We start from the raw sequence: 115,343 nt of genomic DNA, 5'->3' as shown, positions 1-115,343 counted from the left end.
CCGCGGCGCTTGGCCGGTGTTTCGGCCGAGGCGCTGGCAACGTCGTCCGTCACCGGCACGATACGCACGTCGATGCCCTCGGCCTGCAGGCGTTCGGCGGCGACACCGAAGTTGAGCACGTCGCCGGCATAGTTGCCGAAGCCGAGCAGCACGCCACCGCCCTGATCAGCCTGGCGGCAGACGCGGGCAACGGCCGCAGTCGAGGGAGAGGCGAAGACATCGCCGGCAACAGCCGCATCCGCCATGCCCGGACCGACATAGCCGGCAAAGGCGGGATAGTGTCCGGAGCCGCCGCCGATGACGACGGCGACCTTGCCCTTTGGCACCTTGGTCGAGCGAACGACGCCGCCCTTCATGAGACGGACGTTGCGTGCATAGATCGAGCTGAAGCCGGCAAGCGCAGTCGTCGCAAATTCTTCCGGTGCGTCAAAGATTGTGGTCATCGCGTCTCTTCCCTTATTCGCGAGGCAGGATGCGCCTCAGATAATCCCGATTGGCGGCGCTGACGGAGAGACCGTCGCCGCCGTAATGTTCGCAGAGAAACGGGCTGTTGAAGCCATGGGCAAGCGCCATGCGGATCGCGGCGCGGTAATTGATCACACCGAACTCCAGTGGCGCCGGGTGCGTGACTACTAGGCCCGACGTTTCGTCCTCGGTGCGGTAGTAATTCTTGACGTGCCAGTACTTCGCGAATGGCGCGACCTTGGCCATCATCTGCTGCCAGTGCTCGACCGGACGGTGCAGGCGAACGAGGTTGCCGAGATCCGCATTGATGCCGACATTCGCCAATCCAACATCGGTGACGAAGCGCACGGCACTGTCGGCGGAGCCGATATAGGTATCCTCGTACATTTCGAGCGCCAGCTCGATTCCGAGTTCCTCCGCATGACGGCCGAGCTCCCGAATACGCTGAACCGCCTTTTGCCAAATGGCGGGATCCTCAGGGTTCTTCACGCCGTCGACCGTCCAGAACCAGAGCGCTTTCTTTTGCGCGTCGGTCAGCGGGCCAAAGAAGCCGAAAGAAACGGAGTCCGCACCGATAGCCGCTGCGGTTTCAATGACCCTGTGCCCGTAGGCGAGGTACGCGTCACCATGCTCGGGATCGATCACGCTGCGCCGCGAGGTCGAGATCGCCGGCATGGTGAGTCCTAGGTCGCGGGTGAGCTTGACGAAACTGTCGAGTCGTGCCGGCGAAAGGTCAGCGAGCCGGATCCAGCTGTCTGTGGGGTCGAGTTCGGTGAACCCGGCATCGACGACGTCGGCCAGCGTTTCGGCCCATTGTTCGACAGACTGATCCTGCACCGAACTGCCGTCCGCCATCACGTTCGGATACTGGATCATCGCAGCTGCGATCGGCCAGGTTTCACGGGTCCATTTGCGCGTTGTGTTCGCCATGGCTCTCTCCTCACCATTCTCCCGATCATTTCATCGTTTCAGCGAAACGATGAAATGATCCAATTCTTTGAAGCAACGCAACTGCGAAGGGAAAGCCGCTTCAAGCTTTTCCTGAAATTGTACGAGGTCGGGGATGCGGCGGCTCCGTCAAGCCGCCGCGCTGCCGTCACCATGCGGGTGGGCCGCATCATGCTTGCGCTTGCGAACCAGGCCGACCAGCCCGAAGACAAGCGGCGACAGCAGAAGCGCAAGGGCGAGTGCCATCAGAGACGAAACCAGCGGGTTCGACCAGAAGATGTTCAGGCTGCCGCCGGAGAGAAGCATCGACTGGCGGAAGGCATCCTCGGCCTTGTCGCCGAGCACCATGGCGAGCACCAGCGGCGCCAGCGGATAGTCAAGCTTCTTGAAGACATAGCCGAGCACGCCGAAGCCGATGACCAGAAAAATGTCGGAGACCGAGTTCGCCACCTGGTAGGCGCCGGAGAAAATGACGGCGACGATGATCGGGCCGATGATCGCAAAGGGCACACGCAGGATCGACGCATAAAGGGGCACTGTGGCGATCACCAGGAAGACGGCGACGACGTTGCCGAGATACATCGAGGCAATCAGGCCCCAAACGAAATCCGGGCGCTCGGTAAAAAGCATCGGGCCGGGTGTGAGGCCCCAGATCATCAGGCCGCCCATCATCACGGCAGCGGTTGCCGAACCGGGAACGCCGAGCGCCAGCATCGGGAGCAGCGCAGAAGTACCGGCGGAGTGGTCGGCGGTTTCGGGCGCCACAACGCCGCGCGGATCGCCCTTGCCGAACTTCGACTTGTCGCGCGCCGAGCGGCGGGCAACGCCGTAGCTCATGAAGGAGGCCGCCGTCGGGCCGGCAGGCGTGATGCCCATCCAGATGCCGATGATTGTCGAGCGCAGGATCGTGAACCAGTAGCGCGGGATCTCGATCAGCGTACGGCCGATCTCGACGAGCTTGACGCGCGCCTTGATGCCCTCGAAGCGCAAGCCTTCTTCCGTCGTCAGCAGCAATTCGCCGATGCCGAACAGGCCCATGACAGCGATCAGGAAGCTGACGCCCTTGATAAGGGTCGGGATGTCGAAGGTTAGCCGCAGATCGCCGGAGATCGTGTCCATGCCGATCGAGGCCAGCGCAAAGCCGAGCATCATCGAGACGAGCGTCTTGAAAGGCGATTGCGCGCCCATGGAGATGAAGCTTGCGAAGGCGAGGAAATAGACCGCGAAATATTCCGGCGACGAAAAGCGTAGCGCAAAGTTCGCGACCCAGCCGGAGAGCAGCGTGATCATGACGACGCCGGCGAGCGCGCCGATACCGGCGGACACGAAGGCGAGCGTCAGCGCTCGGCTTGCCTGGCCTGCTTTCGCCATCGGGTAGCCGTCGAAGGTGGTGGCCACCGACGAAGGCTCGCCGGGAATGTTGAAAAGGATCGATGTGGTCGACCCGCCGAAAAGTGCGCCCCAATACATGCAGGAGAGCAGAATGATGGCGGAGATCGGGTCCATCGAGAAGGTCAGCGGCAACAGCAGCGACACGCCGTTCGGCGCGCCGAGGCCTGGCAGCACGCCGACCAGAATGCCGAGCGTGACGCCGACCATCATCAGCAGGATGTGGTTCCAGCTGAGGATGTGGCCGAAGCCATCGATCAGGAGACCGATATTTTCCATGTTGTTCCTCCCGGGAAAACGTGGGCGGTCGGGATCAGTAGATCCCGAACCAGGCCTCGACCGGTCCCTTGAGCAGCGGAACCTTGAAACCGATTTCGAATACGATGAAGAAGAACAGCGAGACGGCGACGCCGGACGGCAGCGCGATCCACCATTTGTAGCGACCCTGGAACAACATCGTTCCTGCGATGTAGAGCGCCGTGCCGACATAGAGGCCGAGCCACGCGGAAACGCCGGCAAAAGCGATCAGCGGCAACAGGAACGACGAGATCACCTTGGCGCGGTGGCCGTCGATGAAGATCTCGCCCGTGCCGCGATGCTTGACGAAAGCGTGGATCGCGTTCACAGCGCTTCCGAGTAGGATCAAAAGGCCGACATAAAAGGGAAAGTAACCGGCTTCCGGCCCGAATTCGGTCCATCCCGCACCGATATCGAGAGATCCGTAGCAGACCGCAGCACCAAAGGCGCCGGTCAGGGCAGCAACGCCAAGCTCAACCGCGAAGCGGGAGACCCCATTCGCACTGTTCTCGCTCATGATCGTGACCTTTCAAAGCGAACGACGGGCGCCTGAAGGCACCCGTCTCATTGTCCCGCCCTTAGTTGGCGAGCCAGCCTTCGCGCTTCAGCACTTCGCCGACGGCAGCACCATCCATTTCGATGGCGGCCTTGAAGTCGTCACCGGAGATGTAGGACGGCGACTGCGAGGTGTCGGCGAGGTACTTTGCCCATTCCGGCGTTTCCGAAACCTTGCGCATCAGGTCCGCATAGAACTTGACCACATCCTGGTCAACGCCGGCCGGCAGCCAGACGGTGCGCGGCATGGAGTAGTTGTCGATGGCGATGCCCGATTCCTTGCAGGTCGGGATATCGCTCCAGGCCTTGTCGCCGGCAACCTTCGTTTCGTTCGAAAGCTTGACGCTCTTGAAGACGCAGAGCGGCTTGACCATGCCGGCCTGCCACTGGCCGAGGTTTTCGCTCGGATTGTTGACGTTGGCGTCGAGGTGCTCACCGGCAAGCTGGACGGCTGCTTCACCGCCGCTCTTGAACGGGATGTAGTTGATCGTAGCACCGGTCGCCTCGTTGATCATCGACGTCAGGATCTGGTCGACGTCCTTCGACTGGCTGCCGCCGATCTTCAGGCCGCCTTCCTTCGCCTTGGCGGCAAAATCTGCTGCGGTGTTGTAGGAGGCCTTGCCGTTTACCCAGAGAACGAATTCGTCGGAAGCGAGCGCCGCGACCGGCGTCAGGTCGTCCGCCTTGTAGGGAACCTTGGCGCGGACAGGCAGCAGGTAAGCGTTGTTGGTGCCGAAAGCGAGCTTGTAGGCGTCGCCCTTGTTGGTCGCCGTGTAGACGAAACCTTCGGCACCACCGGCGCTGCCCTTGTTGGTAACGACGACCGGGGCCTTCATCAGTTCGTACTTGCCGATGATCGCCTGGATCGTGCGGGCGAAGATGTCGGTGCCGCCGCCCGGACCTGCCGTGACGACGAATTCAACTGGGCGCTCGGGTTCGAAGGCTGCGGCCGGAGCAGCAACGCCGAAGACGGCTGCCATGATGCATGCGATGGAGACGGTATTCTTCAAGTCGGGTCCTCCCGTTTTTGTGGTTCTGCGGCGCAAGACCTCCTCCTGCGCCGTTATTGCGTGAAAGCGTGCGAAATCAGGCGGCAGCCTTGAGCGCCGCCTTTTTCTTCGCCATGCGCACGGCAAGCAGCAGCGCTTCGCGACTGGCGCCGACGTCGGCAATGCCCTTGCCGGCGATGTCATAGGCGGTGCCATGGGCCGGCGTGCAGAGCGCGAAAGGCAGGCCGCCCATCATGGTCACGCCCTTGTCGAAGCCCATCAGCTTCATGGCGATCTGGCCCTGGTCGTGATACATGGTGAGGACGGCGTTGTAGCCTTCCTTCAGCGCGCGACCGAAAACGGTATCGGCCGGGAACGGCCCCTCGACGTTGAAACCGAGCGACTTCGCCTTCTCGACGGCCGGCTCGATGATATCGATCTCTTCCATGCCGAAGCTACCACCGTCGCCGGCGTGCGGGTTGAGACCGGCAACCGCGATCTTCGCCTCTTCGTAGCCCGCCTCCTTGAGGCAAGCCTGGGTCAACTCCAGCTCGGCGATGATGCCGTCAACTGACAGGTTGTCGGCGACTTCCTTAAGCGGAATGTGGGAGGTGACCCGTGCGTTCCAGACCTTTTCGAGAACGTTGAACTCGCGAACCTTGCCGGTGAAGCCGAGGACGTCCGCAACGAAGCGGATTTCGTCGTCATAGCCCGGGTAGGCGAAACGCATGGCCTTCTTGTTGAAGGGCGTGAAGCAGACGGCGTCGGCCTTGCCCGCATGCGCCAGTTCGAGCGCGGTGCGGAAGTTGCAGGTCGCAAAGGTGCCGCCCGCAAGCGTCGCCTCGCCGCGCACGACGTCGGCAGGATCAAGATGCGCGAGATCGACGAAAACGTGACGCGACGTGCCGGCTTTTTCCAAATCCTCAAGCGTCGACGACTCGAGGTCGAGTGTCACGCCGGCAGCCTTGGCACCCTCATCCAGGATCCTGCGATCGCCAATGGTGATGATGTGTGCGGCTTCACGGATATCGGAAAGCGCCAGCAGCTTTGCCGTGAGCTCCGGGCTGATACCCGCGGGATCGCCCATGGCGAGCGCGATGACAGGACGCGCGCCGTTACCGGCAGCACCGTTGGTCGTCATGTGAGATGTCCTCCGCTTCATTCTTTCGGCTACCGTCATACGTTATTCAAAATTCTGCATCAAGTCTTTTGTATTCTGTATGCAGCATTTTCTGTTGACGATGGAACGGCCGGTCTCCATGCTTTAATGAGACAGCGCTGATTCAATCGGCGCGAACGGGAACAGATGGTCGACGCCGAGTCGCCAGGTGCAGAAGCAAAACAATGAACGAAATCACATCACTGGAGAGACGGCCGGATGGCGGCCCCGGCCCGATCAGGCGCACGGCACTGCACGACACGCTGGTCAGCCACCTGCGCGACATGATCATCGAGGGCGACCTGTCGCCGGGCACCCGCCTGCACGAAGGCCAACTCGGCGAGCAGCTCGGCGTGTCCCGCACGCCGCTGCGCGAGGCCATCAAGTATCTGGCGAGCGAGGGACTGGTGGAGCTCGTTCCGAGCCGCGGCGCCGTCGTCAAGCGCTTCAGCGCCAAGGACGTGCACGACATGCTGACGGTCCTGCAGACGCTGGAGGAGCTTGCCGGCAAGCTCGCCTGCGAGGCGGCAAGCGATGCCGGCATCGCCGAAGTGCGCGCACTTCACGACGAGATGGTCCAGCGCTACAACGCTGGCGACCGGCTGCAGTATTACAAGCTCAACCAGCAGATCCATTCCGCCATCGTCCAGCTGGCGGCAAACGCCGCCTTGGCCGATATGCATGGCATTCTGCAGACACGGCTGAAGCGCATCCGCTTCATCGGCCACGAGGGGCCCGAGAAATGGGCGGCAGCCGTTGCCGAACATGAAGAAATGATCGTCGCGCTCGAAGCCCGCGACAAGGCAAAGCTCTCCGAGGTTCTCGGCCGTCACCTGATGAATGCCTGGGAGCGTGTAAAAGCTTCCGTTTGATTCTTCGAGACGGACAATAATCGCCCGCCACGCGCGGCAATTCGAAGGGCGCCCATTGGGCGCCCTTCCTCATTCGGTGCCCAAATGTTGCAGCCGCGCGAATAGGGTTGGCGGAAGCTGTTTCCCGAATAAGACACATTGCTTGGAAAACAACTTAGAATATTCGAACACTATTGACTTTGACCTGGTCGAAATTCACTGAATCCATGGCGGGGTGGAGACGGTAACAAAGATGGGGCGGCAAAGACTTCGGGTATGGCTTGCTACGGCAGCGATACTCTGTCCGAGCATAGTATTCGCTGAACCGGTTCAGCGAACGCCGCCCGTTGCCGGATCGGTGATCGCCCGCAAATCCGGCGAGGAAGTTCGCTTCGTCGACGTCTCCAACTGGCGCTTCGTCGACCTCGCCCAGGATCTGCTTTCCGGTGACGTGCTGCGCACCAACGCAACCGGTGCACTTGCGGTTCTCTTTTCCGACCACACGCAGATCCGGCTCGGCCGCAACACGGCGCTGCGCGTCAAGCGCATGGGGGCGGATGGCGACACCAATCTCGAACTGCAGTCGGGCACGATCTGGGCACGTGCGGAACGCGGCGGCCAGGGCCTCACCATCGACACGCCCGCGGCCACCGCCGCCATTCGTGGTACCGACTGGACGCTGACGGTTGCCGGCGACACGACCTCGCTGACCGTCCTTGAAGGCGTGGTCGAACTCAGCAACGAACTCGGCAGCGTCACCGTCGCTCAAGGCGAAGGCGCAGTCGCGGCGATCGGCAAGGCGCCGTCCAAGGTCGTGGTCGTGACGCCGAAGGACCGCGAACAGATGCTCTTCCATCTGTCGCTGCGAGATGCGTTCGCCTTGATGCCGCCGACATCGCTCAAGGTGCGTGACATGCGCAATCAGCGCGAACGGATCGAAGCCCAGCCAGAGGCGTCCCGTTCGGCGGAAGATTGGCTGACGCTCGCCGAAATCCGATTGCAGTTCGACGGACGCGCGCAGGCCGCGGCTGCGCTTCAGCAGGCTCGGCGTCTGGGCCTTAGCCGATCTCAAGCCGCGCGCGCCTATCTTGTCGAAGCGCTGATTGCCGGCTCCGAGAACCGCTACAGCGATGCAGCGCAGCTCTTTGCCAAGGCCGCCCCCGGGCTCGACGCCAATCGCCGCTCTGTCGCTGCCTATGGCGGCTACTTTGCACGCGCTCTGGCAAATCCGGATCGGGTCGAGGAGCCACCGTCTCAGGCGGCGGGGCCTTACGGCGCCTTTGCCGCGGCCTGGACCGCGGGCTTCCGCACCGACATCCGGGCGGCAATTGCGACGATCAAGAAAGCGGAAAGGCAATATCCCAACGATCCGTTCCTTCCGGCGGCGCGCGCGCAATTTGCCATGCTGCTCGACGATCGCGACGAAATGCGCGATGGCATTGAAAAGGCGCTTGCGAACGATCCCGACGATCCAACCGCACTTGAATCGCGGGCCAAGTATCGTTTGCTCATTGAAAATGATCGGCGCGGCGCACTGGCGGACCTTGAGCGCGCCGTAGAAATCACGCCTGGCGACGCGTCCATCTGGAACTGGATAGGCTTGGCGAAGAGCGATCGGGGCGACAATCGCGGCGCCGAAAGAGCATTCCGCAAAGCAGTCGAACTCGACCCGGCAGATCCACTTTACCACGCCAATCTCTCGATCCTCTATCTCGATGAAAGCCGGATGAAAGAGGCGAAGGCTGAGATCGACGCGGCCCTCGCCGCCGATCCGTCCTTCGACATCACTCTCGTCGCCCGCGGGCGCTACTACATGCAGACGGGCGAGCTGGACAAGGCTCTGAACGACCTGCTCGCGGGCTCGACCGCCAATCCCGCCTATTCCAACGCCCAATTGCTGCTGGCGGGCGCCTATTACGAAAAGGGCGACCGCATCCCCGCCGCGCAGGCGCTCGACAATGCCGATCGCCTCGATCCGAACGATCCGGTGATTGCACAGGTGCGAACTGCAATCGCGATCGATGAATACGATTCCGATGCGGCCATCCGCTACGCGCAGGAGCTCATGCGCCGGACCCGGGCGCGCGGCGGCGAAAGTGCGCCGCTTGGGGCCAACCAGGACGCCGGTTCGACGCTCAACGACGCCTTCCGGCTGCAGGGTTTGAATGCGTGGGGGCAATATTACGGTGATGTGGTCTTCGATCCATTCACGGGATCGAGCTATGTCGACCAGGCGATCCGCGGCAGCGTCAACCCGCTGTTCAACGACTATGATTTCGACGGCAGCCCGGTCGTCAACAGCGCCAACCCGCAGAGCTTCTCCGCATTCTTCCAGGGCCTGCTGATCGAACCGCATATGCTGGCAAGCCGCGAACGCACGGCCAACATAGTCCAGCGACCGTTCTTCGAAGCCGCCTTGGGCGGTGGCGTCATCGCCGACAACGATCACACCGGCTGGATCGGCGAGGCGGAACTGCGTGGCCTCACCTTTTCGCCCTTCCCGATCAGCGTCTACGGCAACCTCCATTGGGAGGAGCCACGCGATACCATTGACATCGGGCAGGGTCTGGCGATCGAGCGCGAAACGCGCCTGCTCGGCGGCAACGGCTATCTGACCGCCTCGCCGACACCGGACGACCGGATCGTCGCCTATGCCAATTACGGCAAGTTCGATGACGACAAGAGTGTCCTCGACTATCCGACCACGAGCCTCGATAACCTCCTTGACGACAAGGCCGATCGCCTTTTGTCCGGCGTCGCCTGGAGCCACACCTTCGGCTATCGCAACGTCGCCAATGCCGCCCTTTTCTTTTCCGATCTGGATATCTTGGAAAACGAGAAGGTCAGCGCCTCGCGCGTCGGGCTTCCGGACCTCGCGACGAGCCGCAGCGAGGAAAAGCAGAGAACCTATATCGCCGCCATCAACCACCTCTACGAAGACGGCGACTTCACCTGGCGCTACGGGATCGAAGGCGGCGTTGTTCGCTCCAACAGTTCGTTCGACATCTTCGATCCGTTTGCGATGAGGGTCGGCAGCAACAACACACCCTTCATCGGATCCGGCTCGACGTCAGCGACGCAGACCGTCGGCAAGGCCTATATCGATACAATCTACGAAATCACGCCGGACCTGAAGGCAGAAGGCGCGCTGTTTACCCGCTATATCGAGGATGCCAACGACGGCAACATCAGGCTCGAACCGAAGCTCGGCATCGCCTGGGCGCCCGCGGAGGGCCATTGGTTGAGGGCCGCCGCCATGCGCGATGGCTTGAACTTTGATGTCGCCACTCTCGCTCCGATCGGAATCGTCGCCCTGCAGCCCAACCAGCTTCGCTTCGGTGCAGAAGGTTACGCCGACACTCTGGCATTCCGCTGGGACGCGGAGTGGAACAACTGGCTTTTCACCGCGCTCGACTACCAGCACCAGGAGGTGCGCGAGCTGTCGCTTAATGTCCCGCTGTCCCCCATCAATCTGGACTATGCCAAAGTGGGGTTGGATCGGGTCGCGGCGACCGCGAACTTTGCGATCGGCCACGGTTTCGGCCTTTCCCTGACGGCCGCCCATACGGAGGCCGACGTCAAGGAGCACACCGTCAACCAGTTGGACGAACTTCTCTTCGTACCCGAAAACACCGGCCAGGTCGCGCTGACCTGGGTGAACACCGCCAATGTCAAGGCGACGATCGCCGCAAACTATATCGGCTCGCGGCCGGCCGGTGGGGTAACGCTTGACGATTTCTGGACGCTCGACGCATCGCTGCAATGGGAGCCCTTCGACAAGCAGATCGAAGTCGACCTGGCGGCGTTCAACCTGCTTGACGAGGACTTCGAGCTCAGAAGCGGCATTCCCGGCTGGGGACCGACGTTCAAGGGCACGGTCAAGGTGCGGTTCTGATCAAGGAGCACGTCGCCGTGCAGGCATCGGGCGGCCGATACGGACAGTTGGATATTCGTCGCCTCAAGCTGCGGCGGCTGAAGCTTCTGGGTCTTGCCGCCTTCGTCAGCATCGCGCTTTCGCTTACGACCTTGTCCAATGCCTGGCTGCTCAACGAATTGCGCAGCTTCGACTATCTGTCGACCTTCGGCACACCGCCACTACCCGAATACAGCCCCGTCGTCGTTGCCATCGACGAACCCTCGATGGCCGAGATCGGCCGGCAGTGGCCATGGCCACGCGCACTGCACGCCCGCCTCATCGAAGCGCTACGCAAGGCCGGCGCCCGCGCGATCGGCATGGACGTCATTTTCGCCGAGCCGTCGGCTGAGCCGGTAAACGACGATGAGCTGGAAAAAGCTCTTGATACCGACGTCGTCCTTGCCGGCGACCAGACGCTGGTGGAAGCGCCGCAGGCCGACCAGTTCGTGCGCACCGAGCCACTTGCCCGCTTCATCGCCAAGGGAGCCAGAACCGGGATTGCCTCGGTCAATCTTGGTGGCGACGGCACGCTGCGCTCCGTCCCGGACTACCCCGACGGCTTTGCTGCCGTTCTGGCCGGGATCGCCGGCACGCGGACGCAACCTCCCCCGACCGATGCCCTCATCCAGGTCTTCGGACCGGCGCGGACCTATCCGACCGTCTCCTACTACCAGGCGCTCGATCCCGATAATTTCCTGCCGGAAGGTACCTTCCGCGATCGGGTGGTCCTGGTCGGGCTCAGCCTGCAGAACGCGCCATCGATTGCCGATGGCGGCGCCGACGCTTTCGCGACGTCCGATACCGTCCATTCGAACAAGCTCGTCTCCGGCGTCGAGATGCAGGCGACGATCTACGACAACCTTGCGCACGAACTCTACATCCAGCGGGCTCCACGGCCCGTTGTGATCGCGGCGATCGCGTTTGCGGCGATCCTCGCCGCCTTCGCGGTGCTCACAACAACAGGGTGGCGCACGCTCGGATACACCATGGTCGCACTGAGCCTCATTGTTCTCGCAAGCTATGTGACCATGCGCCTCGGACATGTCTTCCTCTCGCCGCTCGGCCCGGGGCTCGCCTTCGGGGCGGTGGCCGCCGGCCAGGCCGGGCTGGACTATGCCGAAGAGCGCCGACGGCGCCGCGAAATCACCCGCGCCTTTCAGCAGTACCTTTCCCCCGCCCTTGTCGAACGACTGGCGAAAGACCCGTCGCATCTGAAGCTCGGCGGCGAGCGGCGGACACTGTCGATCCTCTTTTGCGATATCCGCGGCTTCACTACCATTGCCGAGGAGATGAAGGACGATCCGGAGCGGCTGACGACGCTCGTCAACCGCCTGCTGACGCCGCTGTCGGATGCTGTGCTGAAGCAGGGAGGCACCATCGACAAATACATCGGCGACTGTCTCATGGCCTTCTGGAACGCCCCACTCGACGACCCCGATCACGCCATTCACGCGGTGCGCGCAGCGCTCGACATGCTTGCGGCGCTCGCACGGGTCAACGAGGAATTGGAAGCTGAGGCGAAGCGAGAGCGGCGTGCGGCCCAAACGTTGCGGATCGGCATCGGCATCAACACTGGCGAATGCGTCGTCGGCAACATGGGCTCACACCAGCGCTTCGACTATTCCGCCCTCGGCGATGCGGTCAATCTCGCTTCGCGTCTCGAAGGGGCTTCCAAGGACTACGGCATCTCGCTTCTCCTTGGCGAGGAGACCGCGCGTCTTGTGGAAAAGACCTTCCCGATCGCCGAGCTCGACCGGATTACCGTCAAGGGACGCAGCACCGTCTCGCCCGTCTTCACCGTCGCCGTCGGCGCCAAAAAGGAAGCGCTCGAGCGGCACCGGTCCTTCGTGCAAGCCAAGTATGATGGCGCGCTTCTGGCGGATGACGCGGTCTTCGACCAACTGAAGAATGCCTTGCCGCCGCTCGCACGCTACTACGAGCGTGAGCGCAGCCGTCTCGATGTCCCCGGGCACGAACCGAAATAAGCCGTTTCCGGTTCAGTGCAGGCCGCCCACTCCCAGCAGCCGTTCAACCGCGTCGTGATCTCTGGCGAGCGCCTCGGGCGTTCCACTCCAGGCGATGCGTCCTCGCTCAAGCACGATCACCTGATCGGCAAAATCGAGCGCGCTCTGGATGCGTTGCTCGACCAGCAGGATGGTCATGTCGCCGGTCTTTGCCAGCTCAGCGAAAGCCTTCATCAGTTCCTCGCAGATGACCGGTGCCAGCCCCTCCAGAGGCTCGTCGAGAAGCAGGACCGAAGGTCGGCCGAGGATGGAACGCGCCGTCGACAGCATCTGTTGCTCGCCGCCCGAAAGTTGGCTGCCGAGATTGCGCCGTCGCTCATGAAGGCGCGGAAACATGTCGTAGGCTTCCTGTATGGCGGCCTTGGGACGGTTCTTGAGGCCGACGAACAGGTTCTCCTCGACGGTCAGCGTCGGGAAGACGCAACGCGCCTGGGGCACGAAGCCAAGACCCCGCATGGCACGCGAGGCGCTCGGCAGCGCGGTCACATCCGTGCCGCCCATGCGGATGCGACCGTCATAGCGCCGCGTCTGGCCCGCAAGGGTCGCAAGCAGGGTCGTCTTGCCCATGCCGTTGCGGCCGAGCACGGCGAGCCGCGCGCCGGCCGGCACCGAAAACGAGACGCCTTCGAGCACGCGCGTCGGGCCGTAGCCCGCGGACAGGTTTTCCACCTCAAGCGGCGTGGCTGGCATTGGCATAGCTCCCCAGATAGGCTTCCCGCACGCGCGGATCCTTCGTCACATCAGACGGTGAACCGTCGAAGATGATCGCGCCCGCAGCCAGCACCACCACGCGCTTGGCAAATCGGAAGACGAGATCCATGTCGTGCTCGATCATCAACACGGCGAGATCGGCTGGAAGATCGGCCAGCGCCTGCTCAATGCGACCGGTATCGCTCTGCGGCACGCCGGCGGCGGGCTCGTCGAGCAGCAACACTCTCGGTTTCAGCGCCAGGGCGACGGCGATTTCCAGCAGCCTTTGTTGGCCATAGGCGATCTCGCTCACCTTGCGGTGCATCAACTCGCTGAGACCGAGCTTACCAAGTAGCTCCTGCACCTCGGCCATCACATCGGGCATGCCGAGAAAATTGCCGAAGAGCCGCCCGGCGCGGCCGCTCCGCTGAAGCACGGCAAGCGCAACATGCTCGGCCGGAGTCATGTCGGCAAAAAGACGGGTCACCTGGAAAGAGCGCACCAGCCCGCGCCGCACGCGGCCGATCGCGTCGATACCAGTCACGGCCTCGCCGCCGATGTGCACCTCGCCGGAGTCAGGCCGAAGATTGCCGGTGACCAGGTTGACGAAGGTGGTCTTGCCGGCGCCGTTCGGGCCGATCAGCGCGACCCGGTCCCCCGGTGCCATGCTGAGACTGACATCGTTGGTGACCGCAAGCCCGCCAAAGGCACGCTTCAAGTTGCGGACTTCGAAGATCGGCTGCATCACTTGGCCTCCCTGCGGCGGGTTAGGAAAGCGGCCGCCGTGCCATAGATGCCCGTTGGCGCGAACAAGACGACGGCGATCAACAGCGCCCCGACCATCGTCAGCCAATGGAAGGGATTGGCGGCCGACACCACGTCCTCGAAGAACATGAAGACCACCGTGCCCGTCAGCGCGCCGAACAGAGACCCCGTACCGCCGAGCACCAACATGACAAGGCTCTCAGCCGACATCGTGAAGGAGAGGCTGTCGAGGCCGACGACCTGGGTGGAGATCGCGTTCAGTGCACCGCCGACGCCGGCGACAGCACCGGATATCACATACATTTTCGTCAGCGCGATCTTCGGCGACGCGCCCATGGAGCGAATGCGGATCGGATCTTCCTTGATACCGCGGCACAGCATGCCGAAGGGCGAACGCACGATCAGCCGCAACAGCACGAAGACGACGGCGAGCAGCGCGACGCCGAAAACGTAGGCCGTGCGCCCCCAGAGATCGAACTCATAGAGCCCGAGGAGCGCCGTCGGCGCGATCCCGGAAAGGCCGTCGCTGCCGCCGGTCCAGGACGATGCCTTGTTGGCAAACTCGTGGAAAAGGTGGATGAGCGCGATCGACAGCACCAGTTGCGGCAAACCATGGGCGCGCAAGATGACGACGCCACAGACGAGTCCCGCCAGTGCGCCGGCCACGATGCCGAACGCCAGCATGGCAAGCGGATCGTTGATGCCGTAATGCGCCGAGGCGATACCCGCTGCATAGGCGCCGGCACCGAAAAGGGCAGCATGCCCGAGCGTCGCAACGCCGCAATAGCCGGTGACGAGATCCAGCGACAGCACAAGAAGTGCCGCGGCGATGATCCGGGTCAGGAGCGCGAGATTGTTGGGAAAGAGGAAGTAGCCGATCACCGCGACCAGCAGGATGATCGCCAATCCGATAAGGTCTCCACCGCCGAACCGCCGGCGCACAGGAGATGCCGCAATCATGTCGTTCGTCGTCGTCATGGTCATCCCTTGGCCCTCCCGGCGAGCCCGCGCGGAAAGACGCAGATGATCGCGATCACGGCCAGATAGAAGAAGAACTCGCCGAATTCCGGCATGAGATAGCGGCCGGTCGTGTCGATCGCACCGAGCAGCAGGCAGGCGATCAGCGCGCCTGGGATCGAGCCGGCACCGCCGACGGAGACGACGACCAGGAAGGTCACCATGTAGCGTAGCGCGTAGTAGGGTTCGACCGGCAGAAGTTCGGCGCCGACGACGCCACCGAAAGCGGCAAGCCCGACGGCGACCGCAAAGCTTACGGCATAGACGATCTCCGTGCGCACTCCGAGGGCAGCAGCCATCGCCGCATTGTCGACCGAGGCGCGCAGCTTCACGCCGAAAGCGGTCTTTTCGATCGCGTACCAGAGGCCCGCGGCAACCGCGAGGCCGCAGAGGATCGCGAAGATGCGGTGCGTGGCGATCGCCCGGAAGCCAAGGTCGACCGATCCCTGCAACTCGCTTGGCAACGGCACGGTCTTCAGCGTCGGACCGAAGACGTAGTTGGCGATGCCGATGATGCAGAAGGTGATGCCGATGGTCATCAGCACCTGGGTCAATTCCGGCGCGCCGTAGATTCGACGATAGAGCAGGCGCTCGATCGGCACGGCGATGACGATGGTGCCGAAGATCGCCAGCAGCACGGCAAAACCATAGGCAAGACCGAGATCCCGCGCCGCATAGGAGGCGATGTAGCCGCCGATCATGGCAAAGGCGCCGTGCGCCAGATTGACCACCCGCATCAGGCCCATGGTGACCGAAAGGCCGATGGAGATGACGAAGAGCACCATGCCATAGGCAAGGGCATCGATGGCTATGCTGAGGACGGTTTGCATGGGGCTATCCGTTGCCCTTTCTTCCAGTTTTTGCTGCGCCGGATTCGCGGCGCATTATATGCGCGGAGCGGCAGTCAGGCGCCAGCATGACGCCGCAGGCGCCCGGCTCGCTCATACGCAATTGATCAATGCGTCATGGTGTGGCGGGCGCCGGGCGCCCGCCCAATTTGCCTACTTCAGCGCAGCGAGACCGGGGTCGCCCTGCTTTTCGAAGGTCTGGATTTCCTTGTTGTAGTAGCTGCCGTCATCGGCCTTGGCGACTTCGCGCAGGTAGATGTTCTGGGTGATGTGACGCGATTCCGGATCGATCGTCACGGGGCCGCGCGGGCTTGTCCAGGAGAGGCCCTTGACGGCCTCCACGGCCTTGGCCGCATCCTGCTCGCCACCGGTCGCCTCGATCATCTTGTAGATGACATGCATGCCGTCATAGGCGCCGACCGAGGGGAACGAGAGTTCCGCCGGGTTGCCGATCGCCTTGCCGGCGGCTTCGACGAACGCCTTGTTCTCAGGCGAGTCATGTGACACCGCATAGTGGAAGGTCGTCTGGATGCCGAGCGCGGCCTCGCCGAGTGCCGGCAGGTCGGATTCCTGCGTCAGGTCGCCGGGAGCGAAGAACTTGATGCCGCCGTCCTTCAGGCCATTCTCCTTGAAGGCCTTGACGAAACCGAGCGTCGTCGGACCGGACGGCAGGAAGGCGAAGACGCCCTCGGCACCTGAATCCTTGATGCGCTGCATGATCGGCGAGAAGTCATTGGTGGCGAGCGGCATGCGGATCGCCTCGACCACCTGGCCGCCCGCCGCTTCGAACCCCGCCTTGAAGGCATTCTCGGCATCGACGCCCGGGCCGTAGTCACTGACGACGGAGATCACCTTGGAAACGCCTGCGTCCTTGGCAACCTTGGCGATCGGCGTCGAGGTCTGCCAGGTGGTGAACGAGGTGCGAACCACAAGCGGGCTTTTGGTGACGATTGCCGAAGTCGCCGCATTCATGATGACGAGCGGCACGTTCGCCTGGGTAAGAAGCGGCGTTACCGCCATGGCATCCGGGGTGAAGTAGAAGCCGGCGAGATATTGCACGCCTTCCTTTACCACCAGTTCCTGCGCCAAAGCCTTCGCCTGCGCGGGATCGGCCTGCGGCACGTCGCGATAGATGATTTCGATTTCGTCGTCGCCGACCTTGCTGCCGTTCAGCGCCATATAGGCATCGATGCCGGCCTTGAAGTTCTTGCCCTGAAGCGCGAAGGGACCGGAGAACGGCCCGACAACACCGATTTTGATCGTGTCGGCATAGGCCGCGCCGCTCATTGCCAAAGCTGCTACCGCAGCCAGAATCATCCGTTTCATGTTTCCTCCCAGCGACGCCGGTCGCTCCCGAACCCGCATCGTCCTCACAAACCCCGTTGATTTGATAGCCGTCAACTTGCCATGCCAAACGGTGATGTAAAAATGAAATATGGGGCCAAAATCATAATCTGGGAGTTATGCTTCCTGCGAACTCAATCCAGCAATCGGGAGTGTATTTAACCGCGCTACACTCCACGTCAACGGGAGCAGCGGATGACGGGGTAGCCACTAGCGACTGCCGGCCCGCGTCCCGTGTCGGTTCTGGCATCATGCCTCAGCGCGCCACCGCAACGGAAAACCCGCACCGGGTTTCGATGCGGGTGAGTAGTATCCTCGGGTGAAAACAAAAATCTGTGTGCGCGAGCGCGATCAGCCGGCGCGCATGGCAGCATCGATCGAGGCCGACAGGATCTCCAGTCCCAGATCGATCTCACTGTCTGAAACCGTCAGAGGCGGGGCGATGCGAAAGACGCCGCCCATGCCGGGAAGCTTGACGATGTTCATGCTGAGGCCGCGCCGCATCGCCTCCTCCATGACCCTGGCCCCCAGTTCGAAGCCCGGAGCCTTCGTCTGGCGGTCAGCGACAACTTCGAGCCCAAGGAGTAGGCCGCGCCCCCTGATATCGCCGACACATTCGAACCTTTGCTGAAGCGACAGGAGACCCTTGCGCAACCGCGCACCGCGCGCAATCGCCTGTTCGACAAGGCCGTCACGCTCGACCACGTCGAGCACCGTGACGCCAACTGCGGCCGGCAGCGGATCCGAGACATGGGTGGTGTAGAAGAGAAAGCCTCTTTCATGCGCCTGCTGCTCGATCTCAGGCGTCGTCATGACGGCGGCAAGCGGCAGCCCGGCGCCCACGGTTTTCGACAGGGTGAGAATATCCGGCGTCACCCCGTCACGCTGGAAGGCGAACATGTGCCCTGTCCGGCCGATCCCCGTCTGGGCCTCATCGAGGATCAGCAGCATTCCCCGTTCCTCGCACTTGCGCTTGAGGGCTGCGAGATAACCGGGCGGAAGTTCGAGGATCCCCCCGCTCGAAAGGATCGGTTCGGCGATAAACGCCGCGAGGCTGCCGGTCGACTGCCGGTCGATCAGCGAGAAGGCATCGTCGAGCTCGGTCTGCCAGTCATTGCTGCCATCCGGGTGGGTGAAACGCGGCCGGTAGGCGTTCGGCGCCGGTATCACGAAGGAGCCGGCGGCGGCAGGACCGTAGCCCTTTCGGCCGGCGCTATAGGTTGCCGAGGCCGCAGCTCCCGTCATGCCGTGCCAGCTCTGCGCGAAGGCGACAACCTCGTGGCCGCCGGTCACCAGCTTCGCCATGCGAATGGCCGCCTCGTTCGATTCAGCGCCCGTCGTCAGCAACTGAACCCGATCGAGCCCCGGCGCAAGCGCAGCAAGGCGCGTGGCGAGTTCGACGACGGGCCTCGACAGCATTCCACTGAAGAGATGGGCGACTGTCCGCATCTGCCGGTCGACGGTCGCAACGATGTCGGGATGGGTATGACCGAGAACACCGCTCATCTGTCCGGAGGTGAAATCCAGGACGGCGCGACCATCCGCATCATAGACAAAGCTTCCCTCCGCGCGTTCCACGATGATCGCCTCGAAACCAGGGCCATAGCGCGTCAGGTGTTTGTTGGCGGAGGCCCAGAACGCAGGATCGGAATTCAGCGACATCAGATAACTCCTCGTTGGCGGTTCCTCAATGGCTAGCGGCAGTTGCGGATTCAGGAAAATCGATAGTATTCCGCTCCGATATTGGATAATTTGATACCATGAGAAATCTCGATCTTGCCCTGCTTCGAAACTTCGCCGTCATCGCGCGGGCGGGATCGATCAGCCTTGCCTCCCAACAGGTCGGGCGAACGCAATCGACGCTCAGCATGCAGGTGCAGCGGCTGGAGGACTTTCTCGAACAGGCGCTCTTCCATCGCACCGGATCGGGCGTGCGGCTGACTGCTTCCGGTGAAAAATTGCTGGCCCACGCCGAGCATCTTCTCGCCGGGCACGATGAGATCCTGGCGGAGATGGAAGGCAAGGGCCTCAAAGGCTCCGTCACCCTGGGCTGTCCGGAAGACTATTCGATCGCTTTTCTCCCGGGGATCATCGAGCGCTTTCTCGACCAGCACCCGGAGGTCGAGTTGCGCATGGTCTGCGCGCCGACCACGGAACTGCGCCCAATGTTGCTGCGGCGGCAAATCGATCTGGCGCTCGTTTCCATTGCCGATGTTTCAAACGGCGAGGTCATTCGTACCGAAGACTTCGTGTGGGTCGGCAAGGCTGCGGAACCGGAGATCCTCGACCGTGCCTCCCTGCCCCTGGCCCTGTCGGCCCCGACGACGCTCGACTACCGGGCAGCCTGTGACGCGATGGAGGCGGTTAATCGCCGGTACCGCGTCGCCTTTGCCAGCAACAGCCTTGCCGGTCTGATCGCTTTTGCCCGATCCGGGCATGCGATCAGTGTTCTGACGAGAACCGCCGTCCCCTCCGATCTGCACATCATTTCGGCCGGATTGCCAAAGCTCCCAACAATCGGCATCGCGCTCGAATTTGCCGAGCCTCGCCCGTCATCCGCGGTGAAGGCGCTTGCGGACCACGTAAGAGCCGTGTTGCCCACTACTTGAAGGCACCGCACTGGGTGGTCATCTTCGAGAGCCATCGGCCAGCTTGAACGCGGTCGTTCCCAGCCGCGTGGCGGCTGCCTGTAGTGCACCGGTTTCATATCCCGAGAAACCGAGGATGAGACCTTCGGCGTCGCTTCGCTCCATGAAGGTTTCGGACAGAAGAACCGCATCGATTTTTGCTTCCGCCCGGATCAATTTCGACAGACCCGGCGCGAGCCCGCTACGCGGCCGGACGATCATGTGAAGGCCCTGCTCCGGGACATCCGGGCACAGTGTCCCGCGGGACGTGGCACTGACAATTTCAGCCAATTGGTCGCGGGCGACACGATAGAGCCGCTGGCTCTTGCGCAAATGGGACACCATCGACCCATCCGCCAGGAGATCGGCCACGGCGTTCTGCAGGAAAACCGGCATGAACCGGTCAAAGGCGGCGCGACGCGTCAGCACCCGCTCCAGCGCACCCGGAGGCACTACCACATAGCCCAGCCGCAAGCCCGGAAACAGGGTTTTGGCGAAGGTTCCGAGATAGACGACGCGGTCCGGCGCAAGCCCGGCCAACGCCGTCAGCGGTGGGCCTGAATAGCGAAACTCGCTGTCATAATCGTCCTCGAAGATCCAGGCGTCGACCGCCTCCGCCCAGTCGATCAGCGCCACACGCCGTTCCATCGCCATCTTCACGCCGGTGGGAAACTGGTGCGAAGGCGTGACATAGGCAGCCCGGGCGCGAGGATTCCGCGCAACACCCGCCGCAACATCGATCCCCGCTCCGTCGACCGGCACCGGCACGGGCCGCATTCCCGCCGCCGTGAGTGTCGAGCGCGACGCGCCATAGCCGGGCTCCTCGACCCAGGCCCAATCTCCGGGCTGGAGCAGCGCATCGACGCAGAGCCTCAGCCCGTGCTGGGTGCCGCTGACGATGACGACACAGCCGGGATCGCAGCGGATCCCTCGGTTGACGGCCAGGAAGTCTGCGATCTGTCGCCGCAAATGCACGCTGCCGCGCGGGTCACCGTAGGCAAGGTCGTTGACGCTCGCCTCCGCGATATGGCGCCGGGTGGCCGCAGCCAGCCGCGCAAGAAAAGCCGGGTCCACATGTGTCTGGCCGAGAGCGAAGGGCGGCCGGCGGCCAAAGGCCAACCGGATATCCGGCGCCGTCGCGATTGATGGCGGTGTCGGCAAGCTGGACGAGACATAGGAGCCCGAGCCGTGGCGGGCCTCGACAAGCCCGTCGCTGACGAGATGCTCATAGGCCGCGACGATCATGTTGCGGCCTATACCGAGTTGGGCGGCCAGTTCGCGGCTCGACGGCAGGCGCGAGCCGGGCGGCAGCAAGCCGTCGACGATGGCAGTGCGCAATCCACTATGGACGCGAAGTGCCTGGTTGCGGATCGACGGGTCGAGTTTGATCGGCGGGAAGGCCGATCCCTGTCTTGGACGAGAAGTGGTTGGCATGAAGCTGATGTAAGTGGACCTATTTCGGGCCAGTCTGCTCATGCGAACCTTCAGGATGCAAGCCTGAAAGGAACCAGCCGTGACCGAACATCCCACTCCCGCCTACCCCGTCGATAGGGTCAACCGCGTCAAGCGCCGCCATGATCGCGGCTTCTACGACCACGTGACCGTGCACAGGCTGCTCGATGCCGCGGCACTCGCCCATGTCGCCTATGTCATCGACGGCCAACCCTTCTGCACGCCGACGCTCTTCTGGCGAGAAGGGCGTCACCTCTACTGGCACGGCAGCAGCGCCAGCCGCATGCTGCGCAACCTGTCGGCCGGCGAACCGGCCTGCCTGACGGTCACACACCTCGACAGCCTCGTGCTTGCCCGTTCCGGCTTCAACCATTCTGCTGATTACCGCTCGGTCATGGCTTTCGGAACCGCTCGTCTGGTCGAGGATCAGGAGGAGAAACTGCGCGCTCTGACGATGATGGTGGACCGGTTCTTTCCAGACCGTACCGCGACGCTGCGTCCGAACACCGCTCAGGAAGTCAAGGCGACCGCGGTCATCGTCATGGAAATCGAACGGGCCTCGGCGAAAATCAGGGCCAAGGGTATCGCCGACGATGAGGAGGACTACGATCTTCCTGTTTATGCGGAGCGCCTTCCCGTGCACACCGTTCTTGGCGCGCCTGAACCCTGTTCGCGCTTGCCGCACGGCGTCGCGCGGCCCGAGACGCTTTCTCCGTATCGATCGAGTCGCTCACTAGAAGAGGCTTTGAGCGAGGCCTACCACATGGCCTATGCCGAAAACGCGCAAGCCTGACGTTCCGCACGCGTTTCTGGAAATCGCCAGCTTATCGCGTTCGATGAGAGGCCCGGGCGGGCCAGCCGGAGGTTGTTTCACGAACCACCAGCGGCCCGTCGACCTTTATGGTCATCGGGCGCATGTGTTTTCCGTGGATTGCCATGTCGATCAAGATCTCGGCCGCCCTCTGTCCCATCTCGTAATTGGGCAGCACCAGTGTCGAGAGCGGCGGATGGGTATAGCGCGCCAGCTCCTGGTCGTCGTAGCCCATGACCGAGAGATCGGCGGGCACGCGCAGGCCCTTCTCTTGCGCCGCCTCCATGACACCGATCGCCATCAGATCGTTGCCGCAAAAGATGGCGGTCGGCGGGTTTGGCATGGAGAGCAATTCCAGCCCGGCCTCGTAACCGCGCAGCGGCAGCCAGTCACCGTCGCGCACAAGCGCCGCATCGAAGGCGATGTCGGCAGAAGCGAGCGCCTGCTTGTAGCCTTTCAGGCGATCGACGGCCGCGTCCATCCAGCTTTCGCCATTGATGAAGCCGATACGCTTGTGGCCGAGCGCTGTCAGATGTGCCGTGGCGGTAAAACCACCGGCGACTTCGCCCGGTACGACGGCCACATGCTGGCGCGGCTCGCAGTAGCAATTGAGAAGCACGGTCGGAAGCGGCGCCAGCGCCTCGGGCACCGCCACCTTGCGGGTGAAGATCGTCGCGTAGATGACGCCGGCGATCGAGGGATCCCGAAGCACCGAGCGCAGCACCGCCTGTTCGAGCTCCGGGTTGGAGCGGGTCACATGGGCCGAGACCAGCATGCCCTGCTCAAAGGCATAGTCGCGAATGCCGTCCAGGCTGACGACCGGGTGCGGGCTGGTCGAGATTTCGTCGACGATGAAGGCGATCGTATCTTTTTCGACGGCGGGGGCCGCGGCAACCGCGCCCCGGGTGGCCGGCAATTTATAACCGATTTTATGAGCAGCCTCGCGCACCTTCTGCTGCGTTTCCGGCGAGATGCGCGAACCCGACATTTCATTGAGCACCAGAGAGACGCTTGACTGGGAAACACCAGCGATCCTGGCGACATCCGTCATCGTCGGGCGTCCTTCGCCCTTTCCATCCCGAATCCGCCCGTTGCCCTTGGCCATGCTTATTCTCCACCCTCAAACGTGCATTGCACTGCACACGGGCTTTTGCAAGTGCTCATAATTTTTGGCCTTGACTGCTAATATTATTAGCGCAAGATTTGTAGATGTGAAGCGCAAAAACGCTCATGTCCGGTAGAGGAGCACCGGCCAATCTGGGAGGAGAACCCGATTATGACCATGATTTCTCGTCGCACCTTCATGCTTGCGGCAACGGCCGTCGGCGCGCTCGCCATGGCAGGCATCGCAATCGCCGAAGTGCCGAAGCTTGCGCAGAAGGACAAATACAAGGTCGGCTTCGCGCAGACCGAATCCAACAACCCCTGGCGCATCGCCCAGACGAACAGCATGAAGGCCGAGGCTGAAAAGCTCGGCATCCAGCTCGTCTATACGGATGCTGCCGGCTCCGCTGCCAAACAGGTCGCCGACGTCAATTCGATGATTGCTCAAGGGGTCGATGTGATCTTCCTCGCGCCGCGCGAGGAAAAGCCGCTGATCCCCGCCGTCATGGCCGCCAAGAAGGCGGGTATTCCGGTGATCCTGCTCGACCGTTCCGTCGACCCGTCGCTTGCCAAGGCCGGCGAAGACTATCTGACCTTCATCGGCTCGAACTTCGTCGAAGAAGGAAAGCGCGTCGCCGAATGGCTGGCCAAGAACGCCAACGGCAAGTCGAAGATCATCGAACTGGAAGGCACCACGGGGTCCTCGCCCGCCAACGACCGCAAGAAGGGCTTTGACGACGCGATCAAGGCGGCCGGCGGCTTCGAGATCGTCGCCTCGCAAACCGGCGACTTTGCCCGCGACAAGGGCCGCCAGGTGGCCGAAGCCCTGCTGCAGGCGCATCCCGACGCAGACGTGATCTATGCGCACAACGACGAAATGGCGATCGGTGCCATCGCCGCACTTGAAGCCGCTGGCAAGGTGCCGGGCAAGGACGTGCTTGTGCTCTCGATCGACGGCGGCAAGGAAGCCGTGCAGGCTGTCGTCGACGGCAAGATCGCCGCGGTCGTCGAGTGCAACCCGCGCTTCGGGCCCAAGGCATTCGAGACGATGGTGCGTTATGCCAAGGGCGAAACGATCGAGCCGAAGCTCATCAACGACGACAAGTTCTACGACGCATCCAATGCGGCCGCGGAACTCGCCAACGCCTACTAAGAGCATCTCCCGAGCCTATGCCGGCCGATCGGAACAACCGTATCGGCCGGTTTTTTGACCGCGACAGGGCCAGGCATGACCTTCGGCCCGTTCACGTGTAGGCTGATGGCGCCCACCCCAGGGGCGGCGGATGGCAGAGATAGGGAGGAGACCCATGCTTCTGTCCATGCAGGGCATTTCCAAGGCGTTCGCCGGCGTGCCGGCATTGAAATCCGCGTCGCTCGAGGTCGAGCCGGCAGAGGTCATGGCGCTCGTCGGCCAGAACGGCGCCGGCAAATCGACGCTCATCAAGATCCTGACCGGGGTCTATCGTCGTGATGAAGGCAACATCGCCTTAAACGGCCGGGACGTCGATTTCTCGATGCCCGCGCAGGCACAGGCGGCAGGCATAGCCACCATCTACCAGGAAATCAATCTCGCCCCACAGCGCTCCGTGGCGGAGAACATCTATCTCTCCCGCGAGCCGAAGCGCTTCGGCATGATCGACCAAGGCGCAATGCGACACGGTGCCAAATCCGTGCTCAAGACCTTCAACCTTACAATCGACGTCGACCGTCCCGTCGCGCATTTCGATGCGGCGACACGGCAGATGGTGGCGATCGCCCGTGCCGTGACGCAGAGCGCCCGCCTCGTCATCATGGACGAGCCCACCTCCTCGCTTGATGAGCGCGAAGTCGCCATCCTCTTCGAAACCATCCGCACGCTGAAACGCTCCGGCGTCGCCGTCATCTTCATCGGCCACCGGCTCGATGAACTCTATGAAATCTGCGACCGCGTGACGATCATGCGTGACGGGCAGACCGTGGCCAAAAGCCCGATGGCGGACATGCCGAAGATGGCCTTGGTGCGCCACATGCTCGGCAAGGAGCTTGCCGCCTTTCAGGCGATGGCACCCAACGACAACGCGCTGCAGCGGCCCATCCGCCTTGAACTCGACAAGGCGGGCGCCGGCGTGCGCGTGCGCGACGTCAGCCTTGCCGTGCGTGAGGGCGAGATCTCGGGCCTTGCAGGCTTGCTCGGCTCCGGCCGCACGGAAACGGCGCGCCTGATCTTCGGTGCCGACAAGATGGAGCGCGGCGCGATCCGCATGCAGGGGCAGGAGCGCGCCTACCGCGAACCGGCGGATGCGATCGCCGACGGGATCGGTCTCGTTTCCGAAGACCGAAAGATCGACGGCATCGTGCCCGACATGAGCATCCGCGAGAACATGACGCTCGCTCTTCTGCCTAAGCTCAAGCGAGCAGGCATCGTCGACCGTGCACGGCAGGATGAGATCGTCACCCGCTATATCCGCGCCCTCGGCGTCAAATGCGCCTCCCCAGATCAGCCGATCAAGGAGCTCTCCGGTGGCAACCAGCAGAAGGTCCTGCTCGCGCGCTGGCTTGCCACCGATCCACGGGTGCTGATCGTCGACGAACCGACGCGCGGCATCGATATCGGCGCCAAATCGGAAATCCTGAAACTCCTGCGCAACCTCGCCGACGAAGGCTTGAGCGTGCTGATGATTTCATCGGAACTCGAGGAGCTTCTCGCCGCCGCCGACCGCGTGACGGTCTTGAGCGACGGCACGTCGGTCGCCACCCTGCCGCGTGAGGATTTGAGCGAGACGGCGCTGCTCGCTGCCATGGCCCATCAGGTGGAATGACATGACGACGATCGAGACCCCCGCTCCGCAACCATCCGGTGCCCTTTCTTCCAGCAGTCGACTTTTGACCCTCGCAAGCCGCTACGGCACCTTCGTTGCCTTTCTTGCACTGATCCTCTTCAACGTCGTCGTCACACCCAACTTTCTCTCCTTGCAGACGCTGAACGTGAACCTGACGCAAGTCGCGACCATCGTCATCGTCGCGACCGGCATGACGCTGGTCATCGCCACCGGTGGCATCGACCTTTCCGTCGGCTCGTTGATGGCGATTGCCGGAGCGCTGGCGCCGATGATCTTCATGGGTCAGTTCTGGCAGGTCGATAGCATGGGGATTGCGGTGGCACTCGCCTTCCTCTTGCCGGTGGTGGTCGCCGGCCTGTTCGGCCTTTTCAACGGTTTCCTCGTCACCCGCTTTTCGATCCAGCCGATCATCGCCACCCTGGTACTCTTCATCGCCGGTCGCGGCATCGCCCAGGTGATGACCAACGGCAATCTGCAGGTCTTCAAGAACGAGGGCTTTCAGTTCATCGCGCTCGGGCGCATCGCCGGCATACCGGCGCAGGTTGTGCTGATGATCGCCGTCGCCGCGGCGGCCTGGGCGATGATCCGCTACACAGTCATCGGCCGGCAGATCATCGCCGTCGGCGGCAACGAGAAGGCGGCACGGCTCGCCGGGGTGCCGGTGAAACGGGTCAAGCTCTTTGTCTACATGGTGAGCGGCGCGCTTGCCGGCATCGCCGGCCTCATCGTCGTCGCCCGCAATTCGGCCAGCGACGCGAACCTCGTCGGCCTTGGTATGGAGCTCGACGCCATTGCCGCCGTCGCCGTCGGTGGAACACTGCTGACGGGCGGACGGGCCAACATCGTCGGCACCGTGCTCGGCGCCCTCGTCATCCAGCTGGTGCGCTACACGCTGCTTGCCAATGGCGTGCCCGACGCGGCCGCCCTCATCGTCAAGGCCGGACTGATCGTCACCGCCGTCTTCATCCAGCAACGCGCCGGAAGGCATTAGAGGCGACCACGATGCAAACGATCCTTCGCCTCTTCCTGGTCAAGAACGCCGGCGATCTCGCCCGGCTCGGCGTCATCCTGGCGCTTGCCGGCCTCATTCTTTTCGGGGCGCTGCGCTACGACAACTTCCTGTCGCCCTACAACATCCTGAGTTTCCTACGCTACAACTCGATGTTCGCGTTGATCGCGCTCGGCATGGCCTTCGTCATCATCACGGGCGGCATTGACCTTTCGGTCGGCGGCACTGCGGCGATGGCGAGCGTTGTGGCGGCACTGCTGTCGCCCTATCATTGGGCGGCAGGGCTCATAGGCGGCATGGCGGCCGGCTTCGCGGTCGGCGGGCTCAACGGCTTCATCATCACCAAGATGCGCATCCAGCCTTTCATCGCCACGCTCGCGACCATGCTGGCCGCCTACGGCACCGGCCTTTTGCTTGCCGACAACCAGTCGGTCTCCGTCTCCTACGACACAGGTTTCACCGTGATCGGGCAGGACGATTTCCTCGGTTTTCCGATCCCCGCCTGGATCGCGCTTGGGGCTTACATCCTCGGCTGGCTCGTGCTCGAAAAGCTTCCGATCGGCCGCCATATCCTGGCGATCGGCGACGGCGAGGCGACCGCCGGCCTCATGGGCCTGAAGGTCGAGCGCGCGCTTGCCGGCGTCTACCTCGCCTCGGGCACGCTCGCCGGTCTTGCCGGCGTCATCCTCGCCTCGCAGTTCGGTGCGGGCCAACCGACCGAAGGCGTCGGCTGGGAATTGTTCGCGATCGCCTCCGTCGTCGTCGGGGGCACGCTGCTGTCAGGCGGATCGGGTTCGGTTGGCGCCACTTTGGCCGGGGCATTGTTGCTGGCCATGGTGTTCAACATCCTGAACTTCGAAAACGGCCTCGGCTGGATCTCGCTTTCGGCCTATTGGCAATCGGTCATCCGCGGCGCCTTCCTGCTCGTCGTGGTCGTGCTTCAGGCCAAGCTGATGGCGCGACACCGAAGCACCTAGCCCGGGCGCGCCGCAGTTCTCCACGCCTGCCAGGCCAGCTCACGAAGCGGCTCGATCGGCCCCGCTCGACTTACCCCGATCATCAGGGGGCGTGGAAGCGCCCGGTCACTCGGACGGTTGACTAACGCGCGCCCAAGCATACTGAATGCCGCTCGTCAAAGTGGAAATGACTGCATCGGACCGCTTGCATGAACGAGATACGTCACCCGAATGAAACCGCAACGGCGCCCTCTCTCTCGGAGCCGGAAAAGAACGTCATCATCGGGGGTGTCCTTCTCGCGATGCTTCTGGCCGCACTCGACCAGACGATCGTGGCGCCCGCCATGCCCACGATCGGCAAAGCCCTCGGGCACAGCGATTATCTGCCTTGGGTCGTGACAGCCTATCTCCTGACCGCGACGGCCATGGCTCCCCTCTACGGCAAGATCTCCGATATCCACGGGCGACGACCGACGATCTTTGCCGCGGTGATCATCTTTCTTGCGGGATCACTGATAAGCGCGCTGGCGCCGAACATGCTGACGCTGATCCTCGGTCGCGCGGTTCAGGGCCTGGGCGGCGGCGGTCTCTTCGCCCTCTCGCAAACGGTGATCGGCGACCTCGTGCCCCCGCGTGAACGCGCGCGCTATGCCGCCTGGATTTCAGGGACATGGGCGGTGGCAAGCATCGCCGGGCCGCTTCTGGGCGGCACCTTCGCCGAGCATCTCCACTGGTCGCTGATTTTCTGGATCAACATCCCGCTCAGCCTTGCGGCGCTGGCGATCATCAACAATCCGTTGAAGAAACTGCCTGTCATAACCAGGGCGCACCGGATCGATGGCGCAGGCGCCACGTTGCTCGTTGCCGCAACCGCGCTTCTGCTGCTGGCGCTGAATTGGGGCGGCAGCCGCTATGCATGGCTTTCGCCCGCGATCGCCGGTTTGCTCGGCTGTTCGGCGCTTCTGTGGGGCGCCTTTGCCTGGCGCCTTCGGCGCGTGACCGAACCTCTGATTTCGCTCGAGGTGCTCGGCAATCCGATCGTGCGTTTCGGAACCTTGGCGATGTTTCTGGCACAGGGCGCCAATGTCGGTCTTTCGGTCTATCTGCCGGTCTATGCGCAGTCGTTCCACGGCCTCACCGCCGGCGGCTCGGGGCTGATCATGCTCGGCCTGTTGCTCGGCACTGTGTTCGGGGCAACGACCAGTGGACGGACGATACCGCGCCTCGTCCACTACAAGCGAATGGCACTCGTCGGAAGCACCTTGAGCTTCCTCTGTCTGGCGGCGCTCGCGGCTCTCGCCGGACGAACAACCTTGCCGACGCTGGTGCTGTTGACCTCGGGGGCAGGCTTCGGCTCCGGCATGACGTTTCCGGTCGCGACCATTTCCGTACAAAACGCCGTCGACCAGGCGCATCTCGGCGTTGCAACCGGCGTCCTGACCTTCCTGCGATCGCTCGGGGGTGCCCTGGGTGTCGCGATCCTCGGCGCAATCGCGCTCGGCAATGGCCTGCCACTGGGTGGCGAAGCCATCCAGACGATCAGTGCGACGACCGCGTCGGCATTGCCCTTCAGCTATATTTTCGCAGCGTGCACTGCGGCGATGATTATGTCGTTCGCGATGTTCTATCGGATGCCGGAGAAGCCACTGCGCGGCCGCGACGAAACCGACATGCCCGCCACCATCGACTAAAGTGCGCTGCAGAAAACGTGCGGACGCTTGCCTCCCCGAAAACATCGCAGCGCGGAACTTTTCACGTTTGATCGGATCATCGCCATCCCAAGCTGATCGCAACGGGTGGAACAGGTTCTGCCCGACGACCAAACGAATGCGCCGCGGAATTCCCGCGGCGCATTCGTCGTTTGATCGGTCGAGCGGCTTTGCCTTGAACCCGTGCCGTTCAGCGCAAATGGCGCTTACGGTCTCCGGATATCAGCGCAGCGGGAAGGCGACAGGGCGGATCGGCGCGGCATCGGCCCCGCGGAACTTGAGCGACGCGCCGACAAAGGCGAATTCATAAATCCGGTCCTTCGACAGTTCTTCGAGATTGATGAGCTCGATGATCGGCGCGCCCTGCTGCGCCAGCAGGTAGGTGTGAACCGGGATATAGTTGTTTTCGGTTTCTGCCGGAAACGCTTCGAAGCTCAGATTGTCGGCACCGACGACCATGGCGCCGCCGTCGTCGACCAGGAACTTCGCCGCGTCGATGCTGAGCCCAGGCGGGTTGCTCATGTAGGCGGACTTGTCTTCATAGTGTTGCATGCGCCCGGTCCGGATCAACGCCACGTCGCCTTCCTGGAGCCCGACACCCTGGCTGTCGAGCGCCTCCTGCAGATCCTTGCGGGTAATGCGGTAGTTTTCCGGCAGCATCTGCATGCCCTTTGCCGCCGCGACATCGATCAGGACGCCGCGCGCCACGATCGGCGGCAATTTCTCGGCGCCAGTGACGGTCCAGCCCTGGTCGCCGAGGTTATCGGCTGCCGCATAACCGTTCCAGATCTTGCCGTTCAGGCCGAAGTGGTTCAGCGCATCGATATGCGTACCCATATGCGCGTACATCGAAACGGCCGAGCCCGAGTAGCTGACGTGCTGGTTCATCTCCTTGCCGACCTTCATCGGATCTGAAACCTCCGTGCCGTGCGGCGTGTGGGTCATCCACATCTGGTACGGCGGATCGCCGGCTGCCTCCCAGCTCGGCATGCCGATGAAATACTCCACGGCAAGGTCGTAGGACTTGGCGCCCTCGATGCGCGACAGGACGGCTGCGCGCGAGGCGGGCGTGATCAGGTTGAGGCGCCCGATCTCGTCCTTCGGCCCCCAGGGGCTTTTGCCGACATCCTGCGCGAAGGTCGCGCTCCCCAGCAATCCGGCCACGAGAGAGACCGCCAGTGTGCGGCTGAACGTTGCGGTGTTGAACATGGTGAACTCCTTTTCTGCATTGCCTGAACATCAGGAAGCTGAGATCACCTTATTGCTGGCTACATTGCGAATAATCAGCGATATAGAGAATAGATATTTTACTCTGGAGAAATTATGGACCTGTTGGCGGCCATGCGTGCGTTTCGGCGCGTCATTGAGCTTCAAAGCTTCAACAAGGCGGCCGAGGAGCTCAGGCAATCGAATGCGTCGGTCAGCAAGCAGATCCGGCAACTCGAGGAACGCCTCGGCACAGTGCTCATTCTACGCACCACCCGGCGCATGAGCCTGTCGGAGGCGGGGCGCGGCTACTTTGCCGAGTGCTGCAGGCTCCTCGACGAACTCGACCAATTGGAGCGTTCGACATCGGGCGAGGCCGGAGAGATCAATGGCCGGCTGCGGATCAACGCCCCCCTTTCCTTCGGGCTGACGGTCCTGGCGCCGATGGTGGCACGTTTCATGGCGCTGCATCCGCAGTTGAAGGTCGACATGACGCTCGACGATCACGTGCTCGACGTCGTCTCCGAGGGTTTCGATGTCTCGATCCGCGTGCGCGCGGCACTTGCGGATTCGTCACTGATCGCCAAGCGGCTCGGCGAGGTCGAACAAATCATCTGCGCGGCGCCCGCCTATCTGTCGGCCAGGGGCACCCCGGCGCGCGTGAGCGATCTCAAGAACCACGATTGCCTCAGTTACCGGCTCGCCGACCAGCCGGGAAGCTGGATCGTCGAAGGTCCCGACGGCACGGCGAGCATAGAACTGCCGGCACGCTTCGTCGTCGACAACAGCCTGATGCTGAGCGAGATGATCCAGGCCGGCATCGGTATCGGCGCCTTGCCATCCTTCATCGCCAACCCACTGCTAGTCCAAGGCAAGCTCGTGCGGGTCCTGCCGCAACATAGACTCGCCGAGCGCGGTATCTATATCGTCTATCCAACCAATCGGTTGCTGCTGCCGAAGGTAAAGGCCTTTGCCGATTTCTTCGCCGGCGAGATCAGGCAGACGGGCCTGTAGGACGGAAGGTGACTGGCCTAAGCCGCCATCGCGTCGCCCCGAATTAATGCCGTCACAGTTGTTACTCCCGCCAGTTGATCCGCGGTGACAAACTACCCCCGATGACGACGCGATGACCTGTTTCCCGGCGCTCCGGCCGCGCGACGCAGACTTCGCCTAAAACGAGGAGTTGTTACGCCATGGAAAAGACAGTCGAGATTGCGAACGACCAACCCGCCATGCAGAAGCCGCAGGTGGTCTCGCAGCAGGCCTGGGAAGAGGCGCGCCAGAATCTGCTCATCAGGGAAAAGGCACACACGCGTGCTCGCGATGCACTCGCTGCCGAACGCCGGCGCATGCCGTGGATGGCCGTGACGAAGGAGTATGTCTTCGAGGGACCCGAGGGCAAGCAAAGCCTGCTGGACCTCTTTGCAGGTCGGCACCAGTTGATCGTCTACCGCGCCTTCTATGAGCCGGGCGTCTTTGGCTGGCCCGAGCACGCCTGCCGCGGCTGTTCCATGGTTGCCGACCAGGTCGCGCATCTTTCCCACCTCAACGCCCGCGATACTACCTTGGTCTTCGCCTCGCGGGCGCCGCAGATGGATATTGCCAGGCTGAAGGCGCGCATGGGTTGGACGATGCCGTGGTACACCATCGCCGACGAGTTCGATCTCGACTTCGGCGTCGATGAGTGGCACGGCCACAACGTGTTCTTCCGCGACGGCGACCGGCTGTTCCGTACCTATTTCATCAACAACCGCGGCGACGAGCAGATGGGAGGCACCTGGAACTATCTGGACATCACGCCGCTCGGCCGACAGGAGGCGTGGGAAGACTCTCCCGAGGGCTATCCCCAGACACCGAGCTACAAGTGGTGGAACTGGAACGACAGCTATGTCGAGGGCGCCGCACCCGATCGGCGCTGGGTCGAGGTCTCGGACGCCGGCGAAGCCGCGATGCGGAGCCAGGATGCGAGCGCAGTGCGGTGAGCGCGAGCCTCTCTACCGGCACGCGAGAGCTCCACCGGACGGCGGCACGGAGGGCGGCCGATGGGCTTGCCCTCGCCGCATCGCCGACCTTCGCGCTCATGGCACTTTCGGTCGGCGCATGGGGCACCGACGTCGGGCAGATGTTATGTGCCGGTGAACCAGGGCTGCAGATCGGCGGGATGGCCGCAATGTACGTCTTGATGAGCGTCTTCCACCTGGCCCCATGGCTGCGGCTCGTCCAAATCGGCAAGCGCGAGGCAACCTAGCGGCGCCCGGTCGACAATGCTCTGGCAAAGCATCTCATCGGCCCTACTTGAAGGCGAAGTGGGGCCGATCCTGCGGACACTCAAAAGGTGTGGAAACGCCCGGGACCATATGTCCCTGATATCGGCGAATGGGCATGCTGTTGATTCTGAGAGGTCGTGGCCTCTTCGGATTGAAGCAGGGAACGGCTCCGCGAAGCAGATCCAGCCGCCCGCCAACAGCATCGTCTGTAGCGGCTGCCGGGCAATGCCGCGTGAGAACGGTTCCGATGGAAGTTTTTGATCGAATCGGGAAAACGAACTTGAGTGTTGCAACACCTCAGCCGTCGCCAAAACGTTTCAAGCTGCGCCTGGTGCCATCGCTGGTCGGCGGCCTCCTCTGCGCCGCCGCCCTTGCGTCGTCGCTATACTATCTCGTTGGCCCCCAAAACGTTCCCTCGGAAGTGGCGGCGATCGATCCGTCAGGGGCTCCTACGGATGCAGGCGCATCCCCGAACAACCCGCCAGGTTTCGAGATCCTCTACAGCAATGGTGATCAGGGTCTGATGGTTTACGAGGGCTACGTCTATGTCGTGCGACTCGGCGACAAGTTGCCGAACGGCCGTCGTATGATCGGTTTCCAAAAACGGGACGGAAACTGGAACGCAGTGACGCTTTGAGGTCTCCGATGGGCCCGGCGTTGTGGATGTTAACCGTTTGTTAACGCTCGCTTGCGAGGCAGGCAGAACCCCCATTTAGCCACGGTTGCTACCCAGGGCGAACTAGCGCAACTCTTTGTTAAAGAGTCGTGAATCAGTGCTTTGGATGGTGCAGAATGATTAACAAGAAGCTACAGGAAGAGCTGATCGAGCTCGATGAAAGCCCTGCGTTTGAGACCCGCTCGGTCATGAGCGAGCGCGCTGTCCAGGGCATCCCCCTGGCGATCGAGGCAGTCATCGGGCGGGCCAAACTGACGGTCTCCCAGATCTCGAAACTCCATCCTGATGATACGATCCACCTCGACCGCAATTTCGGCGATCCGGTCGAACTCAAGGTCAACGGCATGGTCATCGGACGAGGGGAGATCGTCTACGACGAATCCAGCAACGCCGTCGGCATCAAGATCATCGAGATCTCGCCGATCGCGCAGCGCTAGTTTCAATTTCGCGCTGTCCGCGCCGGAGAGACGCGGAGCCCGCGTCCTTCCGCCGTCGATCCGGTCTCCACGCGTTTCTCCGTAGATTACCTGTGGATCGACAACCAGAGCGCGCAAGGGTTAACAGGTTGTTAAGACATACCGAACAATTTTAGCCGCACAGGCAAAGCCTATCCTCTTTTAATCCCCGCCCGAGAACCTTCTTCGGTGTGCCGTCTGGCAGACTGATCCCATGGCTTCGGGTGGCTTAGATCTGGATGCGTTCGGAATGACATTGATCTCTCTCGCCGTCCGGCTCAAAAGCCGGGCACATTTTTCCCTGAAACGAAACGTCAGTGGCAAAAGCGGAGCGATCGTCGGCGCCACGCTGGGCCGGAGAACGCAGGCGCGGCAACGGCTTGGCATTATCATCGCCGGCTTTGCGGTGATCTTTCTGGTCACCATGGGGCGCCTGGTCCAGTACGGATTGGAAAGACCTGTCGAAACGGCATGGATCAACTCCGCCAGCCACGCCGTGGCCTCTCGTCCTGACATCGTCGATCGGCACGGGGAGCTGCTGGCGACAGACCTCGACATGGTGTCGCTCTATGCCGAGCCGCGAAAGATCGTCGATGCGGACGAAGTCGTCGAGAAACTCGCAACCGTCATTCCCAATCTCGATTGGCGCGATACGCACCGGAAGCTTCGATCCGGCACCGCCTTCCAATGGTTGCGGCGGCAGCTCACGCCGCGCCAGCAGGCGGACATATTGGCGCTCGGCATTCCCGGCATCGGCTTCCGGCCGGAAAAGCGGCGCTTTTATCCGGGCGGATCGACGGCCTCGCACATCCTCGGGCATGTCAACGTCGACAATCAGGGCCTGCAGGGCATGGAGCGCTACATTGATCAGCAGGGGCTTGCCGATCTCCGCGCGGCGGGCTTGACCGGAAGCACCCCGCTCGAGCCGGTCAAGCTCTCGATCGATATTCGCGTTCAGAGCATCGTGCGAGAAGCGGTTGCGCGCGCCATGATCGACTATCAGGCGGAAGCCGCCGGCGCGGTGGTCCTGGACGTGGAGACCGGAGAAGTCATCGCCATGGCTTCGGTGCCCGACTACGATCCGAACCAGCCTTCGCGCACGCTGCCCAACGGCAATATCGACAAGGAGTACGAAAAGGGCTGGTTCAACCGGATGAGCAATGCGACGTTCGAGATGGGCTCGACGTTCAAGAGCTTCACCCTGGCAATGGGGCTGGACGCCGGCAAGATCAACCTCAACTCCGTGGTCGATGCATCTCGCCCCATCCGCATGGGCGGCTTCACCATCAAGGATTTTCGCGGGAAGTATCGGCCCCTCACTATTCCCGAGGTCTTTCAATATTCCTCCAATATCGGAACCGCCGCGGTCGCAGACATGGTCGGCATCGAGGGACATCAGGCTTTTCTCACGAAGCTTGGGCTTCTTTCCAAGATGGAGACCGAGCTGCCGGGCGCGGCAACGCCGACGCAGCCGCGCAGCTGGAAGAAGATCAACTCGGTGACCATATCCTTCGGACACGGCGTTGCGACCACACCGCTGCAAACCGCGGTCGCCGCGGCCGCTCTCCTGAACGGCGGCACGCTGATCGCTCCGACGTTCCTTCCGCGATCCCCCGAGACGGCGAAGGCACAGGCTCAGCAGGTCCTGCAGCCGACGACGAGCGCCGACATGCGCTACCTCTACAATCGCAATGGCCAGGTGGGCTCCGGCCGCCACGCCCAGGTGCCCGGCTTCCATGTCGGAGGAAAGACAGGCACGGCCGACAAGGTGATCAACGGGCGATACGCCACGAACCTCAACTTCAACGCCTTTCTTGCCGGCTTCCCGATGGACAACCCGCGCTACATCGTCCTTTCGATTGTCGATGCGCCGCTGACAGGCGAGAGAGGGGGGCGTCAGGCAGCCCATACGGCGGCTCCGGTCGTCAGGGAGATCATCAGTCGTGCCGGCTCCTTCCTCGGCGTCCAGCCCCGCTTCGGGCCGGAGCGCGAACCGCACCTGGTGGCGGATTTCTAGTGCGGCCTACGGATATGCAGCGGTGACATGGACCAGGAAGGGACGCATCGCCGCACCCGCCACCCTTGGCTTCATGTCTCCGCAAGGCTATGTCCTTCCCATCGACACGATCCGGTACGGGAGGAGCCTCAGATGCTGATCGATGGAAAAGTCTTTATCGTGACCGGTGGCGGGTCAGGCCTTGGGGCAGCCGTCGCGCGGCGGCTGCATGGCGAGGGTGCCTGTGTGGTTCTTGCAGACGTCAACGCCGAAGCCGGACAGAAGATGGCCGATGAACTCGGCAACAACGCCCTCTTCCAGAAGACGGATGTCACCAACGAGGCGGATGCCGCCGCCGCCGTTGCGGCGGCATTGGACCGCTTCGGCCATCTCCATGGACTGGTGAACTGCGCCGGTATCGCGCCAGGGGAAAAGGTGCTCGGCCGCGACGGCCCGCATCGTCTCGAAAGCTTTTCGCGGGCGGTCGGCATCAACCTCATCGGCAGTTTCAACATGTTGAGGCTTGCCTCCGAGGCGATCCAGCGGGAAGAGCCGGGCGAGGACGGCGAACGGGGGGTGATCGTCAACACCGCATCGGTTGCGGCCTTCGATGGCCAGATCGGCCAGGCCGCCTATGCGGCGTCCAAGGGCGGCGTCGTCTCGATGACGCTGCCGATCGCGCGCGAGCTTGCGCGCTATGGCATTCGTGTCGTCGCCATCGCTCCGGGCATCTTCGAAACGCCGATGATGGCCGGCATGCCGCAGGAAGTGCAGGATTCGCTCGGCAAGAGCGTGCCCTTCCCGCAGCGCCTCGGCAAACCGGAAGAGTTTGCAGCCCTCGTGCAGCACATCTGCGAGAACCGCATGCTGAACGGTGAAGTCATCCGCCTTGACGGCGCGCTGCGCATGGGCGCGCGCTGATACGATCAGCACCGGCGCCTCGCTCGTACTCAACCGGGCGCGGCGCCACGCATCTACGAACGCAGATCAGGCGGCCTGACCGACCATTCTGACGACATAGGCACAGCGGCGGGCGCCGGCGAGAATATGTTCGGCACGCTCAACCTCGACACCGGGGCCAAGCACCGCGCGGAACACGCTCAGTTCAGCCCGGCAAAACCCCTGGCAGCTCGTCGCGGCAGCACAGATCGGGCAATGGTTCTCGACGAACAGCAACGTGCCGTCGCCGGGGTCTTCGCACCCTGCCATATAGCCTTCTTGAGATCGCAGCCGCACCAGTTCGTCCACCCGCTCGCGCAAACTCCCCTTGCCATCCATCGCGGCACTGTAATTTTGCCGGGTCTCATCCTCGCGCGCCGCGATCAACCGATCGACCGCCGCCTCGCCGAGCGTCTGCCGGATCGTCCTCAAAAGCTGGACGGTCAGCTCCGCATGCGTATCGGGAAATTCCGCATGACCAAGCGCGGTCAGCCCCCAGAACTGCGAAGGACGGCCGACGCCTTTCGCCTCCGACCAGGAGACGACGAAACCGTCCTCGGCAAGGCGGACAAGCTGCTGCCGCACCGCCTCGCCGGTGATCGTCAGACGCTTGCCGAGTGCGGCCGCCGTCTGCGGGCCGTGCAGCTTCAGCGCCAGCATGATGCGCTCGCCCGGCGTCCGGCCGCCGCTTTGCTCTGGATTTAACAAGGGATCGCTTGACATATTCCTGCGCACAGATTTACAAAGAATTGTCTTGCTAAATACACTTTCATGCGTTCGCAGACAAGTGATCCGTCGAGAGTGTCCCGCCCGCAAAGGAACTGACCATGGCCTTCGAACTTCCCACCCTTCCCTACGCACCCGCAGCGCTCGCTGAAAACGGCATGAGCGCCGAGACGATCGAGTTCCACCACGGCAAACATCACCAGGCCTATGTCACGGCGCTGAACGGCTTCGTCGAGAAGGACGCATCGCTTGCCGGCCTGTCACTCGAGGACATCATCCGCCTCAGCCACGGCAAGGCGGAGCTGGCCCCGGTCTTCAACAATGCCGGCCAGCACTGGAATCATGTCCTCTTCTGGAAGAACCTTTCGCCCAAAGGCGGCCAGATCCCCGGCACGCTCGAAAAGAAGCTGATCGAGGACTTCGGTAGCGTCGTTGCCTTCAAGGACGCCTTCAAGGCGGCCGCGACCGGGCAGTTCGGCTCCGGTTGGGCCTGGCTGGTGCTCGGCACCGACGGCAAGCTCAAGGTTACGAAGACCGCCAACGGCTCCAACCCGGTCGCCACCAACGAAGGCAAGGCCCTGCTCGGCCTCGATGTATGGGAGCATGCCTATTACATCGACTACCGCAATCGCCGGCCGGACTACGCGTCGAACTTCCTCGACAGGCTCGCCAACTACGAGTTCGCCGAAGCGGAACTGAAGTCTGCCTGACCGGCTGAAGATCGCCGCGAGCCAGACCCGGGCTCGCGGATCGGTTGATCAGTGAATTTGCGGCAGCCCTCTCGCCCCGCCTGAGCTCGGGCTTCCGCAAACCCCGTGGCGTCTCCCCGCCGCCACGGGTTATCCTCAGTTGGAACACGACCCATGCGCCAGACACCTACGCTTTCCGTCGACATCGACGCCCACGCCGATCTGGCCGTGTCGAAACCGGAGTTCGCCGACACCCTGTCGCATCTTGCCGCCACCGTTTGCATAGCGAGCGCCGGCAAAGGCACAGACAGCCTCGGCCGGACCGTGACGGCTACCTTTTCGCTTTCCGCCAACCCGCCGTCGATCATCATTTCGATCAAGGCGGACAGTCCGCTTGCCGCGCTGATCGTCGCTGAGAAGGGCTTCTCGCTTGCCATGCTGGCGGAAGGACAGGAACTGATCGCAGATGCCTTCGCCGGCAAGATCGAAGCGTCCAAACGCTACCTCGTCGGCATCTGGGCCGACTGGCCGAGCGGACGGCCAAGGCTTCTTGGGGCCGCCGCTGCGCTCGACTGCCTGCTGAGCGCCTCGATAGAGGTCGGCGATCACATGTTGTTCGTCGGAACAATTGTCGCAACCGAGGCTTCCACACATGCCGACCCCTTGATCTGGAGCCGTCGGCGATATCAGTCTCTCGACAGGATGAGATCGTTGCCGGCGCCGAGGAGCAACGGACATGCAACCCTCGCCCCAACCAAGCCTGCGGCCTGAACCGGAGATCGCGTAGGAGGAACGCCAGCCATGCGGCAAGTGCTCGAAAAGCTCTTACAGGACGGCAAGGACGACGCCCTGCTGCGCTTCACGCTCGGCAGCATCTGCCTCCAGGAAGCGGATTTCGAAACCGCCCTTGTCCATGTCGAGCGGGCAATCTCGTTCGATCCGGACTATTCGGCAGCGTGGAAGCTGCGCGGCGCCATCCTGCACAAACTCGGCCGGTTCGAAGAGGCAATCCTGGTCTGGCGCGAAGGTCGCGTCGTCGCCGAACGTAAGGGCGATCTGCAGGCGGCAAAGGAGATCGGTGTTTTCCTGAAGCGCTTGGAGCGCCAGTGCATCGCCGCCAACAGGAACGAATAGCCGACACATTGAGAGGGCGGACCGGGCCCGGCAGCGACGCCGAGCCTCGGAAGACCACGAATGATCAACTCACCTGAAGACCGATGGCAGCCAGAGCGACAGCGCCGGGATGTAGGTAACCGCCATCAAGACGGCGATGCTGGCGCCGAAGAACGGCCAAATGGTGCGCATCGCCTCACGAATGCTTATCCCGCCGACGGCACAGCCGACGAACAGCACCGTTCCGACCGGTGGCGTGTTGAGGCCGATGCCGGCATTCAGGATCATCACAACACCGAAATGCACGGGGTCGATGCCGAACGCCTTGACGACCGGCAGAAGCACCGGCGTGCAGATGATCACCATTGGCGCCATGTCCATGAAGGTGCCGAGGATAAGCAAGATGATGTTGATGACGAGCAGCACGATGATCGGGTTTTCCGAGATCGCGCCGATCGCGCTGATCATCAGCGCCTGCACCTGCAGGAATGCCATCAGCCAGCCGAAGGCCGCCGCCATGCCGATCACCAAGAGCACCATGGCGGTGGTACGCACCGCCCCCATGACCGCCTCGACGAAGCCAGACCAGTCCAGCTCGCGATAAACCAGCATGGCGACGAGGAAGGCGTAGAGTACGGCGATGCACGAGCTTTCGGTGGCGGTAAACACGCCGGAGCGCACACCACCGAAGATGATGCCGATCAAGACGATTCCGGGGAAGGATGCCAACAGGTAGTAGAAGACCTTGGAAAAGCCCGGAAACGGCTCGGCCGGATACCCCCGACGCCTGGCGACGACGTAAGCCGTGACCATGAGTGCCAGCGCCAAAAGCAGGCCGGGAATGATACCGGCGGTGAACAGATCGGCGACCGAGACGTTGCCGCCGGCGGCGATCGAATAGAGGATCATGTTGTGCGAGGGCGGGATCATCAGCGCGATGATCGCCGCGTTGACCGTGACGTTGACGGCGTAGTCGCGGTCATAGCCGCGCTTGGCCATCTGCGGGATCATCAGGCCGCCGACGGCTGAGGCATCCGCAACCGCCGAACCGGAGATGCCGCCAAAGAGCGTCGAGGCAACGATGTTGACCTGGCCGAGACCGCCGCGCAGATGCCCGACGAGGCCGGCGGCGAAGCGGATGAGCCGATTGGCGATGCCGCCGCGCACCATCAGGTCGCCGGCAAAGATGAAGAACGGGATCGCCATCATGGCAAAGACGTTCATGCCGGAGTTCAGTTGCTGGAACACCACCACGGGCGGCAGGCCGAGATAGAGCACGGTCGCGAACGACGCGATGCCCAGGCAGAACGCGATCGGCATGCCGATGAACATGAGCAGGGTGAAGACCCCGAAGAGGATAGTGTAAGCCATTCAGGCCATCTCCTGCACGGCGACATCGGCGGCAATCTCGACACCGAGCAGCTGATCGATGAAGCGTTCCGCGGCGAAAAGGGCGATCATGGCGCCGCCGACGATGAGCGGGAAAAAGTCGACGCCGCCTGGCCATCCGAGAACCGGTATGGTTGCGGTCCAGGTGCCCGCCGATAGAAGGATGCCGTAATAGGCCATGGCCAGGCCGAAGACGACGATCAGGCCGAGGCTCGTCAGATCCATGGCCAGCTGCACCGCCGGTTTCATCACGTGACGGACCACATCGAGACCGAGATGTACGCTTTCGCGCACGCCGACGGCGGCGCCAAGCATGATGAACCAGGCCATGAGATGCAGAGACAGGGGCTCCGACCAGCTTGGCGAGTCATTTAGAACATAGCGGGCAAAGACCTGCCAGCCGACGATCAAGGTCATGGCGACCATTCCGATGCCGGCGATATAGAGCGACGCGCTGCTCAGCGCCCCGAGGAGCGGACGTATCGCCCGCATGAAACCACGCATTTGCCTTCCTCCTCCGTCAAAGCGGTCCGATGTGCGGTCGAGAGGACCGGCTCCAACTGGAGAGCCGGCCCTCCGCCTGCCATCACTTGACCGCCTTCACCCGTTCGAGGAGGTCTTTCAGCTTCGGGTCGCTGACGAACTTGTCGTAGACCGGCCCCATGGCGGCCGCGAACTCTTCCTTGTCGACCTTGATGACGTTGGTGCCGGCTGCGCGAACCTTCTCTTCAGAGACCTTTTCGCGCGCGCTCCACAGCTCGCGCATCTTGCCGACGGAATCCTTCGCCGCCTGGCGAATCATGCCCTGGTCGTCGGAGGAAAGCTTGTCCCAGGTAACCTTGGAGATCACCAGAATCTCGGGATTGAGGGAATGTTCGGTGAGCGAATAGTTCTTGGCCACTTCGAAATGGCGCGCGGATTCGTAGGACGGCCAGTTGTTTTCGGCGCCGTCGACGACACCGGTCTCGAGCGACGAATAGACCTCGCCCATCGGCATCGGCGTCGGGTTGGCGCCGAAGGCCTGCATCATCGCGATCCAGAGATCGGATTGCTGCACGCGGATCTTCAGGCCCTTTAGGTCGGCCAGTTTCTCGATCGGCTTTTTGGTGGTGTAGAACGAGCGAGCGCCGGAATCGTAGAAGGCAAGACCGATCAGGCCGTGCGGCTCGAAAGCAGCCAGAACCTCATCGCCGATCGGACCGTCGACCGTCTTGTGCATGTGTTCGGTCGAGCGGAACAGGAACGGCATGCCAAGGACCATCGTTTCCTTGACGAGATTGTTGAAGGGCGCGGCGTTGACGCGGTTCATGTCGATGACGCCGAAGCGGGTCTGCTCGATCGTGTCCTTCTCGCCGCCGAGCACACCATTGTTCATGACCTCGACCTTGATGCGACCGTTGGTCCGCTCGGAGAGCAATTGACCCATGTATTTGACGGCCTCGACCGTCGGGTAGCCATCCGGATGGATGTCGGCCGAACGCAGGGTGATCTCCTGCGCCTGCGCCGCTGTGCCGGCAACCGCCAGCCCCATTGCGACGCAAAGCATACCTGCAATTTTCTTCATGTTTTCCTCCTCCTGTGATCGTGCTACGGCCTCTCCCAAGGCCGCGTTGTGCCCGTCCGGGCCGGCATGCGAAGTCCTCATGTCATGGGTTCCACGGCGCCACCGGCTCCCGCGGCAACTACGTCGCGACGAAGGCCGAGAGCTTGAACAGGCGTTCCGGGTTCTCGACGAGGGCGAGATGCCTTGCCCGGTCGTCGGCAAGCCAGCCGAGCACCAGTTCCGCGAGCCGGGCATCGTCGGGATAGTCTTCGGTCTTGCGGATCATGTTGTGTGGCCAGTTGGAACCCCAGACGATGCGTTCCGGCGCATGTTCAGCAATCCGGCGCGAAAACGCGGCCACATCCTCGTAAGGCCATGCGGCTCGCGAACTCTCGTACACGCCGGCGAACTTGAACCAGACATTGCCCCGGTCGATCAGCCTCAGAAGTGCTGTCATCTCTGTCCCATCCGGGTCGACGCCGGCAAAAAACTTGCCATGGTGATCCAACACCCAGCGCGAACGGATGCGCTCCAGCCACGGCAGATGGTCGAGCATCCTGTTGCCGTCGAACTGCAGGGCGATCATCCAATCCGCCGCATGTGCCCGTGCGTCGACTGCTTCCAGCGCACCAAGCCCGACGGCTCCACCCGGCAGGTCCATGATGCGTGCGCCGACAGCGCCCGCCGCGGAAAGGCGCTGCATCTGGGCATCCGAAGTGCTCTCATCAATGACGACGACGGCGCGCGCCGCGGCGCCCATTGCGGCCACACAGGCGAGCGTATTGCCATTGTCTTTCTGGTGCGCATTGCCCTGGGTGATGATCACCCTGTCAATTCCGAGCCAATCCATCACCTGGCGGTAAGCGTTCGCGTCCGGCAGCGGCTCTTCCGGCAGAGGCGGCCCGCCGGAAAGCGACGGAAATTGCGGCAGATACATGTGCATCTGCGCATCGATCGCGCCCTTCGGGAGACGGGGTTGAGGCGGGCGGCCAGAGAGGGTGCGCTCGATCATCTCAAGCCTCGGGCATCTTGAACTGCGCGAGCGCATCGCGATTGATCTCGATGCCGAGGCCGGGCGCATCGGGGATGGCGACCACGCCGTTGACCGCTTCGATCGGCGTCTTCAGCACCGCCTGACGGAACGGATTTTCGGTGCGGTCGAACTCCATGATCGGCTCGATCGGGTTGACCCGCACCGGATCCGGCGTCATCGCCGCCATGAACTGCAGCGCCGCGGCGAGGTGCACGCCGGTGCCCCAGACATGCGGCACGATGCGCACGCCATGCAGCGTCGCAAGGCTTGCGATCTTCGCCATCTCCGAGAACCCGCCGCAGCCGCAAAGATCCGGCTGCAGGATGTCGACGGCGCGGCCCTCGATCGCCGGCCACATGCCGTAGCGCGAGTGCCAGGTCTCGCCGCCGGCCACCGGGATCGGCTGCCCGGCCCTGACCTCGCGATAGGCCGAAAGCTGCTCGGGCACGACCGGCTCTTCGAACCAGTCGATGTCGCAGTCGGCGGCCGCCTTGCCGAGCCGGATCGCTTCGGGGACGGTGTAGCCGTGATTGGCGTCGATCATCAGCCGCATGTCGTCGCCGATTGCCTCGCGCACCGCCCGGATGACCCGCAGGTCCTCGTCGACGCCGAAACCGATCTTGATCTTGCAGGCGTGGAAGCCCTGTGCCCGGCGCTCGGCCATCTCCATCGCATTGTCGGAGACACGGTCGACGCCGTCGCGCTTGAAGCTGCCGGTCGCATAGGCGCGCACGCTGTCGCGCCAGCGACCGCCAAGCAGCATCGAGACCGAGGCGCCGTAGTGTTTGCCCTTGATGTCCCAGAGCGCGATGTCGATGCCGGACAGCGCCGTCACCGCAAGGCCGCGCTGCCCCTGATCGCGCAGCGCATTGTAGAGGATCGCCCAGAGCCTTTCGGTCTGGCGCGGATCCTGGCCGATCAGCCAGGGCGCATAGGCCGCGACCACCGCCGCATTGGGCCGCGCCGGACCGAGGCATTCGCCCCAGCCGATCGTCCCGTCGTCGCACTCGATCTCGACCAGCACATGCGCCCGACGGTCAAAGCGCATCGACGCGCTTTCGAACGGCACCGCCAGGCGGTGTTCGAGGAGATGGGTGCGGACGGCGACGATCTTCATGGGTTTTCTTTCCTCGCCACTCACGCTTTGCGCTTGTGGCTGCCGATGAGCGCGTCGAGCATCTCGACTTCGGCGCCCGTCAGGTCGGCGAGCGGGCTGCGCACCGGGCCGGCATTGAACCCCTGCAGCCGCACGCCAGCCTTGACCGCCGACACCGCATAACCCTTGGCCCGGTTGCGGATCGCCATGAACGGATAGAAGAAGTCGTTGAGGATGCGCTCGCAGGTAGCACGGTCGCCGCTGCGAAGGGCTGCATAAAACTCGTTGGCCAGGCCCGGCACGAAGTTGAACACGGCCGAGGAATAGGTGGTGAAGCCGGCGCCGAGATAGGCCTCGGCAAACAGTTCCGCCGTCGGCATGCCGCCGAGATACATCAGCCGGTCGCCCATCTTGGCGGTGACCTGGCGCACCAGGCCGATGTCGCCGGTGCCATCCTTGAAACCGATCAGGTTCGGGCACGCGTCACAAAGCCGGGCCAGGGTATCGGCCTGCAGCACGGAATTGTCGCGGTTGTAGACCATGACGCCGATGCCGACCGACTGGCAGATCTTCTTCACATGGGCATAGAGGCCGTCCTGCGGCGCGTCGATCAGGTAATGCGGCAAAAGCAGGATGCCATCCGCCCCGACCCGCTCGACCGAGCGGGCGATATCGATCGCCATCTCGGTACCGTAACCGCAACCCGAGACGATCGCCGTTTCGCCGGCAACCTCCTTGGCGGCGGCGACGATGCCGGGGATTTCATCCGGCTTCAGCGAGAAGAATTCGCCGGTGCCGCCAGCGGCAAACAACACCGGCGCCCTGTAGCCGGCCAGCCACTCGACATGCGCCTTGTAGCTTTCCGGCGCAAAACGGCCCTCCTTGTCGAAGTGCGTCACCGGGAAGGAAAGCAGGCCCGATCCAAGCGCGGCCTTGATCTGTTCTGGGGTCATTTCGTGCAGGCCTTCCCTCAAACTCGACATATCAAGCTAAGCAAGTCATCACACACATGTCAATATGTCATAATACAAGTTATCATATGACGCGGAAAGGCAGCGCTTAACCGCCAGCGACCTCAAACATCCGGCAACGCCAAAGGCAAAGAGGTACACAACAGACACGTCGTTGGTCGTGCATAGTCCACACATGTATATTGCGAAGTACACGTATTATATGTTAGCCGATATTGTATGATATCTCTGGTGCATAGGTGCGGCGCACGGATCGCGTTCACGAAGAGGGACAGGCAATGGAACGACTTCTGATCACCGGCGCGGCGGGCCAGTTGGGCCGCGTCATGCGCAAAAAGCTCGCGCCATTGGCATCAACGATACGTCTATCGGATCGCTCGCCCCTCGACCCGCCGGACGCCAACGAGGAATGCGTCCAGTGCGACCTCTCCGATGCCGGCGCTGTCCACAACCTCGTGGCTGGCTGCGATGCAATCGTGCATCTCGGCGGCATATCCGTCGAACGACCGTTCTCAGAAATCCTCGACGGCAACATTCTCGGGCTCTACAACCTCTACGAGGCCGCGCGCGCCCATGGCCAGCCGCGCATCCTGTTTGCCAGCACCAACCATACGATCGGTTATTATCCGCAAAGCGAACGGCTCGGGCCGGAAGCACCCTACCGGCCGGACGGGCTCTACGGCGTGTCGAAGTGCTTCGGCGAGGCCCTTGCCCGCATGTACTTCGAGAAGTTCGGCCAGGAGACGGCGATGGTCCGCATTGGCTCATGCCTGCCGGAGCCCATCAACTACCGAATGCTGTCCACCTGGCTTTCGCATGACGACTTCGCTTCCCTGATCGAAGCCGTATTTCGCGTCCCGGTTCTCGGCTGCCCGGTCATCTGGGGTGCGTCTGCCAACGACGCCGGCTGGTGGGACAATTCGCACATTGGGTGGCTCGGCTGGCGACCAAAGGACAATGCCGAAGTCTTCCGCGACAAGATTGCCGCAAGCGGCCCGAAGCCGGACCCGAGCGACGCGCTCGTGCGATATCAGGGCGGCGCCTTCGTCAACGATCCGATCTTTGAGGAGTAGACGCCACGCACTGCCAGTGGATTGCGCCCGCGATCGGCAATGGCGTATCCAGAAACTCACACCAAGTCCCAGAAACGGCCATGCCCATGAGCAATGTCACCGCTCCCGACAATTCAACGCCACAAGGCAAGACGCTGGTGGCCAAGATGACAGACGCCCTCAGCGGCCAGATCGCCGGCGGGCACTATAAGCCGGGTGACCGGCTGCCATCGGAGGCGCAGCTTACCCAGGAGTTCGGCGTGAGCCGCACAGTCGTGCGTGAAGCGATCGCCGCACTACGCTCCGGCGGACTGGTCGAGGCCAGACACGGTATCGGCGTTTTCGTGCTGGAACCCGCGCCAGTGGCCCCGCTGCCTTTCCATGGCGTCGACCTCGCGCGCGTCTCTTCGCTGATCGAAATGCTGGAACTGAGGACCGCCGTCGAAGGTGATGCCGCCGCCCTTGCCGCCCTTCGCCGCTCGCCGGCACAGGAGGAAAAGATCGCCGAAGCCTTCGACAGCTTCTGTGCGAGTGCTGCCGAGGGCCGCCCCACGGCGGAAGCCGATTTCAATTTTCACCTGGCGATTTCCCAGGCGACGAACAATCCGCGCTTCAGCGAGTTCCTGCAGATGCTGGGCACGGCGCTCATTCCCCGACGCGCCGTTTCCGAAAGCGGCGAGGAAACCGTTCTGGCGGCAGCGGAACTGTCGCGATTGATCTCGGAACACGAGGCCATTCTCATCGCGATCCAGGATGGCGACGAGGAACAGGCGCGCAACGCCATGCGCCAGCACCTCAAGAACAGCCAGGTGCGCTATCGTTCGATGTTGCGCGCGGCCCGCTGAAGTGCCGGGCGACCGCCGCGGGCTCAGTCACGACCAAGCCGGCGTATATTGCTCGCAAGCTCGGCCGCCAGGCGAAGTGCGGCCGCTGTCGCACCGGCCATCTGCGGCATGATCAGCCATTCGAGCGTCCAGGCGGCACCAGACCGCTCCTGCTCGTGTATCAGCGCCTGGTGCATGCCGGAGAGCTGGGTGGCGTTGAACCGCGCCAAGGACACCAGAACCTCTGCCGCTACAGGGTTTTGCTTGTGCGCCATCGCCGAGGAGCCACCGCCACCGGCAAGATCGATCTCGTCACCCTGCTGCGCCATCAGCGCGACATCCTGACCAAATTTGCCGAGGCTGCCGGTTACCAGCGAAAGTGCATTGGCAAAATCCGCCACCTCAGAGCGCTGGCTGTGCCATTGCGGAAAATCGGCAAGCCCCAGTTCTTCGGCGAGCGTGGCACGCACGTCATCGGCGCGATCGTCAAGTTTTTCGAGCGTCCCGGCAGCACCTCCGAACTGAAGGGCAAAGAGATCGCGGTCCATCGCCTCGAGACGGTCCTTGTGGTCGAGCAACGGCTCGATCCAACTGCGCAGCCGGTCGGATACGGTGATCGGGATTGCCGCCTGCATCCGGGTCCGCCCCATCAGCGTGCGATCGCCCCATTCGCTGTCGCATTCTTCCAGCACCGAGACGACATTGCCGAGACGGACGGCGAAGAGCTCGGCGACCGCCTTCATCCTGAGCATCAGGCTGGTGTCGATCACGTCCTGGCTGGTGGCGCCATAGTGCACATATTCAGCAACCTCGCTGCCGACAGCCGCGCGCAATTGCCGGACGAGTTCCGGCACGACGACCCCGTCCACAGACATGGCGCGCTTCAGCGCTATGACATCGGGCGAAAAGGCCCGACAGGCCTCGGTGATCCGATCGGCAGCGCTCGCCGGGATGATGCCGTGCACGGCTTCCGCCCGTGCAAGCGCCGCCTCGAAGGCGAGCATCGCATGGATATCGGCGGAGGCCGAAAACTCGGCGGCAACCGCCTCATCACCCAGGAGCCCGGAGAGATAAGGATGGTCGAAGGCGGAATAGGTCATGGTTCCCCCGTGTCTTCTTGCCGAACGAAATGCCACCTGCTGCATGGGGCATCAATGATCGCCCCCATGTCCAGGCGTGACATTCCTGTTCAGATGTCGAGGAAGACCGTTTCCTTCTCACCCTGCAGGTGAATGTCAAAAACATAATTAGGCGCCACTCCCGTCGCGACAAGCGTTGCGACGCGATGACGATGTTCAATCCGCGCAAGCAGCGGATCGGCGGCGTTGGCTTCCGCCTCGTCCGGAAAATACATGCGCGTCTGCAGACCGACGTTGATGCCGCGCGCCACGATCCAGAAGCTGATATGCGGCGCCATCTGCCGGTCGCGGCTGTACGGGACAGGGCCCGGCTTCACCGTTTCGAAAGTGAAGACGCCATCCTCGGCACCGGTCGCACAGCGCCCCCAACCGGAGAAGTTAGGGTCGGCCGAACCGCGGATCTCGGTCGGGGAATTGTAGAGACCGGCAGCATCCGCCTGCCAGATCTCGACGAGCGCGTCCTTCAGCGGTGCGCCGGCGCCGTCGATCACGCGACCGGTAACGGTAATGCGCTGCCCTTTCGTCTGCTCGTTCACCATGCGCGATCCGAGATCGGTCTCGTAGACGCCGCCGATCCCGCAGAAATTCGGTGTCAGGCCGATGTGCACGTAAGGGCCGGCCGTCTGCGACGGCGTCTCCTTGAGGTAGTTCAGCGGCTGCACCATCAGTTGCCCTCCAGCCGGTTCTCGAACAGGGTCGAGCGGCGACCACGCAGCACGATGTCGAACTTGTAGGCGCGCGCGTCGAAGGGGATCGTGTTTGCCCAGTCGAGCGGCGCGATCAGCTGTTCGACCGCCTGGCGATCGGGGATCGTATTGACGATTGGACACTTCCAGATCATCGGATCGCCCTCGAAATACATCTGGGTGATCAGCCGCTGCGCAAAGCCGTGACCGAAAACCGAGAAATGGATATGCGCCGGCCGCCAGTCGTTGACACCGTTTGGCCAGGGATAGGGGCCCGGCTTGATGGTCCGGAAGGCATAGGCTCCTTCCTCGTCGGTGATCGTGCGGCCGCAGCCACCGAAGTTCGGATCGAGCGGCGCGAGGTAACTTTCCTTCTTGTGACGATAGCGGCCGCCGGCGTTGGCCTGCCAGAATTCGAGCAGCGCCCCCGGCACCGCGCGACCACGCTCGTCGAGCACACGCCCATGCACGATGATGCGCTCCCCGATGGCGCTCTCGCCTGCCCTGGCAAAATTGTGGATCAGATCGTTGTCGAGTTCGCCGATGACAGAATGACCGAAAACAGGGCCTGTGATTTCCGAGATCGTGCCGTCAAGTGACAGCAGTGCCTTCTGCGGCGAACGCAGCACCGAGGTCTTGTAGCCCGGCGTCAGCGCCGGCGCATGCCATTGCCGGTCGCGCGGGAAAAAGGCGCCGGTCTCCGGCTTTCCGTTCGTTCTGTCGGACATCATTTTCTCCCGTCAGGCCGCCTTGCCGGCATCGATCTCGGCAAACACCTGCTTGGCAATCTTGATCGCGTGATTGGCCGCTGGCACGCCGGCATAGATCGCCACATGCAGCAGCGCCTCACAGATATCCTCGCGGCTTGCGCCGGTGTTGGTCGTGGCGCGCACATGCATGGCCACCTCATCGTCCTGACCGAGGGCTGCAAGCAGCGCGATCGTCACGATCGAGCGCTCACGCTTCGTCCAGGTCGGCCGCGACCAGACATGACCCCAGGCCGCTTCGGTGATCAGTTCCTGAAAGGGGCGATCGAAATCGGTGGATGTCGACTGCGTCCGATCCACGTGATTGTCGCCGAGCACGGCCCTGCGCGTGGCCATGCCCTGGCGATAGCGGTCGGAGGGCGCAGAAGCGTCACTCATGGGTCTTGTCTCCATGCATTGCGATTTCAAAGAAGGCGCGAAGCACCGCGGTCAAAGCCTCCGGGTTTTCGACGCAGGGAATGTGGCCAGCGTCGCGGATGACTTCGTAGCGGGCACCGGGAATGAGACGGGCGGTCGCAAGCACCACATCCGGCGGCGTCGAGCCATCCTGGTCGCCGACAACGCAGAGTGTCGGCACCGCAATGCGGGCGGCGGCCTCGGTATAGTCGGCATCGCGAATGGCGCCGCAGGTGGCGAGGTATCCGGTCACCGGCTGGCGCACCAGCATGTTGCGATAGCCGGCGTAAGCGGTGTTTTCCGGCCGGCGGAAGGCGGGCGTGAACCAGCGCTCGAGCACGCCGTCGGCGATCCCCTCGATACCATGTTCCTCGATGGCAGCGATGCGTGCCGCCCACATCTCGGCGGTGCCGATCTTATGGGCCGTATCGCAAAGAACCAACGCACGCACGAGATCGGGTCGGCGCTGGTAGAGCGACTGCGCGATCAGGCCTCCGACCGAGAGGCCGCAGATGATCGCCTGTCGGACCGAAAGCATGTCGAGCAGGCCGGCGAGGTCGTTGGCGTGATCCTCGATCGCATAGGGCGTCGGCCCGATATCGGAGAGGCCATGGCCGCGTTTATCATAGAGGACGATGGCATAATCACCGGCGAGCCGAACGATGACGTCGCGCCAGATGCGAAAATCCGTGCCGAGCGAATTGGCAAAAACCAGCACCGGCCGATCGCCGGTCGCGCCGATCACCTGATAGTGGATCGTGATGTCGTTGATGCGGGCAAACTGCACGGGCTCTCTCCTCCGAAACCAAATTGGATATTTAATCTGGTTAGGTAAAATGATATTTCATGGCATTTCATTAACTTGAGGGTTATGAATTCCATGATTGACGCCCGAGTCAAGTTTCGCCATCTGCAGACATTTGTCGAGGTCTCCCGGCAGAAGAGCGTGATGAAGGCGGCGGAGCTGCTGCATGTCAGTCAGCCGGCCGTAACCAAGACGATCCGCGAGCTCGAAGAGGTGCTTGGTGTCGCGGTTTTCGAACGCGACGGGCGCGGCATCAAGATAACACGTTACGGCGAGGTGTTCCTGCGCCACGCCGGTGCGGCGCTGACGGCGCTGCGGCAAGGGCTTGATTCCGTATCGCAGGAGCGCACTGGCGACGGTGTACCGGTCAGGGTCGGAGCGCTGCCAACGGTCTCGACGCGGATCATGCCGCACGCCATGACGCTCTTCCTCAAAGAGGATACCGGCGCGCGCATCAAGATCGTCACAGGCGAAAACGCGGTCCTTCTGGAACAGTTGCGCGTCGGCGACCTCGATCTGGTCGTCGGGCGGCTTGCGGCACCGGAAAAGATGGCCGGATTCTCATTCGAGCATCTCTATTCGGAGCAGGTGGTCTTTGCCGTTCGGGCCGGGCATCCGCTGCTCTCAGGCGCGCATTCCACCTTCGCTCGCCTAGCGGATTTTCCGGTACTGATGCCGACACGCGCCTCGATCATCCGCCCCTTCGTCGAGCGCTTCCTCATCACCAATGGTATCGCCAGCCTGCCGAACCAGATCGAGACCGTGTCCGACGCCTTCGGCCGCGCCTTCGTGCGGGCGAGCGACGCGATCTGGATCATCTCCGCCGGCGTCGTCGCCAGCGACGTCGACGATGGAACGATCGCGATCCTGCCCATCGACACCAGCGAGACGAAGGGACCTGTCGGCCTTACCATGCGTGCCGATGCGGTACCGTCACTGGCGCTCTCGATCCTGATGCAGACCATTCGCGAGGCCGCGACCAGCGTCGCCACCAAACTCTGAGCGGGCATGCCGGGAATTCGCGGCTTTACAAGCCCGGGCCGGGGATCGAGATTGCGGATCCGACAGACTGGTGAACCCATGCCGACCGCTCCCCTTCTCGTTGAAGCTTTTTCCGAAACGCACATTCCCGAAATGCTCGACTGGTTTTCGACCCTCGAAGCCCTGGTGCAATGGGGCGGCCCCGGCCTCTCGTTTCCACTGGAGGCCGCGCAGATCCAGGCCATGCTCGCGGGAACCAAGGCCGTCGCGCCTGAACGCTCAATGTTTGCCGGCCTGGTCGACGGCAAGCTGGCTGGTCATGCGCAGGTGGCGCTCGACTGGCCGAATGGCGTCGGCCGCCTCAGCCGGGTTGCCATCAACCCGCAAATGCGCGGCCGAGGCCTTGCCGCGCCATTCCTTCGCGAGGTGACCAAGCGCTTCTTCACCAACCCCGCCTTCGCGCGGCTCGAGCTCAATGTCTACACCTTCAACGAGGCGGCGATCCGCACCTACCGCAGCCTCGGATTTCGCGAGGAAGGCGTGCGCCGGTCGTCAGCCAAGGTCGGTGACGTCAGATGGGACACGGCGATCTACGGCCTGCTCAGGAACGAGTGGAACTGATCGCGCGGCGAAGGGTCAGAACGGCAGCCCGACGTAATTTTCAGCCAGCGCCGTCTCGGCGGCAACCGAATGGGTCAGGTAGTCGAGTTCGGCCTCCTGGATGCGCTGGTCGAAATCGCCGGTATCGGGGAAACGATGCAGCATGGTGGTCATCCACCAGGAGAACCGTACCGCTTTCCAAACGCGCGCCAAAGCGCGGACCGAATAGGCATCGACGCCGGCGTTTGAACGGTCCTGATAATGTTCGAGCAGCCCCTCGAAGAGATAGTGCACGTCGCTGGCGGCAAGATTGAGCCCCTTCGCCCCCGTCGGCGGCACGATGTGGGCGGCGTCACCGACCAGGAACAGGCGGCCGAAACGCATCGGCTCGGCAACGAAGGAACGTAGCAGCGCGATCGACTTTTCGAAGGACGGTCCCGTGACCATTGCCTCGGCATGATGCTGCGGCAGCCGCCGACGCAGTTCGTCCCAGAAGCGCTCGTCGGACCAATCCTCGATCTTTTCACTTACCGCGCATTGAATGTAATAGCGGCTGCGCGTCTGGGAACGCATCGAGCAGAGCGCGAAGCCACGCGGATGGTTGGCGTAGACGAGTTCGTGATCGACCGGCGGCACGTCGGCCAAAATGCCGAGCCAGCCGAAGGGATAGACCTTCTCGAAGGTGCGCAACGCCTTTTCGGGGACCGACCTGCGGCTGATGCCGTGAAAGCCGTCGCAGCCGGCGATGAAGTCGCAGTCGATGCGCTGGGCCGCACCATCCTTCTCAAAGGTCACATAGGGCTGATGGCCGTCAAAGTCATGCGGCTGGACATTGACCGCCTCGTAGATCGTCGTCGCGCCGGAGAGCTCGCGGTGCTCCATCAGATCGCGCGTCAACTCCGTCTGGCCATAGACCATCACGCGTTTGCCGCCGGTCAGATGAAAGAGATCGATGCGGTGGTCACGACCGTCGAAGGCGAGCGAGAAACCGTCATGCGGCAGCCCTTCCTTGTGCATGCGCGCGCCGGCCTTGGAAAGATCCATCAAGCCGACCGTGCCTTCCTCGAGCACGCCGGCGCGCACGCGGCCGAGGATGTAGTCCTTGCTGACGCGGTCGAGAATGACGTTGTCGATGCCGGCTTCCGTCAGCAATTGCCCAAGCAGGAGCCCGGATGGGCCCGACCCGATGATGACGACCTTGGTGCGCATGCTCTCCTCCCGACTTGTCTTTTGCCAAATCTGCGCGTGACAACCCGCGCCCTCAATGGACAATTCCGCCATGAAATTGCACAAATCGAACATGACTTCAGGGGACACGAGATGAAGAAGGCGGTTCCGACCTACGAGCTCTACGGCGAACGGACTGGAGAACGGCCGGATTTCTGGCTTCATTGCGAGACGATTCCGTCGCGAAGCAGCCTCTACCACTGGGAGATCGGACTACACCGGCACGAGAGCTTCTTTCAGATCTTGTACATTGCCGGCGGATCGGGCGATGCTGTCTTTGGCGACAAGGTGCATGCGATAGAGCCGCCGGCCGTCATCATGGTTCCACCGGCGCTCAGCCATGGGTTCCGCTTCTCGCGCGACATCGACGGCTTCGTCTTCACCATCCTGGCGTCGCATCTGAAGACATCTCCCGGCGAGCGCAGTCGTCTCGGTGCATGGCTGGCCAGCCCGCATTTGACCAGGCTCGATGACCGTGAGGATGCGGCCTATATCGCCGTAACCCTCACACGCCTGGCGCGGGAATGGGAAACCAACCGCAGCAATCGCGCCGACCTTCTGGATGCCTATCTGACCTCTGCCCTGACGCTGGCGGCGCGTCTCGACGAGGCAAGCGACGAGCCTGACGATGCGGCCGATAGCGAGAACGAACAGCGGGTCCGGCGCTTCCAGGCCCTTTTGCAGCAGCATCACCGTTCGCATTGGCCGGCCGCAGCCTATGCTCGCGACCTCAGCCTGTCACTGACGCATCTCAATCGCATCACGCGCGCCGTCACCGGCCACAGCGCCCACGAGATGATTTCGCGAAAACTCATCGGCGAGGCGAGGCGCGAACTCGTTTTCACCCGCGCCAGCGTGCAGGAAATCAGCTTTCGCCTCGGCTTTGCCGATCCCGCCTATTTCTCCCGCTTCTTTCTGCGCCAGACGGGCATGACGCCGCGCGCCTGGCGGCTGGCCGAGCGGGACAGGCTCGGAGCGTAGGCGTCAGGCTCCTTGCCGGGCGGGTCCGCGCCTAGCCGAAGTCCACGTCCTGGTAGAATGTCCAGATGCTGATGGCGCTGTCCGGTTCTGCCGAGATGCTGTGAAGCGTCAGAACGATCGGCAGTTCCGCCGGATCGCTGAAAAACCACCTTTGCGAAGATCAGCCGACTTCCATCCTCATGGTGCTTGAGAACTACCTCCACTGTCGGCTCATCACGGACAACACGCAGTATCCGTGAAGCGTCCCAGAATTGCTCCTGCATCGCTTCGGCGCTCGCGAAAGGCCGAGCGGTCAGACTTGCAAACCTCTCCCAATCTGCGGCTTTCGCCGCCTCGACGATCTCCACGAGGCGCGACCGTTCGAGCGCGCTCAGCTCTGCGATCAACATGGGTCGGACTCCGGCCTCCACTGCTGTTCGATGCGGATCGCCAAGAGCGTGTCGTTCCAGACACCGCGGATATCGAGTTTTCGTTGCTCCGGTGTAAGCCTGCCAACCCGGGTCTCGTTTTCGCCGTCCCATAACCACCAGATGCCAATCTTGCCGGTGGCCGGATCCGTCGCACCCGCGCGAAATAACGGAAACTGCCGAAGCGCCTCGGCGACGGGTTGATCCTCTGCAATAGCAACGCGTCGTTGCCTGACGGCCGCCCCCAATGGAAAAAAGCAGGAGAATAGCGGCGCCTGGGCCACCACTGCCGACAGGTCCTGGGGTCTAACGGCAAATATGCCGGGAAAAACCCTCAGAAGCGGGCCGTAGGGCTTCTTCGTATGTGTGCATTGAGCGTAAGCCAGACCTGACGAAACGGGCACCTCGACCACGGCGCCGGTATTGATCTTCATCGAAAACTCCAGGCGGCAACGGTCCGCGACAAACGGGGAAAGCGACGCTGGAACCCAACGCATTCCCATTTCTGCGTCAAGGCGAAAAACGCCACCCGCCGAGCCAGAAAGACTTTTGCCACGACTCAAAATGGGAGCAGAATCAAGGCTCGGGTCCGAGGGGGATCCGGAGGATATACGGAGGAAGACATGGCAGTACGCGATCCGTCGCCCTCGTTGTACAACGAGGATCTGGCACCGGCCGAGGAGCGCCGGTGGGGCGCTTTCAGCATCTTCAATGTGTGGACATCCGACGTGCATAGCCTGTGGGGCTATTACCTCGCCGCCAGCCTTTTCCTGCTCTGCGGCAGCTTCGTGAACTTCGTCATCGCGATCGGCATCGGCTCGCTGGTGATCTTCTTCCTGATGAGCCTCGTCGGCAATGCGGGTGTGCGCACCGGCGTGCCCTTCCCGGTGCTCGCGCGCGCCTCCTTCGGCACCTTCGGCGCCAACGTGCCGGCACTCGTACGCGCAGTCGTCGCCTGCTTCTGGTACGGCGCGCAGACCGCCGCTGCGTCCGGCGCGATCGTCGCCCTACTCATTCGCAACGAAAGCATGCTGGCGTTTCACCAGAACAGTCACATGCTCGGGCATTCGACGCTCGAGGTCATCTGCTATGTCGTCGTCTGGTCGCTGCAACTGCTGATCATCCAGCGCGGCATGGAGACGGTGCGCAAGTTCCAGGATTGGGCGGGTCCTGCAGTCTGGATCATGATGCTGATCCTTGCCGTCTATCTCATCGTCAAATCGGGGACCTTCTCCTTCGGCTCGGAAATCCCGCGCGAGGTGCTCATTGAAAAGACCAAGGACGCGGGCGTTCCGTGGGAACCCGGCACCTTCCCGGCGCTTGCGGCCGTCGCCGCCACCTGGATCACCTATTTCGCTGCGCTCTACCTGAACTTCTGCGACTTCTCGCGCTATGCGACGGATGTAAAAACGCTGCGCAAGGGCAATCTCTGGGGTCTGCCGATCAACCTGCTCGCCTTCTGCCTGGTGGCGGGCGTGACGACGACGGCGGCCTTTGCCGTTTACGGCGAGGTGCTTCTCCACCCTGACCAGATTTCCGCAAAGTTCGACAGCTGGTTCCTGGCGCTGCTTGCTGCACTCACCTTTGCGGTGGCGACCCTCGGCATCAACGTCGTGGCAAACTTCGTCTCACCGGCCTTCGACTTCGCCAACGTCTTCCCGCGGCAGATCAACTTCAAGCGGGGTGGCTATATCGCGGCGCTGATTGCGCTCATCCTCTATCCGTTTGCGCCGTGGGAAACGGGAGCCGCGCATTTCGTCAACTTCATCGGCTCGACGATGGGCCCGATCTTCGGGGTGATGATGGTCGATTACTATCTGATCCGCAGGGGCCAGCTCGACGTCGAGGCACTTTACCACGAAGATGGCGAATTCCGCTTCCAGGGGGGCTGGCACGGCAGCGCCTTCGTCGCCTTTGCGATCGGGGCGCTGTTCTCATCAATCCTGCCGACATTTACCAACATCCTGCCGGCCTGGTGGGGAACCTATGGCTGGTTCTTCGGTGTCGCGATCGGTGGGGCGATTTACTACGTCTTGAGGATCGGCGCACGCAAGCCGGCTTTTGCCTCCTAGTTGGCCGATGCCGTACCCGGTCGGACGATCGGGTACGGCATCCCCGCCATCACGGGCCTCGGCTTGGGCGGCCGAGAATCTGGCGAACGCCTTCCTTGGTGAAGGGCTGAACCAGTTGCTTCAGAAATCCCCGTGCGATCTGTCCCTTGATGCCGATATCGGTGGAGGATGGACGGTTGGGATTGTAGTAGGTTCTGAAAATCAGATCCCAGATCACGACGTTCTCGCCGTAGTTCATGTTGCCTTCACGCAGGTCTTTCGAATGGTGCCAGCGGTGAAGACGCGGCGTGCTGAAGACGAAATCGAAGATGCCGGTGCGCATATCGACATTGCAATGGGTGAGGATGCCCATGAAGGCCGTGACGGCCCCAAGCCACCAGAAAACGTGGAGCGGCGCTCCGAGGAAATAGAGCGGGATCTGGCTCATCGCGACCTTGAAGAGCGAATCGGCGACGTGGAAGCGGCCGGTGTTGATGACCCAGAGCCGGGCGACACTGTGATGCAGGGCGTGGAACCGCCAGAAGAACAGTTTTTCATGGGCGATGCGATGCGCCCAGTAGAGGCCCAGTTCGGCTATCACCACTGCCAGCCCCACCTGAACCACCATTGGCCAATCCGAAGGCCACAGCCCGAACTTCAGCGCCGCAAGCGGCTGCAAAACGTTGGCGGCGTACATGGGGAAGAGCGCGGCGATCAAGCCTGCCAGTTGCAGCAACCCCTTCGTCGCCAGCGTATGCCCGATGTCGTTCACCGTCTCGCCATCCGACAACAGCCAGCGCCGCTCGTAGGGGATGAAGCGCTCGAGAAGAAAGAGCAAGAAGACCGTGACGGCATAGACCGTCGCGAAAGCGATCATCGGGCGGGCGCTCGTGAAGGCAAGGTGCGCCCCCAATAGTCCAGAGAAGAACACCAAGGGCCAGGACAGGTATCGCAGCATTCGCTTTAGCAGGTACCCGGCCTTCGAAAAGGCGCGGCGACGCTCTGAAATCATCATTGACGCTCCATCCATTCCAGCAACTCGCGGCATGTACGCGGGCGGCCATCACTGACGCGCCCATCGGAACATGCATCCAGGCGAAGGTCCGGCTCGGACCGATCGCCCCACCCCTTGCCGCCATACATGCGCCTGATCTCGGCGCAAGTGCGTGGCTTTCCGTCACTTAGCCGACCATCACGACAGGGATCGTACAGATGCTGCGCGGTGCGTTGCGGATCGTCGGCAATCCACAGCCCTTTGTCATCGGCATGACCCGAGCCCGCGCCGAACAGGATCATCCACATTGGCAAGACGACCAACCGCATCGACAACCGTCCTTGTTTGAAACGTTATTGCCGAACTTTGGGGGGAGCGGATTACACGAGCATTGCGGGAGGCCTGAGGATGCAACCGGACAGGTCGCAAAGCAACCTTTCGTTGACTTCGCCGTCAAGGAGGCTCTGTTCCACGAGATCGTGACGCCGAAGCTTGCTGGCCGATTGCTGCGCGCCCGCGTGCGGGAACTGCGATCGGTCGGCAACTGGCTGACGGCGGATGCACGGGGCTCGGCCTATGCGCGCGCCCTTCGTTCTGGAGAGTACCAGCTTGTCGTCCTGATCCTGCTTCGCGGCGCCGAGGGCACGCGCTACGGCCATGTGCGAGGCCTGATGGTCGGCGAGATGACCCGGCTCGCATGGCGATACATGATCGAGACACAGGGCGAGGCATCCCTCTCGCCCTTGATGCGCTTCATGCTCGAGCGCACCTTCAGCAGAACCATCGACACCATTGCCGACACGCTCGGAGCGTACGAGGATGGGCTGTCGATTCAGGCGGCCATCGCTCTCTTCTGGCGCTACCAGTTCGCGGGCCTGCAGTCGCTGATGGCTCCGAAAGAACCTTGAGAGCCGCCGAAGGCATCAGTCGTCCGAATAGCGCTCCTCGCGCCACGGGTCGCCGCGCATGTGATAGCCGTTCTTCTCCCAGAACCCGGCGGCGTCCCCCGCGCGAAAGTCGATGCGCGTGAGCCACTTGGCGCTCTTCCACAGATAGAGATGCGGAACAACGAGCCGCATCGGCCCGCCATGGGTGCGGCTGATTGGCTGCCCCTCCCAGTCCGTCGCCAGGATCGCGTCCTCGGAGGCGAAGTCTTCAAGCGGCAGGTTGGTGGTGTATCCGTCGTAGCTCGTCAGCATGACGTGGCTCGCCTCGGACTTCGGCATCACATGATCCAGCAGGTCACGGGTCGCGACACCCTGCCAGCGGTTGTCATAGCGCGACCAGGTGGTCACGCAGTGCATGTCGGATAGTCGATTGCTTTGCGGCAGCCCCTTGAAGGCTTCCCATCCGAGCGACGCCGGATGCTCGACAAGACCGGTGATATCGAGTCGCCAGCTTTCCGTCCGAATGATCGGCTGCTGGCCGAGGTCGAGCACCGGCCAATCCTTGACCAGGTGTTGACCGGGCGGCAGGCGTTCGTCTTCCGCCCGGGTGACGCGTCCGGTCAGGAACTTGCCGGCAGCGGCCCAGCGCCGCTTCGTCGTCGTGAGTTTGGTTTCCGGCGGATGCGTGTCGTCGGTCATGAACGTTACTCCCCGGCCCGAATTCACTCGCCAAGCGGAAATAAGAAGGGCGCCGCTACAGAACGTCAAGCGCAGGAGCGCGAAGTTGTTACCTCAGCACCAACCGTAGCGCCCTTTGCGTTTCCGTCAGCAGCGGCAGATAGCGCGCAACCATCTCCGCCGCAGGGACGTGCGTGCGCCACCGGCGCACCGATGTGCATTTGCTTTCGGCTCAGCCTTGCCGAGCCTGCCTATTCTTCCCGGTTGTTGCCGCGCCCGGCGAGGCGCGGGGCGGACGGAGCCCGGCGCGTGGGCACGCCGGCTCCCGCGTGCCACATCCATGCGCGCTTCGAACCAGCCTTGAAAGCCCCCCGCCAAGGTCGGCCAAGACCCTGACGAGCGGCCGTTTGCGTCGACTGCGTTCAATCAGAACTTGACGCTCAGATTTGCCTTGAAGCTCTGGTCGCTGACACCGCCGCCGAACTGACCCGTGTAGGCCAAGCCGAGGGTAGCGTCAGGCGCGACGGCGAAATCGAGACCGGCTTCGAGCACCGCTGTATTCTCCGCGATCGGGACACCGGCGATGACAAACGTGCTCGCCGGCGAAAACCCGTTCGACGACAACGGCAAGGTGTCACCGAAGGCATGTCTCCAGCCGACGGTGCCGCGGGCCGTCGCCAACACGCCGCCAAGGTCGAAGCTGGACGCCGCGCGCAGACCAAGGGTCGTGAACGTCGTGTCCTGCGAGGCGTCCTGGCCGAAGAGAGCGGCCGCGCCACCCCGCTCGACAAAGCCGTCGCGGTTGAGGTGCACATAGGCAAGGTTGGCAAAGGGTTCCAGATCGACCGCCCCGGCCGTGAAGGCATAGGCGAACTCGCCGAAGACCTGCCCCGTCCCGGCGCTATAGTCGGCAGAAAGACTGTCCGAGAAGCCAGGGAAGGAAACGGAGCGGCTCGTCTCGATATCGTGCCAGCTATAGGCGGCACCGGTTCTGAGCGATGCATCGCCCCAACGTCCGCCGGCATAGAGCCCGAGATGATAGTTGTCGGAGGTTGCCGACGAGAACCGCGCGTCTATGTCCATCGAGGAGCGCGAGTAACCGGCGAGAGCACCGACGGTCCATTCGTCCACCTGCGTATCGGCACCGACGAAGAAACCGCCGATGGAGCGATCCGCCTTGGCGGCATTGCCGTCACCGTCGACCCGTCCCCAGGAACCGAAGCCCTGGCTCCACAGCGCAAGTGCGCCGCTGTCGATTGCGCCGGTGATCTCGCTCGATTGCTTCGACGCCACTGTGCCGAGCACGGTGCGCAGACGATCGTTTGCGGCGTCACGCAGGAACCGGCTGTCCTCGATCAGGATCGACTGGAACGAGCTGTGCACTTCGCCGGAAAGCAGATCGAAGGCCCTGCGCGCCGCCTCAGGCGTTGCGGCGAACGCCACCGCGTTGAAGATGGGGTTGGTAAGACCGAGGCGGTCCACACCGAGGCTGGCGGCGATCTGGTTGCGGGTCTGGCCGACGCTGGCAAAGCTGATATCGTTGCGGGTCAGCTTGAGCGACAGGTCGTTGCCATCGCCGCCGTTGTAGTCGACCGTCGGATCGAGGAACACCAGGTTATCGACGATCGACGCAAAGGTGCCGGTGATCGCGCCGGAACTCGTCTTGTCGATGAGAATGAACGGGCCGGTGATCGGATTCCAACTCGACGCCGTGTTGGGCGAAAGCAGGAGATCAAGGGTCGCGCCGGAGATATCGACGTTGCCCGATACGATCACCTTGTCGGTGGCGGTGGGCGTACCTTCGATCTGCAAGATGCCGTTGTTGGTGTAATTGCCGGCAATCGTCTGCGTACCGATCGAATTGCCCGGAGCATGGACGCCACCAGCCTGAACGGTCGTGTTGCCAAGCGTGCCGGTCCCGCCGAGACGTGCGCCGCGCCGGATCGTGGTCAGGCTGGAGTTCGCCAGCGAACCGTTGACGACCAGATCACCCGAGGTGATATCGGTCGCGCCGGTGAAAGTGTTCACACCGGTCAGGGTCAGCTTGCCCTTGCCTGCCTGGGTCAGCGTGCCGTTGCCCGAGACCGCGCCGGCATAAGTCACGTCGTTCGAGCGGTTGTAGACGAGCGCGCCGTCGTTGGCGATCGAGCCGACGAAATTGCCGGAGCCGCCGATCCAGCCGGTGGTACCGCCATTGCCGAGCTGCAGCGTGCTGCCCGTGCCGATTGTCACGGCGCCTGATGTACTGTTGTTGGCCGTCAGGGTCAGGGTGCCCGTGCCGATCTGCGAGAACGAGCCGGGGCCGGTAATCATGCTGCCGTAGGTTGCATTGGCCGAGCTGTTGAAGACGAGCGCGCCGTAGTTGGTGACATTCGATGCGAGCGACCCACCGGCACCGCCATCGCCGATCTGTAGCGTCGCACCCTTGGTGACGCCCGCGCCGCCGGTAAAGGTATTGGTGCCGGTCAGGACCTGTGTGCCAGCCGCGACATTGATGCCGCCAGTGCCGGTGATCGCGCCCGAGAACGTGCCCGTGGCACTGCCGATCATCAGATATTGACTTCCGAGCACCACCTGGCCGCTGCCGGCAAGCGACTTAACCTGTGCGGAAGCCGCCGCCGAGACATCGAAGGTGCCGTTGGCCGTCAGCCCGCTCGAGGCGTTGATCCGCCCCTGGCCCGAAAGAGCGAGTGTACCGCCCGCTGCGATCGACGTCGCACCGGTATAGGTGTTCATGCCCGTCAAGGTCAGTGTGCCGTTGCCGACCTTGTTGAGCCCGGTTCCGGTCCCGCCATCCTGCAACACCGAGCCGATCGTGGTTGCGACGCCGTTGGCGACATTAATCGTCGCCGCCGTGCCGCTTGCCGGGTTAAAGGCAAGCGCGCCGCCATTGATGGTGTAGCCGCTGCCATCGGTCGTCGGGGAGAATTGCAGCGTGTCGAAGCTCTGCGTTCCAACGACATTGACGACACCTCCGGTCGCACCGGCAAACACGCCGACGGATCCGCCGAAGCTGCCGTTGATGCCGGCGCGCGACGGCGCGCCGGTCCAGTTGGTGCCGGCCGACGTCCAGGTGCCGGCACCACCGTTGACCGTGCCGTTGCCTGTCGTGTCTGCTCCATCCCAGAAGTGCATCACCTGGCCGGTGCCGAGCACGGACAGATTGACCTGCTTGGCAATGCCGGTCTGAACCTGATGGCTGGCAACGGTGAAGCTCGGCGCCGTCGAAGTTGCAGCCGTCGTCGCAAAGCTGCCCGTCAGCGAGCCATCATATTCGAACAGCCGGTAATATCCGGCCGACGCCACCTGAGCGTTCAGCGCGCCGCCGAGCGTCAGATTGCCACCGACCTTCACCAGATCGTTGTTGCCCGCGCTGCCGACAAGGCCGGGCGTGTTCAGCTCGAATACCGATGTGGAGCCGGCGCCGAGCGTCAGATCGCCAGCTATCGTGAGCGTGCCCGGGCTGTTGCCGGCCGAGAGCGTGCCATCGACCGTGACGTTGCCGCCGATCCTGCCCGATCCGCCGAGCGTCCCGCCCGTGCCGACATTGACGTTGCCGCCAAGCTGACCGTTGACATAGGTCGTGCCCGACGTCACTGACGTCGCGCCTGCAAACAGCGAGCTGTCCCCCGTCAGTGTCAGCTTGCCCGTTCCGGCCTGGGAAATCGTGCCGTTGCCGCTGATCTTGCCGGCATAGCTGACATCGTTCGAGCGATTGTAGACGAGCGCGCCGTTGTTGGTGATCGAGCCGACGAAGTTGCCGGTGCCGCCGATCCAGCCGGTCGTGCCGCCATTGCCGAGCTGCAGCGTGCTGCCCGAACCGATCGTCACCGGACCGCGCGTGCTGCTGGTCGCCGTCAGCGTCAGCTTGCCAGCGCCGGTCTGCGAGAACGTGCCATTGCCCGTGATCGAGCCACCGTAGGTCAAGTTGCCGGAGCGATTGAAGACCACCGCGCCAGCATTGTTGATGTTGCCCACGAGCGAGCCACCCAAACCGCCATCGCCGATCTGTAGCGTCGCTCCGGTATTGGTACCCGCCTGACCGGTAAAGGTGTTGGCGCCGGTGAGAACCTGCGTTCCCGCCATGACACTGATGCCACCAGTACCGGTAATCGCGCCGGAGAACGTGCCGGAGGCATTGTTGATCATCAGATATTGACTTCCGAGCACCACCTGGCCGCTGCCGGTCAGCGACTTGACCGCCGGCGCGACGGCCGCAGAGACGTCGAAGATGCCGTTGGCCGTCAGACCGCTCGAGGCGCTGATCCGCCCTTGGCCCGAAAGCGCAAGCGTGCCGCCCGCTGCGACCGTCGTCGCACCGGTATAGGTGTTCATTCCATCCAACGTCAGCGTGCCGCTGCCGGTCTTGATGAGAGAGCCATTGCCCGTAATCGCGCTGCTCAACCGCCCGTTGGCGGCCTGGTCGATCGTCAGGCTGGCGGCGTTGTTGATGGCGACGTTGCCGAAGAGACCCGGGGTCGCTGCGAGAAAGCGGAATGTGTTGGCGCCGCCATCAAAGGTCATGGCGTTGGCACCGCCGGCACCGTTAAGCGACCCTGTCGCGCCAAGAGTGATGTCCAGATCTCGCCCGACGATCCCGGCCCCATTTACGCCGCCGGCCCCGCCGGTTCCCGCCGATCCACCCCTGACATTGCCGTTGACGATCACTGTACCGCCATTCAGCGCGCTGATGCCAGCGCCGCCGTCGCCGTTGCTTTTGCCGAGAAAATATCCACCGGCGCCTACGTTGCCGCCGTTGCCGCCCGTAACGTCCGCGTTCACCGTCAACGTGCCGCCACCGACGAGCGCCGCGCCATCGCCGCCGTCACCACCGCTGCCGCCGATACCGATGCCGCCCGACGCGTCCCCGCCGGCGCCGCCATGTCCGCCCTGCCCGCCGGAGACTGCCGTTCCCGTTATGGTATGCGTGCCACCGGAGGCAACGACCCGGCCGTAACCGCCGGCGCCGCCGCCACCGCCGTCGCCGTTCGGCGAGGCACCGCCATCGCCACCGCGGCCCGCAGCGACACCGACGATGCCATGCGCACCGCCACCGCCGCCGCCGCCGCCGCCGAAGTCGCCGCCGCTGCCGCTGCCGTCACCGCCCGACGCCCCGTTCGGGCTGCCGCCGGTACCACCGGCGCCGCCATTGCCGGCAACCCCGGCACCGTGCTGGCTTCCCGCGCCACCGGCCGCACCCGGCCCGCCGCCACCGCCACCGTTTCCGGAATAGGTCGCATTGCTGCCAGGCGTCCCCTGCAAGTTGCCGTCGACGCCGCCACCGGCGCCGCCCGTGCTCCCACCGGCGCCGCCCTTGCCTGCCGCCTGAGCAGGTGGCGCAGCCGCGACCACGCCGAGAGCAAGGCCCGTGGCTGCGAACAACCATAGAGCGGTGCTGCTCAGCAGCAAGCGCTGGCGACCCGCTGCGGAACGACGCGATGACCGCCGCCGGTCGTTGCGCTCTTCGCTCTCAAGTCCGCTTCCCAAGCCCTTATTCTGACAATTGATCTTTTTCAAAGGCTTGCCCCCGCCATCGCCCAAAAATGTCCCAGGAAGCTCGCTTGCATGGCAACCCTAAAGCGGCAACGCCTTATCGACGAAACAACTTACGGGTTCGACGAAGCAACAAAGCGCGACATCGGCCTCTGTGGAAAATCTCAGATGCCGAGACGACTGCGCAATTCCTGCCTGTAGGGGCGGGACACGGCCCAGGATTCGTCTATTCTACGCAGACGCACAGCCCAGGCCTGTTTCGTCGGACCTGAATGACGGTCGAGCTCGGTGACGTGCGACAGGTTGATCACTGCGGTCCGATGGATGCGCAGGAAGTTCGACTTGGGCAGCAGGCCAGTCCAGAATGAAAGCGGACGGAGATCCAGGACCGCGGCTTCGTCCTTCAGCCAGATCTGGGTGTAGTCCTTGGCAGAACGAAGCCCGACGATGGCAGACAGCGGCACGCCGCGGGTGCGTCCCGGCATATGCAGATGGACGAGCTGATCGGTCCCAGCGGACGTTATTGCGGCAGCACCTTCCCGCTCGCCATACGTCGATGTCCGCCCGTAGCGCGCGATCCCGATCAGCTTTGCACAGCGGGCGAGCTGGTGGATTTCTTCGATTGGCCATCGACGCACTGCCCTCGTCGCATCGAAACCGATGCAGGCACGCAAAGCGCCCTCGTGAAAGACCGGGACGCAGAGAACGCTCTTGTCGTTCTGGCGAAGCATTTCCGCCTGAAGTGCGCGCGCCGGACGCGGTAGCCTTGCGACGTCGTTGATCATGACTGCCTTGCCGGCGACCAGCCACTGATGCAGCCAGCCGATCATCGTCACCGGCGTCTGCTGCAGGTCAGCGACATGCGACGACACGTCCCCCCGCACCCACTCCTCAGTGTTGCGGAAGCGCAGAAGGTCGTCGCAGTATTCGAACATCCACGCCCGGTCGGCGCCGGCAAGCATGCCGGTTTCCTCCAGGATCGCGGCGATCGCCGCTTTGGCCGGCGAACCGATAAGGTGGGTGGCAGCCAAATAGGCCCAGTCCTGTGCCGGCCGCCCCGCGGCAGTGCAAGGCGGCACGATCGTCGCGATCAGTTCGTAGGGCGGAAAGGTGATGGAATGGTCGGACGGGTGCGATTGCTCATTCATGACGATCAATATGGAAACAGGGAAAAGGAAATTGCTCTGTAAAATTTCGGGTTTCCCGGAAATCCGGGTCGTAACAATGGCAGCAGCGCCCAGAAGTCGCCGAGAGGCGGCGCTGGGCAAGATTTGACAAAATATCTGGCTCTTGCGGTGCGATGTCCCCCTCCATCCGCCAGCGTTTTTCGCCGCCAGCACCCACCCGCGCGGAACCACTTGCATTTGTGGGCAAAAAAAATGCAAGCGCAACCTGCATCACCACGCGGCCCATTTTTGGGTCGGTTTCAGGCCGTTCGGTCGCTACCCGCACCTGTGCTTGCAACGTGACAGCAAAACATCAAGCGCCGAAGCAGAAAGCCGTTACCTCAGCACCAGCCTTAGCGCCCCTTGTGTTTCCTTCAGCAGCGGCAGATAGCGCTCGACCATCTCCGCCGCTGGAACGTGGGCCGCGGGCGCGCCGATATTGAGCGCAGCGACGATCCGGCCGCGATCGTTTTCGAGCGGAACAGCAATCGAGCAGAGGCCAAGCTCCAGCTCCTGATCGATCAGCGCGTAGCCCTGGTCGCGTATCCGCTTGAATTCGGCAACCAATTCGTCCGGGTCGGTCTTCGTATAGGGCGTGTTCGCCTTCAGGTTCGAGCGTGAAAGGATCTCGCGCGCCTCATGCTCCGGCAACGCCGCCAGCCACACCCGTCCCATCGAAGCGCAGTAGGCCGGCAGCCGCGAGCCGGTAGTCAGGTTGATCGACATGACCCGCTTCTGCGAGGCGCGGGCGATATAGACGATCTCCGTGCCATCCAGCACCGAGGCCGACGCACTCTGGCCGGCACGTTCCGAAAGCTGATCGAGATAAGGCTGGATGATCGTCGGCAGCGGCGTTGCCGAGAGATAGGCGTGGCCCAATCTCAGGATCTTGGGCGTCAGCGCGAAGAACTTGCCGTCGTAGTCCGCATAGCCAAGCTCCGAGAGCGTCAGCAGCGACCGGCGCACTGTCGCCCGGTCGAGACCGGTGATCTTCGATGCCTCGGCAATCGACAGCTTCGGACGCGTTTCGTCGAAGGCTTCAATCACCGTCAGCCCCCGCGCAAATCCACTGACGAAATCGGTCTCACGCATCGTCGCCTCTCCAAACATGACAGTCTAATTTTGTGCGATATATGAACAAATGTCAAATATCGCACAAAATATTTGACCGCTCGGTTCGTTCGGCGCTTACTGCCTCACGAGAAGGCCGCGGCTCTCCCACCAAACGGACCGCATGCGCCAACAAACAACAGACGAAGAGAGGAAACATGGCGAAGATCGTTTCGCTCGCCGAGGCCGTCGGCGACAATGTCAGGGATGGCGACATCGTCGCCATGGAAGGCTTCACCCACCTGATCCCCTATGCCGCCGGTCACGAAGTGATCCGCCAGGGCCGCAAGGATCTCTATCTGGTGCGCATGACGCCCGACATTCTCTACGACCAGCTGATTGGAGTGGGTGCCGCCCGTGGCATGAAGTTCTCCTGGGGCGGCAATCCGGGCGTCGGATCGCTGCACCGCTTCCGCGATGCCGTCGAAAACCAGTGGCCGCGACCGCTCGAGATCGAAGAGCATTCACACGCGGCCATGGCCAACGCCTATGAGGCGGGGGCTGCCAACCTGCCGTTTGCGACGCTGCGCGGCTATATCGGCGCCGACCTGCCGAAGGTGAACCCCAACATCAAGTCGGTCACCTGCCCCTTCACCGGCGAAGTGCTGGCTGCCGTTCCGGCGATCCGCCCCGACGTGACGATCATCCACGCACAACGCGCCGACAGGAAGGGCAACGTGCTGATCGAAGGCATCGTCGGGGTCCAGAAGGAAGCGGTGCTTGCCGCCAGGCGCTCGATCGTCACGGTGGAAGAAATCGTCGACGAACTGAACCCGCCATCGCCGAATTCGCTCGTGCTTCCGAGTTGGGCAATCACAGCGGTTGCCCACGTTCCGGGCGGCGCCTTCCCATCCTATGCGCACGGCTACTACCCGCGCTCCAACGCCTTCTACATCGGCTGGGACGAGATTGCCCGAGACCGCGACAGCTTCACCGCCTGGATCAAGCAGAACGTGCTCGACGCAAAGCCGGACGATTTCGCCAAGCACGCCGGCAAACCAGCGGTAAAAGCCGCCTGAGGAGGATAGGATGAGCGACTTCACCCCCACCGAAATGATGACCATCGCCGCCGCGCGCGAGCTCTCAAACGACGACGTGTGCTTCGTCGGCATCGGCGCGCCTTCGGCCGCCTGCAACGTCGCGCGGCTGACCCATGCGCCAGACATTACCCTGATCTACGAAAGCGGTACGGTAGGAACCAAGCCGGACGTGCTGCCGCTCTCGATCGGCGACGGCGAACTCTGCGACACCGCCCTCTTCACCGTCTCCGTGCCGGAGATGTTCCGCTACTGGCTGCAGGGCGGACGCATCACCACCGGCTTTCTCGGCGGCGCCCAGATCGACAGGTTCGCCAACCTCAACACGACAGTCGTCGGCCCCTACGACCACCCGAAGGTCCGCCTGCCGGGCGGTGGTGGCGCGCCGGAGATCGCCTCCAATTGCGGCCGCATCTTCATCACCATGGCGCTGTCGAAGCGCGGCTTCGTCGAAAAACTGCCCTTCATCACCTCGATGGGCCATGGCGAAGGCGGTGACCACCGCGAGCGGCTCGGCATGAAGACCAAGGGACCGACCCGCGTCATCACCGATCTCTGCATCCTGGAACCGGATCCTGGGACCAAGGAGCTGACCGTCGTTTCGATCCATCCGGGCGTGACCCGCGAGCAGATCGTCGAGAACTGCGGCTGGGCGATCCGGTTCGCCGGTGAAGTGATCGAGACGCCTGCTCCGACGGAGCTTGAGCTCAACACCCTTCGCGACATCAATGCCCGCACCAAGAAGGCGCATCAGGGCGACAAGGAGGCTGCGTAATGGCCGAAGCTTTCATCTGCGACTATGTCCGCACCCCGATCGGCCGCTTCGGCGGCTCGCTCTCTTCCGTCCGGGCCGATGACCTCGGCGCGATCCCGCTGAAGGCACTGATCGAACGCAATGCCGATATCGACTGGGACGCGGTCGATGACGTGATCTTCGGCTGCGCCAACCAGGCCGGCGAGGACAATCGCAACGTCGCACGCATGTCTCTGCTTCTGGCCGGCCTGCCGGTCGGCGTCTCCGGCACGACGATCAACCGGCTCTGCGGCTCCGGCATGGATGCGGTGATCACGGCTGCCCGCGCCATCCGCTCGGGCGAAGCCGAATTGATGATTGCCGGTGGCGTCGAGAGCATGTCGCGCGCACCCTTCGTAATGCCGAAGGCCGACACTGCGTTTTCGCGTAACGCCGAGATCTACGACACCACCATCGGCTGGCGCTTCGTCAATCCTGTCATGAAGAAGCAGTACGGCGTCGATTCCATGCCCGAGACCGGTGAGAACGTCGCGGCCGATTTCCATGTCAGCCGTGAGGACCAGGACGCCTTTGCCGTCCGCAGCCAGGCCAAGGCTGCGGCTGCGCAGGCCAATGGCCGTTTGGCGAAAGAGATCGTTTCGGTGACGATCCCGCAGCGGAAGGGCGAGCCCATCGTAGTCGATCGCGACGAGCACCCGCGCGCAACGTCAATGGAGGCGCTCGCCAAACTCGGCACACCCTTCAAGAAGGAAGGCGGCACGGTGACCGCCGGCAACGCCTCCGGCGTCAACGACGGCGCGACCGCGCTGATCATCGCCTCGGAAGCGGCCATCAAGAAATACGGCCTGCGGCCGATCGCCCGCATTCTCGGCGGTGCTGCCGCCGGCGTACCGCCGCGCATCATGGGCATGGGGCCGGCGCCGGCGTCGAAGAAGCTGATGGCGCGCCTCGGGCTCAAGCAGACGCAGTTTGACGTCATCGAACTCAACGAGGCCTTCGCCTCGCAGGGCCTCGCCGTGCTCCGCGACCTCGGCATCGCCGACGACGACCCGCGCGTCAACCGCAACGGCGGCGCGATCGCGCTCGGCCACCCGCTCGGCATGTCCGGCGCACGCATCACGGGCACGGCAGCACTGGAGCTTCAGGAGACCGGCGGGCGCTATTCGCTTTCGACCATGTGCATTGGCGTCGGCCAGGGCATCGCCGTCGCGCTGGAACGCGTCTAGTCTGCCCGAACGCATCCGAATGCAAAAAGCCCGGCCTCCAAGAGGCCGGGCTTTTTGCTTTAAGGAACACCGACGCGGATGTTTCGTCCGCTTTCCCGTCACTCCGACCAGATCGCGACATCGACCGGGCCGAGCTTGCGGCCGCCGACATGGAAGGTCGCGCCAGCAGGTGCGGGAACATCGACGGCGGTCTTGCCGTAGTTGAAGGCGAAGGAGAGCTTGCCGCGGCGGGTGATGCGGAGATCACCAAGATCCGCCAGCGCCTCGACCGAGGCCCAGCCGAGCGCATCGCCGATCACCTTGCCGAGGAAGTCGCCCCCGGCAGCGGTTGCGAGATAGCGCGCCTTGTCGTTGCCGACGAGCGCCGGCGCGCCGTTGCGATAGTCGCCCTCGAAGGTCGCGAGTACCGTTTCATTGGTTCTGACGGTCTCGCGCCAGACACCAGCCGGATAGGTCTCGTTGCCGTAGAGCACGCTTTCGGCGTGGAATTCCGGCAGCGATTCGACGCGGGCGACACTGATATCGATCAGCGAGGCGAGCGGACCCGGCGGCAGCCCCTCGGGAATGTGCATGTCCTCGGTCTTGCTGCCGCTGCGCGGTCCGAAGAGCACCTTGGCGCCGGAAGCGGCGAGCTTTTCGACGAAGGCCGCATCCGGGATGACGAGATCGGGCGCCAGCACCAGCTGGTACCCCTCGAGGTCCGAGTGCTGGCCGATGATGTCGACGTCGACGCCAACGCGGGCGACGGTCGCATACCAGTCGAGCGCGATCTGCGAGGCCAGATAGGTGCGACCCTGCGGCAGCGCCCGGGTCGCCCAACGCGAATTGTAGTCCAGTAGAAGCGCCACCTTGGCCTTTTCGCGACGTTCGCCCTTCGGCAACCGCTTCATTTCCTCGGCCACCTGAGCGACCTCAAGATAGCCCTGGTCCGCTTCGCTGTTCGGCAACAGCAGGCCCGCGTGGAACTGCTCCTGCGCAAACGGCACCTGGCGCCAGCGGAAATAGGAGACCATGTCGACGCCATGCGCATAGGCAAGCCAGGTCCACAGCCGGACCATGCCGTCGGCCGGCGACTGGTTGTGCGAGGCCCAGTTCACAGGGCCCGGCTGCTGCTCCATCACCCAGACGCGGCCGTTGCCGACGGCGCGGTAAAGATCGTGGTTGAAGGCCGGCTGGTCAGGATCGCCGACGCGCAGATAGCGCCCCTTGTCTTCCGCTGAAAGACGACCGTTGAGCAGGCCGCCCATCGGATAGACATCCCAGGAGGCGATATCGATGTCCTCGCCGACCTTGTAATGGTCGAAGTCGGTGTTCTGCGACATGAAGTTGTGCGTCACCGGTCGGCCCGGCGAGTGCTTGCGGATGATGTCGACCTGCGCCTTGTTGAAGCTCTTCACCTGATCGGAGGAGAAGCGGATGTAGTCGACGATATGGGTCGGGCTCGGCTCTTCGACGAGGTTGTTCGGAAGCTCAATTTCGTCGAATGTCAGGTAGTTCATCGCCCAGAAGGCTGTGCCCCAAGCTCGGTTCAGTTCCTCGATGGTGCCGTAACGCGCAGCCAGCCATTCACGGAAGGCGCGCATCGCTTCGTCGGAATAGCTGTAGATCGTGTCGTGGTCGCCGTATTCGTTGTCGGTCTGCCAGGCATGCACGAAGATGTTCTTGCCGTAGCGCTCGGCCATGGCTTCGGAGATCCGCGCCGCCTCGATGCGGTAGCGGCGGCTGGAGAAGCAGTAGTGGCGACGGGCGCCGAACTTGCGCACCACGCCGTTGACGTCGACGGGAAGGATGTCCGGGTGGCGATCGATCAGCCATTTCGGCGGTGCGGCGGTCGGAGTTCCGAGAATTACCTTGAGGCCGGCGTTGCCGAGCACTTCGATGGCCTCGTCCAACCATTCCCAATGGAACTCGCCCGGACGGGGCTCGATCTTCGCCCAGGCGAATTCGCCGATGCGCACCCAGGCAAGGCCGAGCTCGACCATGCGGCGCGCATCCTCTTCCCATTTCGCACGCGGCCACTGCTCCGGATAGTAGCAGACGCCGAGCTCCAGCATGTCGGTCTGCTGTTCTTTGGCGTTGAAGCGGTTCGTTCTGGTCATGGGCATGTGCACGGGTCCGGTCCTTCGTCATGTCATTCGGCCGGTTGGGTCCGGCCTCGGGTTTTGTCTGCGCCACCAAGGATATAAACGTTTATATCCCAGGCATGAGTGGGCGCCCGCAAGGGCGGCCTATTCGTCAACGGTTCGGGTTCAAGCGGTCGTCGCAGCGCTCGATCAGGTTCGGCATCAGGAGCGTCTGCAGCGCCTCCGGCGGCTCGCCCTCCATGCGCCTCAGGATATAGGCGCCGAGCAGGCTGCTCGGTTCGCTGATCGGCAGGTAGTAGGTGGTGATCGGCGGTGCGAAATACTGGCTGACGTTGAGATCGTCGGTGGCGTTGATGACTGCGTCGCGCCCGTGCACCAGCCCGCGTTCGTGAAAGCCTGAGAAGGCGCCGAGCGCCGAGGCTTCGTTGGCGCAGATGTAGGCGGTCGGGGCATTGCTGAGCTCCGACATGGTCAGCACGTTCTCGCGGCCGAAGGCGGGCGTCAGCCGGCCGTGGGCGACGAGCGCCGGGTCATAGGGAAGGCCTGCCACCTCAAGCGCATGTCTGTAGGCTTCGAGCCGGGTGATGCCGTAACTCAAGTCCGAGAGTGGGTTGAGCAGCGCGATACGGCGATGACCGCGCTCGACCAGGCGCGCCATCGACACACGGATCATCTGTTCATTGTCGGCATCGACATAGGCATGCGGTGCATTGTGGATGCTGGTGCCGTAGGTGACGAAGGGAAAATCCGCCGCCTGCATCGTGCGGATGCGCGGATCGTCGGCACGTGTGCCCGAGATGATGATGCCGTCGGCCTTCTTCAGCGACACGATCTGCTTGATGACCGCCTGGCTTTCCTCGAAATTCCGCACAGCATAGAGCGACACGCGGTAGGGACTGTCTTCCAGCGCCCAGGAAATGCCGCTCAAGAGTTGGGCGTATTCGACGCCTTCCCATTCGTTCTGCTTCGGACCCGGCGCGGTCATGATGGCGGCGACCTGGTAGGTCTTGCCTGTGCGCAACTGCACGCCGTGCATGTTGAGTTCATAGCCGACCCGTTCGGCCGCCTCGATCACGATCGCGCGCGTTTCCGGGCGCACCTGAGGCGAGTGCTTCAGGGCCTTGGACACGGTGGCGATGGAAAGCCCCGTCTCCTGCGCGATGGTCTTGATCGTCGGTCTCTGCATGGCGTCTCAACTCGTCACGGGTTGTCGTCGCTGAGCGATGCCGCCAGCTGAAGATAGACTGCGGATGTCCAGGCGAATGCCCGATCGCGAAGGCCCCTCCCCGAGCGCGCATCGAAGTTTTCGGCCATACCGCTTTTGCTGGCAAGTGAACAGAACTTTTCCGCGACCTCATGGGCCAGTTCAATCTGCCCTTGCCGGCGAAGACCGTCCCAGATGAGCATCGTCGTCGGCGCCCAGATCGGCCCGCGCCAGTAGCCGTCGTCCTCATAGAAGGAACTTTTCGGGCTTTCGGTCGCCGGACCCCATTCGGTGATGAAACCGCCGTCAACAAGCCGCGCCATGAGCTTCTCGCGCATCTCCGTCGTCAGCCGCGCGCCAAGCAGCAGCGGCATGAACTGGATGAGGTTGTCGCCCGGCAGTATCCGTTCCGGATCCGCGGCGAGCCGCGCACCGAAGGTTTCGCCGGTCCACAGCCGTTCGAACAGCAGAACCTGCAGGTCGTCAGCTTTCTGCCGCCACATCGCCTGGCGGTCCGCGTCATCTTCCAGAAGATCGGCAAGGACCTCGCAGGCAAGGATCAGGAAGACCGGCAGATCCGGCGAAATCACCGGGCCGCCCTCGGCAAAGAAGGTGGCGTTGTCCCAGCCGCTGTCGTTGCCGTGGAAGTAGGACGGCAGGCTCGCCGCATCCTTACGGCCGTAGGTCAGCCAGTAGTCGACCTGGCGACCGATTGCGTCGCGCAGGTAGGACTTGCGCTCGGCAGTCAGGAAGCCCGGATCGGCCGCCGCGATCAGCGACACGGCCCAGCCATGCACCGGCGGCTTGGTGAAGGCGAAGAGCACGTCGCGGTCGTTGATGTAATCCGGCAGCAGACCGGAGGCGTCCTGATGGTCGAAGATCGCTGCGAACTGGTCGAAGGCGAGATCCGGGTCGAAGGCCGCAACGCCGAGGGCGGAAAAGGCGTTGTCCCAGCTCCAGATGTTGATCATGTGGTTCTTGGACATGTAGATCGCCGGCCGCGTCAGCGCACCACCGGCGGGTACGCCATTCGCCCAGAGCAGGTAGCTTGCGAGACGATGCGCCTCGTCCTGGCGTTCCACGCCCTTCGGAACACGTGCGTGCCATTCGGCGAATTCGGCCGCCGCACCCGAAAGCGCTTCGGCGAAGCAACCGGGACGGTCAACAGGCGGCACGGTGCGGAAGAAATCGACATTGCCCTCGAAGGCACCGGCACCCGAGAAAGCGAAGGACACGTCCTCTGAGTGATCGCGCTGCCACGCGCCAGTGACCTTCAGGTCGCCGGAGAGCGCACGCGGGATGAACTTGACGTTCTCGACCGCCGCGACGAGGCAATCCTCGCCGGTCGGCGTGCGGTAGACATAGTCGTAACGCGAGCCCTCGAGATGGAAGCGCACGCCGGCCCGATTGCCGGATACGTGCAGCCGCTCCCCTTCGCCGATGACGAAGGTCACGTCACCCTCACCGATGCGGGCGTCGAGCCGTTCCGGGGAAAGCACGAGCACAGGCGTCACGCTCGCGCCCTCAGCATCGAAAAACTCGACGCGGCAGAGGCGGCCAAGCGACGGCCGCTCGTCGCCGCCGGCAACGTGGCGGAGATAGAGCGCCCGCTCGCCGTCGCGGCCCGGCACCCGCATCATCGAGAGCGTCAGGAAGCGACCCCTGCGGCTGAAGGGCACGGTATCGATATCGAACAGCATGCCGTTATCCCTTCACCGACGAGCCGACCGCGCCATCCATGATGTAGCGCTGGGCGACGAAGAAGAGTGCGAGCGGCGGCAGGCAGAGGATGACGGTGATCGCGGCGATCGAGGTCACGTCTACCTCATGCAATCCCTTGAACATCGAGAGGCCGAGCGTCAGCGTGTACTTCGACTGGTCGTTGAGGAAGATCAACGGGCCGAGGTAGTCGTTCCAGGCGTTCATGAAGTGGAAGGTACCGACCAGCACCAGCGCCGGCATCATCAGCGGCAGGTGGATGCGCCAGTAGATGTCGAAGGCATTGGCGCCGTCCATGCGCGCGGCTTCGTCGATCTCCATCGGCACGGTCATGATGTACTGGCGCAGCAGGAAGACGAAGAAGGCGTCGGCGAAATAGGCAGGCACGATCAACGGCTTCAGCGTGTTGATCCAGCCGAGCAGGTTGAACTCCATATAAAGCGGGATCATCTTCACGTCCCACGGGATCATCATGGTGGCGAGCAGCAGAATGAACAGCGGGTCGCGGCCGGGGAAGCGGAAGCGGGCGAAGCCATAGGCGACCAGCGACGAGGAAATCAGCTGGCCGATGGTCGACAGCACCACCACGATCAGCGAGTTGGTGAGGTAGGTGCCGAAGGGCTGCTTGTTCCAGGCGGCGGCGAAATTCTCCCAGTGCCATTCCGACGGCCAGAAGACCGGCGGGAACTGGTAAAGCTCGGCCGAGCTTTTGATCGCCGTCATGAAGGTCCAGTAGAACGGCGCGATGAACAGCGCCGACAGCAGGATCAGCGCGGAATAGAGCAGCGTCTTACGCATTGCGGTCTCCATCATTCTCGCGGACTTCGCCTTCGTAATAGACCCAGGCGGCCGACCAGCGCATGACGCCGAGGCTGAGCAGAAGCACGATGATGAACATCACCCAGGAGCCGGCGGCGGCATAACCCATGTCGAAATACTTGAAGGCGTTGTCGTAGATGTACATGGCGAAGAAATAGGTGGAACCGAGCGGCCCGCCCTTGGTCAGAAGCAGCGCGATCGTCAGCTGCTGGAAGGCCGAGATGATCGAGGTGATGAAGGTGAAGAGCAGCATCGGCCCGAGCATCGGCAGGGTGATAAACACCATCTGCGCCCAGCCGGGAACGCCCGAGACGGTCGCGGCCTCATAGAGTTCCTTGGGGATCGCTTTCAGACCGGTCAGAAGGATCAGCATGGTGCCGCCAAGGCCCCAGAGACTGGCGATGATGATCGCAACGATCGCAAGGTTCGGATCACCGAGCCAGTTCGGCCCGTCGATGCCGACGAAGGACAGCATGAAGTTCAAAAGGCCGTATTCCCGGCTGTAGATCCAGCTCCAGATCGTCACCAAAGCCACGCCGGAAATGACGCTCGGCAGGTAGAAGGCGGTGCGGAAGAAGCCGCTGGCGAACGTGATATGATGCAGCATCAGCGCCAGCAGGAACGACATGACGATGTTGAACGGCACGTAGATCGCCGCGAACTTCACCGTGATCCAGAGGCTTTCCCAGAACTGCGGGTCCTCGAACAGCATGGACCGATAGTTCTCGAGCCCGACGAACGTGCGTTCACCGACCACCGGCCAGTCGTAGAAGCTCATCGTCAGCGAGAAGACGAGCGGGCCGAGCGTGAAGAACAGGAACCCGAGGATCCACGGGGAGATGAACAGATAGGGTGCTGCATAGCGCGCGATGGCGGAGCGCTTGCGCCTTGCCACCTTAGACTCTGCACCGGCATAGGTCATATCCATCTCCCCGTACTCCCTTTTCTTACTTGATCAGACGCTTGGAGCGGTTGACCGCATCGTCGAGATGCTGCTTGGCATTGCCCTGGTCGATCATCGTTGCTTCGATGGCGCGGGCGAGATTGTCCTGGACCTTGCCCCAGTTGGCGTTCTTCAGGAACGCGTGGGTCTCGGTGTTGGAGGTCGCCAGAATGTCGAAGAAGGGCTTGTAGATCGGGTCCTTGGTCATGCCCTTTTCTTCAGCCACGCTGGTGCGCACCGGCAGGTCGTTGACGCGCATGGCGACGGCTTCGGGCGACGAGAAGAACTTGACGAATTCCCAGGCGAGATCCGGATGGGCCGCGTCCTTGGCGATCGAGATCGCCGAGACGCCGAGTGCGGAATGGGCGGTCTTGTCGCCGAACTTCGGCAGTGGCGCTACGCCATACTTGATGCCGGATGCGTCGATGCCGGACTTCGACCACATGGCGCTCTGGAACATGGCGATCTTGCCGCCCTTGAAGAGCGTGCTGCCCGATGTGTCGTCGCCGAGGTTCAGCGTGATCGCTTCCTGCTTCTTGGCCATGTCGGCGAACATGTCGAGCACCTGAGCGGCCGCATCGCTGTTCATGTAGCCGTCGATTTTCTTGCCGTCGTCGGAGATGTACTTGGTGCCGTTCGACCAGAGGAACTGCTCGAAGTCGTAAGGATCGGGCTTGGCGTCGACGGCGAAGCCGTAGACCTTGTTCGGCTCGTCGCGGAACTTGGCGGCCTTGGCGCGCAGGTCGTCCCAGGTCCAGCCGTCCTTCGGCTCCTCGACGCCGGCCTTGGCGAACATGTCCTTGTTGTAGAAGACGACCTGGGTGGTGAAGCCCGACGGCATGCCGTAGGTCTTGCCCTCGACACGAACCGTGTTCATCAGGCCCTGCGGGAAATCGTCGGGCTTGAGCTCGGCCGCGTCCTTGGCGATCAAATCGTCAAGCGGCTTCAGTGACGTGTAGTATTGCGGGAAGTTCCACATATACATGACATCGGGCGGGTTGCCGGCGCCGAAAGCGGCGATCAGCTTCTGGTCGTAACCATCGGCATAGGGCTCGACCTGGACCTTCACGCCCGGATGCTTTTCCTCGAACTTCTTGGCGATTTCCTGCTGGATCGCCAGGCTTTCGTCCGTGTCCCAGGTCGCAAAGCGCAAGGTCTCTTCCGCGCGGGCCGTGGCAGTTCCGGCCATTGCCAGAACCATCAGCGAGCCGATGATCGACTTCCTGTTGAGCATGCTTCTCCTCCTCGTTCGGGTTACGCGACCCGCTTTGCCTTTTCCTGATTGATGAGCGCCTGCGTTTCGCCATCGAGACGCCGCGCGACCGCCTGGCCATCACCGTCGAAGAGATGGCAGTGTTCGGCCGGCAGGCGCAGATGCACGCGTTCGCGTGCCGACACCGGATGCGTGCCACGCACGACGGCGGTCATGTCGCTGCCGTTCTCGAGGCTGATATGGACGTGGCTCTCGGTGCCGAGCCGCTCGACCAGGCGCACGTCGCCGACGAGATGGCCTTCTTCGGCCGAGACCAGCTCGATCTTGTCCGGGCGAATGCCGAGCGTGACGGATTTCGCCTTGGCGATCGGTGCCGCCGTGAGCATTTCGAGCGTCAGCGGATGGGCAAGACCACCGCCATTGAGCGTCACGGATGCGTCGACCTGCTCGGTCACTTCGGTCGTGACGAAATTCATACGCGGCGAGCCGATAAAGCCGGCGACGAACAGATTGGCCGGCTGGTAGAACAGTTCGAGCGGCGTACCGAACTGGCTGACCTTGCCCTTGTCGAGCACGACGACACGGTCGGAAAGCGTCATCGCTTCCACCTGGTCGTGGGTGACATAGATCATCGTCACGCCGAGGCGCTCATGCAGAGCGGCAAGCTCGACGCGCATGGTGACGCGAAGCCCGGCATCGAGGTTCGAGAGCGGCTCATCGAGCAGGAAGAGTTTTGGCTCGCGCACGATGGCGCGACCGATCGCCACGCGCTGACGCTGGCCGCCGGAAAGCTGGCGCGGCTTGCGGGCCAGCAGCTCCTTGATGCGCAGGATGTCGGCGGCATTGTCGACGCGGCGATCGATCTCGTCGCGCTTCATCCCGTTCAACGCCAGGCCGAAGGACAGGTTTTTGCGCACATTCATATGCGGATAGAGCGCGTAGTTCTGGAAGACCATGGCGATGTCGCGCTTGGCCGACGCGACGTCGGTGATGTCGCGGTCGCCAAGATGGATCGAGCCACCGTCGAGATCCTCGAGACCGGCGATGGAACGCAGCAGCGTGCTCTTGCCGCAGCCCGACGGGCCAAGGAAGCAGACGAACTCGCCGTCGGCGATATCGAGGTTGATACCCTTCAAGACTTCGAGCGAACCAAAGCCTTTGCGCAAATTGTCGATGCGGATCGCTGCCAACGGGCCCTCCCTGCCGGCCAGCACTGCTATGCCAAGGGCACGATTGCAGCACTAAGTTAAACGTTTATATGCACGATAAAAACGTTTAACTTTGTTGTAAAGCGGAAAATCGTATCGATCCGATTTTGCTGTTGAGGGCCACTGGCAATGGCAAAACGGCCGCCCGGAGGCGGCCGTTTTTGGTGTTTTGTCTCAGACGCTTAGACGCCCGAGCGTCTCGTCGAGCGCATTGAGGAAGCGGTCACAATCCTCCGCGCTGAAGGGCGCCGGCGGCTTTACCTTCAACACATTGTGGTGCGGCCCCTCGCTGCTGAGCAGAATGCGATGCTTACGCTTCATCTCAGCAATGACGAAGTCGAGCTCGCGCGCCGCCGGCTCCAGCGTCTCGCGGTCGCGCACCAGTTCGATACCGTTGAAGAGGCCATGCCCCCTGACGTCGCCGATGATCGCATGTTTTGCGGCAAGCGCCCGTGCGCCATCCATCAGCCGGTCGCCGACGACACGGCAATGATGCATCAGCCGCTCGTCGCGGATGACGTCGAGCACGGCAAGGCCGATTTCGGCCGAAACCGGATTGCCACCGAAGGTGTTGAAATACTCCATGCCGTTGGCAAAGGAGGCGGCAATCGCCTCGGTCGTAACGACGGCCGCCATCGGATGGCCGTTGCCGATCGGCTTGCCCATGGTGACGATATCGGGCGTAACCCCCTGCATCTCGTGCGCCCACATGTGGCTGCCGACACGGCCGAAACCCACCTGCACCTCGTCGGCAAGGCAGAGACCGCCGGCTGCGCGCACGTGCGCATAGGCTTCGCGAAGATACCCCTCCGGCAGCGACAGCTGCCCACCGGTGCCGAGAATGCCTTCGCTGAAGAACAGCGCCGGACGACGGCCGTCGGCCTCAAGGGCCGCGACCTGGTTGCGCACGTCCTCGGCATATTTGCGGCCGGCATCGACATCGCCGTAGCGATAGCGCCCGCGGTAGAGATCGGGCATCTCGGCGACCTTCACATGCGCCACCTGCCCTTCCCCGCCCTTGCCGGCGAACTTGTAGGGGCTGACGTCAATCAGGCTCGACAGGTGCCCGTGATAGGCATGGTCGACGGTGACGATGTCGCGATTGCCGGTATAGGCACGCGCAAGCCGGATTGCGAGGTCGTTCGCCTCACTACCGGAGTTGACGAAGAAGCAGACGTTCAACGGATCCGGAAACTGGGCCGCGAGCCGGCGGGAGTATTCGACCAGAGAATCGTGCAGGTAGCGAGAATTGGTGTTGAGCCGCTGCATCTGCGCCTGCGCTGCCTTGACCACACGTGGATGGCAATGGCCGACGTGGCAGACATTGTTGACCATGTCGAGCCAGCGCGTGCCGTCCTCGTCGATCAGATGCGCCCCCTCGCCGCCGATGATCTTGAGCGGTGCAGCGCTATAGGCAATGCTCAGCGACCGGCCGATGCGACGATGGCGCTCACGCACAAGGAAGGCCTTATCGCGCGGCACGATCACCGAAACAGGCACGGAGAGACCGAGCACGACGCTCGGGTCCGGGCTCACCTCGCGCCATACCTGCCACTGGTCGCCAACGCCGACGCCGTGCATTTGACCTCCGAGACCGAGGTGATCGGTGACGATCTGGAAATGCAGGTGCGGCGCCCAGCTGCCGTTTTCGCCTGCCGCGCCGAAGGCGGCAAAGACTTCGCCCTTGGCAATCACCTGCCCCTCGGAGAGTTTAGCAACGCTATCGCGCGAGAGGTGCCCATAGAGCGTCCAGAAGCGCACGCCACCTTCGATCTCATGTTCGAGAAGAACGGTTGGGCCGAAGCCGTAGGCAACAGCGTCGTCATGAATGAAAGCGACCTTGCCGGCAAAGGGCGCCGAAACCGGCTCTCCCGCCGGCGCAAAGATATCGACACCGAGATGCACCGAGCGACGCGCGCCCTCGACCGACGTCTTATAGGCGTCGCCCTGATAGATCCCGCGATCCTCGCCATAAAGGCCGATACCGAATGCGGCATGCTCACTGCCGATCTGTGCGGCGATACGCGCCTCCGCGTCCGCCGCATCGAGGCTTGCCCATTGTGCCGCCTCCGGACCGGAAGCGGAAAAATTGAAGACCGCGACCTTCGGCTTGGTAACGCCAGTGCGCACGATCGGCGCGAAATCATGCGCATTCTTTTCGAGCCAGCGAACGACGGCCGCTGCATGCGGAATGGGTGCAAGGCTGCAGGCGTCGCGGATGCGAGCGATAGCGATCGCACGGTTCTCGCCTTGCAGGCGGTTCAGCTCGCGCCAGACGTCCCCCTGGCTAACGAGCAGGTAGGTATTCTCCGGATTGTCGCGGATCTGCTTTGCCGCCATGCACATGCTGACGGCGTAGCGGGTCAACACCAAATCGAAGACCAGTTCGACTTCGGTTTCACTTAGTGGATTGACCCGATGGTAGGCACCGGCAAGGGCGGCAAGGGTCCCGACGGGATCGGTCGATCCGATCAGCGCATAGGCCGAGGCGACGGCAATTTCGATCACCCGAAAGGTTTCGACCATATCGCCGAAATCGAGCAGCCCGCTCACCTCGCCCTTCTCGTCGAGCAGCACGTTGTAGTCGTTGGCGTCGTTGTGAATGACCTGCATCGGGCAGGTCGTCAGGCCCGGCAGAACCGCCGACGCGAAATGATCGAGGATCATGTCAACTGCCGCCCGCTTGTCAACACCGTCGATCAGTTCCACATGTTTGCGATGCATGTCGGCCCGGCCGATGTCCCAGGCATAGAGCCGCTTGGCGCCGGCGTGCGTGAAGCCTTCGAGGCTGCGATCAAGACCGGCCAACAGGCGTCCAAGGCTTTCCGCACTGGCGGCGCTGCGCACCGGCGCCTTCGCCCAGATATCTCCGGGAAGCCACGACAGGAGCCGCGCCGTGCGCGGACCGCGAAGTTCGATCTTGCTGGAGACGGCGCCGCCGCGATCGCGCAAGGCGCGCGACAGCGGCAAATCCGACGCCTTGGCGGCAAGATGTTCGAGCACCGCCACCTGCATGTCCAGGTCATCCGCATCGCCGGCCGCGTGCAGCTTCAGCAGGAACTCACGCCCGTCGGCTGCAGAAACCCGGTAGTTGAGATCATGTTCGCCCGGCAACGGCGAAAGGTTCGCCTCGATGCCATGGGCTTCGCTGAGCCAGGTACGGATCGTCGCCAGTTCCTGCTGGGTTCTCAAATCTCTATCTGCCATCGTCTCTGCCTGTCCTGTCACCACGAAACCCGCCGCCCGTCATAGGCGCGGAAACTGCCGCTAGCGGCCATATCTGAGTTGTCGACGATCGCCTTCAGCCCGGCCGCACTCGCAGCCACCGAAACGACCGCATCGCTGCCGCCCATGTCCGTCTGCACCCAGCCGGGATGCAGCGAGAGTACGGATATCCCTTCACCCTTCAGATCCTGCGCGAGCTTGACCGTTGCCATGTTCAGCGCCGCCTTGGAGCAGCGGTAGGCATAGTCGCCGTCATCATCGTCGAGCGTACCTTCGGCGAGCGACCCGGCGCGGCTGCTGATATTGGCAACGACGCGGCGCTCGCCGGCCCGTAAGTTGGCTCGAAGCGCTCGCGTCACCAAAAGCGGCGCCAACGCATTGATCCGCATCACTTCAAGAAATTCGTCCGTATCGAGCGTCGAAAGACCGCCCGTGTCGCCACGCACAGCCGCATTGTTGATCAGAACGTCGATCGCGACGCCCTGCAGCGCCTCTCCCAAAGCAACGATCGATGCGGGATCTGCAACGTCGAGCGGTAGCCGGTCTGTCGCCCCTGCGTGCGGGGCTGAGCCCCGCACACAGGCGATGACGCGCCAACCGTCCTCGGCATAGATCCGAGCCAATTCGGCGCCGAGCCCGCGGGAGGCGCCAGTAATCAGCACCGTGCGGGGTCTAGCGGTGCTTGATGTCATATTTCCGCTCGATCATGTTGACGAGGCTTGCCGCCGCCAGCGTCAGGAAGATGTAGAAGATCGCCGCCGAGTTATAGGGTGCGAACGGCAGGAAGCTTGCCGACTGGAACTCACGCATGCGCTGGGTGATGTCACGGATCGACAGGATCGACAGCAGCGACGTGTCCTTGAGGATCGCGATCAGTTCGTTACCGAGCGGCGGGATGATGATGCGGAAGGCCTGCGGCAGCACGACAAGGCGCGCCGTCTGCCAGCGGTTGAGGCCGATGCTGCGCGCCGCCTCGACCTGACCGACGGGGATGGCGTTGATGCCCGAGCGGAAGATTTCGGCAAGATACGCCGAATAGGCAAGCGCCATGGCGACGATGCCGCGCATCAGGTTCGGCGGATCGAGCACTCCTTGGGTCGCGTCCTTCAGCGCTCCGCTCAAGGGTAGGCCGACATAGAGCACGATCACCAGCATCGGAATGCCGCGGATCGTGTCGACGATGAACTCCGATCCGATCGCCAGCGGATGGCGCTGGTGCAGATAGCCGCCGAAAGTGAGAAGGCCAAGGATGATCGCAAGAACGGCGACGGTGACGCCGGCGGCACGATCGCGGTCGTTCAGTGCCTCGGTCTTCCAGAGGACCGGCATATCGGCCGGCGCGGAGGCAGCCGGCAGCAGGGCCCCCGAAACGCCCTCGCTCTTGGCAATCGAGGCAAGCGCCTCGGCCGGGCCGACAAAAGTACGCACCGGCGTTTCCGTCTGCGGCGCGCCGTCATACTGGCCAAAGCGCACGGCGCTGATCAGGCCTGCCGGCGTGTTGGTGACGATACCGACCTTGCCGTCCAGCGTACCGGCCAGCACGTAGGTGTCGCGTGGCTGCATGAGGAACCAGCCGGCAGAAACGGCCAATACCAGCGTGGCAATCGAGAAATAGAGGCTGGTCCTGACCGTCGAATGCAATTGCAGCAGCCCGACCCAGACGAGCCCCATGAGCGCAGCCAGGAGATAGGCGGCGATCGCCGCGCGGATGGTGGTCGCCACACCGGCAGCAAAGGCGATATGGGCGAAGAAGAAAACGAAAACCAAACCCGCGCCGTTGACCAGGCCGATAATCCAGCGGGCGACGCGACGCGCCTTTCCATCGGAAGGGGCATCGGCACGGCTGCTCATGAAGTAGAGACCGAGGCCAGCCAGAGTGACGGCGAAATAGACGGGAAATAGCCAGGCCTCGACACCCTGCACCATCAGATCCGCAGCTTCGGTCAGCTGCCGCGGGGTCATGCCCTTGACGATCAGCGTAGACTTGAACGGATCGACGCCATTGGCGACGACGGATGCGATGAAGGGATGGATATTGTGGCCGATGACGAGAACGGCAGCCGCAGCGAGATTGAGCAGCGCCGCCACGTTTGCCAGGCGCGGACGTGGCGCCTTCGCCCGCGACAGCACGAGCACGGCGATGCCCGAGGTGAACGCGATCGCCAGCGCCAGAAAGCCCGGCACGAAGGCTGACGAGCCATTTTCGACACCAAGGATCGCCCTCAACGAGCGCTGGTAGTCGCCGGAGGAAATGAAAAGATAGATGATGAAGGGCAGCGCGGTCAGGATGATCAGATTGCTCGGACGCACGCTTCTCAGGAACGACATTCATTCCTCCGGGGGGGGCATAGAATTGGACAGACGGAGGACCCGGAGCGCGAGCGCGTTCCGGGTCCGATCGGCACTATGAGCTTACTTCAGGCCCCAGTACTTGTTGACGAGCTGGTCGAGGGTACCGTCGTCCTTGATCATCTTCAGGCCTTCGTTGAAGGCGGCGACGTTTTCGTCGCCCTTGCGGAAGACGAGGCCGAGCGGGTCGGATTCGAGGTCCTTGATCGCAACGACGAGCTCACCAGCGAATTCGCGCTCGTAAGCCGCAGCGTTGGCGCCGTTGATGACGACGCCGTCGACGTCCTTGTTCTTGAGCGCGATGATCGCGGCGCTGAAGGTGTCGTAGGCGGCAACGTTCTCCTTGCCGACGACACTCTCGGCGACCTGGGCATCGGTCGTATTCGCCTGGGCGGAGAGCTTTCTGCCAGCTTCCTTGAAGGCTTCGAGCGTGATGCCCTGATCGTCAGCACGCATCAGCACGGCCTGGCTGTTGACGATGTAGGGATCGGAAAAGTCCATGGCCTTCTTGCGTTCCTCGGTGATCGAGACACCTGAGGCGACGAGGTCGAAACTGCCCTGGTCGAGCGCTGCGAAGATGCCGTCCCAGCCGGTGGTGACGAACTCGGCCTGGCAATTGATCTTGGCGCAGACGGCGTTGACCACGTCGACGTCGAAGCCGACGACCTGTCCGGTGGCCGGATCGATGCTCTCCATCGGCGGCGACGTGGTGTCGGATCCGACCTTCAAGAGCTTGCCGCCGAGATCGGCGGCGTGGGACACGCTCGAGGCAAGGGCCGCAATGGCCAGGGCAATCATCAGTTTCTTCATGGTTCTCCTCCTTTGATGATTAACTTTGGATCAGTCGGCCGCCGAGATTATCCGGCTGGCGCGCAATCAGCGTCGGCCTGAAGACCTGCCGGAGCCTAGCGGGGTCATCCCCCTCCATGCGGCGCAGCAGGAACTGTCCAAGCGTGCGACCGAGCACCTCGATCGGCTGATAGAAAGTGGTGACCGGCGGGGTGAAATAGGCGCTGACGTTGATGTCGTCATAGGCGATGACATCGACATCAACGCCGACCTCGCGGCCGAGACTGCCAAGGCCCGAGAGCACGCCGAGCGTGGTGGATTCGTTGATGCAGACGAAGGCGGTCGGGGCATTCTCGAGCTGCAGGAAGTCGATCACCGCCTGCCGGCCGAAATGGGTCGAAAGATCGCCCTCGGCGATCAGTTCCGTCGGCGCATCCAGTCCCGCCTCGCGGAACGCCCTGGAAAAGCCATCGATCCTGTCGAGCGCATAGGAAAACCGCCGCTCCGGATTGACGAGCGCGATCCGCCTGTGACCGCCGGCGATCAGCCGTGCGGTGGCCGCATGTGCTGCCCATTCGTTGTCGATATCGACATGGGCATAGTCGAGATTCTTGCGGCAGCGGCCCATGGAGACGAAGGGGAAGTGCTCGGCGACCAGAAGATCGATGCGCGGGTCTTCGGCAAGGATGCCGGAAAAGATCAGGCCGTCGGCCAACCCCTGGTCGACGATGCGGCGGGCAGCCTCCGCGCCATCAGCCGCGTCGCGGATGACATGCACCGACATGCGGTAGTCGGTGCCTTCGAGCGCCTGGCTGATGCCGCTCAAGGTCTGGGTATATTCGACGCCGTCCCATTCATAGTCGCGTGCCGCGGTCACCGGCATCAGCACGGCGGCCTGAAAACTCTTGCCGGTGCGCAGCGCCATGCCGCGCGCATTCGCCTGATAGCCGACTTCGCGCGCCGCCTTGTAGATGAGATCGCGCGTCGCCGGTGCGACGACGGGAGATTCGCGCAAAGCCTTCGAGATCGTGGCGATGGAATAGCCCGTCATTTCGGCCAATGTCTTGATCGTTGGCGGCGGCGCGCGCCGCGCCCTATGCATCTGCGTCGCCATGCACCCTCCCAGGCTCGCGGCTTCTCCTGGAGCATAGGGGTAACAGCCAATAAAAACGTTTTCAAGAAAAATAAAAACGTTTTTATTTCATTTCAGCAGAACGTGAGTGGGCGCAGCGGAGGCATAGGCGCGCGCCCCAAGCGCTCGCTTCCGCGGAGGACCTGTTGATTTGCTGTGTGTTTTTGGTGCGGCGTGCGCTCAGTGCGCGGTGTAGGCGCCATCCACCAGGTGAACGCTTCCGGTGATGAAACTCGCCTGTTCCGACAACAGGAAACAGATGAGGGCCGCGACCTCCTCCGGGGTACCTCGACGCCCCATCGGTTGCAGCGACATCATCCGCCTGCTGTTTGCCAAGTCCGCGTTCTCGACCGATAGCGGCGTATCGATCCAGCCGGGCGCGACCGCATTGATGCGGACACCCATGCGGGCATACTCGATCGCAGCCGCTTTCGTCAGCCCGACCACAGCGTGCTTGGCGGCCGTATAGGCGGCAGCAAGAGGCAGGGCGACCGAACCCAGGATGGAAGACGTATTGACGATCGCGCCCCCACCCTGCGACGCCATGGCCGCGATCTCGTACTTCATGCAGTAAAAAACGCCATGCAGGTTGACGTCCATCAGCGCATGCCAGCCATCAAGCGGATAGTCGGCAGTCGCCTTGCGGACGCCGTCGACGCCGGCATTGTTGACGGCCAGATGCAGGCCGCCACAGGTCTGGACGGCGAACCCCACCAGTTTCTCCACCGCAACAGCATCGGCAACATTGACGGCAACGTCATGGGCCTTGCCGCCGCTCGAGCGAATAGCCTCGACGAGCAAGCGCACGGCGTCAGCGTCGACATCGGCAGCGATCACTTCCGCTCCCTCTACCGCAAGTTGCCGGCACACGGCTGCGCCGATTCCGGAACCCGCGCCGGTCACAATCGCAACCTTGCCAGCGAAGCCTCGATTCATACTGTCATTCCTAATCATCAGGCTTCGACTAATCGAGCGCGCGCGACATCGCAAGTCATTTCATGGCATTCGCCTGGAGGCACCAGATTTCCAACCGGCCGGCCGCAGCAACACGTAAAACTCGCGACAATTCCTGGCACAACTCGCCCGCCGCAGCCAGACCAGCTTCGACGATATACAATCCTTGCAACACATTTTCACACATCGTGAGCAGAAAAACACGACATTTCAAACATCTATCCTGCCATTGGGATTAGTTTGTCTGATTGGAGCTTGGCCAGCAAATATTGTGATGTTAAAACGACTCGGGGCGCACCATTTTTCTCAGCAGGTAAAGATGGACAATCACCGCATTACACGGAGAGCCCTGGTCATTGGCAGCCTTGCCCTGTTGACCGGGTGCAGCTCAAGTTGGCAAGGCATGTCGTTTCCATCCCTGTATGGCGGCACTCCTGGGGTAGATCGCCGCTTCCGCAAGCAGCACGTTCGCTTCGACGGCAACGAGCCACCAGGGACAATCCTGGTCGATACAAACCAGCGCTATCTTTATTCGATCGAGGATGGTGGCTGGGCAATGCGCTACGGGATTGCCGTGGGCGAGGAAGGGCTTACACTGAAGGGGCAAGCCGTCGTCGGACGAAAGGCCGAATGGCCATCGTGGACGCCGACCGCAAGCATGATCCGGCGCAAACCACGCCTCGCGCAATATGCAGGCGGGGTTTCTGGCGGGCCGCATAATCCATTGGGGGCTTCTGCCCTGTACCTCTATCGCAACGGACAAGACACCAAATTCCGTCTGCACGGTACCAACGAGCCCTGGAGCATAGGGCAGGCAGTGTCCAATGGCTGCATCAGACTTACGAATGATGATATTGTCGATCTCTATGCCCGGACGCCTATTGGCACTCCGGTATTGATCATTTGACTGCGTACTCTATCTAACTGCGACATTGGAGGAAGGCCGACACGCTTTTGAAGCACTATTCAAAGTTCGGTAACGATAAACCGAATGACGAGTGTGCCCTTTAAGCACTAGGACGAATCTAAAATTGCCTTTAATACTAAGAACGTTGCCTTCTAATACCCATTCCAGAGAGAGGAAAGGACTTATTGATGAGCAGATTTCTGATCGTTACAGTTGCGTTGCTTTCGGTCGCCAGCCTCACCGCTTGCGGAACGATCGGCAAAGGCAAGGGCAAGGCGCCGCCACCGGTGGCTGCAGAGCCGGCACCCGTTTACAAATAATCACCGACCTTAGTTCGGGGAGGGCCTCGCGGCCCTTCCCGCCCTATCTGATCGTGACCGGCCTGGTCACATGTCACAGCGCAAAGTTCGGAAAACCACTTAAAGTGGAAAATCCATGCGCTCATCAGAATTCGGGAGATTTAGGGCAGTAATGGCGCGCTCACGAGGTTGTATTTCATTCGCCGTCTTGACCGCATTGGCGCTTACGGCGTGTCAATCACAAGACAAGGGCCCTCAACCAAAGTTTGTCTCAAGCATTGCGGGAACAACATCGCAAGAGAGCGAGCAGGGCTATTTCATCGAGTTCCGATCCCGTTATGCGCTGAGCTACGGCCATACCTACGTGATTTTCGGACAAGCCAGCAAATCGGGAGCAATGATCAATCCGGAAATAGCCGGACTCGCCCCGGCAACACTCGATACCGCTCCCTACGTCATCGGCCATGTTCTGCCCGTACCGGCGGAAACCGGCGCGAGCGACGGAGACATGGAGGAGCAATACCGGTCTGCAAGTTGGCGCGTCATGCTGACCGAAGCGCAATATCGTGATGTCGTCGCCAAGATCCGCAAGCTCAAGGCCGAGGCCCATTACTGGCATGCTTCGCTCTACAACTGCAACGCCTTCGTGGCCGATATTGCGCGCTCTATGGGATACAAGACCCCAAACATCTGGCTGAGGCCGCAGCAATTCATCACCAGGCTTCGCGAGATGAACGGCGGGTAGGTTTGAGGGTCACGCGAACCGCTGTTTGTCAGCTTCCAGAAGACCGCGTGCGCTGTGCCACCACTGGCTGCCATCAATGCCCTTGAGCGGCAGATCGACAATCGTCCACAGCCAATGGTTCGCCACCTCCGGTTTGGTACCTTGTCAGGTCGGAGCGCCGCGTGGCAGTCTTGTCCTTTCCGGCCGTTGCGGTGGCCGGCAGCTGCAGCAAAGAGCTTAGGTGGTTGAACGTGAACATGTCTGTCGCTTCCATCGGCGAAGTCGTCTGGGTCATAGGCATCGTCGCCTGGTACGTCGTGCGTTACCCATTCGAGCGTCGTGCAAGGCGTGTGCGTGTGACGAGCAGCCGACGGTCGCCTACCGACACGGCCGGCCTGGCCGCCGCCCTGTTTGGCATGTCGATCGTACCGGCGTTCTATGTTGCGACGGGATTCCCGAAGTTCGCCGACTATCCTGCGCATGCCTGGGTGGTGGGCCTTGGCGCACTCGTCTTTGTGATGGGGCTGTGGACGTTCCGTCGGACTCACAAAGAACTCGGCCGCAACTGGTCGATCTCGCTGGAGATCCGCGAGAAGCACCAGCTCATCAGCAGCGGCCTCTATGCCGTCGTGCGTCATCCGATGTATACAAGCTTCCTGCTCATGGCGGTCGGGCAGATGCTCCTGCTGTCGAACTGGGTGGTTGGACTTGCGGGCATCCTCGGCTTTGCTTTGCTTTTCTTCCTGCGCGTCGGCAAGGAAGAGCGCCTGATGCTGGAATTCTTCGGTCCTGAATATCGCGCCTACATGGACAGGACGAAGCGGATTATACCCTATCTTTACTAGAGGTGGCATGATGCGGGGCCGATCGGTCAAGCTCTCTGCGGCACGACGCCTTGTCGGGGACCTGATGAGGTTCTCGATCGTCGTCCCCCGGGTTACGGTGCAACGGCAGATGAACATTAGTGCGCTGCACAAGGCGAGGGCGAGCCTGTCTGAACGGCCGTCGTGGATGGTTCTTTTCCTCAAGGGCTACGGGCTTCTTTCGAAGGAGACGCCCGAACTGCGCCGGGCCTATGTCAAACTGCCGAGACCGCAGCTCTACGAGTATCCGGGAAGCATCGCGTCGGTTGCTCACGAGCGCGAGCATGAAGGCGAAAGGGTCGTGCTTCTCAGCACAATCAAGACGCCCGAACGGCGGTCGATTGCCGAGCTGAGCGCCCTGCTTCAGGAGGCCCGATCACGCCCCGTGCTTGAGATCAGGGAATTCCGCCGTGCGCTGAAGATTGCGCGCCTGCCGGCGCCGCTGCGGCGGTTCTTGATGTGGCTCAGCCTGAACATGGGACGTCAGCGGGGCCACCGTTTCGGCACCTTTCAGTTGTCGGTATATTCCGGCCTGGGCGCAGAATCGCTCAATCCGCTGACCCCCCTGACGACGATCTTCAACTATGGGCCGATCGGCGAGGACGGATCGGTCGTGGTGCGCATTCACTACGACCACCGCGTCATGGACGGTGCCAATGTCGCGCGCGCTTTGCTGCGCTTCGAGGAAATATTGAACGGAGAGATCGCTGAGGAGGTCGCGGGCCTGTCCCAAGTTAAACATCCGCCGATGACGGCGTCGGAGCCATCGGCATGACATTACAGCAGCTATCCCGACCCGCAATTGTTGTTGTCGGCGCATCCCGCGGCATAGGCAGAGCGATCGCAGAGCTTGCCGCCCGAGACGGTGCGCCTGTCGTGCTGGTCGCGCGGTCCATAGAGGGTCTGCAGGTCGTGGAATCGGCAATCAGACAATCGGGCGGCGAGGCTTTCTCGCTTTCGCTTGACCTCACCTCCGCCGATGCATCGACCGGCCTTGAAGCGTTCCTTTCGCGCCAGGGCCTCGTCTGCGATGTTCTCGTCAATAGTGCCGGTTACGGCCTGCGCGGCGGGGCGACCGTTTTGCCGGTGGTCGACCAGATTGGAATGATCGACGTCAACATCCGCGCCCTGGCCGACCTGACATTGCGCCTGTTGCCGGGCATGGTGGCACGACGCCGTGGCGGCGTCATCAATCTCGCCTCCGTCGCCAGCTTCACCCCCGGCCCGTACATGGCGATGTATTATGCGAGCAAGGCCTTCGTGCGCTCATTTTCCGAAGCGCTGTACCAGGAGACGCGAAGGACAGGCGTAACGGTGACCTGCGTGGCGCCGGGGCCGGTATCGACCGAATTCCTCGAAAAATCCGGCGCCAACAGAGCTGCCCTGTTCAAGGTTCTCCCGAAAGCCAGTCCGGAATATGTTGCAAATTGCGCCTGGCGCGGTTTCAAGGCCCGTCGCCGGCTGGTCATTCCCGGCATTTCCGCCAGACTGGCAATCCTGATGGCAGGCATCCTTCCCTCCGCGGCGCTTTTGCCTCTGGTCGGCAAGCTGCAACTGCGCGGCAACGACCCCTGCCCCTGCGGATCTGGGAAGCAGCTCAAGCACTGCTGCCGCGCAGGTCACACCAAAGGCGGAACGGCGTCGGCGTGATACGCCTCTGCAGCCAGCTTCCCGTGGGATAGCGGAGCGACCATTGCCACGATCACTGGGTTTTGGCACCAGCGGAGAGGAAATGCGCCTCCCACTCGCTTTCCGGAATTTCGTCACCAACCTGAAATTCGAACCGGACGACGCTTTTGATATCCGGCGCTACATCGCAGCCAACCTTGATGTTGAACCAGCGGCCCTTGCTGCGGAAGGCGGCGCCATCGGCGCGGAGGTTCCGCCCGGCCAGGAGGACATCCGCGGTGGCGTAGGCGACGAGAGAATCGGGGGCGAAGTCATTGCGCCAGCGATGAACCTGCTCCATCGCCTCGAGATTGCAGAGCTGGACGATCCGTTCATCGGCCGCAAGCTGCGAGAGCCCCTCCAGCGCCTGCCTGCTGCGCGGGTGGGCGAGTATCTCCGCAGAAAAGAACTGTTTTGCTTGAATGGTCGGCGAGACATCCGGCGACGGCGTGACTGCTTCCACAGCAGGCGCCACCTCAGGAACAGACTGCGTCGTTGACGACGCAGGCTGTGGTCCAAGCACCGGCTGCACCACATCGGGGCGAAGCGGTGGCAATTCCAGTATCTGAACGGCGATCCCCTCATCCGGGGTCGGAACGGGCCTTTTTGGCGGCGGAAGAAGGAAGAGCGCCCACACGGCGAGGGCATGAATGAGGAGAGCAAGCGCGAGGCTTCGCCAGAGCGTTGTCTCGTTGCGATGATGCGTTACTGCTTGCACCGCTCAGATCATCCCATGCGCGACACCCGGGCCGGAAGCATAACAACCACTCCTGGCGCATGCGACACAACCACCAAGCCAAAGATGGAAAAGCCGCCGCCAACAACCTGTCAGCGACGGCTTGAAATCCGTGTTTTGGGGGCGACGCCTACGATCGGTATCAATCCATGTCGTCGTTGTCGGGCGCGCTCATATGGTCGCGGTTGCCGTAGACGATCTCGCGCTTGCCGACGTGGTTTGCCGGGCCGACGAGGCCTTCCTTCTCCATGCGCTCGACCAGCGAGGCGGCGCGGTTGTAGCCGACGCCGAGGCGGCGCTGGATGTAGGAGGTCGAGCACTTCTTGTCGCGCAGCACCACCTTGACCGCCTGGTCGTAGAGTTCGTTGCCGTCTTCCGACGCAAGCGCGCTCTTGTCGAAGACCGGCGTCTCCTCCTGCGGCTCCTCTTCCTCTTCGTCCGCCGTGACGGTTTCGAGGTATTCCGGCCGCCCTTGCGTCTTCAGATGCGCCACGACATGTTCGACCTCGAGGTCCGAGACGAACGGGCCGTGCACGCGGGCGATGCGCCCGCCGCCCTGCATGTGCAGCATGTCACCTTGGCCGAGCAGCTGTTCGGCGCCCTGTTCGCCAAGGATCGTGCGGCTGTCGATCTTCGAGGTGACCTGGAACGAGATGCGGGTCGGGAAGTTCGCCTTGATCGTGCCGGTGATGACGTCGACCGAAGGACGCTGCGTTGCCATGATCAGGTGGATACCGGCAGCACGCGCCATCTGCGCCAGCCGCTGGATGGCACCTTCGATCTCCTTGCCGGCCACCATCATCAGGTCGGCCATCTCGTCGACGATGACGACGATGTAAGGCATCGGCGCCAGATCCATTTCCTGCTGCTCGAACAGCGGCTCGCCAGTGCCCTTCTCGAAGCCGGTCTGAACCGTGCACATCACGGGCTCGCCCTTCTCGCGGGCGGCGGCTGCGCGCTGGTTGTAGCCGTCGATGTTGCGGACACCGAGCCGCGACATCTTGCGGTACCGGTCCTCCATCTCGCGCACGGCCCATTTCAGCGCCATCACCGCCTTCTTCGGGTCGGTAACAACAGGCGTCAGCAGGTGCGGAATGCCGTCATAGACGGAGAGTTCCAGCATCTTCGGATCGACCATGATCAGGCGGCATTGATCCGGGCTCAGACGATAGAGGAGCGACAGGATCATCGTGTTGATCGCTACCGACTTGCCCGAGCCCGTGGTGCCGGCGACGAGCAGATGCGGCATCTTTGCGAGTTCGGCAATGACAGGTTCGCCGCCGATGGTCTTGCCCAGGCAAAGCGCCAATTTGTAGCCAGTCTTGCGGAAATCGACGGATTCGATCAGCTCGCGGAAGTAGACTGTCTCACGGGTCGCGTTCGGCAGTTCGATGCCGATGACGTTGCGGCCGGGCACGACCGCAACACGGGCCGAAAGCGCCGACATGGAGCGGGCGATATCGTCGGCAAGGTTGATCACGCGCGACGATTTCACGCCAGGCGCCGGCTCGAATTCGTAGAGGGTGACGACCGGACCCGGGCGAACGTGAATGATGTCGCCCTTGACGCCGAAGTCTTCGAGCACACTTTCAAGCAGACCGGCATTCTGCTCGAGCTGCTCCTGCGTCATGAAGAAACCCTGACCGACAGGCGCTTCCTGCAGCAACTCTTCGGACGGAAACTCGTAGCCGTCGCCGCTCGGCGCACGTTCGGTCACGCCGATCGCCGGCATTCCGCTCGGCGCACGGGTAACCGTCGCCGGCATGGTGATCGCCGCCTTCGAGGCGACCGGTGCCGGCTGTTCGATTTCGACCGGTTCGGCGTCGACGATTTCCGGCTCGGCTGCGGCTACGGCCTCAGGTGTCGCGACCACTGCAGCGGGCGCTGGAGGGACGTCGGCAACGACCTCGGCGGGTACAGCGGGCTGCTGCGGTGCCGGGACGTCCTCTGCCTTTGCGCCACGAACATCGACAACGCGGAACAGCGAGGTAATCGCCGTTGGCGGCAGGCGGCGAATCTCGACCGAACGCACGGGTGCCGATGGGGCAACGGCAACAGGAGGGGTCAACGGCGCCATCTGCACGGGAGCGGGCGTTTCGACGAAGGGCTTCGGATGCTTGGCTTCCTCGCCGGCAACCTCGACGTCGTCGGCCGGGCCGAATTCGAAGAAGGCAAAGTCGGACAGGAAGCTCGAACGCGCGGCACCATGATCGGCGACGGTGCTGGTTGCTTGAGCAGGTGCGGGCTGAACCTCCGTGACCGGCTCGGATACGGCGACCGGCGTCGTGAGAACGGGCGCAAGTGCAACGCCGTCATCGGCCGGGGTCTCGACGCGCTCAAGCATCGCCGGCTCGATCGTGTTTTGCGCCGCTGTCCAGGTCGGCAGCTGGTTTGTCAGCATTCGCAACAGTTCGGACGGGCTATAGGATGGCAGCGTGACCTCGGCCTGCGGCGCGCCGTCAACGGCGGCAGCGGACACTTCCGCCTGCGCCGACTCGACCGGAGCCATCACGACGGGCTCGATAGTCTCTGCCGATACAAGCTTCACCGTCACCGCGACGGCTACTGCTTCGATTTCGGCTGCCGACGGCTCCTCGGTAACCGTTTCGCTTTCCTCGAGCTGCGGTGCGCGCCGCTTCATGAATTCGCGCTCCGGCGTACGGGTAAAGCGGACGTTCGGCGCCAGGAAGAAATGGCTCTCCCACGTCGAGTCGCCATAGTGCCCGGCGATCTCCGAGAGCGTCGGCAACGGCTCGCTGGTCGTCGTCGTGACCTGTGCTGGCGCATAGGCAGAGCCTTGCCCGTAGAGACGTGCGGCACGGCTCACGGTTTCGGCCTGCTGGTTGGCTGGCCTGCGGGGCGCCGCCGGCGCCTCGTACAACTGGTATGGGTCGGCGGGTTCCGCCTCATGGGTGGGCATACCGCTCAACGCATCGTCATGCGGACCATCGAAATAGTCCGCCTGGTTTGCATCATGCAAAGCAGCCTGTGAGAAGTTTGTCCTGGGAATACGCATGGGTCCTGGAAGAGCTAGAGACATCGCCGCGGGGCCTTCTAAGCGATAGGAAATGAAGGTTAACAAGTCCCTTCCAACGCCCCGTTTCGACCCGAATCGGAGGGGCAACAACCGCACCGATCGGGGCTTGAACCATGCGCAACGCCCGGCATGCCAATGGCCACCGCGGCGTTCCGTCGCCATTTGTCACAAGGCGAAAATATTTCTTGGACAGCCGCGATACCGCCCCCTGGGAGCGGATGCCTGTGGTGACCTGCTACCGGTACGGTCGTGAAAACGAATCGGGCCCGCGTGAGGGTCTCACGAGGGACCGATTGAACCGCTTTCAACCGGTCCGCCGGTCGCAACCGCTGGCTCGTCCTTGGCTACAAAATACATCGGCGACTTGGCACCAGCCAACCTTGCCGAAAGGTGCCGGCCAGTTCAACGACGCACCCATGACGCCCCCCTCGCAAAGACTTCACAAGCGGTTGTCGGGGACTTTTCCAGCCGACAGTTCCACTCGATACGCTACGCGATTTTCGAAGCACAAAACGCGCGCAGCGGGCGGCCGTGACCGCATCCCCGTGATGAGGTTATCGGCTGCAACTGCCGGTCCTTGACTGGCCTCTGTTGGTGCAGTCCGTTGTGGCGGCGCCGGGGCTGACGCCGCCTGACGGGCCAACAACCGCCTCGATGTGGCGAGCATAATTTTGCCTGGTGTTCTGGTCGACGATAGCTACGGGAGCTGAAACGATGAGGCCCGCCGTCGTGCCGACGGTACTCGCAGCACCCGTGGCTGCCGCCACGATGTGATCCCCCAGACCCAATTTGCTATCGGTCAATGTCTGCCCTGAGGAAAGGCGCGTGCCGATCAGCCGTACGATCTCCGGGGACTCCGCGAACTTGCTGTGATGCAGCTTGTCGCCGGCCTTGACCTTGGTGAGGTCGATGACCGCTATGTCGTTCGCCGCCAGTTCTTCCTTGTAGGGCGATTGCTCGGGATCAATCGCCCCCAGCCGCGCAACATTGCCCCAAACGCGCCGCGACACCGCCAGCGCCCGATCATCGCGCGAGACGAAAAGGGTGAAACGCGGACGCACCGCGCCCATGTCGATGATCTGTGAGCGAAAGACGTCCACATCGACATCGGGGGCGGCGAGCATGACATTCTTGAACTTCACCGGCAGCCCACCGTTGCGGATGGCCATCTGGCGCAGGGATTCCAGCGCAAGCCAGTTGCCCATCGAGTGGGCCAGGATCGAGACTTCCTTGACCTCAGCGTCGCGCGCCAGATACTGGAACAGCCTCTCCACCTCGTTGCGTGTATAGTTCGTACTTTCGCGATCGTAGCCATAGGCCAGCAGGCTGCCCCTTGAGGGCCACGTCGCGAGCACCGGGGCGCTGTGAGCCCCGGAATCGTGAACGATCTGCGCGAAACGGAAGACCGCATCCTCGAATTCGTTGTTGAAACCGTGGATGAAGACAAGCACGCTGCGGTCCGGGCTCTTGCGCACGGAAGCGCTCAGCCAGCTTTCCGCTGTCGGCCGATCGACCTCCTCTGCCTTGACCGCCGCAAAATCCTTTGCGGGATTGGGCGGGAGCTTCCGTGGCCAGGCGACCTCGCCCACCTTGCGGACGTTTGCGGGCGGAATTGACACCGTGATCTCGGCAAAATTCGGCTCGAGAGCCCGTTCGCCGCTGAACATCTCACCGGGTTTGGCTGCCTGACTTCGCGTCGTCGTCACCAGCATCTCCACCTGGCTGGCAGTTGGCGAGGCAGCAACGGGTTGCAACACGCCCGTCGGGCGTCCCGCGCAGGCGACGAGCGACATCGCCAACAGGCCGACGACCATCATGAGGCGTGGGCTCCGTCTGGCGCTGGGTTTACGGCTGAGAGACCGTGTCAGCGAGCGCATCATAGGAAGCGAGCCGCTGTTGATACGATCACACGGATCAATGCTGGGTTCGGCTGAAGGGGCATGTCGAACAACCTTGGTTCCCGTTGACAGAAGACGTTGCCGTCGCGCCACGTGATCCTAGCCACGTTCGGACGCCGGACCGTGCGATCGCGCGTTTGGCGTTCATTCCCGCCTCACTTTCGAACGACTGCGCAAGAGCAGGATTGAGAGCACGACGTGAATCACGACCGCCGGCCACAGAAGCACCCCCGCGGAGCTGGTCGTCAGACCGAAAAGCGCCAGATAGACCGCGACTGCCACGCTGTAGATCAGCATGCCGAGAAGACCGGAGCTTCTCCAGCAGGCAACGCCGAGGGCGATCAGGGCAATTCCCGCAACCCGTGCGGTCGGAATGGCAGCGCCGCTTAGCGCCTCACCGAGCAGCACCTGCCCGACGAAGCTGGGCAGGATCACAAGAGCGAGACCGGTCGCAATTTCCCCGAACGCTGCGACATCAAGCACGCGCATCACGAACCCCCCCTTTGGCGTCCCTTCCAGTTGGTCTCAAACGCTCTCGCTATTCGGCTGAGCCTCTACGGCTTCAATTCAAAAGTCAGTAGGTCAATCTTTCCTGTGAAACGGAACGGCGCGTCATAGCGGTACTTCAGCAGTGCCACTCCCGTGCGGGTGTCTACACCGACGTCGAAGGTCTCATCCTCCGGGAACGTGACGGGGATGCCATGATCGATGCTGTTCTTGACGACTTCCTTCCCGTCCACCGACAGAACGCCTGAGCCGCCCGCTCCAAGTCCCTTTCCATCCGACTTGAAGTCGAAGACGATCGTATGCTTGCCGGGTGCGAGTTCCGGCCCCTCCCACATGGTGCGTTTGAGGTCGAGAAGATTGTAGAGGAACACGACCTTGCCTCGGCCGATACCCAGCTCTCCCTTGCTGAGGAAGAGTCCATAGCCGCCAAAGCGCCCGCCTTCCGTGACGATCATGCCTTCCGCGCCGTCCTCGGGTATGTCGACCTCAGCCGTGATCGTGTAGGACTTGTTCAAGGTGCTGGGTGCCGCACTGGCGGGCACACCGCTCAACTCACCGGAGTAGGTGAACTTCGTTCGTCCAGCGGTGAGGTTTGGGCGGGGGCTGTTCCAGCGGGCAAGCGTCGAGTTGTCGAGCGGCAGCACGTTGTACTTCTTCGCCTCCGAATAGAACAGGCCCTGCAGTTCCTTGAGCTTGTCGGGCATGCTGGCGGCGAGATCGGTGAACTGCGTCGGATCTTCGTCGACGTTGTAGAGCTCCCAGTTGTAGCCTGTAATCACGTCGGGAGGCGTTTTCGTGCTGAGTTCCCACGGCAGCGTCGCGGGTGTTGTCGCGGCGACCCATCCGTCGTGATAGATCGCTCGGTTTCCGAGCATTTCAAAGTACTGCGTTGTGTGCGTCGTCGGCGCTTCGGCATTCGCCTTATCCCAGGTGTAGGCCATGCTGACGCCTTCGATCGGCTCCTGCGTGATTCCGTTGATCGTCTGCGGTTGCGAAATGCCAGCCGCCTCGAGGATCGTCGGAACGATATCGATAAAGTGGTGGAACTGTCGGCGGATGCTGCCGGCATCATTGATGTGGCCTGGCCAGGACATGACCATACCCTGTGCCGTGCCGCCGAAATGCGACGGTACCTGCTTGACCCACTTGAAGGGGGTATCCATCGCCCAGGCCCAACCGGCCGCGAAATGCGGAAATGTCCGATCCGATCCCCAGAACGGATACCAGAGAAACTGATCCTTCACCGGGACCTCGACACCGTTGAATGTAGTGAACTCATTCGGAGTCCCATTGAGCATGCCCTCGGCACTCGCGCCGTTGTCGCCGCCAATGTAGATGATCAGGGTATTGTCGAGTTCTCCGAGATCCTCCACCGCCTGGAGGATCCGCCCGATTTCGTTGTCGGCATAGGCAAGATAGGCGGCGTAGACATCGGCCTGCCTGATGAACAGTTTCTTTTCCTCAAGGCCGAGCGTGTCCCATTGCGGCAACCCTTCCGGCCAGGGGGTCAGCTTCGCATTCTCGGGCATGATGCCGAGCCGCTTCTGATTGGCGAAAATCGTCTCGCGGACCTTGTTCCAGCCTTCGTCGAAAAGGTGCAGGTCGCTGATCTTCTTGATCCATTCGGGCGTCGGGTGATGCGGAGCGTGCGTGGCACCGGGCACGTAGTAGACGAACCAGGGTTTCTCCGGCGCGATCTCTTCAAGCTGTCTGACATACTGAATGGCCTCGTCGGCCATGGCCGTTTCGAGGTTCCAGTCCGGCTTGCCCTCGAACGGATAGATCGCAGTCGTGTTGCGGAAGAGGTTTGGTTGCCACTGGCTCGCATCACCGCCCACGAAACCGTAGAAATAGTCAAACCCCATGCCGGTCGGCCACTGGTTGAACGGTCCGGCCTGACTAGACTGATAGGACGGCGTGTTGTGGTTCTTGCCGAACCACGACGTGGCATAGCCATGCGACCGAAGGATCGTCGCAATCGTGCCCTTCTCTATAGGAATGATCGAATCGTAGCCCGGGTATCCGGTCGCAATCTCCCCGACGACGCCGTAGCCAACCGAATGGTGGTTGCGTCCGGTAATCAGCGCCGCACGAGAGGGCGAACACAACGATGTCGAGTGGAAGTTCGTAAAGCGAAGCCCCTCCTTGGCGATACGGTCCATCGCGGGCGTGGGAATGACGCCACCAAAGGTGCTCGGCGCGCCAAATCCCTGATCGTCAGTCATGATGAGCAGTACATTGGGCGCCCCCTTTGGCGGCACGATCCGCGGCGCCCACCAGGGCTTCGAGTCTGAGGCTTTCTCCTTGATCACGCCGCCAAACGCAGACGGTGGCGGCGGGAGTTGTTCTCCGGTGATCGTCGTCGTCGCTCCAGGAGCGCCAAGCGTACCCGATACCTGCTGCGCCCACACGGAAGTGCAACCCAGCGCGAAAAATGCCGCGCCCGCAAGCATGCTCTGACCAAATGTCATGGCGAACACCCCTACTGTCCCGATAGATTTTGCAGCGCTAATATACGCACATCACCGCTTGCGGGGAAGACGCCTCTCATCGGCGCACGTGCTCTGCTCAGCTGGGGCACCAGCGCCGGAAGCGACGAGGCGAAGGCAGTCAACAGGTCCGGACCCTCACTTTCAAATGCGCGGTCGGCATTGCGGCCAGCGAGGCGCGCCGCCGGGAGCATCCCCAATCGGGCACCGCCCTCCGACAGCCCTGGCGCCTCTCATCGGCTATGAGAAAGCCAAGGTGAGCCTCGTTGGACAGCGGCTGCGGTCGATCCTGTGGTGATCGATCAGCAGATGGCAGACTTGGTAAGGGCTGGCCTGCCAAAAAAACAGCGGTTTAACTACCCGCCATCAAGACATAGGCCAGCGGCTGTGCGACCGGTCATTGAGGGTTCAAGCCTTTTTTCATCTGAACCTAGATTTTATCCATCGCAGACAGCAGAGTGGCGCGCATCTCCTGAGCGACTTCTTTCAGCACGGACGTAAATTTCCCGGCAACCATTGAACCCGACTTGCGGGCCGGGCGCCAAACGGCAAGCGCATAGGGCACGCTAACGCTAAATCGTCTGAAAACCACGCCCTTTCCCAGATAGTTCGCGGCAGTCAACGGGTTGATGATCGACACGCCTACCCCAGCCGAGACCATCGAACATACACTTGCAGCCGTCGTCGTTTCGACGGCATAGCTGCGCGACACGCCCGCCGCGAAGAAGACATCATCCAGCTTTCGCCGATACGGATCGTCCTGCGAGAAGTAGACAAAGGGCACATCATTAAAATCATCCGGCGCGAGAAGCCTCTTTGCCGAGAGTGAATGGCCAACCGGTATTACGCAGACGAGCTCGCCAACGTCAATCTGCTGCGAGATGACCCCCTGATACTCGAACCGTCCTTCGGTAACTCCGAGATCGAATACGGTTGTCGCCATTTCGTGCTGCAATGACAGTTCCTCTAAAGAATGCAGCGAAAGATGAATGGCTGGACGCTGTTTCAGCAACCGTTGTGCTACTCGGGGAATGATGGCCTCGGCATAGGCCGGGATAGTGGCAACCCGACAGTTCGCCGCATTGTGGGTCCGTATCGCCGAAGCGGCGCGGCTGATTTCCTCCATGCCGACAAAGGCGCGACGCACGACCTCGTGCAGCAGAAGCGCCTGGTTGGTTGGCGTCAGCCGCTTGCCGAAACGAATGAAGAGCTCGAAGCCGATCCGCTGCTCCATGTCACGCAGTTCGCGGCTGATCGTCGGCTGCGACGTCCCCAGCGACGCAGCCGCTGCCGTCATGGTCTTGTTGATCATGATGGCGTTGAAAATCTCAAGTTGCCGTTGATTGAGCCGCATGGCCCATGCCTCGCACATATTTCTAGTTGAACGAAAGAGCCGTGAAAGCGGCTGTAAATGGCATCTGACTATTATATCAAATCCGAATAAGAACGCCGTAGCAATTATTTCCCTCCCGCAACAAGCTCTGGAATCATCCCCCCAATGCACGGGTGGGACCAATAATTGTGATGGGCAGATGACAAATCGCGCGGAACCGATGAAAAATGATCGCGACAACGACCGAAATTGGCTCTCTTATCGCAATCGCGAGCTATATATCGAGGATGTCTGTTTGAGCGCAGTCGCGCATGCAGTGCCGACACCTTTCTATTGCTATTCCGCAGATGCCATCCGCTCCGCCTACGGGCGCCTCGCCGCCGCCGTCGATCCAATCGGAGTGTCCATCTGTTTCGCGGTCAAGGCCAACAGCAACATCTCTGTGCTGCGCCTGCTTGGCGAATTGGGCTGCGGCATGGACATCGTCTCCGGCGGCGAACTGGAGCGCGCGCTCGCTGCCGGCGTACCAGCGTCGAGAATCATCTTCTCGGGCGTCGGCAAGACCCGCGACGAAATCGCTCGTGCCCTTGAGGTCGGCATCCACCAGCTCAACGTCGAGTCGCCTGCGGAAATTGCGGCCATAGCCGAGGTTGCCCGCGGGCTGGGCAAGCGTGCGCCCATCGCAATTCGCGTCAATCCCGACGTCGATGCGAAGACCCACGCGAAGATCACCACGGCAACGAAGGAAAGCAAGTTCGGGATCGCGATCGGCGATGTGGCCGACATCTACGCAGAGGCGGCAGCGATGCCGGAACTGGAGGCGCTCGGCGTCGCCGTCCACATCGGATCGCAGATCCAGGATATGGCACCGTTCCGACGCGCCTTCACCGCGATGGCCGAGTTGGTAGCGTCGATGCGGAAGCGGGGCCTCGTCGTCCCTCGTCTCGATCTCGGAGGCGGCATCGGTATCGCCGTCGGCAGCGGTGCCGGTCCTGACATCGAGGAGTATGCGGGGATCATCGCCGAGACGGTTGGCCAACTTGGCTGCGAAGTGACCGTGGAACCGGGGCGATGGCTGGTCGGCCGGGCAGGTCTGCTTGTGACCGAACTCCTTTACATGAAAGACATGCCAAACAGCATCATGGGAATTCTCGATGCGGGAATGAACGACCTGATGCGTCCGGCGCTCTACGACGCGCTCCATCCCGTCCTGCCCCTTCGCGAGCCGCGCGCTGGCGAGCAGACGCACACCTACAGCCTCGTCGGACCAATCTGCGAGAGTTCCGACAAATTCGGATCCTACGAAGGACTTGGCCGCTTAGGCGCGGGCGACGTGCTCGCCCTTGACTGTGCCGGAGCCTATGGCGCGTCGATGGCGTCAACGTACAACTCCCGCGATCTCGTGGCGGAGGTCCTTGTCGATGGGAACCGCTTCAGGACGATCCGCCATCGGCAAGGAATAGCCGAGATGCTGAAGCTCGAGAAAGCGGGCGAATGGCAGCTTTCGAGCCCGACGGGGAAGGAAGCAGCCGAAACCGTACCAGCGAAGGCGCTTGGACGCGGATGGTAGCAAGCTGAACTTGGCCGGACATTCGTCCGGCATCAAGACAGCCGGGCAGCGGGCTACTCGACCCGTTTTCCGGATGGGGAACTAAGAAAAGAAGGGAATGGAAATGCTCAATAAGGTCAAATTCCTGATGGCAACGGGGCTTGTGACGCTCGCTCTGGCGTCCAACAGCCTTGCGGCCGATCACGTCCTGCGGATCGCCTACCAGGAGGATCCGAAGACGATCGACGTCCAGATGACGCAGGACTTCTATACCCTGCCTCTCAACGTCTACGACCGCCTCGTAGAAGCGGAGACAAGCGGTCCCGGGCAGACGCAGCTGGTGCCGGGCCTTGCCGAGCGATGGGAAGTCTCCGACGACGCAAAGACCTACACGTTCCATCTGCGCCAAGGCGTGCTCTTCCACAACGGTGAGGAGCTGACGGCAGACGACGTGGTCTACACGTTCGATCGCATGCTCAACCCCAAGACCAAGGCACTGAGCACCGATATTCTCAACTTCGTTGACGGGGCAACCGAGCGTCTGGAAGGAACGGCCACTTCGGTTCCCGGCTTGCAGGTGGTCGACAAATACACCGTCAAGATTGTCCTGAAAGAGCCCTACGCGGCCTTCATCGCACTTCTCGCCAGCCCTGGCGCCTCGATCTACAACAAGAAATTCACCGAACCGCTCGGCGACCAGTACGGTCTGACGCCCGAGACGACCAATGGCACCGGCCCCTTCGTGTTGAAGGAATACAACCTCAACGACAATCAGATCCTCGAAGCCAACGAAAAGTACTTCAAGGGCCGTCCGAAGCTCGACCAAATCATCATCCGCGTCGTCGCCGACTCCGAAACACTGCGGCTCCTCTTCGAATCGGGCGAGCTGGATGTTTTCGACATCGACTACGCACCTACGCAACTGCCCTACTTCGCCAGCAGCGACCAGTGGAAAGACCAGGTTCGTTCCGGCCCCCGCGTCGGCATGTACTACTACCACATCAATCAGGCGCTGAAGCCTTTCGACGACGTTCGCGTCCGCAAGGCCTTCCAGATGGCCATCAACCGCGACGAAATTCTCCAGAAGAATTTCTATGGCAAAGGTGCGATCGAAAACGGGGTTATCCCGCGCGGCATCAGCTGTTACACGGCTGCCACGCCCATCGAATACAACCCTGCAAAGGCGAAGCAGCTTCTGGCCGAGGCGGGCTATCCCAATGGCGTAGACATCAACCTCACACAGGTCAGCAGCTGGTCGTCGAAATGGTCCGACATGAACCAGATCATCCAGGCCCAGATCAAGGAAGCCGGCTTCAACGCCCAGATCAAGACGATGGATGAATCGGCCTACTTTGCCAGCCGCAAGGCCGGCACGGTCGACAACTACACGCAGAACTGGTCTGCGGACTTCAACGATCCCGACAACTTCTTCTACACCTTCTTCAGCAAGAGCGGGACGGCCGTCCGGGGCTACAACAACAACGACGAAGAGGTCTTCGCGGCACTCGACAAGGCCCGCTCGATGACCAACGCCGAGGAGCGCTGTGCGCTCTATCAGAAGATGACTGACCGGATCGTCCAGGAAGATGCAGCGTGGGTGCCGCTGTTCAGTCTCGATCACGCCTATGTGGTCCAGCCGCGGGTCAAGAACTTCGTGGTGCCGTGGAACGGCTGGAGCGATATGAGCTACTACAAGATGGAAGTCGAATAAGACGTTTTCGGTGGGCGGGCGTTGTCTTCAACGCCCGCCCACTCGTCCCTTCCCTCGTAGGACCAACCTCCCCACGCCTTCCATTGCCGCAATGCACAATGAAAGAACTCTTTCGATGCTGACCTTCGTGATAAAGCGCATCGCGATCTCGATCCCTGTTCTGATCGGCATCACGGCGCTGCTCTTCATCATGCTCAACGTGATCCCCGGCGACCCGATCGCACTGCTGATGAAGGAGCATGCGAGCGCCGACGTCATCGAACGCGTGCGTGCCCAGATGCATCTCGATGATCCGCTCCTGACACGATACTTCAGGTTCCTCTTCGCTGCCGTCCAGGGTGATCTCGGTGTGTCGATCAAACTCAACCGCGATGTGACGACGCTCATTCTCAACGCCTTCCCGAATACTCTCATCCTTACGATTTGCGCTGCCCTTGTTTCCTGGATCATCGGTATCCCGGTTGGCGTGTTGTCGGCCGTGCGCCGTGACTCACTGCTCGATCATCTCTTCATGGGTTTCTCGCTCGTGGGCGTGTCGATGCCGATCTTCTGGTCGGCCCTGCTGATGCAATACGTCTTTGCCCTGAAGCTGAAATGGCTGCCCGTATCGGGCTTCTACGGCTACCAGTACGTCATCATGCCAGCCATCGTCCTCGGCTGGAGTTCGGCCGGCGTCATCGCCCGTCTCACGCGCTCCAGTCTTCTCGAAGTGATGCGCCATGACTATATCCGCACCGCGCGCGCCAAGGGGCTTCGCGAACTCCTTGTGATCCGACGGCACGCGCTGAAGAACGCCCTCATACCTGTTGTTACGATCATGGCGATCCAGGTCGCGGGTCTTCTTTCGGGTGCAGTCATCACCGAGGCCATCTTCGGCATCCCCGGAGTGGGCCGCATTTCGGTCAACGCCATTCAGGCGCGCGACATGCCTCTTCTGCAGGGCTCGGTTCTCTTTGCCACCGTGCTCGTCATTCTTGGCAATCTCGTCGCCGATGTTCTCTATTCGATACTCGACCCCCGCATTCGCAATGAAATGAAGGGAGGTTCGAAATGACGCACTTGGCCGAAACCACAGAGGATTTCATCGACGAAGCCGGCAACGACAGCTTCCTGCGTGACGGCATCAGGATTTTTGCAAGAAATCGCATGGCGATGGCTGGATTGATCCTGGTCGGGCTTCTTGTGTTCGTGGCGCTTTTCGTTCCCCTCATCAGCCCGCATGACCCCTATCGGGTCGCGCTCGACGAGCAATTCCTGGCACCGTCCGCCACCTATTGGCTGGGCACGGACAATTTCGGCCGGGACCTCCTGACCCGTATCCTCTACGGCGCACGAATCTCGCTGATCGTTGGCATCGTGCCAACGTTCATCTCCCTGGTGATCGGCGCTGTCCTTGGCGTTGTCAGCGGATATTTCGGGGGGCGGGTCGATTTCACGATCATGCGGCTCGCCGACATGATGATCGCTTTCCCGTCGCTGCTCCTGGCGATGGTGGTGATGTATACGCTTGGTGCGAACCTCTTCAACATCTTCATCGCATTGAGCCTTGTCGGTTGGGCCGGTATCGCGCGCGTGGTGCGGGCCCAGACACTTGCGGTCAAGGAGAAGGAGTTCATCGAGGCCGCCCGAGCGAATGGCACGAAGAAGGCCACGATCATGATCCGCCACATCTTCCCAAATGTCGTCCCGACCCTGATCGTCCTGTTCTCGCTCAGCATTCCTGAGGCAATCATGTGGGAATCAAGCCTCAGCTTCCTCGGGGTGGGCGTCCAGCCGCCGGAGGCGAGTTGGGGCCTGTTGGTGGCGAAGGGCAAGGAATACATCTTCTCCGCTCCACTGGTTGCCATCATGCCCGGCGTGGCGATCCTGATAACGGTGCTGGCATTCAATTTTGTCGGCGACGGGTTGCGCGACGCGCTCGACCCTTACATGAAAGACTGAGGGCGCGGCGATGACAGATCAAACTCCCCTGCTCAGCGTGCGTAACCTTCGCACCGAATTCAAGTCACAGAAGGGACCTGTCCAGGTCGTCGACGGTGTCTCGTTCGACGTCGGCCGAGGGCGAATTGTCGGCCTGGTCGGCGAGTCCGGCTCGGGTAAAAGCATGACGGCGCTGTCGCTGATGGGGCTCGTGCCGTCGCCGCCGGGAACGGTGAACGCCGACAGCATCATGCTCAACGGGACCGATCTGGCGCGACTGAGCAGCGACGAGTTGCGGCGCTGGCGCGGACGCGAAGTCGCGATGGTTTTCCAGGAGCCCATGACGTCGCTGAACCCGGTCAAGACCATGGTTCAGCAGGTTGGCGAGCCGCTCGCCATCCACACCAACCTGACCAAACGCGCTATTCGCGAAAAAGTCCTCCACATGTTTGAGACCGTCGGGATCCCGGAGCCAGCGGCGCGCCTCGATGTTTACCCTCATCAGTTGTCGGGCGGCCTGAGGCAGCGGGCAATGATCGCCATGGGACTGATTTGCGAGCCAAAGCTTCTAATCGCAGATGAGCCCACGACGGCGCTCGACGTGACGATCCAGGCGCAGATCCTGCGCCTGATGATGGCGCTGCGCGACAGGGTCGGAACCGCAATTGTCATGATCACGCACGACCTCGGGATCATCGCCGAGATGTGCGACGAGGTGAACGTGATGTACGCCGGCCAGATTGTCGAACAAGCCAATGTCTTCGACCTCTTCGATCGGCCGTCGCATCCTTATACGAGAGGCCTCCTCGCATCGATCCCGAAAGCGACGGAGAAACGCACCACGGCGCGTTTGAACAGCATTCCAGGGGTGGTCCCCAATCTGGCAAAACTCCCCGTTGGTTGTCGTTTCCATCCGCGATGCGCCGACGCAATGCCGATTTGCCAGGTGAAACAGCCCGAGCTCACCGAGCTCGGCAACGGGCACAAGGTCCGCTGTTGGATGCATGACAGAAAGGAAGGGAAAGCGTGAGCGACGTCCTGATTTCCACCGAGGCACTGAGCAAGCACTATTCTATCGGCTCGGGCGTCTTCCGATCGCAACGTCGGGTGGTTCGCGCAGTCGACGGGATCGACCTCGAAATCCGCGAGAGGGAGACCTTCGCGCTGGTCGGGGAATCAGGCTGTGGCAAGACAACGCTCGGCCGCGTGATGCTGCGCCTTATCGAGCGGACCGACGGCACCGTGCGGTATCGCGGCCAGGATCTTCACGCGCTCGACGAATCCGCGATGCGGGCGATGCGCAAGAAGCTGCAGATCGTCTTCCAGGATCCGTTCGCCTCGCTTAATCCCAGAATGCGGGTCAAGGACATTCTGGCCGAACCGCTGCGTTCGCACGGTTTCGGCACCGCGGCCGAGATCGAAGCGCGCTGCGGCGAGCTGCTCGACATGGTTGGGCTGCGCCGGCATCTGCTCAATCGCTATCCACATCAGTTCAGTGGCGGGCAGCGGCAGCGTATCGGCATCGCGCGCGCACTGGCCAACAACCCCGAGTTCGTCGTCTGCGATGAGGCCGTCTCTGCGCTCGATGTGTCGATCCAGGCGCAGGTGCTCAACCTGCTACGCGATCTCCAGGAACGGCTGCAGCTCACCTACCTCTTTATCACGCACGATCTGAGCGTGGTCCGCCAGTTCGCAGACAGGGTGGGTGTGATGTTCCTCGGGCGCATGGTTGAGGTTGGGACAACGGAGGAGATTTTCTCCAGTCCGCGTCACCCCTACACGATGTTCCTGATTTCCGCTGTTCCGCGCGCCGATCCGCATCAACGCAATCGCGAGCGGCCGATGCTGGTCGGTGATATTCCAAGTCCCATGAACCTGCCGTCCGGCTGTCGGTTCCAGACGCGCTGCCCCTTTGCGCAGGCAATCTGTCGGTCCGAAGAGCCGGCGCTCTCGGCTCGCGACGGCCGGGCGGTCGCATGTCATTTTCCCCTGGACCAGTGATCCGGAATTTTCAGAAAGGACCGTACGTGGATTTGATCGTATCGCGAACCGAAGGTGGCTGGCAGGCCGTGTATGGCGACAGGCACTGGCGTTGCGCTATAGGCCGAGGCGGATTGCGCGCAGCGAGGGAGAAGGTTGAGGGCGACGGCGCAAGCCCCATCGGGCGCTGGCCGATCCGACAGGTTTTCTATCGCGCTGATCGGATGGAGAAGCCGCCATCGCCATTTCCCTGCCGCGCTATCGATCGGTTAGACGGCTGGTGCGACGACCCTTCGCATCCGGACTATAATCGCCAAGTCAAGCTACCCTTTGCTGCGAGCCATGAGGAGCTGTGGATGGACGACGACATCTACGATGTCATCGTCGTCCTCGGGCACAATGACGAGCCGCCGGTCGCCGGCGCGGGAAGCGCCATCTTCCTGCATATTGCGCGGCCCGACTACGCGCCGACGGCAGGATGCGCGGCCCTTCGGCGCGAAGACCTGCTCACTTTCCTGACGCTCGCCGAGCCCTCCACGCATCTGTCTTTTTCCGAAGCCGATTGAAGAAGGTCCGGCGTGGCGCGTTGATGGCAGCACAACGTCGGGTCGCGACGATCAGTCGTTCTACGGTCTCGGCGCCGCGCGGATCCAATTCCTTTAGTTCTACGCATTTCCCCAGAGCGGTGCCATGACAACCATTGACGAAGCCGCGTTGGAGCGGATGCTAAACCTTCTGCCGCTTCGTTATAAGGGGCCCGGCGGGGTTGCCGGTGTCGTGAAGGACGGGCAAGTCATCGCCCGCCGTGCCTGGGGATTTGCAGACATGTATCGCAGGCTGCCCATGACAGCCGAGACCCGTCTGCCAATCTGCTCGATCTCCAAGCAATTCACCTGCGCGCTTCTCCTGGATCAGTTCGATGATCCTTCGTCGCTCGATGCACGGGTCGGGGATTTTCTACCCCTCTATCGGGATCTCTTGCCAACCGTGGAGCAACTTTGCCACAATCAATCGGGCCTGCGCGACTATTGGGCGATGACCGTGCTGCAGGGTGCACAACCCGAAGCAGAATTTGCTCGGGAACGCGCATTGCCCTTCATTGCTCGTTCGAAGACCGGCCAATTCCCCGCTGGTGCGATCTACTCCTATAACAACGCCAACTACCGCATTCTGGCAGAAATAATCGAACGCGAAACCGGACGTGCTCTCAGCGATCTGCTGAAGGAACGGATTTTTGCGCCTGCCGGGATGAAGACCGCCACGCTCTGCCCGGACACGCGGTTCCCGCTCGACGATGTGATCGGCTACGAGGGCAACGACGATGTCGGGTTTCTCCCGGCGCAAAATGGCGTCTACTGGTTCGGAGATGCCGGGATCGCGGCATCCCTTGACGACATGCTCGCCTGGGAAATTCATATCGACGCAACGCGCGATGACCCGAACGGCCTGTACAACCGCATATCGGCGCCGGTGACCTATCGCGACGGATCTCCCGCCAGCTACGGCTTCGGGCTGCGCCGTGACAATCTCGACGGCGTGAAGATCACCGGCCATGGTGGCGGCCTGCGGGGTTTCAGCTCGTTTCGACTTCACGCCGCAAAGGAGCGACTGTCGGTCGTCGTGATGTTCAATCACGACACCAGCACGTTTGGAGGGGCAGTCGCCCTCCTGGATGCCGCCCTTGGCCGTGTTTCCGAAGTTGACGCTGCTCGCCCCGAGAACTGGGACGGCCTCTGGCTCGACGAGGAGCAGGGCCTTGTCGTTAGAACCGTTCAGGACGTCTCCGGCATCAAGCTTCACTACGCTCCCTCCGCGGCGCGCCTCACCGTGTCTGCCGACGGCATCGCCCGTGGCCACGCACTTACGGTAAAAAAAGATGGCGATAGCCTCGTCATGCAGCGTGAAAGCGAGAACCTCGAGGTGATCGCCCGCCCATTGGCGGCCATAGAATGGGCCGATGGCGCCGAAATCGCCGGCTGCTATTGGTCGGACGAGCTCGAAGCGCATCTTGAAATCGAGGCCCGCGACGGTGCCGTTTACGCCATGTTCCATGGAATGCTCGGCACAGGCCCGATGGAACGCATGTACGCTCTGGCCGAGGACATCTGGATCATCACGACAAGGCGCTCGATGGACGCGGCTCCCCCTGGAGATTGGACCGTTCAGGTAGAACGCAGTTCCACCGGTAGCATTTCCGGTCTCACGATCGGTTGCTGGCTCGCTCGGAAAATCAGCTATCGGCGTGACAGCCAGCGAATGGCTGGCTTCCGAGATTCTCTGTCGGCAGTGGCCTGAGTTGAACAAACGAGACTTTCATTTGCCCACCGTGGCAACGCACTTGTCTCAAGCAGATCCTGCGCACCGGCCACAACGCGCAAGAGCGTGTCCGCCCCCGCAAAGCACCGGTCGGGTCTGAAGACGCGTGGATACGGCCGACTGGGCATAGAGACTCGACATGCGGGTGCCCTTCTCAACGGCAATTCCAGGAAAAGTGTGATGCGGTTCCGTCAGGAATTGCGTAGCTTCAAAGTTCCAGGCACGTTTGGACGGTGTGCCTCGCCCTGCTGCCGGCGGATAACCCTGAAGCCTAGACCGATGCACCATTCTGCCGAGCCCTTGGGAGCTCCAGCACAATCGTCAGCCCCCCCACTTCTGCGATCGAGGCTTCAACGGCTCCGCCGTGCCACTCGATGGCCTGTTTGGTAATGGCAAGGCCAAGCCCATAGCCGCCGGTCGTGCTGGCGGCCTCTCCGCGGGAGAATGGGTGGAAGATCCGGCCGAGCTCGGCTGCGGCCACGCCCTGTCCTTGGTCCGAGATCGTGATGCGCAATCGGTCGTTCTCGATCCTCGAGACGACAGAAACCTGCGTGTGGTCGGCAGTATACTTGACGGCATTGCGCACGACATTCTCGATGGCCCGATAGATCAACTCGCCATTAACGTCGGCGACAAAGGCTCCCGCCCGATCATGATTGACCCGGATATCGCGACTTTGCGCCTCGAACGCCGCATCGGCGACAATGTCGTCGAGAATGTCGATGACATCGAGCGTCTGCACCTCGAGCGCATCCTTTGATTGGTCCGTAAGGCGTGCGAGCGTGAGGATCTCGCCGACGAGGCCGTCGATGCGCTCGATCTCCCGGACCATTCGCCCCATTACCGTCTCAAGCTTCGCGGGGTTCTGTTCCAGCACACCGATGGCGGCGCGCAGGCGCGAAAGGGGCGAACGCAATTCATGGGACACGTCGTGAAAAAGCCGCTGCTGCACCTTCTGCATTTCCTCGAGCCGCGCAGCACTCACATCGAAGTCATGCGCGAGGGCAGCGACTTCATCCCTGCGTCCGCCCATCCTATCGCCGATACGCACATCGAAACGGCCGGCGGCAAGCGCGCTCAGCCCGTTGCGTAAGTACTCCACCGGGCCGAGGAGATAGCGCGCCAGCAGATAGGCGGCGATCGCGGCGGCGAGAAACGCCGAGAGCCACGGCACGAACCGGGGCAAGATTCGCGAAAAGGGTCCGTCCCCACGCTCCCTGAGGGCAACGCGGTAACAGATGTCGCCGTTCCTGACGATCCGCGTGCCTTCGGCCGGCGCCTGCGCACACTCGCCGGAGCTCGACACCGACGAAACCGCGAGCAGGACCGGCGTCGAGGCTCTCGCCGCTTCGGATATGAAGGCTTCGGCCGCGCCGAGCCCCTGTTTTTCAAGAAGCCGCGCCGCAACGTCGAGTGTAAGAGCCTGTTGCCCCTGTTCCACTTCACGCGAGAACGGCACGACCTGAAGGAAGGCGAGCACGGTGATCAATACGGCAATCGAACCGGTCAGCGTCAGCCAGATGACCGCAAAGAACTTCCAGAACAGCCGACGCATCAGCGGTCCTGCACGAGTTGGTAGCCCTGGCCTCGGACCGACTGGATCCACGATTGGCCGTCCTCGCGCGCGCCAAGCTTCTGGCGGACACTGCTGATGTGGACGTCGATCCGTCGGTCGAACGGGGTCAGCGCCCGGCCGAAAGCCCGCTTGGAAATCTCCTGTTTGGGTACGAGCTGGCCGACACTGCGGGCCAACACCTCGAGCAGGCTGAATTCGGTACCGGTCAGTTCGAGCGGTTTCCCGCGCCATTCCGCAGTCCGGCTTGCCGGGTGGAGGACGAGGTCGCCGGCCCGTAAGACCTCCGACACGGGTGCCGAGCGGCCTGCGCGGCGCAGAATAGCGCGCAGCCGCGCCGCCAGTTCACCAGGCGAACAGGGTTTCGGCACATAGTCGTCAGCGCCAAGGTTCAAACCGGCAATCCGGTCGGCATCGTCGCCCTTGGCCGTCAACATCAGGATTGGCACGGCGCTGGTGCGACGAATACGCTGAAGAAGCTCGATCCCGTTCATCTTCGGCATCATGATATCAAGCACGACGATATCGACCGCATTCGACGCAGTCAGCCCGATTGCCATGCGGCCGTCCTCGGTGGTGACGACGGAAAACCCTTCCTCCTCCAGGTACTCCTTCAGAAGCGTCGTGAGTTCCGTGTCGTCGTCGACCAGAAGGACCTTTTCCATGTTCAGCGCCTCCTCATGTGCAAGGAACGAATATACGACGACACCGCCCCAGGCACTGGATTTTACCTAACTTAACCGAGGTTTGACCGCACTTTACATTCGATCGGCTACATCCCGAGCAAGAGCAACGGGATGAAGAAGAGCAATGAAGGCGGCCCATCGAAGATTTGCCGGCGCGTGCAGCATTGCTGTTTGCCTGGTCGTTTCAGGCTGCACGACCCTCGCCGATCTCAAGGCACCCGCCGTGAAAGTCGCGGATCACTGGCATGCGACCTTTCCGCATAGCGGCCGGACAGTCGACCTTCTGTCGTGGTGGTCGAGTTTCAATGATCCCTCTCTGACCGCGCTTATCGCGGCGGCAGAGACCGAAAATCCAAGCCTTGAGTCCGCCGCGGCGGATATCGAAAAGAGCCGTGCGACGCTGG

Annotated in this window: 102 protein-coding genes and 1 pseudogene (2 of these 103 cut by a window edge); 45 read left to right on the top strand and 58 right to left on the bottom strand. The window is 62.5% G+C overall.

Features of this window, described 5'->3' with window-relative positions; translation table 11 throughout:
* From PWG15_RS22475 to PWG15_RS22450, 6 genes are all read right to left on the bottom strand, one after another.
* Positions 1–443: the 5' portion of a dihydroxyacetone kinase family protein gene (locus tag PWG15_RS22475; protein WP_275026219.1), read on the bottom strand. Its footprint begins 1,276 nt before the window's first position; the window shows 443 of its 1,719 coding nt (coding positions 1–443); the start codon lies at positions 441–443; its stop codon lies off the left edge, out of view.
* Positions 444–456: 13 nt separating this feature from the next.
* On the bottom strand, positions 457–1,395 hold the full coding sequence (locus tag PWG15_RS22470; protein WP_275026218.1) for a sugar phosphate isomerase/epimerase family protein: 939 nt from the start codon (positions 1,393–1,395) through the stop codon (positions 457–459).
* 147 nt (positions 1,396–1,542) lie between these two features.
* A complete protein-coding gene (locus PWG15_RS22465) occupies positions 1,543–3,081 on the bottom strand; it encodes a tripartite tricarboxylate transporter permease (protein ID WP_275026217.1) in 1,539 nt (512 codons plus the stop codon).
* A 34-nt stretch (positions 3,082–3,115) separates the two neighbouring features.
* A complete protein-coding gene (locus PWG15_RS22460) occupies positions 3,116–3,616 on the bottom strand; it encodes a tripartite tricarboxylate transporter TctB family protein (protein ID WP_275026216.1) in 501 nt (166 codons plus the stop codon).
* Positions 3,617–3,677: 61 nt separating this feature from the next.
* Complete coding sequence (locus PWG15_RS22455) at positions 3,678–4,664, bottom strand: tripartite tricarboxylate transporter substrate binding protein (RefSeq protein ID WP_275026215.1); 987 nt, start codon at positions 4,662–4,664, stop codon at positions 3,678–3,680.
* 76 nt (positions 4,665–4,740) lie between these two features.
* On the bottom strand, positions 4,741–5,784 hold the full coding sequence (locus PWG15_RS22450) for a 4-hydroxythreonine-4-phosphate dehydrogenase PdxA (protein WP_275026214.1): 1,044 nt from the start codon (positions 5,782–5,784) through the stop codon (positions 4,741–4,743).
* Positions 5,785–5,987: 203 nt separating this feature from the next.
* Between PWG15_RS22450 and PWG15_RS22445 the strand changes: the two genes are divergently transcribed.
* The 3 genes from PWG15_RS22445 (at position 5,988) to PWG15_RS22435 (ending at position 12,554) form a co-directional block, all read left to right on the top strand.
* On the top strand, positions 5,988–6,674 hold the full coding sequence (locus PWG15_RS22445) for a GntR family transcriptional regulator (protein WP_275026213.1): 687 nt from the start codon (positions 5,988–5,990) through the stop codon (positions 6,672–6,674).
* 232 nt (positions 6,675–6,906) lie between these two features.
* Complete coding sequence (locus tag PWG15_RS22440) at positions 6,907–10,548, top strand: FecR domain-containing protein (RefSeq protein ID WP_275026212.1); 3,642 nt, start codon at positions 6,907–6,909, stop codon at positions 10,546–10,548.
* Positions 10,549–10,595: 47 nt separating this feature from the next.
* Positions 10,596–12,554, top strand: coding sequence for a CHASE2 domain-containing protein (locus PWG15_RS22435; RefSeq protein WP_275026211.1), 1,959 nt, complete (start codon positions 10,596–10,598; stop codon positions 12,552–12,554).
* A gap of 12 nt (positions 12,555–12,566) precedes the next feature.
* Here PWG15_RS22435 and PWG15_RS22430 read toward each other — a convergent pair whose 3' ends face one another.
* The 6 genes from PWG15_RS22430 to PWG15_RS22405 form a co-directional block, all read right to left on the bottom strand.
* On the bottom strand, positions 12,567–13,283 hold the full coding sequence (locus PWG15_RS22430) for an ABC transporter ATP-binding protein (RefSeq protein WP_275026210.1): 717 nt from the start codon (positions 13,281–13,283) through the stop codon (positions 12,567–12,569).
* The gene (locus tag PWG15_RS22425; protein ID WP_275026209.1) at positions 13,264–14,028 is read right to left on the bottom strand and encodes an ABC transporter ATP-binding protein; all 765 of its coding nucleotides are present in this window, start codon (positions 14,026–14,028) and stop codon (positions 13,264–13,266) included. The genes PWG15_RS22430 and PWG15_RS22425 overlap by 20 nt, the downstream gene beginning before the upstream one ends.
* Positions 14,028–15,032 carry a branched-chain amino acid ABC transporter permease gene (locus PWG15_RS22420; protein WP_425536804.1) on the bottom strand — a complete coding sequence of 335 codons (1,005 nt, stop codon included), beginning with the start codon at positions 15,030–15,032 and terminating at the stop codon, positions 14,028–14,030. The genes PWG15_RS22425 and PWG15_RS22420 overlap by 1 nt, the downstream gene beginning before the upstream one ends.
* A complete protein-coding gene (locus PWG15_RS22415) occupies positions 15,029–15,895 on the bottom strand; it encodes a branched-chain amino acid ABC transporter permease (protein WP_275026208.1) in 867 nt (288 codons plus the stop codon). Before PWG15_RS22415 ends, PWG15_RS22420 begins: the two co-directional genes overlap by 4 nt.
* A gap of 171 nt (positions 15,896–16,066) precedes the next feature.
* The gene (locus tag PWG15_RS22410) at positions 16,067–17,239 is read right to left on the bottom strand and encodes an ABC transporter substrate-binding protein (protein WP_275026207.1); all 1,173 of its coding nucleotides are present in this window, start codon (positions 17,237–17,239) and stop codon (positions 16,067–16,069) included.
* A gap of 369 nt (positions 17,240–17,608) precedes the next feature.
* Complete coding sequence (locus PWG15_RS22405) at positions 17,609–18,919, bottom strand: aspartate aminotransferase family protein (protein ID WP_275026206.1); 1,311 nt, start codon at positions 18,917–18,919, stop codon at positions 17,609–17,611.
* Positions 18,920–19,017: 98 nt separating this feature from the next.
* On the opposite strand from PWG15_RS22405, the gene PWG15_RS22400 reads away from it, so the two are divergent.
* Complete coding sequence (locus tag PWG15_RS22400; RefSeq protein ID WP_275026205.1) at positions 19,018–19,866, top strand: LysR family transcriptional regulator; 849 nt, start codon at positions 19,018–19,020, stop codon at positions 19,864–19,866.
* Positions 19,867–19,884: 18 nt separating this feature from the next.
* Here the strand turns inward: PWG15_RS22400 and PWG15_RS22395 are convergent, their stop codons facing one another.
* A complete protein-coding gene (locus PWG15_RS22395) occupies positions 19,885–21,360 on the bottom strand; it encodes a MocR-like pyridoxine biosynthesis transcription factor PdxR (protein WP_275026204.1) in 1,476 nt (491 codons plus the stop codon).
* Positions 21,361–21,397: 37 nt separating this feature from the next.
* Between PWG15_RS22395 and PWG15_RS22390 the strand changes: the two genes are divergently transcribed.
* Positions 21,398–22,129: a pyridoxamine 5'-phosphate oxidase family protein gene (locus PWG15_RS22390; RefSeq protein WP_275026202.1), complete on the top strand. Its 732-nt coding sequence runs from the start codon at positions 21,398–21,400 to the stop codon at positions 22,127–22,129.
* A 31-nt stretch (positions 22,130–22,160) separates the two neighbouring features.
* Here PWG15_RS22390 and PWG15_RS22385 read toward each other — a convergent pair whose 3' ends face one another.
* Positions 22,161–23,252 carry a LacI family DNA-binding transcriptional regulator gene (locus PWG15_RS22385; RefSeq protein WP_275026201.1) on the bottom strand — a complete coding sequence of 364 codons (1,092 nt, stop codon included), beginning with the start codon at positions 23,250–23,252 and terminating at the stop codon, positions 22,161–22,163.
* Between the two features lie 171 nt (positions 23,253–23,423).
* On the opposite strand from PWG15_RS22385, the gene PWG15_RS22380 reads away from it, so the two are divergent.
* From PWG15_RS22380 to PWG15_RS22360, 5 genes are all read left to right on the top strand, one after another.
* Entirely contained in the window at positions 23,424–24,404 is a 981-nt protein-coding gene (locus PWG15_RS22380) for an ABC transporter substrate-binding protein (protein WP_275026200.1), read from the top strand.
* Between the two features lie 154 nt (positions 24,405–24,558).
* Complete coding sequence (locus PWG15_RS22375) at positions 24,559–26,049, top strand: sugar ABC transporter ATP-binding protein (RefSeq protein ID WP_275026199.1); 1,491 nt, start codon at positions 24,559–24,561, stop codon at positions 26,047–26,049.
* A 1-nt stretch (position 26,050) separates the two neighbouring features.
* On the top strand, positions 26,051–27,061 hold the full coding sequence (locus PWG15_RS22370) for an ABC transporter permease (RefSeq protein WP_275026197.1): 1,011 nt from the start codon (positions 26,051–26,053) through the stop codon (positions 27,059–27,061).
* An 11-nt stretch (positions 27,062–27,072) separates the two neighbouring features.
* The gene (locus tag PWG15_RS22365) at positions 27,073–28,056 is read left to right on the top strand and encodes an ABC transporter permease (RefSeq protein WP_275026196.1); all 984 of its coding nucleotides are present in this window, start codon (positions 27,073–27,075) and stop codon (positions 28,054–28,056) included.
* Between the two features lie 188 nt (positions 28,057–28,244).
* Positions 28,245–29,726 carry an MFS transporter gene (locus PWG15_RS22360; RefSeq protein WP_275026195.1) on the top strand — a complete coding sequence of 494 codons (1,482 nt, stop codon included), beginning with the start codon at positions 28,245–28,247 and terminating at the stop codon, positions 29,724–29,726.
* 240 nt (positions 29,727–29,966) lie between these two features.
* On the opposite strand, the gene PWG15_RS22355 is transcribed toward PWG15_RS22360, so the two are convergent.
* On the bottom strand, positions 29,967–30,953 hold the full coding sequence (locus PWG15_RS22355) for a cyclase family protein (protein WP_275026194.1): 987 nt from the start codon (positions 30,951–30,953) through the stop codon (positions 29,967–29,969).
* A 114-nt stretch (positions 30,954–31,067) separates the two neighbouring features.
* Here PWG15_RS22355 and PWG15_RS22350 point away from each other — a divergent pair, with 114 nt between their 5' ends.
* The 7 genes from PWG15_RS22350 to PWG15_RS22320 all read left to right on the top strand — a co-directional run bounded on the left by PWG15_RS22350 (position 31,068) and on the right by PWG15_RS22320 (position 37,265).
* Positions 31,068–31,964: a LysR family transcriptional regulator gene (locus PWG15_RS22350; protein WP_275026193.1), complete on the top strand. Its 897-nt coding sequence runs from the start codon at positions 31,068–31,070 to the stop codon at positions 31,962–31,964.
* Between the two features lie 179 nt (positions 31,965–32,143).
* Positions 32,144–32,932, top strand: coding sequence for a DUF899 domain-containing protein (locus tag PWG15_RS22345; protein ID WP_275026191.1), 789 nt, complete (start codon positions 32,144–32,146; stop codon positions 32,930–32,932).
* The gene (locus PWG15_RS22340) at positions 32,929–33,198 is read left to right on the top strand and encodes a hypothetical protein (RefSeq protein WP_275026189.1); all 270 of its coding nucleotides are present in this window, start codon (positions 32,929–32,931) and stop codon (positions 33,196–33,198) included. Before PWG15_RS22345 ends, PWG15_RS22340 begins: the two co-directional genes overlap by 4 nt.
* A 266-nt stretch (positions 33,199–33,464) precedes the next feature.
* The gene (locus tag PWG15_RS22335; protein WP_275026188.1) at positions 33,465–33,854 is read left to right on the top strand and encodes a hypothetical protein; all 390 of its coding nucleotides are present in this window, start codon (positions 33,465–33,467) and stop codon (positions 33,852–33,854) included.
* Between the two features lie 155 nt (positions 33,855–34,009).
* A complete protein-coding gene (locus PWG15_RS22330; RefSeq protein ID WP_275026186.1) occupies positions 34,010–34,330 on the top strand; it encodes a FliM/FliN family flagellar motor switch protein in 321 nt (106 codons plus the stop codon).
* A 268-nt stretch (positions 34,331–34,598) separates the two neighbouring features.
* Complete coding sequence (locus PWG15_RS22325) at positions 34,599–36,365, top strand: peptidoglycan D,D-transpeptidase FtsI family protein (protein WP_275026185.1); 1,767 nt, start codon at positions 34,599–34,601, stop codon at positions 36,363–36,365.
* Between the two features lie 132 nt (positions 36,366–36,497).
* The gene (locus PWG15_RS22320) at positions 36,498–37,265 is read left to right on the top strand and encodes a 3-hydroxyacyl-CoA dehydrogenase (protein WP_275026184.1); all 768 of its coding nucleotides are present in this window, start codon (positions 36,498–36,500) and stop codon (positions 37,263–37,265) included.
* 66 nt (positions 37,266–37,331) lie between these two features.
* Here the strand turns inward: PWG15_RS22320 and PWG15_RS22315 are convergent, their stop codons facing one another.
* The gene (locus PWG15_RS22315; RefSeq protein WP_275026183.1) at positions 37,332–37,943 is read right to left on the bottom strand and encodes a helix-turn-helix transcriptional regulator; all 612 of its coding nucleotides are present in this window, start codon (positions 37,941–37,943) and stop codon (positions 37,332–37,334) included.
* Positions 37,944–38,110: 167 nt separating this feature from the next.
* Between PWG15_RS22315 and PWG15_RS22310 the strand changes: the two genes are divergently transcribed.
* From PWG15_RS22310 to PWG15_RS22300, 3 genes are all read left to right on the top strand, one after another.
* Positions 38,111–38,719: a superoxide dismutase gene (locus PWG15_RS22310; RefSeq protein ID WP_275026182.1), complete on the top strand. Its 609-nt coding sequence runs from the start codon at positions 38,111–38,113 to the stop codon at positions 38,717–38,719.
* Between the two features lie 153 nt (positions 38,720–38,872).
* Positions 38,873–39,469 carry a flavin reductase family protein gene (locus PWG15_RS22305; RefSeq protein WP_275026181.1) on the top strand — a complete coding sequence of 199 codons (597 nt, stop codon included), beginning with the start codon at positions 38,873–38,875 and terminating at the stop codon, positions 39,467–39,469.
* A 30-nt stretch (positions 39,470–39,499) separates the two neighbouring features.
* The gene (locus PWG15_RS22300; RefSeq protein WP_275026180.1) at positions 39,500–39,832 is read left to right on the top strand and encodes a tetratricopeptide repeat protein; all 333 of its coding nucleotides are present in this window, start codon (positions 39,500–39,502) and stop codon (positions 39,830–39,832) included.
* Between the two features lie 69 nt (positions 39,833–39,901).
* On the opposite strand, the gene PWG15_RS22295 is transcribed toward PWG15_RS22300, so the two are convergent.
* The 6 genes from PWG15_RS22295 to kdgD all read right to left on the bottom strand — a co-directional run bounded on the left by PWG15_RS22295 (position 39,902) and on the right by kdgD (position 45,825).
* Positions 39,902–41,182 carry a TRAP transporter large permease gene (locus tag PWG15_RS22295; RefSeq protein ID WP_275026179.1) on the bottom strand — a complete coding sequence of 427 codons (1,281 nt, stop codon included), beginning with the start codon at positions 41,180–41,182 and terminating at the stop codon, positions 39,902–39,904.
* The gene (locus PWG15_RS22290) at positions 41,183–41,704 is read right to left on the bottom strand and encodes a TRAP transporter small permease (RefSeq protein WP_275026177.1); all 522 of its coding nucleotides are present in this window, start codon (positions 41,702–41,704) and stop codon (positions 41,183–41,185) included.
* Between the two features lie 82 nt (positions 41,705–41,786).
* Positions 41,787–42,764, bottom strand: coding sequence for a TRAP transporter substrate-binding protein (locus PWG15_RS22285; RefSeq protein WP_275026175.1), 978 nt, complete (start codon positions 42,762–42,764; stop codon positions 41,787–41,789).
* Between the two features lie 118 nt (positions 42,765–42,882).
* Positions 42,883–43,755, bottom strand: coding sequence for an amidohydrolase family protein (locus tag PWG15_RS22280; RefSeq protein WP_275026174.1), 873 nt, complete (start codon positions 43,753–43,755; stop codon positions 42,883–42,885).
* Between the two features lies 1 nt (position 43,756).
* Positions 43,757–44,893, bottom strand: a complete 1,137-nt coding sequence (locus PWG15_RS22275) for a mandelate racemase/muconate lactonizing enzyme family protein (RefSeq protein WP_275026173.1) — start codon at positions 44,891–44,893, stop codon at positions 43,757–43,759.
* Between the two features lie 20 nt (positions 44,894–44,913).
* Complete coding sequence (kdgD, locus tag PWG15_RS22270) at positions 44,914–45,825, bottom strand: 5-dehydro-4-deoxyglucarate dehydratase (protein WP_275026172.1); 912 nt, start codon at positions 45,823–45,825, stop codon at positions 44,914–44,916.
* A gap of 296 nt (positions 45,826–46,121) precedes the next feature.
* On the opposite strand from kdgD, the gene PWG15_RS22265 reads away from it, so the two are divergent.
* Entirely contained in the window at positions 46,122–46,916 is a 795-nt protein-coding gene (locus PWG15_RS22265) for an NAD-dependent epimerase/dehydratase family protein (protein WP_275026170.1), read from the top strand.
* An 86-nt stretch (positions 46,917–47,002) separates the two neighbouring features.
* The gene (locus tag PWG15_RS22260; protein ID WP_275027158.1) at positions 47,003–47,740 is read left to right on the top strand and encodes a FadR/GntR family transcriptional regulator; all 738 of its coding nucleotides are present in this window, start codon (positions 47,003–47,005) and stop codon (positions 47,738–47,740) included.
* A 23-nt stretch (positions 47,741–47,763) separates the two neighbouring features.
* On the opposite strand, the gene PWG15_RS22255 is transcribed toward PWG15_RS22260, so the two are convergent.
* From PWG15_RS22255 to pcaD, 5 genes are all read right to left on the bottom strand, one after another.
* Positions 47,764–48,819 carry a 3-carboxy-cis,cis-muconate cycloisomerase gene (locus tag PWG15_RS22255; RefSeq protein ID WP_275026169.1) on the bottom strand — a complete coding sequence of 352 codons (1,056 nt, stop codon included), beginning with the start codon at positions 48,817–48,819 and terminating at the stop codon, positions 47,764–47,766.
* Between the two features lie 89 nt (positions 48,820–48,908).
* Positions 48,909–49,523 carry a protocatechuate 3,4-dioxygenase subunit alpha gene (gene pcaG, locus PWG15_RS22250; protein ID WP_275026168.1) on the bottom strand — a complete coding sequence of 205 codons (615 nt, stop codon included), beginning with the start codon at positions 49,521–49,523 and terminating at the stop codon, positions 48,909–48,911.
* Positions 49,523–50,272, bottom strand: a complete 750-nt coding sequence (gene pcaH / locus PWG15_RS22245; RefSeq protein ID WP_275026167.1) for a protocatechuate 3,4-dioxygenase subunit beta — start codon at positions 50,270–50,272, stop codon at positions 49,523–49,525. The genes pcaG and pcaH overlap by 1 nt, the downstream gene beginning before the upstream one ends.
* 12 nt (positions 50,273–50,284) lie before the next feature.
* Positions 50,285–50,689, bottom strand: coding sequence for a 4-carboxymuconolactone decarboxylase (gene pcaC / locus PWG15_RS22240; RefSeq protein WP_275026166.1), 405 nt, complete (start codon positions 50,687–50,689; stop codon positions 50,285–50,287).
* Complete coding sequence (gene pcaD, locus PWG15_RS22235; RefSeq protein ID WP_275026164.1) at positions 50,682–51,494, bottom strand: 3-oxoadipate enol-lactonase; 813 nt, start codon at positions 51,492–51,494, stop codon at positions 50,682–50,684. Before pcaD ends, pcaC begins: the two co-directional genes overlap by 8 nt.
* Positions 51,495–51,587: 93 nt before the next feature.
* Between pcaD and pcaQ the strand changes: the two genes are divergently transcribed.
* Positions 51,588–52,514 (top strand): pca operon transcription factor PcaQ, encoded by a 927-nt coding sequence (pcaQ, locus tag PWG15_RS22230; RefSeq protein WP_275026163.1) that lies wholly within the window; start codon positions 51,588–51,590, stop codon positions 52,512–52,514.
* Positions 52,515–52,592: 78 nt separating this feature from the next.
* Positions 52,593–53,114: a GNAT family N-acetyltransferase gene (locus PWG15_RS22225; RefSeq protein ID WP_275026162.1), complete on the top strand. Its 522-nt coding sequence runs from the start codon at positions 52,593–52,595 to the stop codon at positions 53,112–53,114.
* 15 nt (positions 53,115–53,129) lie between these two features.
* Here the strand turns inward: PWG15_RS22225 and pobA are convergent, their stop codons facing one another.
* Positions 53,130–54,302, bottom strand: a complete 1,173-nt coding sequence (gene pobA, locus PWG15_RS22220) for a 4-hydroxybenzoate 3-monooxygenase (protein WP_275026161.1) — start codon at positions 54,300–54,302, stop codon at positions 53,130–53,132.
* A 111-nt stretch (positions 54,303–54,413) separates the two neighbouring features.
* On the opposite strand from pobA, the gene PWG15_RS22215 reads away from it, so the two are divergent.
* Positions 54,414–55,301 (top strand): helix-turn-helix domain-containing protein, encoded by an 888-nt coding sequence (locus PWG15_RS22215; RefSeq protein ID WP_275026160.1) that lies wholly within the window; start codon positions 54,414–54,416, stop codon positions 55,299–55,301.
* On the opposite strand, the gene PWG15_RS22210 is transcribed toward PWG15_RS22215, so the two are convergent.
* Both PWG15_RS22210 and PWG15_RS22205 read right to left on the bottom strand, forming a co-directional pair.
* Complete coding sequence (locus tag PWG15_RS22210; protein WP_275026159.1) at positions 55,217–55,690, bottom strand: hypothetical protein; 474 nt, start codon at positions 55,688–55,690, stop codon at positions 55,217–55,219. The two genes, PWG15_RS22215 and PWG15_RS22210, sit on opposite strands and share 85 nt — an antisense overlap.
* Positions 55,684–56,142 carry a hypothetical protein gene (locus PWG15_RS22205; protein ID WP_275026158.1) on the bottom strand — a complete coding sequence of 153 codons (459 nt, stop codon included), beginning with the start codon at positions 56,140–56,142 and terminating at the stop codon, positions 55,684–55,686. The genes PWG15_RS22210 and PWG15_RS22205 overlap by 7 nt, the downstream gene beginning before the upstream one ends.
* A 189-nt stretch (positions 56,143–56,331) precedes the next feature.
* Here PWG15_RS22205 and PWG15_RS22200 point away from each other — a divergent pair, with 189 nt between their 5' ends.
* A complete protein-coding gene (locus PWG15_RS22200) occupies positions 56,332–57,780 on the top strand; it encodes an NCS1 family nucleobase:cation symporter-1 (protein WP_275026157.1) in 1,449 nt (482 codons plus the stop codon).
* Positions 57,781–57,829: 49 nt separating this feature from the next.
* Here PWG15_RS22200 and PWG15_RS22195 read toward each other — a convergent pair whose 3' ends face one another.
* Positions 57,830–58,771, bottom strand: coding sequence for an ornithine lipid hydroxylase OlsE (locus tag PWG15_RS22195; RefSeq protein ID WP_275027156.1), 942 nt, complete (start codon positions 58,769–58,771; stop codon positions 57,830–57,832).
* A 200-nt stretch (positions 58,772–58,971) separates the two neighbouring features.
* Between PWG15_RS22195 and PWG15_RS22190 the strand changes: the two genes are divergently transcribed.
* Positions 58,972–59,661, top strand: coding sequence for a hypothetical protein (locus PWG15_RS22190; RefSeq protein WP_275026155.1), 690 nt, complete (start codon positions 58,972–58,974; stop codon positions 59,659–59,661).
* 15 nt (positions 59,662–59,676) lie between these two features.
* On the opposite strand, the gene PWG15_RS22185 is transcribed toward PWG15_RS22190, so the two are convergent.
* From PWG15_RS22185 to PWG15_RS22165, 6 genes and pseudogenes are all read right to left on the bottom strand, one after another.
* Positions 59,677–60,339 (bottom strand): sulfite oxidase-like oxidoreductase, encoded by a 663-nt coding sequence (locus PWG15_RS22185; protein WP_275026154.1) that lies wholly within the window; start codon positions 60,337–60,339, stop codon positions 59,677–59,679.
* An 88-nt stretch (positions 60,340–60,427) separates the two neighbouring features.
* Positions 60,428–60,508, bottom strand: a pseudogene (locus tag PWG15_RS36580) (IclR family transcriptional regulator); the annotation flags it as partial.
* 236 nt (positions 60,509–60,744) lie between these two features.
* Positions 60,745–65,805, bottom strand: a complete 5,061-nt coding sequence (locus PWG15_RS22180; RefSeq protein WP_275026153.1) for an autotransporter domain-containing protein — start codon at positions 65,803–65,805, stop codon at positions 60,745–60,747.
* Between the two features lie 170 nt (positions 65,806–65,975).
* Positions 65,976–66,959 (bottom strand): GAF domain-containing DNA-binding protein, encoded by a 984-nt coding sequence (locus PWG15_RS22175; protein ID WP_275026152.1) that lies wholly within the window; start codon positions 66,957–66,959, stop codon positions 65,976–65,978.
* Complete coding sequence (locus PWG15_RS22170) at positions 66,952–67,263, bottom strand: hypothetical protein (RefSeq protein WP_275026151.1); 312 nt, start codon at positions 67,261–67,263, stop codon at positions 66,952–66,954. The genes PWG15_RS22175 and PWG15_RS22170 overlap by 8 nt, the downstream gene beginning before the upstream one ends.
* A 50-nt stretch (positions 67,264–67,313) precedes the next feature.
* Positions 67,314–68,069 (bottom strand): IclR family transcriptional regulator, encoded by a 756-nt coding sequence (locus PWG15_RS22165; protein WP_275026149.1) that lies wholly within the window; start codon positions 68,067–68,069, stop codon positions 67,314–67,316.
* 176 nt (positions 68,070–68,245) lie between these two features.
* On the opposite strand from PWG15_RS22165, the gene PWG15_RS22160 reads away from it, so the two are divergent.
* The 3 genes from PWG15_RS22160 to pcaF are packed head-to-tail and all read left to right on the top strand — an operon-like array spanning position 68,246 to position 71,104.
* Positions 68,246–69,106: a CoA transferase subunit A gene (locus PWG15_RS22160; protein WP_275026148.1), complete on the top strand. Its 861-nt coding sequence runs from the start codon at positions 68,246–68,248 to the stop codon at positions 69,104–69,106.
* A gap of 10 nt (positions 69,107–69,116) precedes the next feature.
* Complete coding sequence (locus PWG15_RS22155) at positions 69,117–69,899, top strand: CoA-transferase subunit beta (protein ID WP_275026145.1); 783 nt, start codon at positions 69,117–69,119, stop codon at positions 69,897–69,899.
* Positions 69,899–71,104, top strand: a complete 1,206-nt coding sequence (pcaF, locus tag PWG15_RS22150) for a 3-oxoadipyl-CoA thiolase (RefSeq protein WP_275026144.1) — start codon at positions 69,899–69,901, stop codon at positions 71,102–71,104. Before PWG15_RS22155 ends, pcaF begins: the two co-directional genes overlap by 1 nt.
* 98 nt (positions 71,105–71,202) lie before the next feature.
* Here pcaF and PWG15_RS22145 read toward each other — a convergent pair whose 3' ends face one another.
* The 13 genes from PWG15_RS22145 to PWG15_RS22085 form a co-directional block, all read right to left on the bottom strand.
* Entirely contained in the window at positions 71,203–73,215 is a 2,013-nt protein-coding gene (locus PWG15_RS22145) for a beta-galactosidase (protein WP_425536803.1), read from the bottom strand.
* A 124-nt stretch (positions 73,216–73,339) separates the two neighbouring features.
* Complete coding sequence (locus PWG15_RS22140) at positions 73,340–74,374, bottom strand: LacI family DNA-binding transcriptional regulator (RefSeq protein WP_275026140.1); 1,035 nt, start codon at positions 74,372–74,374, stop codon at positions 73,340–73,342.
* Positions 74,375–74,388: 14 nt separating this feature from the next.
* Positions 74,389–76,092: an amylo-alpha-1,6-glucosidase gene (locus PWG15_RS22135; RefSeq protein ID WP_275026139.1), complete on the bottom strand. Its 1,704-nt coding sequence runs from the start codon at positions 76,090–76,092 to the stop codon at positions 74,389–74,391.
* Positions 76,093–76,096: 4 nt separating this feature from the next.
* Positions 76,097–76,909 carry a carbohydrate ABC transporter permease gene (locus tag PWG15_RS22130; protein ID WP_043625687.1) on the bottom strand — a complete coding sequence of 271 codons (813 nt, stop codon included), beginning with the start codon at positions 76,907–76,909 and terminating at the stop codon, positions 76,097–76,099.
* On the bottom strand, positions 76,902–77,858 hold the full coding sequence (locus PWG15_RS22125) for a carbohydrate ABC transporter permease (protein ID WP_275026138.1): 957 nt from the start codon (positions 77,856–77,858) through the stop codon (positions 76,902–76,904). Before PWG15_RS22125 ends, PWG15_RS22130 begins: the two co-directional genes overlap by 8 nt.
* Before the next feature lie 19 nt (positions 77,859–77,877).
* On the bottom strand, positions 77,878–79,107 hold the full coding sequence (locus PWG15_RS22120; RefSeq protein ID WP_275026137.1) for an ABC transporter substrate-binding protein: 1,230 nt from the start codon (positions 79,105–79,107) through the stop codon (positions 77,878–77,880).
* 20 nt (positions 79,108–79,127) lie between these two features.
* Positions 79,128–80,276, bottom strand: a complete 1,149-nt coding sequence (locus PWG15_RS22115; RefSeq protein WP_275026136.1) for an ABC transporter ATP-binding protein — start codon at positions 80,274–80,276, stop codon at positions 79,128–79,130.
* Between the two features lie 192 nt (positions 80,277–80,468).
* Entirely contained in the window at positions 80,469–83,501 is a 3,033-nt protein-coding gene (locus PWG15_RS22110) for an aminotransferase class III-fold pyridoxal phosphate-dependent enzyme (protein WP_275026135.1), read from the bottom strand.
* Positions 83,502–83,518: 17 nt separating this feature from the next.
* Positions 83,519–84,181 (bottom strand): SDR family oxidoreductase, encoded by a 663-nt coding sequence (locus PWG15_RS22105; protein WP_342457070.1) that lies wholly within the window; start codon positions 84,179–84,181, stop codon positions 83,519–83,521.
* Positions 84,182–84,191: 10 nt separating this feature from the next.
* Positions 84,192–85,847: an amino acid ABC transporter permease gene (locus PWG15_RS22100; protein ID WP_275026132.1), complete on the bottom strand. Its 1,656-nt coding sequence runs from the start codon at positions 85,845–85,847 to the stop codon at positions 84,192–84,194.
* A gap of 84 nt (positions 85,848–85,931) precedes the next feature.
* The gene (locus PWG15_RS22095; protein ID WP_275026131.1) at positions 85,932–86,678 is read right to left on the bottom strand and encodes a transporter substrate-binding domain-containing protein; all 747 of its coding nucleotides are present in this window, start codon (positions 86,676–86,678) and stop codon (positions 85,932–85,934) included.
* Between the two features lie 19 nt (positions 86,679–86,697).
* Positions 86,698–87,771: a LacI family DNA-binding transcriptional regulator gene (locus PWG15_RS22090; RefSeq protein ID WP_275026130.1), complete on the bottom strand. Its 1,074-nt coding sequence runs from the start codon at positions 87,769–87,771 to the stop codon at positions 86,698–86,700.
* 198 nt (positions 87,772–87,969) lie between these two features.
* Positions 87,970–88,725 carry an SDR family NAD(P)-dependent oxidoreductase gene (locus PWG15_RS22085; protein WP_275026128.1) on the bottom strand — a complete coding sequence of 252 codons (756 nt, stop codon included), beginning with the start codon at positions 88,723–88,725 and terminating at the stop codon, positions 87,970–87,972.
* 337 nt (positions 88,726–89,062) lie between these two features.
* Here PWG15_RS22085 and PWG15_RS22080 point away from each other — a divergent pair, with 337 nt between their 5' ends.
* The 6 genes from PWG15_RS22080 to PWG15_RS22055 all read left to right on the top strand — a co-directional run bounded on the left by PWG15_RS22080 (position 89,063) and on the right by PWG15_RS22055 (position 93,186).
* Entirely contained in the window at positions 89,063–89,650 is a 588-nt protein-coding gene (locus PWG15_RS22080) for a L,D-transpeptidase (RefSeq protein WP_275027154.1), read from the top strand.
* 188 nt (positions 89,651–89,838) lie between these two features.
* The gene (locus PWG15_RS22075) at positions 89,839–89,970 is read left to right on the top strand and encodes an ABC transporter (RefSeq protein WP_275026127.1); all 132 of its coding nucleotides are present in this window, start codon (positions 89,839–89,841) and stop codon (positions 89,968–89,970) included.
* A gap of 151 nt (positions 89,971–90,121) precedes the next feature.
* On the top strand, positions 90,122–90,694 hold the full coding sequence (locus PWG15_RS22070; RefSeq protein ID WP_275026126.1) for a hypothetical protein: 573 nt from the start codon (positions 90,122–90,124) through the stop codon (positions 90,692–90,694).
* Between the two features lie 236 nt (positions 90,695–90,930).
* Positions 90,931–91,518 (top strand): protein-S-isoprenylcysteine O-methyltransferase, encoded by a 588-nt coding sequence (locus PWG15_RS22065; protein WP_275026124.1) that lies wholly within the window; start codon positions 90,931–90,933, stop codon positions 91,516–91,518.
* 10 nt (positions 91,519–91,528) lie between these two features.
* A complete protein-coding gene (locus PWG15_RS22060; RefSeq protein WP_275027153.1) occupies positions 91,529–92,311 on the top strand; it encodes a hypothetical protein in 783 nt (260 codons plus the stop codon).
* Positions 92,308–93,186, top strand: a complete 879-nt coding sequence (locus tag PWG15_RS22055; RefSeq protein WP_275026122.1) for an SDR family NAD(P)-dependent oxidoreductase — start codon at positions 92,308–92,310, stop codon at positions 93,184–93,186. The genes PWG15_RS22060 and PWG15_RS22055 overlap by 4 nt, the downstream gene beginning before the upstream one ends.
* Before the next feature lie 52 nt (positions 93,187–93,238).
* Here the strand turns inward: PWG15_RS22055 and PWG15_RS22050 are convergent, their stop codons facing one another.
* The 6 genes from PWG15_RS22050 to PWG15_RS22025 all read right to left on the bottom strand — a co-directional run bounded on the left by PWG15_RS22050 (position 93,239) and on the right by PWG15_RS22025 (position 103,225).
* Positions 93,239–93,667 carry a DUF930 domain-containing protein gene (locus PWG15_RS22050; RefSeq protein WP_275026121.1) on the bottom strand — a complete coding sequence of 143 codons (429 nt, stop codon included), beginning with the start codon at positions 93,665–93,667 and terminating at the stop codon, positions 93,239–93,241.
* Positions 93,668–94,082: 415 nt separating this feature from the next.
* On the bottom strand, positions 94,083–96,956 hold the full coding sequence (locus PWG15_RS22045; RefSeq protein WP_275026120.1) for a DNA translocase FtsK: 2,874 nt from the start codon (positions 96,954–96,956) through the stop codon (positions 94,083–94,085).
* Between the two features lie 575 nt (positions 96,957–97,531).
* Entirely contained in the window at positions 97,532–98,794 is a 1,263-nt protein-coding gene (locus tag PWG15_RS22040; RefSeq protein WP_275026119.1) for an alpha/beta hydrolase, read from the bottom strand.
* A 225-nt stretch (positions 98,795–99,019) separates the two neighbouring features.
* Positions 99,020–99,364, bottom strand: a complete 345-nt coding sequence (locus PWG15_RS22035; protein WP_425536802.1) for a hypothetical protein — start codon at positions 99,362–99,364, stop codon at positions 99,020–99,022.
* Between the two features lie 65 nt (positions 99,365–99,429).
* A complete protein-coding gene (locus PWG15_RS22030; RefSeq protein ID WP_275026117.1) occupies positions 99,430–101,853 on the bottom strand; it encodes an arylsulfatase in 2,424 nt (807 codons plus the stop codon).
* Positions 101,854–102,301: 448 nt separating this feature from the next.
* On the bottom strand, positions 102,302–103,225 hold the full coding sequence (locus tag PWG15_RS22025) for a LysR family transcriptional regulator (RefSeq protein WP_275026116.1): 924 nt from the start codon (positions 103,223–103,225) through the stop codon (positions 102,302–102,304).
* A 199-nt stretch (positions 103,226–103,424) separates the two neighbouring features.
* Between PWG15_RS22025 and lysA the strand changes: the two genes are divergently transcribed.
* From lysA to PWG15_RS21985, 8 genes are all read left to right on the top strand, one after another.
* Positions 103,425–104,774 (top strand): diaminopimelate decarboxylase, encoded by a 1,350-nt coding sequence (lysA, locus tag PWG15_RS22020; protein WP_275027152.1) that lies wholly within the window; start codon positions 103,425–103,427, stop codon positions 104,772–104,774.
* Positions 104,775–104,871: 97 nt separating this feature from the next.
* Positions 104,872–106,464, top strand: coding sequence for an ABC transporter substrate-binding protein (locus PWG15_RS22015; protein WP_275026115.1), 1,593 nt, complete (start codon positions 104,872–104,874; stop codon positions 106,462–106,464).
* A 115-nt stretch (positions 106,465–106,579) separates the two neighbouring features.
* Positions 106,580–107,518 (top strand): ABC transporter permease, encoded by a 939-nt coding sequence (locus PWG15_RS22010; RefSeq protein WP_275026114.1) that lies wholly within the window; start codon positions 106,580–106,582, stop codon positions 107,516–107,518.
* Entirely contained in the window at positions 107,515–108,405 is an 891-nt protein-coding gene (locus tag PWG15_RS22005; protein WP_275026113.1) for an ABC transporter permease, read from the top strand. Before PWG15_RS22010 ends, PWG15_RS22005 begins: the two co-directional genes overlap by 4 nt.
* A 10-nt stretch (positions 108,406–108,415) precedes the next feature.
* Positions 108,416–109,414: an ABC transporter ATP-binding protein gene (locus PWG15_RS22000; protein WP_275026112.1), complete on the top strand. Its 999-nt coding sequence runs from the start codon at positions 108,416–108,418 to the stop codon at positions 109,412–109,414.
* Entirely contained in the window at positions 109,411–110,385 is a 975-nt protein-coding gene (locus tag PWG15_RS21995; protein WP_275026110.1) for an ABC transporter ATP-binding protein, read from the top strand. The genes PWG15_RS22000 and PWG15_RS21995 overlap by 4 nt, the downstream gene beginning before the upstream one ends.
* Positions 110,361–110,930, top strand: a complete 570-nt coding sequence (locus PWG15_RS21990) for a L,D-transpeptidase family protein (protein ID WP_342457063.1) — start codon at positions 110,361–110,363, stop codon at positions 110,928–110,930. Before PWG15_RS21995 ends, PWG15_RS21990 begins: the two co-directional genes overlap by 25 nt.
* A gap of 124 nt (positions 110,931–111,054) precedes the next feature.
* A complete protein-coding gene (locus PWG15_RS21985) occupies positions 111,055–112,659 on the top strand; it encodes a D-aminopeptidase (protein ID WP_275026109.1) in 1,605 nt (534 codons plus the stop codon).
* A 292-nt stretch (positions 112,660–112,951) separates the two neighbouring features.
* On the opposite strand, the gene PWG15_RS21980 is transcribed toward PWG15_RS21985, so the two are convergent.
* Positions 112,952–114,235, bottom strand: a complete 1,284-nt coding sequence (locus PWG15_RS21980; RefSeq protein WP_275026108.1) for a HAMP domain-containing sensor histidine kinase — start codon at positions 114,233–114,235, stop codon at positions 112,952–112,954.
* Positions 114,235–114,918, bottom strand: coding sequence for a response regulator transcription factor (locus PWG15_RS21975; protein WP_275026107.1), 684 nt, complete (start codon positions 114,916–114,918; stop codon positions 114,235–114,237). The genes PWG15_RS21980 and PWG15_RS21975 overlap by 1 nt, the downstream gene beginning before the upstream one ends.
* Positions 114,919–115,063: 145 nt before the next feature.
* On the opposite strand from PWG15_RS21975, the gene PWG15_RS21970 reads away from it, so the two are divergent.
* Positions 115,064–115,343 carry the 5' end (the start) of an efflux transporter outer membrane subunit gene (locus tag PWG15_RS21970; protein ID WP_275026106.1) on the top strand. It continues 1,166 nt past the right edge of the window, so the window shows 280 of its 1,446 coding nt (coding positions 1–280); the start codon lies at positions 115,064–115,066; its stop codon lies beyond the right edge, outside the window.

Origin of the sequence: Ensifer adhaerens (genome assembly GCF_028993555.1) — a bacterium.
GTDB lineage: Bacteria > Pseudomonadota > Alphaproteobacteria > Rhizobiales > Rhizobiaceae > Ensifer > Ensifer adhaerens_I.
This window is presented reverse-complemented; position numbering and strand designations above follow the sequence as displayed.

Bases quoted from the DNA above. Each gene is read 5' to 3' on its own strand.
- PWG15_RS22470 (WP_275026218.1), bottom strand. From the start codon at position 1,395: ATGGCGAACACAACGCGCAAATGGACCCGTGAAACCTGGCCGATCGCA.
- PWG15_RS22465 (WP_275026217.1), bottom strand. From the start codon at position 3,081: ATGGAAAATATCGGTCTCCTGATCGATGGCTTCGGCCACATCCTCAGC.
- PWG15_RS22460 (WP_275026216.1), bottom strand. From the start codon at position 3,616: ATGAGCGAGAACAGTGCGAATGGGGTCTCCCGCTTCGCGGTTGAGCTT.
- PWG15_RS22450 (WP_275026214.1), bottom strand. From the start codon at position 5,784: ATGACGACCAACGGTGCTGCCGGTAACGGCGCGCGTCCTGTCATCGCG.
- PWG15_RS22445 (WP_275026213.1), top strand. From the start codon at position 5,988: ATGAACGAAATCACATCACTGGAGAGACGGCCGGATGGCGGCCCCGGC.
- PWG15_RS22440 (WP_275026212.1), top strand. From the start codon at position 6,907: ATGGGGCGGCAAAGACTTCGGGTATGGCTTGCTACGGCAGCGATACTC.
- PWG15_RS22430 (WP_275026210.1), bottom strand. From the start codon at position 13,283: ATGCCAGCCACGCCGCTTGAGGTGGAAAACCTGTCCGCGGGCTACGGC.
- PWG15_RS22425 (WP_275026209.1), bottom strand. From the start codon at position 14,028: ATGCAGCCGATCTTCGAAGTCCGCAACTTGAAGCGTGCCTTTGGCGGG.
- PWG15_RS22420 (WP_425536804.1), bottom strand. From the start codon at position 15,032: ATGACCATGACGACGACGAACGACATGATTGCGGCATCTCCTGTGCGC.
- PWG15_RS22415 (WP_275026208.1), bottom strand. From the start codon at position 15,895: ATGCAAACCGTCCTCAGCATAGCCATCGATGCCCTTGCCTATGGCATG.
- PWG15_RS22410 (WP_275026207.1), bottom strand. From the start codon at position 17,239: ATGAAACGGATGATTCTGGCTGCGGTAGCAGCTTTGGCAATGAGCGGC.
- PWG15_RS22405 (WP_275026206.1), bottom strand. From the start codon at position 18,919: ATGTCGCTGAATTCCGATCCTGCGTTCTGGGCCTCCGCCAACAAACAC.
- PWG15_RS22400 (WP_275026205.1), top strand. From the start codon at position 19,018: ATGAGAAATCTCGATCTTGCCCTGCTTCGAAACTTCGCCGTCATCGCG.
- PWG15_RS22395 (WP_275026204.1), bottom strand. From the start codon at position 21,360: ATGAGCAGACTGGCCCGAAATAGGTCCACTTACATCAGCTTCATGCCA.
- PWG15_RS22385 (WP_275026201.1), bottom strand. From the start codon at position 23,252: ATGGCCAAGGGCAACGGGCGGATTCGGGATGGAAAGGGCGAAGGACGC.
- PWG15_RS22380 (WP_275026200.1), top strand. From the start codon at position 23,424: ATGACCATGATTTCTCGTCGCACCTTCATGCTTGCGGCAACGGCCGTC.
- PWG15_RS22375 (WP_275026199.1), top strand. From the start codon at position 24,559: ATGCTTCTGTCCATGCAGGGCATTTCCAAGGCGTTCGCCGGCGTGCCG.
- PWG15_RS22370 (WP_275026197.1), top strand. From the start codon at position 26,051: ATGACGACGATCGAGACCCCCGCTCCGCAACCATCCGGTGCCCTTTCT.
- PWG15_RS22365 (WP_275026196.1), top strand. From the start codon at position 27,073: ATGCAAACGATCCTTCGCCTCTTCCTGGTCAAGAACGCCGGCGATCTC.
- PWG15_RS22360 (WP_275026195.1), top strand. From the start codon at position 28,245: ATGAACGAGATACGTCACCCGAATGAAACCGCAACGGCGCCCTCTCTC.
- PWG15_RS22355 (WP_275026194.1), bottom strand. From the start codon at position 30,953: ATGTTCAACACCGCAACGTTCAGCCGCACACTGGCGGTCTCTCTCGTG.
- PWG15_RS22350 (WP_275026193.1), top strand. From the start codon at position 31,068: ATGGACCTGTTGGCGGCCATGCGTGCGTTTCGGCGCGTCATTGAGCTT.
- PWG15_RS22345 (WP_275026191.1), top strand. From the start codon at position 32,144: ATGGAAAAGACAGTCGAGATTGCGAACGACCAACCCGCCATGCAGAAG.
- PWG15_RS22335 (WP_275026188.1), top strand. From the start codon at position 33,465: ATGGAAGTTTTTGATCGAATCGGGAAAACGAACTTGAGTGTTGCAACA.
- PWG15_RS22330 (WP_275026186.1), top strand. From the start codon at position 34,010: ATGATTAACAAGAAGCTACAGGAAGAGCTGATCGAGCTCGATGAAAGC.
- PWG15_RS22325 (WP_275026185.1), top strand. From the start codon at position 34,599: ATGACATTGATCTCTCTCGCCGTCCGGCTCAAAAGCCGGGCACATTTT.
- PWG15_RS22320 (WP_275026184.1), top strand. From the start codon at position 36,498: ATGCTGATCGATGGAAAAGTCTTTATCGTGACCGGTGGCGGGTCAGGC.
- PWG15_RS22315 (WP_275026183.1), bottom strand. From the start codon at position 37,943: ATGCTGGCGCTGAAGCTGCACGGCCCGCAGACGGCGGCCGCACTCGGC.
- PWG15_RS22310 (WP_275026182.1), top strand. From the start codon at position 38,111: ATGGCCTTCGAACTTCCCACCCTTCCCTACGCACCCGCAGCGCTCGCT.
- PWG15_RS22305 (WP_275026181.1), top strand. From the start codon at position 38,873: ATGCGCCAGACACCTACGCTTTCCGTCGACATCGACGCCCACGCCGAT.
- PWG15_RS22300 (WP_275026180.1), top strand. From the start codon at position 39,500: ATGCGGCAAGTGCTCGAAAAGCTCTTACAGGACGGCAAGGACGACGCC.
- PWG15_RS22295 (WP_275026179.1), bottom strand. From the start codon at position 41,182: ATGGCTTACACTATCCTCTTCGGGGTCTTCACCCTGCTCATGTTCATC.
- PWG15_RS22290 (WP_275026177.1), bottom strand. From the start codon at position 41,704: ATGCGTGGTTTCATGCGGGCGATACGTCCGCTCCTCGGGGCGCTGAGC.
- PWG15_RS22285 (WP_275026175.1), bottom strand. From the start codon at position 42,764: ATGAAGAAAATTGCAGGTATGCTTTGCGTCGCAATGGGGCTGGCGGTT.
- PWG15_RS22280 (WP_275026174.1), bottom strand. From the start codon at position 43,755: ATGATCGAGCGCACCCTCTCTGGCCGCCCGCCTCAACCCCGTCTCCCG.
- PWG15_RS22275 (WP_275026173.1), bottom strand. From the start codon at position 44,893: ATGAAGATCGTCGCCGTCCGCACCCATCTCCTCGAACACCGCCTGGCG.
- kdgD (WP_275026172.1), bottom strand. From the start codon at position 45,825: ATGACCCCAGAACAGATCAAGGCCGCGCTTGGATCGGGCCTGCTTTCC.
- PWG15_RS22265 (WP_275026170.1), top strand. From the start codon at position 46,122: ATGGAACGACTTCTGATCACCGGCGCGGCGGGCCAGTTGGGCCGCGTC.
- PWG15_RS22260 (WP_275027158.1), top strand. From the start codon at position 47,003: ATGAGCAATGTCACCGCTCCCGACAATTCAACGCCACAAGGCAAGACG.
- PWG15_RS22255 (WP_275026169.1), bottom strand. From the start codon at position 48,819: ATGACCTATTCCGCCTTCGACCATCCTTATCTCTCCGGGCTCCTGGGT.
- pcaG (WP_275026168.1), bottom strand. From the start codon at position 49,523: ATGGTGCAGCCGCTGAACTACCTCAAGGAGACGCCGTCGCAGACGGCC.
- pcaH (WP_275026167.1), bottom strand. From the start codon at position 50,272: ATGTCCGACAGAACGAACGGAAAGCCGGAGACCGGCGCCTTTTTCCCG.
- pcaC (WP_275026166.1), bottom strand. From the start codon at position 50,689: ATGAGTGACGCTTCTGCGCCCTCCGACCGCTATCGCCAGGGCATGGCC.
- pcaQ (WP_275026163.1), top strand. From the start codon at position 51,588: ATGATTGACGCCCGAGTCAAGTTTCGCCATCTGCAGACATTTGTCGAG.
- PWG15_RS22225 (WP_275026162.1), top strand. From the start codon at position 52,593: ATGCCGACCGCTCCCCTTCTCGTTGAAGCTTTTTCCGAAACGCACATT.
- pobA (WP_275026161.1), bottom strand. From the start codon at position 54,302: ATGCGCACCAAGGTCGTCATCATCGGGTCGGGCCCATCCGGGCTCCTG.
- PWG15_RS22215 (WP_275026160.1), top strand. From the start codon at position 54,414: ATGAAGAAGGCGGTTCCGACCTACGAGCTCTACGGCGAACGGACTGGA.
- PWG15_RS22210 (WP_275026159.1), bottom strand. From the start codon at position 55,690: ATGTTGATCGCAGAGCTGAGCGCGCTCGAACGGTCGCGCCTCGTGGAG.
- PWG15_RS22205 (WP_275026158.1), bottom strand. From the start codon at position 56,142: ATGAAGATCAATACCGGCGCCGTGGTCGAGGTGCCCGTTTCGTCAGGT.
- PWG15_RS22200 (WP_275026157.1), top strand. From the start codon at position 56,332: ATGGCAGTACGCGATCCGTCGCCCTCGTTGTACAACGAGGATCTGGCA.
- PWG15_RS22195 (WP_275027156.1), bottom strand. From the start codon at position 58,771: ATGATTTCAGAGCGTCGCCGCGCCTTTTCGAAGGCCGGGTACCTGCTA.
- PWG15_RS22190 (WP_275026155.1), top strand. From the start codon at position 58,972: ATGCTGCGCGGTGCGTTGCGGATCGTCGGCAATCCACAGCCCTTTGTC.
- PWG15_RS22185 (WP_275026154.1), bottom strand. From the start codon at position 60,339: ATGACCGACGACACGCATCCGCCGGAAACCAAACTCACGACGACGAAG.
- PWG15_RS22175 (WP_275026152.1), bottom strand. From the start codon at position 66,959: ATGAATGAGCAATCGCACCCGTCCGACCATTCCATCACCTTTCCGCCC.
- PWG15_RS22165 (WP_275026149.1), bottom strand. From the start codon at position 68,069: ATGCGTGAGACCGATTTCGTCAGTGGATTTGCGCGGGGGCTGACGGTG.
- PWG15_RS22160 (WP_275026148.1), top strand. From the start codon at position 68,246: ATGGCGAAGATCGTTTCGCTCGCCGAGGCCGTCGGCGACAATGTCAGG.
- PWG15_RS22155 (WP_275026145.1), top strand. From the start codon at position 69,117: ATGAGCGACTTCACCCCCACCGAAATGATGACCATCGCCGCCGCGCGC.
- pcaF (WP_275026144.1), top strand. From the start codon at position 69,899: ATGGCCGAAGCTTTCATCTGCGACTATGTCCGCACCCCGATCGGCCGC.
- PWG15_RS22140 (WP_275026140.1), bottom strand. From the start codon at position 74,374: ATGCAGAGACCGACGATCAAGACCATCGCGCAGGAGACGGGGCTTTCC.
- PWG15_RS22135 (WP_275026139.1), bottom strand. From the start codon at position 76,092: ATGCTGTTCGATATCGATACCGTGCCCTTCAGCCGCAGGGGTCGCTTC.
- PWG15_RS22130 (WP_043625687.1), bottom strand. From the start codon at position 76,909: ATGCGTAAGACGCTGCTCTATTCCGCGCTGATCCTGCTGTCGGCGCTG.
- PWG15_RS22125 (WP_275026138.1), bottom strand. From the start codon at position 77,858: ATGGATATGACCTATGCCGGTGCAGAGTCTAAGGTGGCAAGGCGCAAG.
- PWG15_RS22120 (WP_275026137.1), bottom strand. From the start codon at position 79,107: ATGCTCAACAGGAAGTCGATCATCGGCTCGCTGATGGTTCTGGCAATG.
- PWG15_RS22110 (WP_275026135.1), bottom strand. From the start codon at position 83,501: ATGGCAGATAGAGATTTGAGAACCCAGCAGGAACTGGCGACGATCCGT.
- PWG15_RS22100 (WP_275026132.1), bottom strand. From the start codon at position 85,847: ATGTCGTTCCTGAGAAGCGTGCGTCCGAGCAATCTGATCATCCTGACC.
- PWG15_RS22095 (WP_275026131.1), bottom strand. From the start codon at position 86,678: ATGAAGAAACTGATGATTGCCCTGGCCATTGCGGCCCTTGCCTCGAGC.
- PWG15_RS22090 (WP_275026130.1), bottom strand. From the start codon at position 87,771: ATGGCGACGCAGATGCATAGGGCGCGGCGCGCGCCGCCGCCAACGATC.
- PWG15_RS22085 (WP_275026128.1), bottom strand. From the start codon at position 88,725: ATGAATCGAGGCTTCGCTGGCAAGGTTGCGATTGTGACCGGCGCGGGT.
- PWG15_RS22080 (WP_275027154.1), top strand. From the start codon at position 89,063: ATGGACAATCACCGCATTACACGGAGAGCCCTGGTCATTGGCAGCCTT.
- PWG15_RS22075 (WP_275026127.1), top strand. From the start codon at position 89,839: ATGAGCAGATTTCTGATCGTTACAGTTGCGTTGCTTTCGGTCGCCAGC.
- PWG15_RS22070 (WP_275026126.1), top strand. From the start codon at position 90,122: ATGGCGCGCTCACGAGGTTGTATTTCATTCGCCGTCTTGACCGCATTG.
- PWG15_RS22065 (WP_275026124.1), top strand. From the start codon at position 90,931: ATGTCTGTCGCTTCCATCGGCGAAGTCGTCTGGGTCATAGGCATCGTC.
- PWG15_RS22060 (WP_275027153.1), top strand. From the start codon at position 91,529: ATGCGGGGCCGATCGGTCAAGCTCTCTGCGGCACGACGCCTTGTCGGG.
- PWG15_RS22055 (WP_275026122.1), top strand. From the start codon at position 92,308: ATGACATTACAGCAGCTATCCCGACCCGCAATTGTTGTTGTCGGCGCA.
- PWG15_RS22045 (WP_275026120.1), bottom strand. From the start codon at position 96,956: ATGCGTATTCCCAGGACAAACTTCTCACAGGCTGCTTTGCATGATGCA.
- PWG15_RS22040 (WP_275026119.1), bottom strand. From the start codon at position 98,794: ATGATGGTCGTCGGCCTGTTGGCGATGTCGCTCGTCGCCTGCGCGGGA.
- PWG15_RS22035 (WP_425536802.1), bottom strand. From the start codon at position 99,364: ATGCGCGTGCTTGATGTCGCAGCGTTCGGGGAAATTGCGACCGGTCTC.
- PWG15_RS22030 (WP_275026117.1), bottom strand. From the start codon at position 101,853: ATGACATTTGGTCAGAGCATGCTTGCGGGCGCGGCATTTTTCGCGCTG.
- PWG15_RS22025 (WP_275026116.1), bottom strand. From the start codon at position 103,225: ATGCGGCTCAATCAACGGCAACTTGAGATTTTCAACGCCATCATGATC.
- lysA (WP_275027152.1), top strand. From the start codon at position 103,425: ATGAAAAATGATCGCGACAACGACCGAAATTGGCTCTCTTATCGCAAT.
- PWG15_RS22015 (WP_275026115.1), top strand. From the start codon at position 104,872: ATGGAAATGCTCAATAAGGTCAAATTCCTGATGGCAACGGGGCTTGTG.
- PWG15_RS22010 (WP_275026114.1), top strand. From the start codon at position 106,580: ATGCTGACCTTCGTGATAAAGCGCATCGCGATCTCGATCCCTGTTCTG.
- PWG15_RS22005 (WP_275026113.1), top strand. From the start codon at position 107,515: ATGACGCACTTGGCCGAAACCACAGAGGATTTCATCGACGAAGCCGGC.
- PWG15_RS22000 (WP_275026112.1), top strand. From the start codon at position 108,416: ATGACAGATCAAACTCCCCTGCTCAGCGTGCGTAACCTTCGCACCGAA.
- PWG15_RS21990 (WP_342457063.1), top strand. From the start codon at position 110,361: ATGTCATTTTCCCCTGGACCAGTGATCCGGAATTTTCAGAAAGGACCG.
- PWG15_RS21985 (WP_275026109.1), top strand. From the start codon at position 111,055: ATGACAACCATTGACGAAGCCGCGTTGGAGCGGATGCTAAACCTTCTG.
- PWG15_RS21980 (WP_275026108.1), bottom strand. From the start codon at position 114,235: ATGCGTCGGCTGTTCTGGAAGTTCTTTGCGGTCATCTGGCTGACGCTG.
- PWG15_RS21975 (WP_275026107.1), bottom strand. From the start codon at position 114,918: ATGGAAAAGGTCCTTCTGGTCGACGACGACACGGAACTCACGACGCTT.